The sequence below is a fragment of the Lacrimispora struthionigena genome (assembly GCF_048627165.1).
Classification (GTDB): Bacteria; Bacillota; Clostridia; order Lachnospirales; family Lachnospiraceae; genus Lacrimispora.
Genome location: NZ_JBMBWP010000002.1, coordinates 2,875,172 through 2,990,514 on the forward strand (window position 1 = coordinate 2,875,172; position 115,343 = coordinate 2,990,514).

107 protein-coding genes (2 of these 107 running past the window's edge) are annotated in these 115,343 nt (G+C 41.7%); 78 read left to right on the forward strand and 29 right to left on the reverse strand.

What is annotated here, in order from left to right:
* Nucleotides 1-436: the 3' portion of a PTS sugar transporter subunit IIA gene (locus ACOAOT_RS22445; protein WP_420218976.1), read on the forward strand. 14 nt of this gene lie to the left of the window's left edge; 436 of the gene's 450 nt are visible here — the last part of the coding sequence; its start codon lies beyond the left edge, outside the window; it ends in the stop codon at nt 434-436.
* A 36-nt stretch (nt 437-472) separates the two neighbouring features.
* Nucleotides 473-877, forward strand: a complete 405-nt coding sequence (locus ACOAOT_RS22450; protein WP_420218977.1) for a cupin domain-containing protein — start codon at nt 473-475, stop codon at nt 875-877.
* Nucleotides 878-949: 72 nt separating this feature from the next.
* On the opposite strand, the gene ACOAOT_RS22455 is transcribed toward ACOAOT_RS22450, so the two are convergent.
* Nucleotides 950-2,023 (reverse strand): lactonase family protein, encoded by a 1,074-nt coding sequence (locus tag ACOAOT_RS22455; protein ID WP_420218978.1) that lies wholly within the window; start codon nt 2,021-2,023, stop codon nt 950-952.
* 75 nt (nt 2,024-2,098) lie between these two features.
* A complete protein-coding gene (locus ACOAOT_RS22460; RefSeq protein ID WP_420218979.1) occupies nt 2,099-4,123 on the reverse strand; it encodes a KUP/HAK/KT family potassium transporter in 2,025 nt (674 codons plus the stop codon).
* 291 nt (nt 4,124-4,414) lie between these two features.
* Between ACOAOT_RS22460 and ACOAOT_RS22465 the strand changes: the two genes are divergently transcribed.
* The gene (locus tag ACOAOT_RS22465; protein ID WP_420218980.1) at nt 4,415-5,383 is read left to right on the forward strand and encodes a phosphotransferase; all 969 of its coding nucleotides are present in this window, start codon (nt 4,415-4,417) and stop codon (nt 5,381-5,383) included.
* A 17-nt stretch (nt 5,384-5,400) separates the two neighbouring features.
* A complete protein-coding gene (locus ACOAOT_RS22470; protein ID WP_420218981.1) occupies nt 5,401-6,207 on the forward strand; it encodes a DUF4037 domain-containing protein in 807 nt (268 codons plus the stop codon).
* Nucleotides 6,208-6,311: 104 nt separating this feature from the next.
* On the opposite strand, the gene ACOAOT_RS22475 is transcribed toward ACOAOT_RS22470, so the two are convergent.
* The 9 genes from ACOAOT_RS22475 to ACOAOT_RS22515 all read right to left on the reverse strand — a co-directional run bounded on the left by ACOAOT_RS22475 (nt 6,312) and on the right by ACOAOT_RS22515 (nt 16,341).
* The gene (locus tag ACOAOT_RS22475) at nt 6,312-8,111 is read right to left on the reverse strand and encodes a glycoside hydrolase family 2 protein (protein WP_420218982.1); all 1,800 of its coding nucleotides are present in this window, start codon (nt 8,109-8,111) and stop codon (nt 6,312-6,314) included.
* A 35-nt stretch (nt 8,112-8,146) separates the two neighbouring features.
* Entirely contained in the window at nt 8,147-8,977 is an 831-nt protein-coding gene (locus ACOAOT_RS22480) for a carbohydrate ABC transporter permease (protein ID WP_420218983.1), read from the reverse strand.
* On the reverse strand, nt 8,967-9,866 hold the full coding sequence (locus ACOAOT_RS22485) for a carbohydrate ABC transporter permease (protein WP_324293205.1): 900 nt from the start codon (nt 9,864-9,866) through the stop codon (nt 8,967-8,969). Before ACOAOT_RS22485 ends, ACOAOT_RS22480 begins: the two co-directional genes overlap by 11 nt.
* A 72-nt stretch (nt 9,867-9,938) precedes the next feature.
* Nucleotides 9,939-11,351: an extracellular solute-binding protein gene (locus tag ACOAOT_RS22490; RefSeq protein ID WP_420218984.1), complete on the reverse strand. Its 1,413-nt coding sequence runs from the start codon at nt 11,349-11,351 to the stop codon at nt 9,939-9,941.
* A 333-nt stretch (nt 11,352-11,684) separates the two neighbouring features.
* Nucleotides 11,685-12,605: an ArsR/SmtB family transcription factor gene (locus ACOAOT_RS22495; protein WP_420218985.1), complete on the reverse strand. Its 921-nt coding sequence runs from the start codon at nt 12,603-12,605 to the stop codon at nt 11,685-11,687.
* A gap of 118 nt (nt 12,606-12,723) precedes the next feature.
* Complete coding sequence (locus ACOAOT_RS22500) at nt 12,724-13,503, reverse strand: class I SAM-dependent methyltransferase (RefSeq protein ID WP_420218986.1); 780 nt, start codon at nt 13,501-13,503, stop codon at nt 12,724-12,726.
* 85 nt (nt 13,504-13,588) lie between these two features.
* Nucleotides 13,589-14,209 carry a TetR/AcrR family transcriptional regulator gene (locus ACOAOT_RS22505; protein WP_420218987.1) on the reverse strand — a complete coding sequence of 207 codons (621 nt, stop codon included), beginning with the start codon at nt 14,207-14,209 and terminating at the stop codon, nt 13,589-13,591.
* Nucleotides 14,210-14,358: 149 nt separating this feature from the next.
* Nucleotides 14,359-15,714 carry an APC family permease gene (locus ACOAOT_RS22510; protein ID WP_420218988.1) on the reverse strand — a complete coding sequence of 452 codons (1,356 nt, stop codon included), beginning with the start codon at nt 15,712-15,714 and terminating at the stop codon, nt 14,359-14,361.
* A gap of 150 nt (nt 15,715-15,864) precedes the next feature.
* Nucleotides 15,865-16,341, reverse strand: coding sequence for a helix-turn-helix domain-containing protein (locus tag ACOAOT_RS22515; protein WP_420218989.1), 477 nt, complete (start codon nt 16,339-16,341; stop codon nt 15,865-15,867).
* Nucleotides 16,342-16,493: 152 nt separating this feature from the next.
* Here ACOAOT_RS22515 and ACOAOT_RS22520 point away from each other — a divergent pair, with 152 nt between their 5' ends.
* The 15 genes from ACOAOT_RS22520 (at nt 16,494) to ACOAOT_RS22590 (ending at nt 30,635) form a co-directional block, all read left to right on the forward strand.
* Nucleotides 16,494-16,703 carry an antitoxin Xre-like helix-turn-helix domain-containing protein gene (locus tag ACOAOT_RS22520; RefSeq protein WP_420218990.1) on the forward strand — a complete coding sequence of 70 codons (210 nt, stop codon included), beginning with the start codon at nt 16,494-16,496 and terminating at the stop codon, nt 16,701-16,703.
* A gap of 308 nt (nt 16,704-17,011) precedes the next feature.
* Nucleotides 17,012-17,680: a GntR family transcriptional regulator gene (locus ACOAOT_RS22525; protein ID WP_420218991.1), complete on the forward strand. Its 669-nt coding sequence runs from the start codon at nt 17,012-17,014 to the stop codon at nt 17,678-17,680.
* A gap of 404 nt (nt 17,681-18,084) precedes the next feature.
* The gene (locus tag ACOAOT_RS22530) at nt 18,085-19,332 is read left to right on the forward strand and encodes an ABC transporter substrate-binding protein (protein ID WP_420218993.1); all 1,248 of its coding nucleotides are present in this window, start codon (nt 18,085-18,087) and stop codon (nt 19,330-19,332) included.
* A 69-nt stretch (nt 19,333-19,401) separates the two neighbouring features.
* The gene (locus tag ACOAOT_RS22535) at nt 19,402-20,274 is read left to right on the forward strand and encodes a branched-chain amino acid ABC transporter permease (protein WP_104437890.1); all 873 of its coding nucleotides are present in this window, start codon (nt 19,402-19,404) and stop codon (nt 20,272-20,274) included.
* 13 nt (nt 20,275-20,287) lie between these two features.
* On the forward strand, nt 20,288-21,271 hold the full coding sequence (locus ACOAOT_RS22540) for a branched-chain amino acid ABC transporter permease (RefSeq protein ID WP_420218994.1): 984 nt from the start codon (nt 20,288-20,290) through the stop codon (nt 21,269-21,271).
* The gene (locus ACOAOT_RS22545) at nt 21,265-22,017 is read left to right on the forward strand and encodes an ABC transporter ATP-binding protein (RefSeq protein WP_420218995.1); all 753 of its coding nucleotides are present in this window, start codon (nt 21,265-21,267) and stop codon (nt 22,015-22,017) included. Before ACOAOT_RS22540 ends, ACOAOT_RS22545 begins: the two co-directional genes overlap by 7 nt.
* On the forward strand, nt 22,017-22,739 hold the full coding sequence (locus ACOAOT_RS22550; protein WP_420218996.1) for an ABC transporter ATP-binding protein: 723 nt from the start codon (nt 22,017-22,019) through the stop codon (nt 22,737-22,739). Before ACOAOT_RS22545 ends, ACOAOT_RS22550 begins: the two co-directional genes overlap by 1 nt.
* Nucleotides 22,740-22,754: 15 nt before the next feature.
* Nucleotides 22,755-24,038 (forward strand): nickel pincer cofactor-dependent isomerase, group 22, encoded by a 1,284-nt coding sequence (locus ACOAOT_RS22555; protein ID WP_420218997.1) that lies wholly within the window; start codon nt 22,755-22,757, stop codon nt 24,036-24,038.
* 27 nt (nt 24,039-24,065) lie between these two features.
* Nucleotides 24,066-25,121: a zinc-binding alcohol dehydrogenase family protein gene (locus ACOAOT_RS22560; protein WP_420218998.1), complete on the forward strand. Its 1,056-nt coding sequence runs from the start codon at nt 24,066-24,068 to the stop codon at nt 25,119-25,121.
* A gap of 199 nt (nt 25,122-25,320) precedes the next feature.
* Nucleotides 25,321-25,527 (forward strand): XRE family transcriptional regulator, encoded by a 207-nt coding sequence (locus ACOAOT_RS22565; protein ID WP_420218999.1) that lies wholly within the window; start codon nt 25,321-25,323, stop codon nt 25,525-25,527.
* A gap of 48 nt (nt 25,528-25,575) precedes the next feature.
* Nucleotides 25,576-26,316, forward strand: a complete 741-nt coding sequence (locus ACOAOT_RS22570) for a MurR/RpiR family transcriptional regulator (protein ID WP_420219000.1) — start codon at nt 25,576-25,578, stop codon at nt 26,314-26,316.
* Nucleotides 26,317-26,410: 94 nt separating this feature from the next.
* The gene (locus ACOAOT_RS22575; RefSeq protein WP_420219001.1) at nt 26,411-27,337 is read left to right on the forward strand and encodes a 1-phosphofructokinase family hexose kinase; all 927 of its coding nucleotides are present in this window, start codon (nt 26,411-26,413) and stop codon (nt 27,335-27,337) included.
* Nucleotides 27,334-29,154 carry a fructose-specific PTS transporter subunit EIIC gene (locus ACOAOT_RS22580; protein ID WP_420219002.1) on the forward strand — a complete coding sequence of 607 codons (1,821 nt, stop codon included), beginning with the start codon at nt 27,334-27,336 and terminating at the stop codon, nt 29,152-29,154. Before ACOAOT_RS22575 ends, ACOAOT_RS22580 begins: the two co-directional genes overlap by 4 nt.
* A 10-nt stretch (nt 29,155-29,164) precedes the next feature.
* Complete coding sequence (locus tag ACOAOT_RS22585) at nt 29,165-30,016, forward strand: class II fructose-bisphosphate aldolase (RefSeq protein ID WP_420219003.1); 852 nt, start codon at nt 29,165-29,167, stop codon at nt 30,014-30,016.
* 76 nt (nt 30,017-30,092) lie between these two features.
* Nucleotides 30,093-30,635 (forward strand): hypothetical protein, encoded by a 543-nt coding sequence (locus ACOAOT_RS22590; RefSeq protein ID WP_420219004.1) that lies wholly within the window; start codon nt 30,093-30,095, stop codon nt 30,633-30,635.
* A 2-nt stretch (nt 30,636-30,637) separates the two neighbouring features.
* On the opposite strand, the gene ACOAOT_RS22595 is transcribed toward ACOAOT_RS22590, so the two are convergent.
* From ACOAOT_RS22595 to dpsA, 7 genes are all read right to left on the reverse strand, one after another.
* Complete coding sequence (locus ACOAOT_RS22595) at nt 30,638-31,393, reverse strand: ABC transporter permease (RefSeq protein ID WP_420219005.1); 756 nt, start codon at nt 31,391-31,393, stop codon at nt 30,638-30,640.
* Nucleotides 31,394-31,409: 16 nt separating this feature from the next.
* Nucleotides 31,410-32,183, reverse strand: coding sequence for an ABC transporter permease (locus ACOAOT_RS22600; RefSeq protein WP_420219006.1), 774 nt, complete (start codon nt 32,181-32,183; stop codon nt 31,410-31,412).
* Nucleotides 32,176-33,099 (reverse strand): ABC transporter ATP-binding protein, encoded by a 924-nt coding sequence (locus tag ACOAOT_RS22605; RefSeq protein WP_420219007.1) that lies wholly within the window; start codon nt 33,097-33,099, stop codon nt 32,176-32,178. The genes ACOAOT_RS22600 and ACOAOT_RS22605 overlap by 8 nt, the downstream gene beginning before the upstream one ends.
* A gap of 86 nt (nt 33,100-33,185) precedes the next feature.
* Entirely contained in the window at nt 33,186-34,112 is a 927-nt protein-coding gene (locus ACOAOT_RS22610) for a sensor histidine kinase (protein ID WP_420219008.1), read from the reverse strand.
* A 3-nt stretch (nt 34,113-34,115) separates the two neighbouring features.
* Complete coding sequence (locus ACOAOT_RS22615) at nt 34,116-34,811, reverse strand: response regulator transcription factor (protein WP_420219009.1); 696 nt, start codon at nt 34,809-34,811, stop codon at nt 34,116-34,118.
* 136 nt (nt 34,812-34,947) lie between these two features.
* Nucleotides 34,948-35,526, reverse strand: a complete 579-nt coding sequence (locus ACOAOT_RS22620; RefSeq protein WP_420219010.1) for a dipicolinate synthase subunit B — start codon at nt 35,524-35,526, stop codon at nt 34,948-34,950.
* A 15-nt stretch (nt 35,527-35,541) separates the two neighbouring features.
* Nucleotides 35,542-36,384, reverse strand: coding sequence for a dipicolinate synthase subunit DpsA (gene dpsA / locus ACOAOT_RS22625; RefSeq protein ID WP_420219011.1), 843 nt, complete (start codon nt 36,382-36,384; stop codon nt 35,542-35,544).
* Between the two features lie 119 nt (nt 36,385-36,503).
* Here dpsA and dapA point away from each other — a divergent pair, with 119 nt between their 5' ends.
* Together dapA and ACOAOT_RS22635 are read left to right on the forward strand one after the other, a co-directional pair.
* On the forward strand, nt 36,504-37,397 hold the full coding sequence (gene dapA, locus ACOAOT_RS22630) for a 4-hydroxy-tetrahydrodipicolinate synthase (RefSeq protein ID WP_420219012.1): 894 nt from the start codon (nt 36,504-36,506) through the stop codon (nt 37,395-37,397).
* A gap of 160 nt (nt 37,398-37,557) precedes the next feature.
* Entirely contained in the window at nt 37,558-39,579 is a 2,022-nt protein-coding gene (locus ACOAOT_RS22635; RefSeq protein ID WP_420219013.1) for a methyl-accepting chemotaxis protein, read from the forward strand.
* A 76-nt stretch (nt 39,580-39,655) separates the two neighbouring features.
* Here ACOAOT_RS22635 and ACOAOT_RS22640 read toward each other — a convergent pair whose 3' ends face one another.
* On the reverse strand, nt 39,656-39,898 hold the full coding sequence (locus tag ACOAOT_RS22640; protein ID WP_420219014.1) for an HPr family phosphocarrier protein: 243 nt from the start codon (nt 39,896-39,898) through the stop codon (nt 39,656-39,658).
* A gap of 187 nt (nt 39,899-40,085) precedes the next feature.
* On the opposite strand from ACOAOT_RS22640, the gene ACOAOT_RS22645 reads away from it, so the two are divergent.
* The 17 genes from ACOAOT_RS22645 (at nt 40,086) to ACOAOT_RS22725 (ending at nt 52,992) form a co-directional block, all read left to right on the forward strand.
* The gene (locus ACOAOT_RS22645) at nt 40,086-41,054 is read left to right on the forward strand and encodes an AraC family transcriptional regulator (RefSeq protein WP_420219015.1); all 969 of its coding nucleotides are present in this window, start codon (nt 40,086-40,088) and stop codon (nt 41,052-41,054) included.
* Nucleotides 41,055-41,147: 93 nt separating this feature from the next.
* Nucleotides 41,148-41,552, forward strand: a complete 405-nt coding sequence (locus ACOAOT_RS22650; protein ID WP_420219016.1) for a hypothetical protein — start codon at nt 41,148-41,150, stop codon at nt 41,550-41,552.
* Between the two features lie 24 nt (nt 41,553-41,576).
* On the forward strand, nt 41,577-42,497 hold the full coding sequence (locus ACOAOT_RS22655; RefSeq protein WP_420219017.1) for a DUF2156 domain-containing protein: 921 nt from the start codon (nt 41,577-41,579) through the stop codon (nt 42,495-42,497).
* A gap of 3 nt (nt 42,498-42,500) precedes the next feature.
* Entirely contained in the window at nt 42,501-43,550 is a 1,050-nt protein-coding gene (locus ACOAOT_RS22660; RefSeq protein ID WP_420219018.1) for a GNAT family N-acetyltransferase, read from the forward strand.
* Nucleotides 43,551-43,622: 72 nt separating this feature from the next.
* Nucleotides 43,623-44,354: an NAD-dependent protein deacylase gene (locus ACOAOT_RS22665; protein WP_420219019.1), complete on the forward strand. Its 732-nt coding sequence runs from the start codon at nt 43,623-43,625 to the stop codon at nt 44,352-44,354.
* 31 nt (nt 44,355-44,385) lie between these two features.
* Entirely contained in the window at nt 44,386-45,375 is a 990-nt protein-coding gene (locus ACOAOT_RS22670) for an aldo/keto reductase (RefSeq protein WP_420219469.1), read from the forward strand.
* A 47-nt stretch (nt 45,376-45,422) separates the two neighbouring features.
* Entirely contained in the window at nt 45,423-45,620 is a 198-nt protein-coding gene (locus tag ACOAOT_RS22675) for a DUF951 domain-containing protein (RefSeq protein ID WP_104437858.1), read from the forward strand.
* A gap of 151 nt (nt 45,621-45,771) precedes the next feature.
* On the forward strand, nt 45,772-46,059 hold the full coding sequence (gene rpsF, locus ACOAOT_RS22680; protein WP_104437857.1) for a 30S ribosomal protein S6: 288 nt from the start codon (nt 45,772-45,774) through the stop codon (nt 46,057-46,059).
* A 22-nt stretch (nt 46,060-46,081) separates the two neighbouring features.
* Nucleotides 46,082-46,534, forward strand: a complete 453-nt coding sequence (locus ACOAOT_RS22685; protein WP_104437856.1) for a single-stranded DNA-binding protein — start codon at nt 46,082-46,084, stop codon at nt 46,532-46,534.
* Nucleotides 46,535-46,554: 20 nt separating this feature from the next.
* The gene (rpsR, locus tag ACOAOT_RS22690; RefSeq protein WP_097004577.1) at nt 46,555-46,821 is read left to right on the forward strand and encodes a 30S ribosomal protein S18; all 267 of its coding nucleotides are present in this window, start codon (nt 46,555-46,557) and stop codon (nt 46,819-46,821) included.
* Nucleotides 46,822-47,214: 393 nt separating this feature from the next.
* Nucleotides 47,215-48,582, forward strand: a complete 1,368-nt coding sequence (locus ACOAOT_RS22695; RefSeq protein ID WP_420219020.1) for an AAA family ATPase — start codon at nt 47,215-47,217, stop codon at nt 48,580-48,582.
* Nucleotides 48,572-49,453 (forward strand): RloB family protein, encoded by an 882-nt coding sequence (locus ACOAOT_RS22700; protein ID WP_420219021.1) that lies wholly within the window; start codon nt 48,572-48,574, stop codon nt 49,451-49,453. Before ACOAOT_RS22695 ends, ACOAOT_RS22700 begins: the two co-directional genes overlap by 11 nt.
* Before the next feature lie 554 nt (nt 49,454-50,007).
* Complete coding sequence (locus ACOAOT_RS22705; RefSeq protein ID WP_420219022.1) at nt 50,008-50,589, forward strand: class I SAM-dependent methyltransferase; 582 nt, start codon at nt 50,008-50,010, stop codon at nt 50,587-50,589.
* 234 nt (nt 50,590-50,823) lie between these two features.
* On the forward strand, nt 50,824-51,306 hold the full coding sequence (locus ACOAOT_RS22710) for a hypothetical protein (RefSeq protein WP_420219023.1): 483 nt from the start codon (nt 50,824-50,826) through the stop codon (nt 51,304-51,306).
* Nucleotides 51,307-51,358: 52 nt separating this feature from the next.
* Entirely contained in the window at nt 51,359-52,120 is a 762-nt protein-coding gene (locus ACOAOT_RS22715) for a class I SAM-dependent methyltransferase (RefSeq protein ID WP_420219024.1), read from the forward strand.
* A gap of 23 nt (nt 52,121-52,143) precedes the next feature.
* Nucleotides 52,144-52,542 carry a hypothetical protein gene (locus tag ACOAOT_RS22720; protein WP_420219025.1) on the forward strand — a complete coding sequence of 133 codons (399 nt, stop codon included), beginning with the start codon at nt 52,144-52,146 and terminating at the stop codon, nt 52,540-52,542.
* An 18-nt stretch (nt 52,543-52,560) separates the two neighbouring features.
* On the forward strand, nt 52,561-52,992 hold the full coding sequence (locus ACOAOT_RS22725; RefSeq protein ID WP_420219026.1) for a GNAT family N-acetyltransferase: 432 nt from the start codon (nt 52,561-52,563) through the stop codon (nt 52,990-52,992).
* Nucleotides 52,993-53,021: 29 nt separating this feature from the next.
* Here ACOAOT_RS22725 and ACOAOT_RS22730 read toward each other — a convergent pair whose 3' ends face one another.
* Nucleotides 53,022-53,420: an HXXEE domain-containing protein gene (locus ACOAOT_RS22730; RefSeq protein WP_420219470.1), complete on the reverse strand. Its 399-nt coding sequence runs from the start codon at nt 53,418-53,420 to the stop codon at nt 53,022-53,024.
* Between the two features lie 265 nt (nt 53,421-53,685).
* Between ACOAOT_RS22730 and ACOAOT_RS22735 the strand changes: the two genes are divergently transcribed.
* Nucleotides 53,686-54,255, forward strand: a complete 570-nt coding sequence (locus ACOAOT_RS22735; protein WP_420219027.1) for a TetR/AcrR family transcriptional regulator — start codon at nt 53,686-53,688, stop codon at nt 54,253-54,255.
* A gap of 62 nt (nt 54,256-54,317) precedes the next feature.
* Here ACOAOT_RS22735 and ACOAOT_RS22740 read toward each other — a convergent pair whose 3' ends face one another.
* Together ACOAOT_RS22740 and ACOAOT_RS22745 are read right to left on the reverse strand one after the other, a co-directional pair.
* Nucleotides 54,318-56,957: a cation-translocating P-type ATPase gene (locus tag ACOAOT_RS22740; RefSeq protein ID WP_420219028.1), complete on the reverse strand. Its 2,640-nt coding sequence runs from the start codon at nt 56,955-56,957 to the stop codon at nt 54,318-54,320.
* A gap of 64 nt (nt 56,958-57,021) precedes the next feature.
* Nucleotides 57,022-58,806: a sigma-54-dependent transcriptional regulator gene (locus ACOAOT_RS22745; RefSeq protein WP_420219029.1), complete on the reverse strand. Its 1,785-nt coding sequence runs from the start codon at nt 58,804-58,806 to the stop codon at nt 57,022-57,024.
* Nucleotides 58,807-59,070: 264 nt separating this feature from the next.
* On the opposite strand from ACOAOT_RS22745, the gene ACOAOT_RS22750 reads away from it, so the two are divergent.
* On the forward strand, nt 59,071-60,354 hold the full coding sequence (locus tag ACOAOT_RS22750) for a four-carbon acid sugar kinase family protein (protein WP_420219030.1): 1,284 nt from the start codon (nt 59,071-59,073) through the stop codon (nt 60,352-60,354).
* Nucleotides 60,355-60,443: 89 nt separating this feature from the next.
* On the opposite strand, the gene ACOAOT_RS22755 is transcribed toward ACOAOT_RS22750, so the two are convergent.
* Nucleotides 60,444-61,313, reverse strand: a complete 870-nt coding sequence (locus ACOAOT_RS22755; protein WP_420219031.1) for a MurR/RpiR family transcriptional regulator — start codon at nt 61,311-61,313, stop codon at nt 60,444-60,446.
* Between the two features lie 275 nt (nt 61,314-61,588).
* Between ACOAOT_RS22755 and ACOAOT_RS22760 the strand changes: the two genes are divergently transcribed.
* From ACOAOT_RS22760 to dagF, 6 genes are read left to right on the forward strand one after another with little or no spacing between them, the layout of a single operon-like run.
* The gene (locus ACOAOT_RS22760) at nt 61,589-62,005 is read left to right on the forward strand and encodes a PTS sugar transporter subunit IIA (RefSeq protein WP_420219032.1); all 417 of its coding nucleotides are present in this window, start codon (nt 61,589-61,591) and stop codon (nt 62,003-62,005) included.
* 1 nt (nt 62,006) lies between these two features.
* Complete coding sequence (locus ACOAOT_RS22765) at nt 62,007-62,498, forward strand: PTS sugar transporter subunit IIB (RefSeq protein WP_349668323.1); 492 nt, start codon at nt 62,007-62,009, stop codon at nt 62,496-62,498.
* A gap of 12 nt (nt 62,499-62,510) precedes the next feature.
* On the forward strand, nt 62,511-63,260 hold the full coding sequence (locus tag ACOAOT_RS22770) for a PTS mannose/fructose/sorbose/N-acetylgalactosamine transporter subunit IIC (protein ID WP_420219033.1): 750 nt from the start codon (nt 62,511-62,513) through the stop codon (nt 63,258-63,260).
* Between the two features lies 1 nt (nt 63,261).
* A complete protein-coding gene (locus ACOAOT_RS22775) occupies nt 63,262-64,089 on the forward strand; it encodes a PTS system mannose/fructose/sorbose family transporter subunit IID (RefSeq protein ID WP_104437840.1) in 828 nt (275 codons plus the stop codon).
* An 18-nt stretch (nt 64,090-64,107) separates the two neighbouring features.
* Complete coding sequence (locus tag ACOAOT_RS22780; RefSeq protein ID WP_420219034.1) at nt 64,108-65,238, forward strand: DgaE family pyridoxal phosphate-dependent ammonia lyase; 1,131 nt, start codon at nt 64,108-64,110, stop codon at nt 65,236-65,238.
* Nucleotides 65,239-65,241: 3 nt separating this feature from the next.
* Entirely contained in the window at nt 65,242-65,976 is a 735-nt protein-coding gene (gene dagF, locus ACOAOT_RS22785; RefSeq protein ID WP_420219035.1) for a 2-dehydro-3-deoxy-phosphogluconate aldolase, read from the forward strand.
* Between the two features lie 111 nt (nt 65,977-66,087).
* On the opposite strand, the gene ACOAOT_RS22790 is transcribed toward dagF, so the two are convergent.
* The 3 genes from ACOAOT_RS22790 to ACOAOT_RS22800 form a co-directional block, all read right to left on the reverse strand.
* Complete coding sequence (locus tag ACOAOT_RS22790) at nt 66,088-66,546, reverse strand: ATP-binding protein (protein WP_420219036.1); 459 nt, start codon at nt 66,544-66,546, stop codon at nt 66,088-66,090.
* Nucleotides 66,547-66,662: 116 nt separating this feature from the next.
* Nucleotides 66,663-67,403: a response regulator transcription factor gene (locus ACOAOT_RS22795; protein ID WP_420219037.1), complete on the reverse strand. Its 741-nt coding sequence runs from the start codon at nt 67,401-67,403 to the stop codon at nt 66,663-66,665.
* Nucleotides 67,400-69,244 (reverse strand): sensor histidine kinase, encoded by a 1,845-nt coding sequence (locus ACOAOT_RS22800; protein WP_420219038.1) that lies wholly within the window; start codon nt 69,242-69,244, stop codon nt 67,400-67,402. The genes ACOAOT_RS22795 and ACOAOT_RS22800 overlap by 4 nt, the downstream gene beginning before the upstream one ends.
* Before the next feature lie 149 nt (nt 69,245-69,393).
* Between ACOAOT_RS22800 and ACOAOT_RS22805 the strand changes: the two genes are divergently transcribed.
* Genes ACOAOT_RS22805 through ACOAOT_RS22820 form a run of 4 tightly spaced genes read left to right on the forward strand, consistent with a single transcriptional unit; the run spans nt 69,394 to nt 74,951 of the window.
* Nucleotides 69,394-70,752: an ABC transporter substrate-binding protein gene (locus ACOAOT_RS22805; protein ID WP_420219039.1), complete on the forward strand. Its 1,359-nt coding sequence runs from the start codon at nt 69,394-69,396 to the stop codon at nt 70,750-70,752.
* A 35-nt stretch (nt 70,753-70,787) separates the two neighbouring features.
* Nucleotides 70,788-71,666 (forward strand): carbohydrate ABC transporter permease, encoded by an 879-nt coding sequence (locus tag ACOAOT_RS22810; protein WP_349674081.1) that lies wholly within the window; start codon nt 70,788-70,790, stop codon nt 71,664-71,666.
* Nucleotides 71,666-72,493 carry a carbohydrate ABC transporter permease gene (locus ACOAOT_RS22815; protein ID WP_420219040.1) on the forward strand — a complete coding sequence of 276 codons (828 nt, stop codon included), beginning with the start codon at nt 71,666-71,668 and terminating at the stop codon, nt 72,491-72,493. Before ACOAOT_RS22810 ends, ACOAOT_RS22815 begins: the two co-directional genes overlap by 1 nt.
* 4 nt (nt 72,494-72,497) lie before the next feature.
* A complete protein-coding gene (locus ACOAOT_RS22820) occupies nt 72,498-74,951 on the forward strand; it encodes a glycoside hydrolase family 31 protein (protein ID WP_420219041.1) in 2,454 nt (817 codons plus the stop codon).
* 72 nt (nt 74,952-75,023) lie between these two features.
* Here ACOAOT_RS22820 and ACOAOT_RS22825 read toward each other — a convergent pair whose 3' ends face one another.
* The gene (locus ACOAOT_RS22825; RefSeq protein ID WP_420219042.1) at nt 75,024-75,782 is read right to left on the reverse strand and encodes a class I SAM-dependent methyltransferase; all 759 of its coding nucleotides are present in this window, start codon (nt 75,780-75,782) and stop codon (nt 75,024-75,026) included.
* A 335-nt stretch (nt 75,783-76,117) separates the two neighbouring features.
* On the opposite strand from ACOAOT_RS22825, the gene licT reads away from it, so the two are divergent.
* The 12 genes from licT (at nt 76,118) to ACOAOT_RS22885 (ending at nt 93,159) form a co-directional block, all read left to right on the forward strand.
* Nucleotides 76,118-76,957, forward strand: a complete 840-nt coding sequence (gene licT / locus ACOAOT_RS22830; protein WP_420219043.1) for a BglG family transcription antiterminator LicT — start codon at nt 76,118-76,120, stop codon at nt 76,955-76,957.
* Nucleotides 76,958-77,164: 207 nt separating this feature from the next.
* On the forward strand, nt 77,165-79,036 hold the full coding sequence (locus ACOAOT_RS22835) for a beta-glucoside-specific PTS transporter subunit IIABC (RefSeq protein WP_420219044.1): 1,872 nt from the start codon (nt 77,165-77,167) through the stop codon (nt 79,034-79,036).
* Between the two features lie 19 nt (nt 79,037-79,055).
* The gene (locus ACOAOT_RS22840; protein ID WP_420219045.1) at nt 79,056-80,495 is read left to right on the forward strand and encodes a glycoside hydrolase family 1 protein; all 1,440 of its coding nucleotides are present in this window, start codon (nt 79,056-79,058) and stop codon (nt 80,493-80,495) included.
* A 21-nt stretch (nt 80,496-80,516) separates the two neighbouring features.
* Entirely contained in the window at nt 80,517-82,268 is a 1,752-nt protein-coding gene (locus tag ACOAOT_RS22845; protein ID WP_420219046.1) for a carboxylesterase family protein, read from the forward strand.
* Nucleotides 82,269-82,457: 189 nt separating this feature from the next.
* On the forward strand, nt 82,458-84,083 hold the full coding sequence (locus ACOAOT_RS22850) for a response regulator transcription factor (protein WP_420219047.1): 1,626 nt from the start codon (nt 82,458-82,460) through the stop codon (nt 84,081-84,083).
* Nucleotides 84,067-85,509, forward strand: coding sequence for a sensor histidine kinase (locus tag ACOAOT_RS22855; protein WP_420219048.1), 1,443 nt, complete (start codon nt 84,067-84,069; stop codon nt 85,507-85,509). The genes ACOAOT_RS22850 and ACOAOT_RS22855 overlap by 17 nt, the downstream gene beginning before the upstream one ends.
* Before the next feature lie 168 nt (nt 85,510-85,677).
* Entirely contained in the window at nt 85,678-86,760 is a 1,083-nt protein-coding gene (locus ACOAOT_RS22860) for an ABC transporter substrate-binding protein (RefSeq protein ID WP_420219049.1), read from the forward strand.
* Nucleotides 86,761-86,910: 150 nt separating this feature from the next.
* Nucleotides 86,911-88,431 carry a sugar ABC transporter ATP-binding protein gene (locus tag ACOAOT_RS22865; protein ID WP_420219050.1) on the forward strand — a complete coding sequence of 507 codons (1,521 nt, stop codon included), beginning with the start codon at nt 86,911-86,913 and terminating at the stop codon, nt 88,429-88,431.
* Entirely contained in the window at nt 88,424-89,479 is a 1,056-nt protein-coding gene (locus tag ACOAOT_RS22870) for an ABC transporter permease (protein WP_420219051.1), read from the forward strand. Before ACOAOT_RS22865 ends, ACOAOT_RS22870 begins: the two co-directional genes overlap by 8 nt.
* Entirely contained in the window at nt 89,480-90,496 is a 1,017-nt protein-coding gene (locus ACOAOT_RS22875) for an ABC transporter permease subunit (RefSeq protein ID WP_420219052.1), read from the forward strand.
* Nucleotides 90,497-90,755: 259 nt separating this feature from the next.
* The gene (locus ACOAOT_RS22880; RefSeq protein WP_420219471.1) at nt 90,756-92,144 is read left to right on the forward strand and encodes an MATE family efflux transporter; all 1,389 of its coding nucleotides are present in this window, start codon (nt 90,756-90,758) and stop codon (nt 92,142-92,144) included.
* Between the two features lie 13 nt (nt 92,145-92,157).
* Entirely contained in the window at nt 92,158-93,159 is a 1,002-nt protein-coding gene (locus tag ACOAOT_RS22885; RefSeq protein ID WP_420219053.1) for an alpha/beta hydrolase, read from the forward strand.
* On the opposite strand, the gene ACOAOT_RS22890 is transcribed toward ACOAOT_RS22885, so the two are convergent.
* Nucleotides 93,128-93,943: a helix-turn-helix transcriptional regulator gene (locus ACOAOT_RS22890; protein ID WP_420219054.1), complete on the reverse strand. Its 816-nt coding sequence runs from the start codon at nt 93,941-93,943 to the stop codon at nt 93,128-93,130. The two genes, ACOAOT_RS22885 and ACOAOT_RS22890, sit on opposite strands and share 32 nt — an antisense overlap.
* A gap of 275 nt (nt 93,944-94,218) precedes the next feature.
* Nucleotides 94,219-96,720: a glycoside hydrolase family 31 protein gene (locus ACOAOT_RS22895; RefSeq protein WP_420219055.1), complete on the reverse strand. Its 2,502-nt coding sequence runs from the start codon at nt 96,718-96,720 to the stop codon at nt 94,219-94,221.
* 267 nt (nt 96,721-96,987) lie between these two features.
* On the opposite strand from ACOAOT_RS22895, the gene ACOAOT_RS22900 reads away from it, so the two are divergent.
* From ACOAOT_RS22900 to ACOAOT_RS22975, 16 genes are all read left to right on the forward strand, one after another.
* Nucleotides 96,988-97,788: an alpha/beta hydrolase gene (locus tag ACOAOT_RS22900; protein ID WP_420219056.1), complete on the forward strand. Its 801-nt coding sequence runs from the start codon at nt 96,988-96,990 to the stop codon at nt 97,786-97,788.
* A 240-nt stretch (nt 97,789-98,028) separates the two neighbouring features.
* Nucleotides 98,029-98,955 carry a LysR family transcriptional regulator gene (locus ACOAOT_RS22905; RefSeq protein ID WP_420219057.1) on the forward strand — a complete coding sequence of 309 codons (927 nt, stop codon included), beginning with the start codon at nt 98,029-98,031 and terminating at the stop codon, nt 98,953-98,955.
* Nucleotides 98,956-99,035: 80 nt separating this feature from the next.
* Nucleotides 99,036-100,670 carry a nickel ABC transporter substrate-binding protein gene (nikA, locus tag ACOAOT_RS22910; protein WP_420219058.1) on the forward strand — a complete coding sequence of 545 codons (1,635 nt, stop codon included), beginning with the start codon at nt 99,036-99,038 and terminating at the stop codon, nt 100,668-100,670.
* A gap of 105 nt (nt 100,671-100,775) precedes the next feature.
* Nucleotides 100,776-101,717, forward strand: coding sequence for a nickel/cobalt ABC transporter permease (gene opp1B, locus ACOAOT_RS22915; protein WP_420219059.1), 942 nt, complete (start codon nt 100,776-100,778; stop codon nt 101,715-101,717).
* Between the two features lies 1 nt (nt 101,718).
* Nucleotides 101,719-102,543: a nickel/cobalt ABC transporter permease gene (gene opp1C / locus ACOAOT_RS22920; RefSeq protein WP_420219060.1), complete on the forward strand. Its 825-nt coding sequence runs from the start codon at nt 101,719-101,721 to the stop codon at nt 102,541-102,543.
* Nucleotides 102,543-103,361 (forward strand): ABC transporter ATP-binding protein, encoded by an 819-nt coding sequence (locus ACOAOT_RS22925; protein WP_420219061.1) that lies wholly within the window; start codon nt 102,543-102,545, stop codon nt 103,359-103,361. Before opp1C ends, ACOAOT_RS22925 begins: the two co-directional genes overlap by 1 nt.
* Before the next feature lie 7 nt (nt 103,362-103,368).
* Nucleotides 103,369-104,154, forward strand: a complete 786-nt coding sequence (locus tag ACOAOT_RS22930) for an ABC transporter ATP-binding protein (RefSeq protein WP_420219062.1) — start codon at nt 103,369-103,371, stop codon at nt 104,152-104,154.
* 18 nt (nt 104,155-104,172) lie between these two features.
* On the forward strand, nt 104,173-105,132 hold the full coding sequence (locus tag ACOAOT_RS22935; protein ID WP_420219063.1) for a M14 family metallopeptidase: 960 nt from the start codon (nt 104,173-104,175) through the stop codon (nt 105,130-105,132).
* A 49-nt stretch (nt 105,133-105,181) separates the two neighbouring features.
* A complete protein-coding gene (locus tag ACOAOT_RS22940) occupies nt 105,182-107,389 on the forward strand; it encodes a DNA topoisomerase III (protein ID WP_420219064.1) in 2,208 nt (735 codons plus the stop codon).
* A 164-nt stretch (nt 107,390-107,553) separates the two neighbouring features.
* Nucleotides 107,554-108,528 carry a LacI family DNA-binding transcriptional regulator gene (locus ACOAOT_RS22945; protein ID WP_420219065.1) on the forward strand — a complete coding sequence of 325 codons (975 nt, stop codon included), beginning with the start codon at nt 107,554-107,556 and terminating at the stop codon, nt 108,526-108,528.
* A gap of 52 nt (nt 108,529-108,580) precedes the next feature.
* Entirely contained in the window at nt 108,581-109,696 is a 1,116-nt protein-coding gene (locus tag ACOAOT_RS22950) for a phosphate/phosphite/phosphonate ABC transporter substrate-binding protein (RefSeq protein WP_420219066.1), read from the forward strand.
* Nucleotides 109,697-109,778: 82 nt separating this feature from the next.
* Nucleotides 109,779-110,537: a phosphonate ABC transporter ATP-binding protein gene (gene phnC, locus ACOAOT_RS22955; protein ID WP_420219067.1), complete on the forward strand. Its 759-nt coding sequence runs from the start codon at nt 109,779-109,781 to the stop codon at nt 110,535-110,537.
* Nucleotides 110,534-111,355 carry a phosphonate ABC transporter, permease protein PhnE gene (phnE, locus tag ACOAOT_RS22960; RefSeq protein WP_420219068.1) on the forward strand — a complete coding sequence of 274 codons (822 nt, stop codon included), beginning with the start codon at nt 110,534-110,536 and terminating at the stop codon, nt 111,353-111,355. The genes phnC and phnE (ACOAOT_RS22960) overlap by 4 nt, the downstream gene beginning before the upstream one ends.
* Before the next feature lie 13 nt (nt 111,356-111,368).
* Nucleotides 111,369-112,178 (forward strand): phosphonate ABC transporter, permease protein PhnE, encoded by an 810-nt coding sequence (gene phnE / locus ACOAOT_RS22965; protein WP_420219069.1) that lies wholly within the window; start codon nt 111,369-111,371, stop codon nt 112,176-112,178.
* A gap of 4 nt (nt 112,179-112,182) precedes the next feature.
* Complete coding sequence (locus tag ACOAOT_RS22970; RefSeq protein WP_420219070.1) at nt 112,183-113,712, forward strand: bifunctional metallophosphatase/5'-nucleotidase; 1,530 nt, start codon at nt 112,183-112,185, stop codon at nt 113,710-113,712.
* Between the two features lie 429 nt (nt 113,713-114,141).
* Nucleotides 114,142-115,343, forward strand: the 5' portion of a protein-coding gene (locus ACOAOT_RS22975) for a carbon starvation CstA family protein (protein ID WP_420219071.1). It continues 505 nt past the right edge of the window; only the first 1,202 of its 1,707 coding nucleotides appear in the window; its start codon is at nt 114,142-114,144; its stop codon lies off the right edge, out of view.

The window sequence follows — 115,343 nt, forward strand, 5'->3', positions numbered from 1 at the left end:
TATTTTAGATAAAGAAGTTATTGATTTGGATATGGTGGCTGAAGATAAGGAATCAGCTATCCGGTTCCTCTCGGGTCTGCTTTATAAAGCAGGATATATCAGTGATATTGATGGTTTTGTAAAGGACGTATTTGTAAGAGAAAGCGAAGGAATTACAGGCATTGGAAATCATGTGGCAATTCCACATGGAAAGTCTGATTTCGTAAAAAAAGTCGGAATTGCTATTGGTAAAACAAAAAACATGATTACATGGGAGTCTTATGATGAACAGCCGGTTCATTATATATTTCTGTTTGCAGTACCGTCTGATAATGAAAATGCAACGGTTCATTTAAAGCTGTTATCTGAACTGGCCGGAAAACTTGGTAATGAGCAGACGATGGAAAAACTGGAAACCTGTAAAAACTTTTCTGATCTTACAGAGGCGTTTGAGTGATAGAAAATACAAGAAACAATGAGAAATGAGGAACAAATGCAGATGAAAATATCAGAAATACAGTATGATGGAGAGGCTCTGAAAAGAGTTTATGAAAATCCTCAGTGGACAGTAGGAATCAAGAATTGGAAACCGGCCAATGATATTGAACAGATTGGAAATCTGGAAAGACATAATTGCACAGATGAGCTGTTTGTTTTGCTGAATGGAAGCTGTTCACTTGTCTATGCCACAGAAGAGGGGGCTGGCCTGGATATTAAAATTGTTGAGATGAGGCCATACGCAGTTTATCAGATTCCGCCTACACTTTGGCATAATACCATTATGACGAAAGAGGCAAAATTGATTCTGATAGAAAATAGTGATACATCTATGGAAAATTCAGATTTAAGGGATTTGACAAAAGAAGAGGTATCCTTTCTGAAAAATCAGATAAAGTAATTATTATACTGGGGAGTATATATTAAGGCGTTGCTTTGTCAAATTGACAGGCAGCGCCTTTTTGGCTGTAATCTAATTATCTGCGAAGCATAAAGTGGCTAAACTTTGTGATCCGATATCTGGCAGATAAGTATTTCTCAATACTGCTGTTCTGGCTAATTTACCACCTGGGTCTATATGGAAAATGCTGATTGAACCCTGGTTTCCGTTAAGAACATACAGATTATTGGCGCAGACACTGCTGTCAATCGGAGAACCCATTCCATTGTTAGTACTGTATCTGATATTAGAAACGCTCATATGGCCCTCGCAATCAACCTCATACGCGGTTATGGTATTACTTCCGGCATTGGAGGTATAGGCAAATCCATTTTCTGAGAGGGCGATCCAGCAAGTAGCTTTTTGATAATTTAAAACCGATGAGCTGATTACAGACAGTGTTCCATTAGGGTTGACTCTGTAAGAGGATATCGCATTTGTCCCAGCTTCTGCAACCAGTATTATTTCATTGGTTAAAAAGACTGCGCCAAAAGGCCCCGTTCCGCTGGAATTGCTGATAATTGGGTTGTTTAGAGATCCATCTGTCTGTATGGTGAAAATATTGAGAAGATTGGTGTTCCGCTCGGTGACAGCAATTATTTTACAATTATAATTAGTGACAATGCATGCAGGCTTGGCATGGGGTGAACTTAATTGTTTTGATGAACCAGCAATTTCTGTAAGTATGCCGTTGGCATCCACATAAAAGCCCATGATATTAGAGGCTATGGTGCTTCCGTTGCCTGCATTTGCCACATAAAGAAGGCCGTAACAGGCAGTCAGACTGATTGGCTGAAACCCCCCGGAGGGTTTCACGTCTGCCAGAACCAATGCCCCCGAACTGGTAATCCTGAAGCTGGAGATGCTGTTGTTTCCTGCATTTACTGCAAATAGAAAATGTTTATCAGGAGAAAGTATGACAGCCCCTTGTGAACTTAGCGGGTCTTCATTTGGAGATCCTGTGCCTTTGCCGCCTGTCTGGTAAGATATCACATGGACAGTATCACAATAGGAGTCCAGTTTAAGGGCTATTACTTCATTGTTATCAGCAGCATTTGTCATAGAGTAAATTAAAATTTTATATGGGCAGTTAACTGTATCATACAAATATCACCACTCCTTATATAATCTATAATGCATTAAAGGATATTCAATATGGGGGGATACTAGTATTAATACTTTTTACTTTCTATTATTTACCTTTTTCTGTTCCACTCTTTTTAAAATCACCCGGTTTGAATGTCCAAGAAACATAGGCACTCTTTCAATATAAACATCACTGGTGTCAAGCCCGAACCAGTTTGAGGGGGAGGCTGTGAATTTCTGTATAAACAGTTTTGTGTTTAATACGAACGAGTCCCAGGCGGATAATGTGGCATCACGAGATAAAATCTCCTGGATAAATACAAATCTGAAATCTCCCAGCTTTCGGTTGGGAAGAATGGAGTAGCTGTTTGACTGAGGTTCAATTTCCCCGTTTTCCACCAACTCCGTTGATATCTGCCGCAAAAACACATTCAGGTTTTGATCAATACGAAAGCCCAGTTTTAATTGAATTTTTATGATATTGTTTGTGTTGAATTTTTCAACCGTATATTCTGCCTGATAGGGTTCATCAGTTACGTTAACATCTACAAACCAGTAAACATCTGCTTTTTTTGGTCGTTTATCTAAAAGAAAATATAATATTTTGCGTTCAATTTCCTTTGAATTTGGACATTTGCTTAAACACACCAGATTACTGGCATATTTGGGAACGTCAGGATCCTGGCTTAACTGAGTCAGTAATTTTAAATAATTATCAAGGGGCACAAATTCCTCATAACGCACCCGGATCACATGAGCTCTGTCCCAGAGATACATAATAAACAAAATGGATACTGCTATGATTATGGCTACAAATCCGCCATGGAAAAACTTTACGATGTTCGCAATAAAGAAAGAAATCTCAAAGCTCATAAAGAAAACAAGCATGATGACTGCAAGCAGAATGGGTGTTTTCTTCTTAAGCATATAGTTATAGAGCAGAATAGTTGTCATGAGCATGGTAACTGTTATTGCAAGACCATAGGCTGACTCCATTTTCTCAGAGCTTTGAAAGTAGAATACAATTCCAATACAGACTATCCATAAAATCCGGTTGATTGCAGGTATATAAAGCTGTCCCTTGGAAGGGGAGGGGTATATGGTATGGAGTCTGGGAAACAGATTCAGTTTAATTGCTTCTGATACAAGTGTAAAGGAACCTGATATCAGAGCCTGAGATGCTATGATTGCAGCAAGGGTAGAAATTAAGATGCCGTAAACAAGCATACCATGAGGAATCATCTGGTAAAATGGATTAATGTCTTCTGTCAGAGCAAACACGGGATTGCTTTTTGAAGATAAAATCCATGCACCCTGACCAAAATAGTTGAGTAATAAACATATTTTAACAAATGGCCAGGTAAAGTAGATATTCTTTCTGCCTACATGCCCCAGATCAGAGTAAAGTGCTTCTGCGCCAGTAGAACACAAGAATATGCTGCCCAGGATAAAAAAACCAAGTTTATTGTCAGGGCTGAAAAGGGTATTAATCGCGTAATGGGGTGACAATGCACGCAGCAGAGAAGGATTTTGCGCGAGATTAATCACTCCGAAAAAGGCCAGGCTGCAGAACCACAAAAACATGATAGGACCGAATAATTTACCAATGGAATCTGTACCAATGTGTTGAATAAAAAACAGAATACAGATTATGAAGATAACCAGAGCGATGATACTTCCCTGATTGTCACCAAAAAGCTCGTGAAAGACTGGCAGCAGTTTCAGACCCTCAACAGCGGAAGTCACGGTTACTGCCGGAGTAAGCATACCGTCTGCCAACAGTGCGGAACCTCCGATCATTGCCGGGATGATCAGCCATCTGGAGCGGCTTCTGACCAGTGTAAAAAGGGAAAAGATACCGCCTTCACCATTATTGTCGGCTCTTAAGGTTATAAATACGTATTTTATACTTGTTAATATGGTGAGTGTCCAAAATACCAGGGACAGGGTTCCAAGAATAAAATCTTCGGAGACAGTCTGAATACCGCCATTTCCATATAATACAGATTTCATTACGTAAAGCGGTGATGTGCCGATATCTCCATATACAACACCTAATGTTACCAGGATTCCTCCAAGTGTTAATTTAGAAATACTTGATTTTTTTGATATTAATTCCATGTCATCCTCTTTTTATATATTTTATTTCAAATCAAAAAAACCTTTGCTGTAAAGTAAATATTACAACAAAAGTCTTGTCACTCTCTCACGGCGCTGATTATAGTATGCTTTAATAGCCGGAATAATAATCGTCATGATGCAGCAGCAGATCACATTTCTGTGAACTATGGGGTATTTTACAAAAAACAAAATGGGATGTCAATAAAGGATCCGTTAAGAAAGCTTGAATTCTATTACGTTTAGTGATAAGTTTGTTACAGAAAAGGAAATATGTGGAGAAAGGGAAACTATATGGAAGCAGATAAGGTTGAACCGTTCATGAAGTTAAAAACAAAGGTGGTTTTTGGAGATTCTTTTATTCTGAATCGAATGACAAGAATTCTGGGAGGTGCACAAAAGCATACATATCTGGCAGAGACTAAAAGTGGGTTTTGCTTTATTATTTACATATGGGATAAAAGCACTACGTATTTTACTTATGATGAGGAAAAAGATATTTTTTCATCCAGCAGTTCTTTATTGTTTGAATTAAACAATAAATTGATGTTACAACATAACGTGCTCACACCAAAGTTATACTTTATGGATAGAAGCAAAGGAGAGCAGGACTATGAATATGCTTTTGCAGAATACATAGATGGAACTGATATGGATGATATAATTGCGCAGCAGGAAGACCGATTGCCCAGAGTATTATGTTCTTTAAAAACCAGTATTAATAACCTGCATAAAATAAAGAGTGATTTTGTGGGGCAGTTAAACCGATTGCAAACGGAAGAATTTAATGTCCTGGAACATTCACTTAGAACCGCACAAAAGAATATCGGATATTTAAAGGCAGCAGATGGTAGTAATATAAAATTGTATATGGGAGTATGGGATAAATTGCTGGAGCTGTCAAAGATTATGGAGAAAAGGCAGGAGTATACCTTTATTCATGGAGAGCTGGGACCAAATCATGTACTGGTTGATAAATATGACAATGCTTACTTAATTGACATTGAAGGAGGCAAATATTGTGATTTGGAGGAAGAAATAAGTTTTCTAAATATCCGGTTCGGCAGTCTGCTGGAAAATCTGGAAATGGATTTGGATTTAGATCGGATGGAGTTCTATCATATTGGACATTGCCTGAACAATTTGTCGGGAGCGATACAGCTAAAGTTGAAAGATTATTACGATATGGACGATGTAAATGGAATGATTCAGCATTTTAATGGCTTACTGAAAGAGGTAGTGAGGCAGCAGGCGGTTGATTAAGTCGAGAGGAAATTGATATGAATGTTCAGCAGATAAAAGATAGGCTTGTGTGTGAGATATTAAAATGTAAATATGTTAAAGGGATCGCACAGACTGGTGACATAAATGCAGTATTGGTCCCCGGAAAAAGTGATATTGATCTGTTTGTTCTTTGTACGGTTATTCCGGAGAAAAAAGAACGGGAACGGATCTATGCTTCCTTTGCTGGAGAATACTCAGAATGTACCATGAATGTATGCAATGGCGGTATGTGGGGGTATGGGGATATATTGGTTATTGAAGAAATTGAAGTTATGCCTATGTATTTTACCGTAAAAGAGATGACGGAGTATTTGGAAGAGACTTTACAGGGAAAACATCTTGGTATGACAGGGGGCTTTTATCCTACAGGAAGATTGTCCAGCGTGGAGTCCATTCATATCCTATATGAAGAGGATTCTGTCTGGTCAGAGATGAAAGCAATGGTGAAGAAATATCCGCCAGAACTGTTTCATAAGCTGTTTCAGTATCATATCTCACGTGTGCTGAATGAGGAGGATCTGGGCAGAGCGATTTTGAGAAAAGAAGTTCTATTTTATCATCAGGTGCTGGAAAATTCACTGGATCATTTGCTGCAGGCTCTTTATGCACTGAACCATACATATTTTCCCAGCCGAAAAAGAATTGAGGGGTATATCCAGAGATTTGAAAATAAACCTGGGCATTGTTATGACAAGCTTTTAAGGATTCTTGAATTGGCAGCTTTTAGTGATACCATAGAGGAATCAGTAAAGGAACTTGAATTACTGGCAGGTGAAATTGAAAAGGCAGGAAACTATAATTAGGTGGGCGTTATTGCGGTTTCTAACTGTGCAATTATAAAAAGCAGGCCTCCGCTCTGTTTAGACATATAGAGAGGAGGCCTTATAAAACTTTATTAGATTTCATCCTACCGGAGTTCATCTCTCCAGTATGCCACTTTTCTTTCATTGATTTCTTTAATTACTTCAGGATCTACTTTATAGTTTCTGGAGATATCCATCAGACCATTGATCTCCTGTTGTACATCTGTAACCTGGGTATAGCAGTAGCCGCAGACATAGGGAATTTCTTTTATAGCGGTTGTAATACTGTCAAACCTCTTTAAAAAGTCTTCTTTTGTATTGACTTTATTTCCATATCCCCAGCCTTCTTTATCACTGTCAAATGCAATGCCTCCAAATTCACTGATGATCACTGGCTGACCTTTGTAGGAAAAGCCGTTTGCAAGGGCGGATTTGGAAGTGGAGTGGTAAATCTCCGTTGTCATAATTTCTTCTTTATACTGCGTATATCGCTTTTTGAGAATCTCGCCTGCCTCTTCATAATCATGCAGAGTAAGAATATCGGAAACGGTATGTTCCCACCCGTCATTTACGATAACCGGGCGGTATGGGTCAATGCTCTTTGTCAGGTGATAGATCGCTTCTGTAAAGTGCTGCTGTGTTCTGTTTGTCTCAACCTGTGGGACACCCCAGGATTCGTTTAAAGGAGTCCAGGTGATAATGGAGGGGTGATTATAATTCTGTTTTACAATATCTAGCCATTCCCTTGTAAAAAGTTTCACTGCCCTGTCGGAATAAATGTAGGCAGCAGGCGCTTCGCTCCAGATCAGCATTCCCTTTACATCACACCAGTAAAGGAATCTTTCATCCTCTGTTTTCTGGTGCTTTCTTAAACCGTTATAGCCAAGTTCATGAATTTTATCAATATCCTGGATTAATGCTTCCTCATCTGGGGGAGTCAAATGAGATTCCTCCCAATATCCCTGGTCAAGAATCAGCCTTTGATACAGTGGTGCTCCGTTTAGAAGAATGTTAGGACCTTTGATCCGGATCTCGCGCATTCCAAAGTAAGAACCAATTTCATCCCACACCTCTCCATTAAACCGGGTACTAAAGCAGATGTCGTAAAGATTTGGTTCGGCAGGAGTCCACGTACGAATTCCCCAGGGGTAGCCTGCCTCTGCAGCCACCAGATCAACGGAAATTTTTGTGGGATTTTTCGCTATGGCTGTCAGAACTTTTGTCACAAATCTGCCACCAAAACTTACCAATGCCTCCACTTCCAGTTTTTTTCCGTCCAAAGCTTCAGGACAGTCCACTGTATATTCCAGTTCCAGCCTGCCTTCCGGCAGAATAGGAGTCATTTTCACTGAGTGTAAGCTGATGTTGGGGACATACTCCATCCATACGGTCTTCCAGATTCCTGTTGTCTGAACATACCAGCAACCGAAATTCTCGGATATCCATCGCTGTTTCCCTCTGGGCTGCTGTGCATCGGGATGATCCTCGGCTTTAACGACTACAAGGTTTTCGCCATCGGTTATAAGATTTGTAATATCGAAGGAAAAGCGGGAATATCCGCCTTCGTGCATTCCGGCCAGTTGACCATTAATCCACACCTTTGTAAGAAAATCACTTCCCTCAAAATGCAGAATCAGCTTATTGCGTGTTGTTTTTGCCTTATCAGCTTGAAATGTACGGGCATACCACACATAATGATGAATTTCTTCGTCTCGAATATTACTTTTCTTCGTCTCATAGGTGAAGGGGACACATATCTCTGTTTCCCTGTGAAAACTCTTATACCAGCCTTCTTCCTCTCCTTTGTTGCTGTCGTCAAAGCTAAAGTTCCAGATTCCGTTTAAACTGGCCCAGTCATTTCGGACAAATTGTGGTCTTGGATAATCTTTTTGATAGCATAACATGAAGTTAATTCTCCTTTATCTGTTTTATACTTATGTCAACCCTTGACGCCGGACATGGTAATTCCCTGTACAATCTGTTTTTCAAAAATCAGGTATATGATAATAGCAGGAATTGATGCAATCATATTGGCCGTCATCGGTTTCACATAATCCACGGTGTAAGTTCCGGCAAAAATGGGGATTCCCACAGGCAATGTAAATTTACTACTGTCCATAGAACAGAGTAAGGGCCAGAGATAGTTATTCCAGCTCCCTATAAATGCAAAGATACTGATGGTTGAAAGGACTGCCTTTGACAGCGGCATGACGATTCTGGAAAAAATTGTAATCTCCCCGGCGCCGTCTATTCTTGCGGCTTCAATCAGGGAATCAGGAATACCTTTAAAAAAAGTAACCATGATAATTAAATTCATGGAAACTGCCACAGATGGCAGAAGGAGACCTGCATAAGTATCAATCAGATGAATATTGTTGGCTGTAATAAACAGCGGAACAATGGTGGCCTCTCCTGGAACCATGAGCCCCAGTAAAAAGTAAAAGAACAGTTTATTTCTCCCCATAAATTTAATTTTTGACAGAGCATAAGCAGCCATGGCAGAGAAGAGAAGGGTTAAAACTGTAACAAGAACCGCAACCACCACGGAATTAAGAAGCCATTTGGCAACATCTGAGCCAATAATCAGATCCAGATAATTCCCAAAGGTGTATGGGGGAGAAAACCAGCTGACTACGCTTTTAATCTGCTTTCCCTCATATTGCAGCGATACAAAGAAAGCCCAGATCACAGGAGCCAGAAAAATGATAGCCAGCCCGGCTGACAAAACGGTCAAAATAAGACTTCCGGCTTTTGCTTTTTTACGCTTCATCTTTTTGTTCCCCCTTTTTCTGAATTGCTTTCTGAATCAGGGTACACACCACCAGAATAGCAAACAGTACATATGACATGGCAGCCGCATATCCCATATTATTTTTGGTAAAGCCCGTTTCATAAATATACTGGATCAATGGTTTGGTGCTTCCCGCTGGTCCTCCGGCCGTGATCAGCTGGATCTGACCGAATACTTTAAAGCTTGCAATAATCTGCAGCATCACGATTAAATACGTGGTGGGTTTTAGCAACGGGAGGACGATGGAGAATAATTGCTGCCATTTTGCAGCCCCGTCGATTTCCGCAGCTTCGTATATTTCAGGAGAGATATCCTGCAAAGCTGATAAATATAACAGCATGGAAAAACCGACAGTCCACCATACGGTCATTATGGTGACTACCGCCCATGCATGATTTGTATCGATCAGCCACTGGATTTCCGACCCTGATTTTAAGAGGCCGGTCAAATGAAGAATACCGTTTACAAAACCCATGTAGGGCGCAAACATATATTTAGCAATAAAGGACGCAACTGAAACTGAGATAATGCTTGGAAGATAAAATGCGATCCTTAATCCACGTCTGATCTTTACCGGCCGATTGGCAAACAGAGCAAGTATCAGAGCCATGATTACCAGAAATGGAACGGAAAGTGCAACAAATATAATCGTATGTTTTAGTGCATCAATAAATTTTTGATCCGATAAAAACTTAATATAGTTATCCAGCCCTACAAATTTTACCTTCCCCATTAAGGACCATTTATGTAAACTTACATACAGCCCCTGAATGACCGGCCAAATAGTAAAAACTGTATATAAGGCCAAAAAAGGAAAGCACAATCCAAGACCTGTCGCCATATCTCTTATTTTTCTGCTTCTGCTCAAGGTTTAAGTCCTCCCAACCATACAAACCGCCTTGTTCAGAGGGGGAAATAATCCCCCTCTGCTTACCTGTTATTACGGAAGATTTGATTCAAGCTCATCGTAAAGAGTGTCAATGCCGGATTTGGCATCACCCTTTCCTGTCCAGATCGTATCAAGGCTGTCAATCATGCCTTTCTTCATACCGTTAAAAGTTGATACCTTCGCAGGAAGAATTGCTTTCTCAACTTCGGACATGTAACTGCTTCTGTATGGAAGAGCCTTATATTCATTACTTGCAAGAACTTCTTTGCATGCCGGAATCTGACCGGAACCAGCCCAGGTAACGCCGCCTTTCATGGACGCTGATACCATGAATTCCACGGCAGCCTTGCAGTCTGCTTCATTCCTTGCTTTTTTTGTTGGAAGAATGAATGTATGGGAATCTGCCCAGCAATTGTCTGTATCAAAGAGCTTAGGAAATGGTACTGGTATAAAGTTTAAGTTATCTGTCTGTTCAAAGGCTCCAACGGCCCAGGTTCCGCCAATGCAGATTCCTGCTTTGCCGCTCTGGAAGAATTTCTGGTGGTCATCAATACCTTCCTTAACATAACCTTTGTCATAAAGTCCTTTTACAAACTCGGCCGCCTTAACGGCTTTATCCTTATCAAGAGTCACTTTTTTGCCGTCATCGCTGACTATAGGAGTACCTCCCATCTGGAAATAGGATGCCCACCATAAGCGGTAAGGGTCATCTCCGTTGCTGGTAAGGGCGATAACGGAACCATCTGCTGGAATCACGGATTTTATTTTATCGCAGACAGCATAAAAATCATCAGCGCTTTTGATATCGACTCCTCCGCTTCCGTTTAAGGCTACTCCTGCCTGTTCTAATATATTCTTATTAAAATACATTATCTCTGCATGAGTATCCAGCGGCACCGCGTAAACCTCTCCGTCAAATGTAACAGCATCTATGGAAGCCTGGGAATAATGCTGGCTAAGATCAATTCCCAATTCCTTAAGATAGGGAGTGATCGGCTGTACTACACCATCTTCCACTAACTGAGGCAGAGAAGAAGCATGGGATATGCCGATATCAGGTCCTTTATCAGCAGCAACAGCCGTCTGAAGCTTGGTATAATAGTCTGCCCATACCAACATGATGGACTGTACCTGCTTCGTAGGACTGGTACCATTGTAATCTTCAATCATCTTTGACATAAAGCCGCCGTCGCCTCCGCTGAATAAGGACCACATTACCAGCTTGTTGGCATCCACTGCAACTTTTTCCGGATTGTTAACCGTTCCGTCGTCGTTGACATTCTTTGTTTCTTCCGTAGCGGCTGACGTTTGCCCTGATGCAGTCTCTTTGCTTTCCTGTGTACTGTTTGCTGTCTGAGTACTCCCGGCAGTCTGGGTTGCGGTGGTGCCTGAGCAGCCAGACAGAGCTGTCATTACCAGTGCTGCTGCACCTAAGGCAGCCATCCATTTTTTGCTTCTTCTCATAATTACCTCCTTATTTTGTTTGAATGCATACACTATAAACCAGTTCACTGCCATTTAGATATAATTGTTTTAATAACAGTAATGCTGATTTAATAAAGCAACAATACACCTTTTTATTGTGTAAGTCAATATATTAAAATAGAATATATGAATATATTTGTATATATTTTATATTTACAACAGTAATAATGTTATTAACTCATTTAAATTTCCTTAAAAAAATAGAAATTCTGTTATAACCATTTATTTCTGTTTTCCGGACATAAGACAATAAAAAACAACCATCTGGAAACAAACATATTTTCCAGACAGTTGTCTTGTTATAAAATGTAATTAATATTCTATCTCCATTAAAATATCCCTGGGATAATCACCGAAGGTCTTGCCAAAAAGATTAAAGCCGCCTTCATACCTGGCGTTTTTCTTATTTCCTATGGTCATTGCAACAAAGGGTTTATCCGAAATTGCAATATCGCTGAGCCTGACTTTTGAGACCTGTTCCCCATTGATATAAGTTCCGTCTCCCCTGATTTCCCACTTTACCCAGATGCCGTATTGCGTAGAGCCGTTGGGCCAGAGCGGAGGTGTAAGTCTGCCTCTTCTGGATCCAAAATCTCCCGGACAGCACCAGGTGGCACATTCGATACCGTTTACCCACAAGGTAATGTCGGATCTCCAGTTTTCGGCATAACCAGGAGCCTCTGAACATATCTCCATGGCAAACGACAGGTTTACAGGAAGTCTGCCGGCCGGCAGCTGATTGGGGAACTTATATTGCACATATCCCTTTGATGTCCATAAAAGTCCGGCATTCATCCGTTCTGGCAGATAAAAGCTGTACTCTTTATCCTCCATTCCAATAACTCCAGTCGGTGTATATAAACCGCAGGTGGGGAAAATGCTGCAATCTACAAATGAGCCGACCGGCATCTCGATGCTGACTACCTGGTTGATCTGACTGCTTCTCGGTAGAAAACAAAGATTGGCATAATCCTGTTTCCGGCTGCAGACCTTCATAGTTCCGTGGCTCCCGGGCTGCTCCTCCATTCGAATTAAGTCTGCAGCCTCAAGAAGCTTTAAATGAAATGCAGTACTGGACTGTGGCAGCTCAAGAGCTTCCGCTATCTGGCTTATGGAATAATTGTCCTGATACAACAGTTTAATGATCTCCAGCCTTACGGGGGAGGAGATTGCCTTGCCGAATTCACAGATTTCCTTGATGTTCTCCAGGGTAAAATCTTTGATTTTTGCCATGATATCACCTTCCTTCCTTTTTTAACCTTATATGTACTTTGCGGATCTTTGTATTTGATATTTATAATACTCTATCCTTTGGGAGGCTGTCAATCCGGTCAGATTCCTTTTAAAAAACTTATTTCACCCCATAAAGTATTCCAAGTCCTGACAGCAGCCATGGTGCTTTTACGTAGAAAGGAATGCATTTCATATTTTCTGAATGAGGAATATAATAAATTTCTGTAATTCCTTCTTTTTTCAGTTCTTCCACCAACGCTTTCATATCACCATATATTGTTTTTTGTTCAAATAAATCGTGAAAGGCGAAAACCCCGCCTTTTTTAACCACCCTGAGAGCCTCCCGGACTACCTTACGTTTGTCGTGCTGTGTCATAACCTCGTGGAAAACGAAATTACTGATTACAGCATCAAAGCTTTCGTTCTGAAACGGAATTGCAGCAGCGTCACCTTTTATGAATGTAATGGGCTGAACCTGTTCAATCCGCCTGTTTTCTTCACACTGCTCCTTGGCATAGTTCCATTGTGCTCCCCAATAGTCGATTCCGGTTATTTCTGCTTTTGGAAATGCTTTGGCGCAGCGAATGGTGAGTGCACCGGAGCCGCAGCCGATATCCAGAAGGGTGCCATTTCCGTTCCAGGAAAGATGATTCAGTAATTCGCTGTGAATGCCCCTCATTACCCCTCTTCCTGTGAAGGAAAACGCATGGCGGCAGACCTGGTGATAAACGGACAGAATGGCTGACAATATGGTCAGCACCAGAGCCGCTGCGGCCAGAATGTTCACCTGAAACAGATAGGTGAACATCAAACTGAGTGCCAGAAAGATGACGGTTGCGGTCCAGAGAAACTGCATCATTGTTTTGGAAATCCAGTTTCCGTAGTTTGGTTGTTTCATATTTAAAATACCTCCTTTTAATGTGGCAGCATAACAGCTGCCTGTTTTTGTTATATAAAAAATCCAGGGCACCATGCCCTGGATTCTATAACTGCTCTTTATGATTTTGTATTAGATGTGTAAACCCGCCTTCTGCATAACAAGCCAGCATATCATTGAAAAATAATGTCTGTGACCTGTCGTAATTACCTTTTAATAGCTGTATGTTTCCGTAGATACGCATCTCTGCCAGAAGCTGTATGAATTCTGGATCGGGTACGTGACCGATGGCTTTTGTAAAATGAGTCATAAAATGTTTTTTAAGTTCCTGCTTTAGATTATCCATAAAATGCTCTTTTCCGCTGCCAGTGGATTTTTCCAGCAGTATGAGTATCTCTCTGCGGTGTCTGAGTTCAAGATCCATCATAGCCCGGTCGTTATCCAGGGCGGTGGACTGATCTTTGAGCTCCCGGTCCGCAAGAGTGTTTCCAAGACTGGTCCATTGTTCTATAACTGGTTCCACAATAGTGGAAAACAGCTGCTGTTTTCCGGAGAAATGAAAATAGAAGGCACCGGTAGTAACGCCGCAGGCAGCACAAATTCTGCGAAGACTGGCCTGTCTGTAACCTTTTTCATAAAATTCTTCTATACCAGCCTCTATAAGCCGTTCGCGGGTTGTTCCGGCATCGGACTCCGGTGAAAACGGGATCTCCAAATTTTGCTTCATAATTGCTGTCTCCAATCTTGTTGTATCTGCATAACAACTGTTATGTTATCACAAAAAAACAGGTCAGTCAAGAATGACTGGTTCTGTATTGAAATGATTGGAAGTGGAAAAGGGCTGGAATCCTCTTATGGGAAACCAGCCCTGAATTTTTATTTATTTATTGTCTCTGACCGATGTGAAATCAAAGCACTAAATACCATAACAACAAAAAATACAATAAGAAAAGCAACCACAGCCATTCCGTGGGCAAACCATGCGGCAATAATCATAAATGCACAGCCTGCAAGGGATAAACAGGGCATTAAGATACGATTAAAGAAGTTAAGTCCTTTGCTCTTTACCATAAACATAATAAAGATTGGAACGTATAAAGCATAAACAGTGACAATCGGAAGTTCAGAAGAATCAAAAGTGAAAAATCCAAACCAGCTGGCAGTCAGATTTGCTCCGTAGAAATAGAACAGCCAGATGCCGCAAAGAAATAACCCTAAAATAGCTGAATTAACAGGCATGTTGGTCATGGAATCTACCTGACTGAAAACCTTTGGTTTTGGTCCTAAGCCCCTGGCAGCAAGAGAATAAATTCCCCGGGTGCAGCCAAGCATCAGCCCGTTTAACGTGCCCAGACAGGAGATAATTACAAATACAAATAACAGATTTCCGCCTATTGAGGTGAAAACAGTCTGGAATGCCAGCTTGGCTCCTGCTTCACCACCTGCCATGATTATTTCATTTTTAACGGTTCCTGCAAGTCCGATGTAATACAGAATATACGCTGCCATAGTGATTAAGGTACCAGAAATTAAGGCAAGGGGCAGATTTCTTTTTGCATTTCTAAGTTCTGCATTGATACAGGTTGCAATAATCCAGCCTTCGTAGGCGAAGCTGGCGGCAACAACAGCTGTAAATAACCCGTTGGCGGTGCTGGCAGATACGGTATGGGTAAAATTATAAGCAGTCATTCCGTTGCGAAGTCCTGTAAAGGTCCCAACAATTGCCATAAGGAATAAGGGAATGAGCTTAATGACAGTGGTGCTTACCTGAAATTTTCCTGCTAAAACAGGGGATAATGCGTTGATTGTAAAGCTGGAAACCAGATAGAGACAGGCTATGGTCATACATTCTCCACCGGTAATGGAAAAACCGAAGATGACACAGGTATACCGGGCAGATACCCATGCAAGGACTGAAGTAATGGTAGGGTAGTAAATAATAGCCATAAAACTTCCTACATAATAGGCATATTTTTTTCCTACGGTTGCTTCCGCGTAATCCACAATACCGTTAATGTACTGATACTTCGTAGCCATAACAGAAAATGTGTAAGCGCAGGAAATCATAATAATACCGCCGATGATCCAGGCCAGAATTCCCTGCTTTAAATTTCCCCCTGTTGCAGTCAGAATCTTTTCGGCTTTAAAAAATACACCGCTTCCAATCACGATGCCTACAACCATCGCAATGGCTGTAAATAGTCCATACTTTTTTTCTAATTTTGATTCCATAGTTCAACTGTTCCTGCTTTTCTATAGTATTGTTTATATAAAAAAATCCTTTTTATTTTATCATAAAATGAAATACAAATCAGCAAGATTTTATTACCAGAAGCAAGATTTTTTACTGGTAAAAAATCCTTAAGAAACAGCAGGTTTAAGTCATAGCTTTCGGTACTTTGGCTGTTCGGATAAATCCACCATATAATCGCTGGCTTTTCTCTTACCGGAATCAGTCAGAGTCAGATAAATCTTTACCATGGCAGTGATCTTATCTCTGTCGTCCGGACCGGCGCTGTTAATAATGGCACCTAAGCTATCGTTGGTGTGATATCCTTTTCCTTCATCTTCGCGGAAGAAATCTTCGCTTCCGCTTGCAGGCCGATGAATCCATGGGGAAGCATCTGCTCCGGAATCTGGGTATTCAAAACAGTCATCCTGCCAGCCCATTAAATAAGCAGGGGTAGTTCTAAGAATGACCGCCAGCTTTTCTAAAACATTAGCAGGAACTTTTTCTATTTGTCCGTTCTCATATCTGAAAATTGTAGACCGTGAAACGCCTAACTCAGCGGCGATATCGTCAGCACTCATTTCCAATTGTTTTCTTCTTTCTTTAATTCTCTGACCAGTGATTGACATGTTCATACCTCCTGTTAATATCATACCATTGATGTTGCAAAAATGCAACACTTATGCCCCCTGGGCTGACTTGTATATTGACATTTTATTTTTTATAGGCTATTCTTATGATATAATAGTGGCATAAATGCAACTGAAAAGAGGTGAATTATTTGAATATATACATGTTAAAGGATAAGATAGCGGATTCCGGATTGACCCAGGAATCAATTGCAGATGCTATGGGTATCAGCAGATGTACTTTTTACCGTAAGATGAAAAAAGAGGGTAATACTTTCACTGTACAGGAGATGAACAGAATGATAAAGTTCATATCTTTGACAAAGGAAGAAGCAGCTAAAATTTTTTTGCTTCCAAAGTAGCGTAAATGCGATAATATTATATAGATTGCCCAGTCAATTTGCAGATGGGGTGTTTGGTACAGTCAGGCACAGCATCTGCATTTTATTGTTATCAATTTAGGCACAGGATATTTAATAATTTCTATTTTTAACACCAAATGTCAAAATTGAATCATATTGTTACATAATTATCAAAATAAGTGTTGACAATTCAATAATTAATGAAATAAACTAGAGACGGGCAAACTAAAATTCTGAAGTTTGCTTCGTGATTATGGTGACAGAGGTGATTTGTTTGACTTGAAACATCATAGCAGAAGGGGGTAGACATGGATAAATCGGTAAAAGAAGACAAATTTTCAAATGCCTATGAATATATAAAAAATAAGATTATACTGGGCGAATATCTTCCTTTGCAGGATATTTCTGATATGGAGTTACAGAAAGAATTAGGCATGAGCAGGACTCCCATTCGCGAAGCGATTCAAAGATTGGAAAAGGATTCATTTGTTAAAATATATCCGCGAAAAGGAACTTTAGTTGGAGAAATCGATTATAATCTGGTCAATGCAATTTATGAGGTGCGTTTACTGAATGAGCCTTATATAGCGGTAGAGTGTTATAACAGATTAAGCAAAGACTGGCTTAAAAAAATGTATAATTCCTTTCAGAATCCGCCTGAGTTTAAAGATCATGAAGAATATGTGAAATATTACACTGGGCTGGACGATTGTTTACATAATACGGTCATCTCTCAGTCTCAGAATAGCTTTTTGAAAGAGTTGCTGAATGTGGTAGCAGATCATAGTAACAGAATAAGGGTATATTGTGCAAAGGTTAACTTAAACTATACACTTTCCATTGAGGAGCATCTGGAGATTTTAGATTCAATGCTTTGTAATAATGATGCAGATGTTCTTGAAAATTATAAAATGCATATTAGAAATTCCTGGAATAATGCAATGGATTTGATTTTCCCTAAAAAATCAATGTTATAATATTATAAAATAGATGAATGCGTTAAATAAATATTGAATGCTGAGAATATGCCTGAAAAAGCACATTTTCAGCATTTTTTTTTGCTGGCAGAAAAAGAATCTGTTGCAAAACAAATGGCACAAATCATAAAACTATAAAATGTTTCAAATATGCAAATAAACTGATCAAATATTATACAATTAAGAAAATTTATATAAAATATACAGAAAATAACTTGACGGAGAGTCTTTATTAGTATATTATGTGGCTATATTTCATCTGATATATTAGTTAAATATAAGTAAAATAACAGGTGAATAAAACAGGAATTTAGATTTTCTCAATCTATGAAAGTCAGGAGAAGGGGCTTTCAGTTAACCACGATATCTTTTAAAGATAATAATAAAAAATGGAGGAAGTAAAAATGAAAAAGCAGTTATCTAAAATTCTTGCACTGGGTTTAAGTTTAACAATGTTCTTAACCGCATGCGGGGCTGGAAAAACAAGTACAAAGACGGAAGAAACCACGACAGGTGCGGCTGTTTCGGAGAGCACAACTGGCACTGCTGAGGCAGGAGAAATTTTTGTAATAGGAAATCCCCAGCCTTTGACTGGTGTCAATGCCCAGGTTGGAGAATCTGCCAATATGGCAGCGGAACTGGCTGTTAAGGTGATTAATAAGGAGGGCGGTTTTAATGGGGTACCAATTAAGCTTGTAAATTATGATGATCAGGGTTCTCCTGAGGAAGCAGTTAAAATTGCCAATAAGATGATTCAGGTAGATAAGGTGGATGCCATCCTGGGCTCTTTAACAAGCAGCAACGTTCTTGCGGCAGGTGGAATCTATAATGAAGCTAAGATTCCTACTATCGGAACGGGCAACAGTCCCACATGGATGCAGCAGGGATGGGAATATGTTTTCCGTGCAGGATTAAATACCGCTCTTTCCATGCCTCATGTTACGGAGAAGATGCTGAATTTAGATGTTAAGAAGGTGGCGGTATTCCGCGGTCTTGATGATGCTGCAAAAACCAGCGCTGAAACGTTTATAGAGGAAGCAAAAAAGGCGGGAATTGAAGTTACTACCATTGAAAGTTACACAGAGGGGGATACAGATTTCTCCGGTCAGGTGGCTAAGATGATTAATTCGAAACCAGATGCAGTATTCTGCTCTACCAATGGTCCGACTCAGGCAATTTTTGCAAAGCAGCTGCGGCAGCTTGGATTTAATAAACTCTGCTTTAACCGTGAGGGGATTCCGGTTGATACAATTAATGTGGCTGGGGATGCAGTTAACAACTGGGTATTTGCTTATCCATACGTGGTATACAGCAGTGTTGAAGAAGCAAAAGATCCTGAAATGAAGGAATTTTTGGAGCTTTACTATCAAGCGTATGGTGTAATGCCGTTTCATGACTGCGCATACAGAAGCTGGGATGCGATGATGGTATTCTGGGAGGCCTCGAAGATAGCAGGAAGCAATGATAAGGAAGCAATCAAAGATGCAATCAGCAAGATCAAGGATTTTAAATCTCTTGGAGGAATGCTTGATTTCACTGACGGAACCCGGGAAGGACTTCATACACTAAACGATTACATTATTATTGATGGAAAATACTTAGACTTTAATGAGTGGATTAAGGCAGGAAATATTTCTAAACTGGCACAGTGATAAAACATATAGTATGGACCGCCTATATCCGGTCAGGTGGAATATAGGCGGTTTCCTTGGAGGTAAGAAATGATAATACAAATTCTTGTTTCGGGTCTTGTGCTGGGCTGCGTTTATGGACTGATTGCACTTGGCTACAGCCTGATTTATAAGGCTTCAGGAATGCTTAACTTTACACAGGGCGATATTCTTACATTAGGCGCATTTTTGGGATATACCTTTTATGGGGTTTTTCATATTCCCTTTATTCTTACAGTGATTATTGTTTTTATTATTATGCTGGGGTTTGGAATGGTTTTGGAGAAGGGCATCATCAGTAAGCTTGTTGCAAAGGGAACCTTGCCAATCTATACGGTTCTGGCTACCATTGCGGTTTCCTATATCATTCAGAACGGATCTATGCTGGTATGGGGGACTCAGTCCATTAACTTTCCAAGAATATTTCATGTTACCAATATAAGAATTCTTGGTGTAAACATTCAGACAGAAGCATTTGTCTGCATTTTAGTTTCTATGATATGTATGGTTTCTCTTCATATCTTTATGAAGCATACCAGGTTTGGCACTTCCATGAGAGCTGCTGCCATGGACCCGCTGGCTGCCAGAAGTCTGGGAATCAATGTATCTCTTGCCACGGGGCTTACCTGGGGGATTTCTGCAGCAGTGGCTGCGCTCGCAGGTATGCTCATCGGACCCCTTTACGGGGTATATACAACCTTGGGTGCGACCATTGGAAGAAAAGGTTTTGCCAGTGCAGTAATGGGAGGTTACGGCAATATGTACGGTGCCATGCTTGGGGGCGCGATTCTTGGATTGGTGGAAACGTTTACTTCCGCATATATTTCCTCCTCTTATAAAGATCTGGTGGCTTATATCCTGCTAATTACGTTTTTATTTATTAAGCCTACTGGTATTTTTAATGAGCGGGCAATTCAGGATTAGGGAGGAGAATGGAATGAATCTACGATTAAAAAATGCGATATTAAACAGAAAAAAAGACTTAATAATTCTTTTGGTCCTCTTATTAATGCCTGTGCTTCTCAATGTGATACATTTTGAGTATGCATTTACAATTGTGAGCTTTATCTTTATTTACATCATAGCAGTGTCGGGTCTGGACATTGTGTTTGGTTATAGCGGCCAGATATCGCTGGGACATGCAGCCTTTTTTGCAATTGGGGCTTATGGATCTGCGATTCTACATAAATATACCCATATTCCGGTGATTCTTACCATGATAATTGCTGCTTTTCTGGCAGCTGTTATCGGTGCAGGTCTGGCTTATCCTGCTTCCAAGCTGGTTTTTCATTTTCTTTCCCTGGCAACGATTGCCTTTGGAGAGATCGTGTATCAGTTGGTTGCTCAGTCTCCCTATGAGATCACGGGCAATTTTACAGGATTTTTTACAGATTCGGTAAGCATTTTTGGATATAAACTGAATACCTACAGCAAGTTTTATTATTTTGGACTGATCAGTGTACTTGTTTTTCTTCTTATGAAAAACAATCTGATAAAATCCAAAGTTGGACGGGCTTTTATAGCAATCAGAGAGAATTCTCATGCAGCGGATGGAATGGGAATCAATGTCCGGAATTATAAGATACTGGCATTTGCCATCAGCGCATTTTTTACAGCCTTTGCCGGTGGAATGTATGCTCACTGCGTGAAGTTCATCAGCCCGGACACATTTATGTACAAGCAGTCTGTTATGTTTCTTACCATGCTTTTATTTGGCGGAACGGCTTCCCGCTTTGGTCCCATTTTTGGTGCAGTATCGGTACTTATATTAAACGAGGCGCTCCGTGCTACGGAAAAGTATCAGCTGTTAATTTACGGTGTTTTGCTTTTAATTGTAATTGTTGTGCTGCCAGGGGGTCTTTATGGGGCATATCAGGACGTTGCAGTAAAATTCAAAAAGAAAGGAGTAAATAAATGCTGAAGGTCAAAAACGTAACCTTAAGGTTTGGCGGTCTGGTGGCGAATAATGATGTTTCCATGGAAGTAAGAGATGGGAAAATCACTGGCCTCATTGGTCCAAACGGTGCGGGTAAAACAACTTTTTTCAACTGCATCAGCGGTGTTTATACTCCAAATGAAGGAAAGATAATATTTGAAGGGAAAGAAATTCAGGGTTACCGCCCTTATCAGATCAATAAAGCAGGAATCAGCCGCACCTATCAGATCATCAATTTGTTTAAAAAAATGAAAGTATATGAAAATGTAATCGTAGGTATGCATTCCAGACTGAATTCCAGCGTTACAGATTCTCTTTTTAAGACAAAAAAAGAAAGAGAAGAGGAGAAAAAGGCTTATGAAAAGGCTTTAAAATTGCTGGATTTCGTAGGGCTTCTGGAATTAAAGGATGAACCGGCAGGTTCCCTTTCCTATGGGAAACAGAGGCTTCTTGAAATCTGCCGTGCCCTGGCAAGCGATCCTAAGATATTGCTGCTTGATGAGCCGGCTGCAGGAATGAATGCCACAGAGAAGAATGAGCTTGATGTGTTGTGCAAGAAAATAGTAGAAAGAGGGGTCAGCATTCTGATCATTGAACATGATATGAAGCTGATGATGGGGCTTGCTGATTATATGTATGTTTTAAACTATGGTAAGCTGCTTGCAGAAGGCGCTCCCTTGGAAATCCAGAACAATCCTGCTGTAATTGAAGCTTACCTGGGAGGTGAATAATGGGAAAACATTTATTGGAATTAAAAAACCTTCAGTATTCTTATGGAAATATTAAAGTGGTGCATGGGATTGACCTCTATGTGGATGAGGGTGAGATTGTAACCATAATAGGTGCTAACGGAGCGGGAAAAACCACAACTCTTCAGACTGTTTCCGGACTGACGGCAGCATCTGGTGTGAAAGGGGAAATCCTTTTTGATGGCAGGAACATCGGAAGAACCAGAGGGCATTTAATTGCAGGTCAGGGTCTGGTGCAGGTTTTAGAGGGAAGACATGTATTCTCAAAGCTTACTGTTGCAGAGAATATTCAGATGGGAACCTATATCCGTAAGGATAAGGCAAATATTAACAAGGATATTGATCATGTATATGAAATGTTCCCAAGATTGTATGAACGAAGAACCCAGCTTGCGGGCACTCTCTCTGGAGGTGAGCAGCAGATGCTGGCAATCGGCCGTGCCCTGCTGTGCAATCCCAGAATGATTTTGCTGGATGAACCATCACTGGGACTGGCGCCTATTATTATAAAAGAAATTTTCGAATCCATTGTTCGAATTAACAAGCAGGGAACCTCCGTTCTTTTTGTGGAGCAGAATTCAAAAATAGCTTTGAATGTGGCGGATCGGGGTTATGTGATGCAGAATGGAGAAATCATTCTTCACGACACCAGTGAGAATCTGCTTCGGAATGAAGAGGTTAAAAAAGCTTATTTAGGTGAATAAAAGGGGGGTATTAACATGAGAGAAAGACCTTTTGTGGCTGACTTGGTAAAGGATGTGACGGTGCCCAGAATGTTTCGGGTCCGTCAGATATTTCCCCGTAATAAAATCGAACCAGAAGAGATACCTGGCATAATAAAGAAACTGCTTTCAGAAGAAAAGTTTTCTTCCCAGATTAAACCGGGAATGAAAATTGCTATTACAGCAGGTTCCAGGGGAATAGCAAATAATGCGTTAACCACAAAGTGCATTGCAGATTTTATTAAATCAAAGGGTGCACAGCCCTTTGTTGTTCCTGCCATGGGAAGCCATGGGGGGAGTACTGCTGCGGGACAGAGAGAGATTCTCAGGGGCTATGGAATTACAGAAGAATATCTTCAGTGCCCCATCCTTTCTTCTATGGAGGTAAAGAAAATCGGAGTGAATGAAGAAGGAAAGGATGTTTACATAGATAAATACGCAGCGGAATCCGATGGCATTGTTATTGGCTGCAGAATCAAACCTCATACAGCGTTCCGGGGTCCCTATGAAAGCGGAATTATGAAAATGATGGCAATTGGATTGGGAAAACAGTATGGGGCGCAAGTCTGTCATGAAGCAGGATTTAAACATATGGCAAAAAATGTGCCTTTATTCGGAAAGGCCATAATCAGGCATGCTCCTGTCTTATTTGCAGTTCCAACCATAGAAAATGCCTACGATGAGACCTGTAAGATCGTAGCGGTAAATGCAGATGAGATTGAGGAAATGGAGCCAGTCCTTTTAAAAGAAGCTTCCTCCTATATGGCAAGAATTCTGGTGGATTCCTGTGATGTTCTGATTGTAGATGAGATAGGAAAAAACTATAGCGGTGACGGAATGGATCCCAATATAACCGGTACCTTTTGTTCTCCCTATGCCACTGGCGGTATTACTGCTCAAAGGGTGGCGGTTCTGGATTTAAGCAAAGAAACCCACGGAAACGGCATTGGATTAGGATTTTCAAGCGCTACCACAAAACGTGTTTTTGATAAACTGGATTTAGCTTCCATGTATCCAAATGCAATCACCTGCACCGTGCTTGGAGGAGTCCGGATTCCAATTATAATGGAAAGTGATAAGGAAGCAATTCAGGTTTGTATTAAAAGCTGCAACGAGATCGACAAGACCCGGCCAAGAGTTGTCAGAATTCCCAACAGCCTCCATCTGGAGCATATTATGCTTTCCGAGGTTTACTTAGAGGAAATTAAGGGAATGGAAACCATTGAGATAGAATCGGAGCCAATGGAGCTGCCCTTTGATGAGGATGGAATGCTTTGGTAGGTTCTGAAAATAAGGAGAAATGACAAAATGAAAGCAATTTATATAGTGGAACCTGGAAAGGTGGAAGTAAAAGAGGTTGAAAAACCAGTAAGAAAGCCGGGAGAGGCATTGCTAAAAATTTTATACGGAGGTATTTGCGGAAGTGATTTAGGCTCTTACCGGGGAACATTTGCGTATTTTGATTATCCAAGAATTCCAGGTCATGAGTTTAGCGCAGAGATTATGGAAATTGATGAAGACAATAAATATGGGCTGAAAAAGGGAATGATTGTTACCTGCAACCCTTATTTTAACTGTGATGCCTGCTACAGCTGTGAAAAAGGGCTTGTCAATGCCTGCATGGATAATCACACCATGGGCTGCCAGACGGATGGTGCCTTCTGTCAATACATCACTATGCCTTTGGAACGAATATTTGATGGAAAAGGACTTTCTCCCAAGGTGCTGACAGCTATTGAACCCTTCTGTATCGGTTATCATGGGATACAGCGTGCAGGAATTAAAAAGGGAGATAGAGTTCTGGTTGTAGGGTCTGGAACCATCGGCGTTCTGGCTGCAATTGCGGCAAAAGCTCTGGGAGGCCAGGTTTACATATCAGATGTGGCAAAAGAAAAGCTTGATTATGCAATGGAACATTTTGAGTTTGCAGGAACCATCTTAAATGACAGCCCTCATGCGCTTCTTCAGGCGGCCAGAGAGATTACTGGCAGTATATCAATTAACGGCAATGAAGCAGTTTACGGATTTGATGTATGTATAGAGGCGGTAGGTCAGCCCTCCACCTTTCAGGATTGCATTGAGGCTGCAGCATTTGGAGGAAAAGTGGTTATTATAGGTGTTGGTAAAAAGAATCTGGACTTTAATTTTACTATGATTCAGAAGAAGGAACTGAATGTCTATGGCAGCCGGAATGCAATGAATAAGGATTTTATAGAATTAATAGATCTGGTAAAAGATGGCGGAGTCAATTTAGATCAGGTAATTACCCATGAATATCCTTATGAGGAAGGGGCAAAGGCCTTTGAAGATTTCAGCAGCAATGGTGCACATATGCTAAAGGTACTTTTGGATTTTACAAAGTAGCTCTTTGTCAGGAATACGTTCGGATTGATGAGAAACGATTCAATCCGAACGTTTCTTTTGATATTAATTTTATTCCGCTGTTCTGAAACTGCAACAGGAAGTGACGCAAAACAGGGATTTGGATATTGACTTTTCAATTTCAATGAGCTATTCTTATATTGTGTAGTAGCATAAATGCAACTGGGGAGGGGTGAGTTATTTGAATATACAAAAGTTAAAAGGGAAGATGGCTGAGTCTGGAATTACCCAGGAGGTAATTGCTGATGCCATCGGAATGAGCAGATGTACATTTTACCGAAAGATGAAACGAAGGGGAGATACGTTTACTGTAGAAGAGATGAACAAAATTGTAAAGATAATACCTCTGAGCAGAGAGGAGGCTATCACTATTTTTTTTACCCTGTGAGTTGCATGAATGCGACTGCGCAGACGGAACAGGGGATGGAGGTTTATCATGATTATTCCGCTTGATACGAATATTATAGGGAATTTAACAAAGACAGAACGTGAAATTATAAATTACATAAACGGCCATGAAGGAACACTTGCCGGAATGTCGATTGTTGATATTGCATTTGAGACATTTTCATCACCATCCACCGTTTCAAGGGCGATTCGTAAATGCGGGCTGAATGGTTTTAATGAACTGAGATATCGCTCAGGACATAAAGCAAAGAGTGAAGAGATTCAGAACATCAATGAACTTTTTAATAAGACACTAATAGAGGCGCAGGCTGTGCATGAGCGTATTTCACTCACTGATATACTGAAAGTTATTGAATGCATGAAAGATGCACATCAGATTTCTGTATTTGCGAGAGGGCTGACTACTTATGTTGGCCAGGAGTTTTCCTTAAAGTTACAGCTTCTTGGTTATGATGTTTTCTTTTCCGATGATCCCAACATCATGAGAGTGAAAGCGTCCAAGATGAAAGAAAAGGATATTTTATTTATCCTGTCTTTAAACGGCCAGACACCGGAACTGATTCTGGCAGCTGCCACAGCCAGTCAGAAAGGAAACTGTGTGATATCCTGCTGCTGCAATCCGCAGTCCCAGTTAATTTCATACAGCAACATTGCTCTTGTGGGATATAAGCATGCTCACCAGGCAATTAAGGAATTCGAGGTGTCTTCGAGAATTGCTCTTTATATGATTTGCAGAATTATCATTGACTATATTTCGGAGTCTGTCTAAGACTCCTTTTTCATAACCTGAAAAGATTTTCATAGCAATCTTCTCTATAATGACAGGTGAGCAGAGATTTTCATAAAAGGAGAGGTGGAATAAAGTGATCTATACATTGACGGCAAATCCGGCGATTGATATGAATATCTCGTCTAATGGAATTATGGGAAAGGTGGTTAATCGGACGTTTGATGCTGTTTATACTCCCAACGGCAAGGGGTTAAACGTCAGCTATTGCTTAAACAGGTTTGAAACACAGTCCGCTGTTCTTGGTTTTTTCGGCGGTTTCTCCGGGCGGTATATTGTTGAGGAGACACAGAAGATGGAAATTCTGGTATATCCGGTATGGGTGGAGGATACAACCAGAATCAATATCTTTTTAAATGACAGGACCGAGGAATACAAATTTGTTAATGAAGGGTCTTATGTTTCTCAAAACAAGCAGAGAGAGCTGTGCAGGCTTATGGAAGCTCTTGAGGATATGGATACGCTAATTGTCAGCGGAAGCCTGCCAAAAGGGCTGACAGATTCTTTTTATGATGAGATTCTGGATATCTGCAGGAAGAAGCAGACGGCTGTTATTTTGGACATCAGTTCTCCTTATCTTAAAAATCTGATGAGGACCAGGCCCTATCTTATCAAACCCAACGATGAGGAGATTAAGGATATCTTCGGAATCGTAATGAGAGATGAGGCTGATATCAAAGATGTGCTTCAGGACCTCCATGAAGGGGGAGCAAAAAATATTCTTTTAACTTTGGGAGAGCGGGGATCGTATTTTTACAACGGAAGTGATTTATACCATGCAGGGGCTAAGAAGATAGAACTGGTCAGTTCGGCCTGTGCCGGTGATGCGGCACTTGCAGGTTTCTTAAGTATATGGCTGGAACGACCAGATGAGATTGAGAGGGCATTAAAGCGTTCCGCAGCGGTAGGTGCCAATGTGGCAGAGAGCAGCGGGCTTGGTTTAATGGATAAAGTTGAGAACTATGAAAAAGAAATTATAGTGAGAAAGGTGGAGGGAGTATGAAATTACTTGGAGTAACAGGCTGTCCTACGGGGATTGCCCATACGTTTATGGCAGAAAAGGCTTTAAAAGCGGCAGCAGGAAAACTGGGGTGTCAGATCAAAGTGGAAACCAACGGAGCCATCGGGGTTGAGAATGCGTTAACGGAAGCTGATATCAAAGGAGCAGATGCCATAATTGTCGCCAGCGATAAAAGTGTGGATCTGGATCGTTTTAACGGAAAGCCGGTTTTGGAGGTGTCGGTTGGAGACGGGGTCAGCAAGGCAGAGGAACTGGTTCAGGCTTGTCTCTCTGGGAAAGTGCCGGTAAGGAGAGGGGCAGTCATTCAAAATCATAATCCCGGTGAAAACCAGAATGCTGCACGTCAGATTTATAAGCATCTGATGAACGGTGTTTCTCATATGCTTCCCCTTGTGGTAGCAGGTGGTGTACTGATCGCCATTTCATTTCTGTGGGGTATTTATTCCTTTGATCCGGCATCGGATCAGTATAACCCGGTAGCTGCCATGATAAAGTCGGTGGGCGGTTATTCCATGGGACTGATGGTAACAGTTCTCAGCGGATTTATCGCCCAGTCCATCGGCGGACGCCCAGGGCTTTTGGCAGGTCTGGTGGGAGGAGCCATTGCAGCTGGTACTGATGCGGGATTTCTCGGAGGAATTGTGGCTGGCTTTTTATCCGGGTATCTTTCCCAGGGGGTTGTCCGTTCATTAAGAAGACTTCCCAGGCAATTGGAAGGGCTAAAGTCCATTTTCATTGTGCCAATTGTAACCATTGGCGGAGTGGGAATCCTGATGATGCTGTTTGCCCAGCCATGTGCGGCTCTTAATCAATGGATGATGGCAGCATTGTCTAAGATACAGAATACCAGCCCGGTTCTGTTGGGAATTGTAATTGGCTGTATGTGTGCATTTGATATGGGAGGTCCGGTTAATAAAGCTGCTTATGTGACGGGGACCGTTCTTCTTGGACAGGGGAATTACTATTTTATGGCAGGTGTTTCCGCCGCATGCATTACGCCCCCTCTGGTTCTGGCTATTGCAGCGACCATTAAGAGAAACCGCTTTTCGGAGGATGACCGGACGGCAGCATTGGTTAATTATGTTCTAGGTTTTACTCATATTACAGAAGGGGCGATTCCTTTTGCAGCGAAGAATCCGTTAAAAGTCATTCCCATTCTTATGTTAAGTTCCTCCATTTCGGCTATCGCTACTTATTTGATGAGGGTTGAAGTTCCGGCACCTCATGGCGGCTTTCTGATACTAGGTCTGGTGAATAAACCGGTTGTATGGGTTTTATGTATTTTGCTGGGTTCTTTTGTAGGGGCAGTGCTTTATATTTTAGTGACTCCTGTTTCGAAAAAGAAGACTGCTTTATCTGAAGATTTATTAAAAGAAGAAACTGTTTGCCTTTCGCTTGAAAATACCGGAAAAGAGCAAGTCATTGATGAAATGGTGGCAATGCTTTATGAAGATGGAGTTTTACAGGATGCAGAAGCGTTTAAGAAAGAGATCATAAAGAGGGAGAAGATTTCTTCTACAGCATTTGGAAACGGAATTGCAATCCCCCATGGAAAATCCCCGGCCGTTCGTATGCCCAGAGTAGCAGTTGGATTATCAAAGAAGGGAATTTCATTTGATTCTTCCGATGGAGAACCGGTATATGCGGTATTCATGATTGCTGTGGGAGAGGGTGAAGATGAAGCTCATTTAAAACTCCTTTCTGCTCTTTCGAAAAAGCTTATGGAACCCCGGTTTTTGTCCAGGCTGAAAGAATGTACGGGGAAGGATCAGATGATACGGCTCATTACAGAAGAATAGGAGAAAAAAGATGCCATTAGTTACTTCAAAAGGAATGCTGCTGGATGCACAGAAAGGAAATTATGCCGTCGGGGCTTTTAATGTAGAAAATATGGAGATGGTCATGGCAGTAGTGGAAGCTGCGCAGGAGATGCAGTCGCCTGTCATTTTACAGACAACACCGTCTACCGTCAGATATGCAGGTTTCAATCTTTACTATGCCAATGTAAAGGCGGTAGCGGAGAGAGCCACGGTCCCGGTTGCTCTTCACCTGGATCATGGCAGCAGCTTTGAACTGGCAGTTCAGGCATTACGGGAAGGGTATACCTCTATTATGATAGATGGTTCACAACTACCACTGGAGGAGAATACAGGATTGACCAGACGGGTTGTAGAGACATGCCGCCCCTGCCGGGTTCCGGTAGAGGCGGAGCTGGGGTGTGTAGGAGGTAAAGAGGATGGCAGGAGCAGCAAGAATTCCGGTCTTACTTTGCCGGCTCAGGCAGCAGAATTTGTAGAGAAAACTGGAATTGATTTTCTGGCAGTGGCAATTGGAACTTCACATGGAATATATAAGGGGGCACCCCGCATTCGTCTGGATCTGCTGGGAGAAATTAAAAAGTGTGTACCTGTTCCCCTGGTACTTCATGGGACATCTGGCGTAGAGGATGAGGTTGTTAGAAGCTGCATTCAGGAAGGCATCTGTAAGGTAAATTACGCCACGGATTTAAGGATTGCATTCAGTGATGGGATAAAAAGGATTCTAAGTGAAGACAGTTCCGTGATAGATCCGAAAATTTACGGGAAAATGGGGAAAGAACTGGTAAAACGCTACGTACAGGATAAGATCTGGGTTTGCAAAAGCAGTGGAAGAGGGTTCTAGAAAGAATAATTACCCGGACTGTCTATATAATGGTAGAAATAGAGGGAATCCAGACCGTAGCTGGTAAGGAGGAAACATGAAATTATCTGAAGATCTGGTTGGCAAAGGGTATACAATAGAACCAGTTGCCGAAGAGGACCTGGAACAGTATATTAAGATAAGAAAAGAATTTTTAAAACCATTTGTAGATCAGTATTATGGTGGCTGGGTTGAAGAGATACAAATAATTATTGCTGGTGACCTGTTTCACAGATCCAGAAAAGATGCCTGTTTTTGGAGCGTCAGGTTAAATGGGATAATCACAGGATTCTTAGCATATAAGGAACGGCCGGACCAGATAACAGATGTCTCTGTAACATTGTCTGAGTCCGGTCGTGTAAAGGAACTATTAGATGATTTTCTTGATTTTATTACTCAGTTATCCGATGAGACTAAAAAACCTGTTTTATTGATGGTTTACCAGTCAGCTCCTTTTGCAGAACTCTATGGGGAGCACGGATTTGTCATTTATGGAACATCAAGAACCCACTACCTCATGAGTTATAACATTGAGGACACCAGTGGTATGGGGGATTATAAAAATCGTATTTTTGCAGAAGGATTTCGGAAATGTGTGTAGGATTATGTGTGAGTGTTTCCAGAATAACACATTATAATAAGCAGGTTTGTTAACAAAAGTAAGATAGCCATAGTAATGAGTGAAATAGCAAAACTACCTGATCCAGATGTATTCATGTACTGGTTTGTATCAAATCGGATTATGGTGAGCCCGGATAATATGGGATATATACTGCGTAGTGTGGCATTTTTTATAAACATAGAGAAGTAGCCAAAAAGAAAAGATACAACAACCCCACCCATAAAAGCATCTTGTTTCCTGCTGGTAAAAACAATAATGGGTAAAACTGAAATAAAGGTACAGAGAGAAATAACAGTCATTTGCTCAAAGCCTATTAATAAGGCGGTGAGATCAGGTACTGTTAAACCAGTTATGAAACCTGCAATTAGTGTTATAAAATAACTGTAAAAGCCTAACAAAATACTTATTATACCCATTGCAATCAGCTTTCCATATATCAACTGTGGAAAGCTGATTGAGGTTGTAAAAAGATTTTTTAATGTATCATCTTTGTATTCCCGGTTAATAAGATAACCTCCGATCAGAGTGAAGATTACAGGCATAAATATTGTAGTGCTATTCCATATAGTATGATTGAAAAGGGTTGCAAAATCAAAATTTTCAATCTGTTTTTCTGGAATGGTGACTTTCTGTGTGAATATAGAAAGAATGGATGGAAAGGTCATGCCAATCATACCAACAAGTATGATATGTAAACGTTTTAATTTAATAAATTCCGCTTTTATTATGCTAATCATTGATAATTCTCCTCTCTTAATATTCTCTTTTGTCATAGATTTGTATGATACAAATTATGCAAATCATGGCTTCAAGAAGAACAACAGAAAAGCATATAGGTGTAGAAACAAAGTAATTACTGAGACGTTGATAAAATGTGGTCTGTATCACTCCGGTTGGCGTGTAGAACTGATATAGCCATCGGAAAATAATAGGCACAGGCATTAGCGTTCCGGCATTTAAACCAAGAGGACGCATCATGATCAGGTCACTGAAATGCAAGGTGTAATTTATCAGAGTGTAGAAGAAGACCATGATTACAGACAGAATATAATTCTTGTTAAACCAGACAACCAGGACAATGCATGGCAGAGAAGCAGACCACATTAATAAGCCGGTTGATGCAGTTAGACAGAATTGGAAAAGCGGTTTTGTAACTGGTATGTTTTGTGAAACAACAAATAAGGTACTGACGAAAAAACCTGTAATTTGAAATGCAATTGAAAATATCAGTAATACCAGGAGCTTTACGAGTACCAGCTTCTTTTTTGATATGGGAATACAAAGCAGATTTTTAAGTGTATGATTATCCTGTTCTGTAAAAAACAAGTTTGTTGCTAAAAGAATAAGTAAAGGCATTAAAATTAAAAAGGCATTGTCTTCCCTGACTCCGGATTGGATATCTGCAAAATCTGAATCAGATAAAAGTATTGCGTTAAAAATGGGGAATATAAATGCAGACAGCATACCAAATGTAAAAAGCCGTTTTCTTTTAAATTTTAACAACTCTGCATACAAAAGGTTAGCCAATTCCTTCACCTCCTGTTATTCTCCTAAAGTAGTCTTCCAGGCTGTCTTCGCAGGTGCGTGCTTCTGAAACCTCTAATCCATTTTCTACGAATGTACGATTTAATAAAGCAGCAGGCAGATGATCCTCATATATCCGAAGGCTGTTACCTTGCTCTACAGTAAAATTTTTTGTGTTAAAATTTTTTTCCAGAATTCTGGCAGCCTGAGAGGGATCTGAAATGATAAAATGCAGGTATTTTTCGTTTTTTTCTTCCAGATTAACCAGACTTTCCTGTTCCAGCAGAACACCATGATGGATAATTCCAATGTCATCTGCAAGTAAAGATATCTCTGATAAAATATGGCTGGAAATAAGGATTGTTTTCTTTTTAATGCTGCTTAGCTCTCGGATAAAAGAACGCATTTCGGCAATTCCAATAGGGTCAAGCCCATTCACCGGCTCGTCTAAAATAAAGAGCTCCGGATCATGCATAATTGCCAGAGCAATGGCAAGACGCTGTTTCATGCCTAGTGAGTATTGTGAGAACAGCTTTTTATCACCATAAGGCAATCCAACTGTCTCCAAAGAATCTTGTATTGCATTGCGGGTGGGAGTGCCCCTCAGCAATGCGAAAATTTTCAGGTTTTCGGTTCCAGTCAGATTGGGATAAAAGCCAGGTGATTCTATCAGACTTCCGATTCGGGGCAATATTTTTTTTGCATCCTTTTTTATATTCTTTCCAAATATACGTATTTCTCCGGAAGTCGGATCTGTCAGATTTAAAAGCAGTTTCATCGTTGTAGTCTTACCAGCTCCATTCCGCCCTAACAAACCATAAATACGCCCTTGCCTTACTTGGAGATTTATGTTATTAACGCTTTTCTGCTCACCATACTGTTTTGTAAGATTGATTGTCTCAATGATCATATCACTCAAATCAGATTACCTCCTTTTCTCATTGAAACCATTCTAAATCTGAAACCTTGCATGAACCTTGCCGGAACCTTGCATTAATCTTGCAATTATGGTTCAACAGCCGGAAAATGAATTATAAACTCACTATAAATGTCTGGTTCACTCTGCACATCTATGAATCCATTCATCTTTTCAGTCAGTTGCCTGACAATGAACAATCCAAGACCACTGCCTTTGCCAGAACGTCCCTGATCACATTTGTATAAACGATCAAAAATATGATGTAAGTCAGCCGGAGCAATTCCAATTCCGTTGTCCAGAATACGAATAATAACAGCTGCCTCTTTTATGTACAGTTGAAATGTTATTTTGTCTGCATGGCTGTGGCTGATTACATTTTGGATTAGATTATTGATAATCCGTTGATAACCGTCAGGATCAGCGTTTATAAAAACAGGTTGTTCTGGTATCTCTATTTCATATTGAAGCTGATTCTCTTCAAAGACAGGTATCCAGTTCTTTAAAATATTACGTGTCAGTTCTGCCAGCTCAATTTTTTCAGCAGTCAACGTAAAATCGTCTGAGTTTAACTTAAAACAGTCAAACAGCTGGTCAATATAGTCCTTTAGACTATGTGCTTTCAATCGGGCTGTTTCCAAATAGTCCGCCTGTTCATCAGGACCGGCAATTCCTTTTTTTATGGCATCTAAATATCCGATCAGAGTAGTTAAAGGAGTTCTTAGATCATGGGACAAGCTGGTCATAAGCTGTCGGTTTGCGTTATCTGCTGTCTTGAGTTGATAGATCTGTTCTTCATAACGATATACAATTTCATTTAGTTGATAAGAAAGTTCAGCGGTTAGATCATTATGGACAGCCAGAATTTTGCGGTTACCATTTCCGCCCTGAATATCTGATAACGCCGCTGTTATTTCTACTAATTTCTTCCTGACTGCAAGTAACTTTGAATAACAGAAAATTGCAAAAGAAAGTGATATAAACAGTAGGATGCTTAAAAGAAGTATTACAACCATTTTTTATACCTCCTTATTAAAACGATAACCAATTCCTTTAATAGTCTGAATGTAAAAGGGAGTACCTGGATCAGGTTCTATCTTTTTACGGAGGCGGCTGATAATCGCCATGATATTGCTGTCATCATAAACGTACGCTTCCTTCCATACCGCTTCATATATCTGCTGTTTTGTTAAGATCCTGCCCTGGTTTCTGGCACAGTAAAGCAGAAGATCAAATTCCTTAGGGGGCAGTTCAAAGGTCCCATTTTGAGTTGTAACACTTCTGTTGTCAAAATCAATACTCATTCCCATATATATGAGCGGCTGGGACCTGTCCTGTATTTCATTGAAACGGGTGTATCTGCGAACCAGTGAAATAATCCGGGCAATTAATTCTTCCATATTGAAGGGTTTCGGCAGATAATCGTCAGCACCGGAACGAAGACCATATATCTTTGAAGTGGAGTCATCTTTCGCGGTCAGCATAAGGATAGGAATATTGCTTTTATTGCGTATTTTATCCAATGTCTGAAATCCATTCATTCCAGGCATCATCACATCCAGTAGAATAAGTTGGTATTTCTTTTTATCAAGCATTTCCATGCCGTTTAAGCCTGAGTGACAATAATCTGCACTTATTCCTTCTTTCGCAGCGCATTGTTTGATTAAAACACATAAATCCTTATCATCGTCTATTATTAATATTTGGCAATCCAAGTTTCTCCCCCTTAAACCAATGTTTTATCAGATAGATCCATTTTGCTTTCAGTGTAAACGGATGCGGGGATAAATTCAAGTGAGTTGACTGAATATATACAAAAACCTCCCCTGATGGAAATGGGGAGGTCGTTTTTTAAATAATCACTGGCTGAATCTGCTTTCCATCCAGTGCATATTCCAGCGTTTTACTGATTAGTTCAGTTCGGGCAATCATGGAATTAGGCTTTTTCACGGGATTATCCTGGCCAAAAGGCACAAAATAAATATTTTTTACATTGTAGAGTGTGCCGATATTTTTAAAATTCATTCCAAGAGCATCATTGGTAGAAAGAGAGATAACCAGAGGTTTCTCATTTCTTAAATGTGCTTTTGCAGCCATAAGAACTGGTGAGTCGGTAATTCCGTTTGCCAGCTTTGCCAGTGTATTGCCGGTGCAGGGAGCAATCAGAAGGATGTCTAAATATCCTTTTGGACCAATGGGCTCTGCTTCTTCCAGCCGGAGTATTGGCTTATTTCCTGCTATTTCAGTAATTCGTTCCATGTATTCTTTCGTGCTGCCAAACCGGGAATCTGTGGTCTGGACGTTGGAAGAGAAAATGGGATAGATATCTGCCCCTTCATCTGCAAGAACTTTTATTTCTTCCTCTATTTTGTCAAAAGTACAAAAGGACCCGGTAATTGCCAGGCCTACTTTCTTTCCTTCCAGCTTCATAGTGCACTCCTTTGCCTAAACAGTTTGAGATAAACAGGTGAGAATTGCTTCATATAAAATTTTCGCCGAGGTTTCGGGAGCATAGATTCCAGGGAGGCCAAGGCAAAGCTTTGCACGGATTCCCTGCTGCCTGCAGGCTTCAAAGTCCACACCACCTGGGGCAGAGGCAATATCAATAATGGTTGCCTGCCGGGAGGCCAGAGAGACAAGTTTCTCATCAATGACCAGTGCTGGTATGGTGTTGAAGATATAATCATATCTGCCTATTTCTTTTTCCAAATCACTTAATAAAATCGTTTCAAACCCCATGGCTGATGCAAGTGCCAGCTGGTTTGCTTTTCTTCCTGCTATGGTGATTGAAAGGTCGAGGCCTTTTAGCTTAAGTGCCAGGGTTTTGGCACATCTTCCGAAACCGGTGATCAGGCAACTGCTCTGATGGAGACAGCCGGGGCTTACCCGTATGGCCTCCGCAATGGCGCCTTCTGCAGTTGCAATGGTGTTCTTTATGGTGACATCTTCCATATCCATATAGTCGAAGCAGCCAATTTCATTTTTTCTGGCATATTCTTTCACATATGCCGGAATATTGCCTCCAAACAGGATATGGTCGGAGGTAAGATGGCTTAAAAGATTGCCAATTCCAAGGTCGTTCATTTCATGGGCAGAAAACAGGCTGATTTTATCCTTGGTGAACGGGATAGGACAGAGAATAATATTACTGGTTTCCATGGCTTCCTTCAGTGAGAAGTCTGGGTCGTCTCCGTCAGAATGAAGAACAGTAAAAAAGCCGTTTTCAGTTAAAATGCGGCTTAAATAAAGCTGTCTTGAGTCGCCGCCTAATAGAAGAAATTTATGCATACGGTCATCACTCCTTATACTGGTTTATATGATAAAAAAAATGATTTGTGTATGGTACCATCTGGGAATGTTTGTCATATTTCTGTTAGTATGAACCTATTTTTTAGGAATGAATGTCTATGAATGATGGGATTTTTAAAGGCTCTGCTGCAGCCATTGTTACGCCTATGGATAAACATGGGAATTTGGACCTTGTGGCTATGGAACGGCTGTTGAAATTTCAGCTGGAAAATGGTACAGATGCAATTGTTGTAAACGGAACGACGGGGGAATCCTCAACACTGGAAGAGAAGGAAAAGACAGAACTGCTGGAATTTGTGGTGCATTATGTAAATCACAGGGTTCCTGTAATTATGGGGACGGGGAGCAATTCCACCTCAAACTCAGTAAGGCTTTCCAGAAAGGCACAATCACTTGGAGCATCAGCTCTTTTGCTGGTCACTCCTTACTACAACAAGACATCCCAGCATGGTCTGGTGGAGCATTTTAATACCATAGCAGACCGGGTGGATATTCCGATTGTTTTATACAATGTTCCCACGCGTACAGGGGTTAATATTGAGCCTGAAACTTATTTAAAGCTTTCGGAGCATCCTAATATAAGAGCTGTGAAGGAGGCTGGCGGGAATATTTCCCATATTGCAAAAGTTGCTGCGCTGTGCGGAGACCGGCTGGATCTCTATTCGGGAAATGATGATCAGACTGTACCGATTATGTCTCTTGGGGGGAAGGGTGTGATTTCTGTTCTGGCCAACATCATGCCCCAGGAAATGCATACCATGTGTCAGCTGTTTTTTGAGGGACAGGTGAAAAAGAGCAAAGATATGCAGTTAGAGTTATTACGCATTATGAATGCTATGTTTATGGATGTAAATCCTGTACCGGTGAAAGCGGCTTTATCTGTATTGGGACTGTGTGAAGAGAAATACAGGCTTCCTCTGGTTCCGTTAAAAGAGACGGACAAAGAAAAGCTTAGGGAAATCATGGAATCTTATTTTCTTATTCAGTCATAATAAAAGAAAGCGGGACGGTTGAGTTCTCATCAGCCGTCCTTTCCGTTAATGTTAAGAATATTAATGAAACTCTTTCGAAAATTAATTGATTTTCTAAGCAGTTGCGATCCATAAATCTCCATGCTATATTAAAGTATACTTACGAGGAGAAAGGATGTCTATGATGAACAAGAGAAAAAAACGCATATTTACAAAGCTGCTTTTCGGTATTTCTGCTCCAGTCATAGTAATATTAATTTTATCAGGGTTCCTGATTACTATGCAGGTAGGAAAAAGCATGGAACATCAGTCTATGGAAAATCTTAATTCGGCATCCTTAGCGGCGGCAAATCAGGTGGACTCTTTCCTGACTTTTTACCTGGCTGAGATGAAGAGTGCTGCGGCAAGCCAGCAGGTGGAAGAGTATTTAAAGAATGCCACTGGAAACGTCAGAATGCCTGACAGCCAGGGATATCCGGAGATAAAGAAAACCCTGGACAAGATACAGGCAACGGATAAGGATAACATTCTTGCTGCATGGGTTGCAGATCTGGATTTAAGTCAGGTAACCCAGTCGGACAACTTTACATCCGAGGAAGGATGGGATATCTCAAGCAGGCCCTGGTACCGGGCGATGGAACTGGATCACCCAATATTGACGGAGCCATATGTGGACGCCAGTACCGGACAGGTCATTGTCAGTGCCGTTTGCGGCGTATTTGACAGCAGCACTGGAAAACCCCTTGGTGTGATGGGACTGGATATTAAGCTGTCCCAGCTTGTGACTATTATGAGTAATTACAAAATCGGGACAGGAGGATTCGTGGTTCTGGCCACTGAGGGAGGACAAATTGTTTATCACCCCAACAATGATATGATTCAGAAGAATGTTTCGGAAGTGGAGATATCTGATAATATTAAACAGGCCATAACCGGACAGGCAGCAGGAAGCTATACATACTCCATGAATAAGGAAAATTATTTCGGTGCAGTAAATAAGGTGGGAAATTCCGGCTGGCTAGTACTCTCCAGTATACCCAGATCAGAAGTACTTGCTTCCCGCACGGCTGTTACTGTCACAATTGTCTCTGTCTTTTTACTGGGATCGGCACTACTGGTTCTCTTAATTATTCTTATTTCCAGACGGTTGACAAAGCCCCTTAAAAATCTGTCCAATGTTGCAGAACAGATTGCAGAAGGTAAACTGGATCTGGCTATGGAGAACTTTGATAATGACGAGATTGGTATGGTCGCTGCTTCATTGGGCAATACCGTGTTACAGCTGAAAGATTATGTAAATTATATTGATGAAATTACTTCTGTTCTCAACCAGATTGCAGACAAGAATCTGGCGTTCCAGCTGAAATATGATTACAAAGGGAATTTTGAGAAGGTTAAGAATGCCCTGCTTAAAATCAGCAGTACCTTAACGTTAACCATGGAGAGGATTGTAAATGCGTCGGAACAGGTAGCTTATGGATCACAGAACATAAGCGGAAGTTCACAGGCACTTGCACAGGGGGCAACAGAGCAGGCCAGTGCAGTAGAAGAGCTGGCTGCCACCATCAATGACATCTCTCATAACATTGATAAGAATGCCCAGGATTCCACCAGCGCCAATGAACAGGCGGTTGTAGCCACTGGTGAGCTGGAAACCAGCAGCAGACACATGGAGGCTCTGGTTACTGCCATGGAGGAAATCAGTGAGAATTCCAGGGAGATCAGCAAGATTATCAAGACCATTGAAGATATTGCATTTCAGACCAATATCCTTGCACTCAACGCGGCTGTGGAAGCAGCCAGGGCAGGAGAAGCGGGAAAAGGATTTGCCGTAGTGGCAGATGAAGTCCGCAATCTGGCCTCGAAAAGCTCAGAAGCGGCTCAGAATACCACACACCTGATTGAGAACTCCATTCAGTCAGTTATGAATGGCTCTGGCCTGGTAAAAGACGCAGCAGAGTCTCTTTCAACGGCAGTTGTAAGCACCCGTTCCGTATCGGAGATGATAGAACGGATCTCACAAGCCTCCGTCAGACAGTCGGAAGCAATCCGTCAGGTTACTGTGGGCATCGATCAGATCTCAGCAGTCGTACAGACCAACTCCGCAACTGCAGAGGAAAGTGCAGCTGCCAGCAAAGAGCTGTCTGATATGGCTGCAGTATTAAAAGAACTGGTAGATGAATTTCAATTAAATCGTAATTAATTTAAATAAGAGGCTGACGAAAACTAACAGATCATAGTTAGTTTTGTGAGGCCTCTTTTTGCTTTTTATGTAGTAGTTATGCAGTTTTTTGATTTACCAGAAATGGTGATAACGATTCCAAAACATCGTCATGATTGTTATTGTAAATGACCAGTTCAAGATCGCAATCAGACCAGATGGTCATGATGCCTAAAATAGATTTGGCGTCTATAACTATACTTCCTTTGCAAATGTCCATATCGCACTCAAAATGATTTGTCGCTTTAACAAAAGCCGTCGCTTCTTCCATGTTAGCCAAACGTATTGGATACTTTTTCATGATGTCTACCTCATTAGAAATTATATTGATTGTACAAAAATTAATACATAGCTAGATTATAGGACCAGTCTCATAAATAAGCTATGTCTAAATTTGTATAAAAACCGTCTTTTCTTGCAAATAATGTCATAGTGGTGATATAATTAATCGGGGGAAGTGCGAGTAGGTTTGCCGTTTGGAGGACAATATGAATGAAGAACTTCTGAAATTTTTGAGAAAGACATCGGAAGAAAAAAACGGTATTATCAAGGATGCATCTTCAATTTTGACATACTATGTAAGAGACTTAGATAGCAGTGTAGTGGATAAGGATATGATTATAGAAGAGGGCAGCATGATGGGGCTTTACTGTCAGCCTCACCACATAGCAATCCCGGATCATAGTCATAATTATGTAGAGCTTATTTATATGTACAGTGGCTGTGCTGTCCAGATTATTAATAAGACCGAAAGGATTAAACTGGAAACCAGCGACCTTCTTCTGCTAAGAGAAGGTACCAGTCATGCCATAGAGCCCTTAGGGGAAGATGATATAGCAATTCATTTTTTCCTAAAGCCGGAGTTTTTCTCTCATCCATCTCTTATTACAGAGGATGGGGGCATCTTAAGGCATTTTATTGCAGGTGCAGTATCTGAGAATCATTCGGTGGCGGATTATCTCCATTTCCGCCTGCAGGAAATTTTGCCTGCCAGGAACCTGTTGGAGAATATGATCTGGTCTCTGATGGTGGAAAAGAAGTGCAGGCAGGAGATTAATCAGGCAACCATGTCCATGTTAATTATGGAACTGCTTCATGATGCCGATAAGGTGGAATCCCATGATACGACACAGTATGAAGAGCAGATTGCTTTAACAGCGTATCAGTATCTGGAAAATCACTATACCACGGCTACACTGGAGGAATTTTCTTTAAAAGTCATGCAGCCAACTTATTATATCAGCCGGCTGTTTAAGAGGTACTATCAGATGACTTTTACAGAATGCTTACAGCTGATCCGTCTTTGCAGGGCAGCGAACTGCCTTACCTCATCCAACAAATCAGTAGAGGAAATTATACAGGAAATCGGTTATGAGAACAGCAGTTATTTTCACCGGATCTTTAAAGAACGCTATGGTCTGACGCCGAAGCAGTACCGGGATAAATCCAGGGATTAATTCTGAAAAGATTATGAAATATATGCTCATAACATTGACTTTGGCTGGATAGGTTATTATAGTTAAGGCAAAGAAAAGGGGCGATTATACAGCATGAATCAAATGAGAGATCAATTAATTCGATTTATGACGGGAAGATATGGCGCTGATAAATTAGGGAAATTTTTAACAGCGACGGCATTTATTTTATTTGTTGCAGGTCTGTTTATAAAGAGTCCCTGGGTGGATCTCATAGCTGTGGCAGTCCTGCTAATAAGCTACTATCGTATGTTTTCAAGAAATATCAGGAGACGCTTTGATGAAAATCAGAAATTTGAGCGGTTTTGTTTTGCTATCGTAGAAACATTTCGCAAATGGCGTTTCCGTCTGCAGCAGAGCATGAAGTTTCACATTTACAAGTGCCCGGGCTGCGGACAAAAAATCAGGGTACCAAGGGGAAAAGGTAAAATAAAAATTCACTGTCCCAAGTGTAATACTGATTTTATTAAGAAAAGCTAGTGATAAAAATAGAAGGGAACAATTATGAATTTACAATTTAAGCCAATTGAGGCGAGTGATGTTGAAAAGATAACTCCGTTTTATGCCCTGCGGCCCAATAAGACCTGTGATAGTGTATATCTGGATTGCTTTATCTGGAGAGAATACTACCATGTGAAGTACGCAATCAGCGACAATAAAGCATTACAGTTTCTGATGGAAAAGGATGGCCAGCCCTTTACAGCCATGCCTATGTGCCGGGAAGAAGATCTTTCTTACTATTTCAATGAAATGAAAGAATACTTTAATGAGGTTTTAAAAAAGCCTCTTCGAATCTCTCTGGCAGACGAGGCGGCGATTGAGTATTTAAAGCTGGATCCCGATCAGTTTGAAGTAAAAGAGGTAGAAGATTTAAAGGATTATCTCTATGACGCTCAATCATTAAGGACACTTTCCGGAAAGAAGCTTCACAAAAAGAAGAATCATTTGAACTCTTTTTTGAAAGAATATGAGGGAAGATATGAGTACCGGACTTTATGCTGTTCAGACAGGGACAGCGTGGTTGAATTCTTAAATGAGTGGTGGGAGAACAAGGTAGAGGCTGCAGAGTTTACCCGTCAGCTGGATTATGAAGTGATGGGAATTCACAGCATCTTAAAAAACTGCTCTTTTTTAAATGTAAGAATGGCAGGAGTTTTTATAGACGGAGTTTTAAAGGCATTTACCATAGGCAGCTACAACCCCTTTGAAAAAATGGCTGTTATTCATATTGAGAAGGCCGATCCCAATATTAAGGGCCTTTATCAGTTTATTAACCAGCAGTTTATCACCCATGCATATCCGGAAGAACTTATTTTGGTGAACCGGGAAGATGATGTGGGAATGGAAGGCTTAAGAAAAGCGAAGATGTCTTATTATCCCGTTGATTTTGCAAGAAAATACTCAGTGGTACAGAAGGGTTTCTAAACTATGGTACGGTATTTGAAGCAGGAAGAAAAAAGTGAAAGCCGGGCATTATGGGAAAAAGTTTTCTCCGAGGATTCCAAGAGCTTTCTGGATTATTATTATTCGGACAGAGTCCGCAAGAATAAGATTTTAACTGCATGGAGCGGAGATCAGCCTGCTGCGATGCTCCATCGCAATCCCTATGAAGTGGTGGTAAAAGACCGCATATGGAAGGTGGATTATATTGCCGGAGTGGCTACTGATCCGGATTTCCGTCATCAGGGTTATATGAAAAGACTGCTTGCCCGGTGTTTTTCAGATATGTATATGGAGCGGATGGAGTTTTGCTTTTTGGTTCCGGTTGATCCTGCTATTTACCATCCCTTTGACTTTACCTATATCTGCGATCTGCCTAAACGGGTGCTTAACGAAAAGGGAAGAACCCGGTTAAGCCGCCGTGCGTTTATGGAACGGTCTGATGACTGTAAGGAGGCCGCCAGATTTGTTGGCCGCCAGCTGGAAAAAAAATATGAGGTGTACGCTCACAGAGATGAGGAGTATTACCGGAATTTATGCAGAGAAGTAAGAAGTGACAGGGGAGACATGATTCTTCTTTTTACCAGAGATGAAAGAGAACGGCTTGCGGGTGTATGGGCTTATTACGGAGAACTTGCAGAGAACCAGCGGGAGCTGATTGTTCTTCCTGATTATGCAAAGGAAGTCGGTAATCTAAGACCTGCTGTAATGGGGCGCATCATTCATCTGGAGCAGTTTGTCTCCGTGATCAGGCTGAAAGAGGATTGTCCGGTCAGTGAGATGGAATTGTTTATTGAAGTAAAGGATGATTTTATACGTCAGAACAACGGTGTTTTTCGCTGGAAGCTTACAAAAGATGGATCTTCAATGACTCCGCTGTCAGATAATAATAAGATAAAACCTCATCTGGTTATGGGGATCAGCGAACTGACTTCCTGGCTTTTTGGCTATGGAAAGCCGGAGATTCCGGAAAACCGACAAACCATGGCAGACCGGATAAGACCTTTAAATGGAGTGTTTTTCGATGAAATAACCTGATTTTATAATTATGAAAATCAGTTACGGGCGGGTTCAGCTGAATCCGCCCCTGCAAGTTGGAGGGAAAAGTCGATGAATGAACAAAGTCTGTTAAAGGACTGGATCATGGAAAGCCAGAATATTGTATTTTTCGGCGGAGCGGGGGTATCAACAGAAAGCAATATTCCCGATTTCAGAGGTGTTGACGGGCTGTATCATCAGGAGTATGAGTATCCTCCGGAGACTATCATCAGCCACAGTTTTTACCGGTCCAAACCAAAGGAATTTTATCGTTTTTATAAAAATAAGATGTTATTTCCGGACGCAAAACCCAATCCGGCTCATCTGGCTCTTGCAAAGCTGGAAGAGATGGGGAAATTAAAAGCGGTTATTACTCAGAATATCGACGGACTTCATCAGGCAGCAGGGAGTAAGACTGTGCTGGAGCTTCATGGATCTGTCAGGAGAAATCATTGCACCCGCTGTATGAAGTTTTTTTCATTGGAAGAGATGCTCTCTTCCATGGGGGAGGACGGGATTCCAAGGTGTACATGCAGTGGGGTGATTAAACCGGATGTGGTCTTATATGAGGAAAGCCTGGATGAAGGTGTGCTAAGTAAGTCAGTCGCTTATATCTCCCAGGCTGATTTGCTCATTATAGGAGGGACTTCGCTGACTGTCTATCCGGCGGCTGGACTGATTGATTATTACAGAGGCAGCAAAATGGTGCTTATTAACAAAACCGTTACACCAATGGATGAGAAAGCCAATCTGGTGATCAGCGGCAGCATCGGGGAAGTGCTCCATGATGCAGTGGGAGTCTGAAGCGGTTCAGGATATAAAGGAGAGCAAAACGATGTATCAGGCGGCAGAAAACAGATATGACACAATGAAATACAAGCGTTGCGGGAGAAGCGGTATCATGCTTCCCATGGTATCTCTGGGATTATGGCAGAATTTTGGACTGGAAAAACCGGTATCGGAACAGAAAGAAGTTCTTTTAAGTGCATTTGACATGGGAATTACCCATTTTGACCTGGCTAATAATTACGGGTTTCCTGCACCTGGAAAAGCGGAAGAGAATTTTGGAACTGTTTTAAAGAGTGATCTGCTTCCTTATCGTGATGAGCTGATTATCTCTACAAAAGCTGGATACGATATGTGGCCTGGCCCCTATGGAAACTGGGGTTCCAGAAAGTATTTAATGTCCAGTCTGGATCAGAGCTTAAAGCGCATGGGTCTTGAATATGTGGATATATTCTATCATCACAGACCAGACCCGGAAACTCCGGTGGAGGAGACCATGGGGGCTTTGGCAGACATTGTAAAGCAGGGGAAAGCTCTTTATGCTGGAATTTCTAATTATGGTGAGCAGGAAGCGGTAAAAGCGATCTCCATGTTAAGAGACATGGGAGTTCCGTGTCTCATAGACCAGCCAAGATACAACATGCTGGAACGGGGAGCGGAAGATGGTTTGTTTGGAGCACTGCTGGAACATGGAACCGGGTGCATCTGCTACAGCCCTCTTGCCCAGGGAGCTTTGACAAACCGGTATTTAAATGGTGTTCCGGCGGATTCCAGGGCTGCCAGAAAGGGAACTACCATTGGAGGACGTTATCTGACTGAGGAACGGCTTGAGCAGATCAGACGCCTTGATGAGCTGGCTGGAAAAAGAGGGCAGACACTGGCGCAGATGGCGCTATCCTGGGTTCTGCGGGAACCGGCTGTGACCTCAGTGTTAATAGGAGCCAGCAGTGTAAAGCAGCTGGAAGATAATGCAGCGTGCCTTAAGAAGCTGTCTTTTACCCAAGAGGAACTGAAGGAAATCGATATTATTTTAAAATAGCGTCTTATTTAAAAGAGAAAATAAAACGTACGGGACAGGTGTATGATATGATCTATGAAGTTGGAGATGTTGTAAAATTAAAAAAGCAGCATCCATGCGGGAGCCAGGAATGGGAAATTCTGCGTGTTGGAGCTGATTTTCGTTTAAAATGCACTGGATGTGGCCATCAGATTATGGTACCCAGGAAGCTGGTGGAGAAGAATACCAGAGGATTAAAGGGAAAAGATGGGCAGCCAAAATCATAAAATCCCTATTATATAAGAAAAAAGTGATGAAAGTGGGAAAAGGACTTGCTTTTATCATAAATTTCCGGTATAATACTGTACCGTGACATATATTAATCCTTGCTCCTGAAACTGAAGTCAGGGGCCAGAGACCACAAGGAGGTAAACAAGCATGAACAAATATGAATTAACGATTGTTCTGAACGCAAAGCTCGAAGATGAAGAGAGAGCAGCTGCCATGGAAAAGATTAATGGTTACATTACTCGTTTCGGCGGAACTGTAACTGGCGTTGATGAATGGGGTAAGAAGAGATTAGCTTACGAAATTCAGAAAATGAAAGAAGGATTCTACTACTTCATCAAATTTGATGGCGCGTCCAATACACCGAACGAATTAGAAGAAAACGTTCGTATTATGGAGCCGGTTATCAGATACTTATGCGTGAAACAAGAAGCATAATAGATAAAGAAAGCGTGATCGTATGAACAGAGTAATCCTTATGGGCAGATTGACCCGTGATCCAGAAGTAAGATATTCCCAGGGCGAGCGTGCTATGGCCATCGCAAGGTATACCCTTGCTGTTGATCGCAGAAGCCGCAGAAGTCAGGACGGCAATGAGCAGACCGCTGATTTTATCAACTGCGTTGCATTTGACAAAGCAGGTGAGTTTGCAGAGAAGTATTTCCGTCAGGGTATGAGAGTACTGATTTCCGGAAGGATCCAGACTGGAAGTTATACGAATAAAGACGGCGTAAAAGTATATACAACAGATATCGTTGTAGAAGATCAGGAATTCGCAGACAGCAAGGGCGGCGCTCCAGGCGAAGGCGGCGGCTATCAGCCAACCTCCAGACCAGCTCCCTCCAGTGCAATCGGCGATGGATTTATGAATATCCCGGATGGAGTCGAAGACGAAGGACTTCCATTCAACTAAATCTAACAGGAGGTATACCAATGGCATTTAACAGGAATGATAAAGCTGATGGCGCTAAGATGAGAAGAGGCGGCATGCGCAGAAGAAAAAAAGTATGCGTATTCTGCGGCGAGAAGAATGGCGTTATCGATTATAAAGATGTAAATAAATTAAAAAGATACGTGTCTGAAAGAGGAAAAATCCTTCCCAGACGTATCACTGGCAACTGTGCTAAGCATCAGAGAGCACTGACTGTTGCTATTAAGAGAGCTAGACATATCGCTCTTATGCCTTACACTATGGAGTAAATCCTTATTTTATAAGGGTTTGCGGATAGGGTAAAGGAGATTTACTCAAAATTTACTCAAATCGGGATGATTTTTTCAGTGGAATAATGGCTGGGAAGAGAGTTTCGTGATATAGAAAGACTTCACATGAGAGTGTGGGGTCTTTTTTTCTTAATAGGAAATTCCTTATTTTTCAGTATTGTAGAAAAAAATGCCCCTGATTAAAAAATAACTTTAGGAAGAGCATAACATTGCCAGGAATGGAACATTTTTTAAAAAATAAAATTAATAATAAGTGAAAAAATAACATATTTATATTATCATACGGAGTATATTAGCGGTCTTATTGAAATAAATATTGATATATGTGAAAAAATCACATATAATAGTATTATTAGAAAGGGGATAATATCTATGTTAATTCGATTTGCTGTAGAAAATCATTTATCCTTCAAAGATATGACCGAATTTAATATGTCTGCAGGTAAGATTACTCGCCATAGTGATCATGTCGCTGAAAAAAATGGGAAAAGGATATTAAAGGGAGGCTTCATCTTTGGAGCCAATGCTAGTGGAAAAACGAATTTTATTCGTGCAATATCATTTGCAAAAAAAATTGTAACAAAGGGATTATCTAATGTTAGCTGTGATAAAAAGTATTTTCGTATTGAAAGTTCTTGTAAAAACAGACCCGGTATATTTCAATTTGACATATTTTCAGGAAATCATTTTTATTCCTATGGCTTTGCTATGTCATATACCAATATAAATATTGAAGAAGAATGGCTTTATCAAGTGGACGAAGGGGACAAATGTATCTTCCTTCGTAGCAAGTCAGAAAATGGGGAGATAGAATTTTCAAGTGATATTACTTTTAGCACTGCTTCACAGCAAGAACGCTTTAATGTATATTCTGATGATATAAAAAACCCTAAGATGGAAAAAACATTGTTTTTATCTGATGTACTTCTTCGGAGTCCTGATGATAAAGAATATCAACCATTCAGAGATGTAATGGAATGGTTCCAAAAATTAATTATTGTTTTCCCTGATTCCAAGTATGGTGGAATTACGCAATTGATGGAAGATGATTCCATACGTAAAGAATTATCTTTGTTATTAGAGTATTTTGATACCGGTATTAAATCCGTAAATAGTATTGAAAAAAATATTGATAAAATTTTCGCTAATATTCCAAAAAGTATGATGGAGTCACTAAAATTAGATATATTTAAAGAATTATCTGAACAAACTAAGGGTGCACTCATACAACGAGGGGACTCATTAATTGAAGTGAATTTGCGAGATGAAGATTTGTATGCAAGTGAAATTGTTACAAATCATGGAAATGATAACGATTTATTTGAGTTTGAGGATGAATCAGATGGAACAAAGCGTTTGTTTGACCTTATTCCGCTTTATCAACATGTAAGACGAGGGCATGTTATAATTATTGATGAATTAGATCGCAGCCTCCACACGAAAGCTACATTAGAATTTATTAAATATTTTTACAAGGTTACACTTAATTGTCCCGCACAGCTTATAGCAACTACCCATGACTCTAATATCATGGACCTAGATTTCCTTAGACAGGATGAAGTATGGTTTGTAGAAAGGCAAGAGGATCATAGTTCCCATATTTTTTCTCTTAATAAGTTTAAAACACGCTTTGATAAAAAAATAGAAAAAGATTATCTTTTAGGCAGGTATGGTGCCATTCCTATTTTCAATCAGTTGTTGTTGGATGAAGTGGAAGAAGGTGATAGCTGTGCTGACTAAAGCAAGCCGTTTTCGCTTGCGTTCATCTGCGTTTATTCGTGCCGAGGAAGAGAATCAAATTGAACCTAAAAAAGCACTTTTCCTATCTGTTGAGGGAGATGAAACAGAGCGCAATTATTTTGAACACCTTCAAAGATATATTGATATTTCAGGATACAATTCTCTTATTCATATTGAGATTTTAAGGCATAAGCGAGGGGATGGATATTCTTCACCTGAGCAAGTTGTTGAGCTGCTCAACGAATATGTGAATATACGCCATGGAGAGTTAATTCCAGAAGGATTACCTGAAACTTTTACAAACGAATACACAAAAGACATGATAAAAAGTTATCTAGAAGATCCCCATAGCTTTTCTAAAGCAGAGCGAAATAAAATCAATGATGACTTAATGAAAATAGGAATAGATTTAGAATATAGAAAATATCTAAAAATGTTCGACCAAGATAGCGACTGTTTTGCTGTTATTCTTGATAGAGACTGTGGTAACCATAGTCGACAATTAATGATTGAATGTATTGAAATTTGTAAAGAAAGGGGGTATGGTTGTTACATATCGAATCCATGCTTTGAGTTTTGGCTACTTTTGCATTTGTGTGATGTCAAACTAGAATATGCAGATAGGTTAACGGAGCTCTTGATCAATAAAAAAATATCAAAGCGTCATACTTATGTGAGCAATGAGGTTTCACAACGTGCGCATCATAACAAACAAATAAATGCAAATGTTTTTTTAGAAAAGTATTTGCCTCAAATACCTCAAGCCATTAATAATTCAAAAGGCTTTGCGTTAGATTTAGAAGAAATATTAGATGAGTTAGGTAGTAATTTATCTGAACTATTTCAGATTATTGGATATGATGGAGCTTAAGTGACAGTTACCTTTTACTCAAAATTTTACTCAAATCGGGATGATTTTCCTAGGCGGTTTACCGGTTGGGGATAGATTCGTAATATTGAAAGACTTCGCATGAGAGAGTGAGGTCTTTTTTAATTGTGAATCTGTTAATTGTTATGTAAATTTGCTTGTTATTAATGTTGTCCTTTTAAACGAATAATGTAGTGGCGCCTTAATTATAGTATATATGTAACTTTGGTTGAATAATATATAATTTACGTTATACTATAAATAATCGTTATTATACGCACTGTTATTAATAAAAAATCGAGTTATATAACTAAGGTAATCACTTATATGTCACAAGAACAAAATTTACTAGTTTATTGTGGCTAAACTATAAATATTAGAATCGAGGTTTGATAATGAACAAAAAAACCTTTATTCAATCTCCGATAGGAATTATTTTACCATGCATCTTCGAAATATTTATATTTCAATGCTTTTGTTTTTCCGATTGGAGACGGGAGTTAAACTCTTCATATGTATTTATTATACTTTAGATCAGTTATATGGGGGAAAATATTATGGCAGTGATTCAAGGATTAGAATGGACCTTTAATACAGTGGCAGAAAAATATGAAAGATTGCGTCCAGGATATGTACCAGAGTTATATATAGATATTTTGAGTTATATTCCAATTAATCAATCCAGTAATGTTGTGGAAGTTGGAATAGGAGGAGGTCAGGCGACATTACCAATATTGAAAACGGGCTGTAACCTGACAGCTGTGGAATATGGTGCGGAACTGGCTGAGCTATGTCGTAATAAATTTAAGGAATACCCCAATTTTTCTGCCGTAACAGCAAAGTTTGAGGACTTTAAATGTAAAGACAATACATGTGATTTAATATATTCTGCATCAGCATTTCACTGGATACCAGAGGAAGTTGGATATAAGAAAGTTTTTGCACTATTAAAAAGTGGTGGTGTATTTGCACGCTTTGCCAACCATCCTTATAAGGATAAGGGGAGAGAGGAAATAAATAATGCTATTCAAAAGGTTTATTCTGTATACATGCCCGGGACACTTAGTGATAATGAATATAGCGAAAATGCAGCAAAAAAACGTGCTTATATAGAAGTCATTACGGCTTTGTTGACATAAGTTATAAATTATATCATAGAACAAGAACTTTTACTTCGAAAGAATATACATCTCTCCTCGGTACTTACTCTGATCATATAGCAATTGAAGAAGGCATAAGAGCAAAGTTCTTTTCAGAGATTGAAACGGCAATAGACAATCTGGGTGGTATAATTACAATCTACGATACCATAGATTTGCAGCTTGCAAGAAAGCCGTAGGGTTATTGGCGTATAAAAACAAAGAGGGGAACAAATGAATATGGGAATAAATACATCTGCAAAAGAAACGGTAGATTCTTTGAAGAAAATATTTGATAAACACAAAAATGACCGTATTTGTATTATGGCTACTACTTGTTGCGGAAAGTCTACATTACACGAGCTGATTCCAGAGACAGTGGATATGGATGATGAATTGTGGCCCCAATTAACCAAAGAAGAGGAAGCACATTTATGCCAGAAACCATGGACGAAAGAAATTGGTGACTTTGCTGGCAGGCTGGTCAGAGAGAGGGTAACGGTGAAACCCGGACACCCATTATTCACTTTGATACTGTTGGATTGCGAAGTGCTGGTATATCTTGATATAAGTGATGAACTGCTTGCGGAACATTGTAAAAAAAGACAAGCAGATTTTCAGGATGCGAAGAATGTTAAGGATGCGATTGAATGTACGTGGAATAAACAGCAGGAAAAGAATGATAAAGTATGCTACTATTTAAAAATAACAGAGTGATATAAAATTAAGCGTTTTGGTTAAGTCGAAAAGTGTATTGGGTGGAGGGGTTATGGAACGCGAAATTATAAATTATTATAAAGCATACGATGAAGATGGTAGGCTGTTTCGAAATAATAGCCATAAGATAGAATGGCTGACTAGTATGCATTATTTAAAGAAGTTTATTAAAGAAGGGGCTTTTTTATTAGATGGTTGTGCAGGGACTGGAAACTATGCGTTTCCTTTGGCTGAATCGGGATATGATGTTATTGCAGGAGATATCGTTCCTGGTAATATTGATATTATTCGTGAGAAGCAAAAGAATAATCCTGTATTAAAAGATATTTATGTTGGAAATATGCTGGATCTTTCAAGGTTTTGTGATGATAGTTTCGATGCAGTACTATGTATGGGAGCGTTTTATCATGTTGATGATGAGATAAGATTGGGTATCATGAAAGAATGTCTGCGTGTGTTAAAACCAGGTGGATTGTTGATTATTTCCTACATCAATACGATGGCTGGAGTTATTGTTGGGTTGGATGATGAATTAAAAAATATGGATCAGGCGGACAAATGGTTTGAAAACAGGACTACAGATGGGGTGTTCCTGTATATGACGCCTAATGAAATAGAGGAAATGGCATTGGGTTTTCATACGGAAATTGTTTGCCATCTTGCCGTTGATGGAATAAATTTTTTACTTTCTGATAAAATCAATGTTGCTGATGAGGAAAATTTTAATAAGTGGTATCAATTTCATTTGAAAACCTGTGAAGATAAAAGTTTGTTAGGATATAGCTTACATAGCATGATAATATTGAGAAAGTAAGTTATTTGAAAAGGAGCGGGATTATGACAAGTATTTATTATCAGGCAAATAGAAACTACCCTCTTACTCAGTCAGAGCAGGAGCAAATTGTTCAGATTTTAAAAGAATGCGAAGAAAATTATCCTTTCCCGGGGAGAGGCGAGACGCTGTGCCAGTACTCCTATGATCTGGCTGAACCCACATGCATCTTTTCTGGTGCTGCCAAGCTTCCATTTCCGTGCGATGATGATAATGATATGAATGATGAAATAGTGGAAATGCAGACAGAAGCATTATTCTTTCTCATAGATTGGCTGACTTCCCTTCGAAGAGTGATACCGGATGCGATATGGGAGGCTTCATTAGAAGATGTAGAGTTTATATGGGAAGAAGAGAGTGGATACCGGTTAATGACAAATGAAGAATATGAGGATTATTGTTAAGAGATATCAGGAGGGAGCGTGAAGAGTCCGATGGTGAGTATAAGACATGTACAGGAAGAAGATAGAAATTTCTGGCTAAAGCTCGATAAGCATTTGCCGAAGACTGAATTTGAAAAAAAGATCAGGGATAAAATGGGGTATGTTCTATTAGAAAATAATATTCCGTATGGCTTGTTGAGATACAACCTTTTTTGGGATAATACTCCATTTTGTACAATGCTCTATGTTGATTCTGGTAATAGGGGTAGGGGCTATGGAAAGAAACTGATGGAGTTTTGGGAAAACGATATGAAGTCAATGGGATATGGGATGCTGATGACGTCTACCCAGGTGGATGAAGATGCCCAGCACTTCTACAGAATATTAGGGTATCAGGATAGCGGCGGATTAATTATTAATATCCCGGGATATGAGCAGCCCATGGAAATGTTTTTGATTAAAAAAATATAGTTTGGGCTGCATCATGTTTTTATATCCGACTATCCAATAAGTTTTGCCAGCTGATGCATGTTCTTGTGAAGAATTTTCATATTACCAAATGCAAAAACCAGGCCGATAGTAACCCAAAGTGCTATCTCAATTGCGGAGTAATTTAAGATCCTCTGCGCAAGAATCAGGATGTAGCAGCAGGGGAACAGGGTCAGCCATGCGGTAACTTCGCCTGGCACGTAATGCCGATAAGATAAGGGTAGCAGGATAATATGGAATAGAACCAGATGAATAATGTTTGCCGTCAGCAGGCCATACCATAATCCATAAAAACCGGTGATGTTTCCCAGTAAAGTGGCAGACATCCACAAAATAAGTTCTTCAAATACCCCAACGGAAAAGGCTGCTGTGTTGTTAGTGTTACCAAAGGGTGTGATGGGAAGGGGAATAAATTGTCTTAATCCTTTTTTACACTATTGTTTTGCTCTCATAATCTCTTCCATATCGTGTACAATAAATAATAACGGAAATAGCCAGGTAAACCATCTTAACTCATTCATAATTGTATCTCTCCTTTTTGATTTTATTTTAATCATATGGCGAAAAGTTTCAATCAACAGAATTTTATTTGTTATATAAATAAGCTATAATAAGATACAGAATGTTGCTTATCTATATTGAATGTATTAAAATGTTGTATGGAAAGGAGTACTGATGAACCAGAATGATTTGCGCGTAAGAAAAACCAGAAAAAATATTGAGAGTGCGTTTATCTCGTTGTTGAAAGAAAAGGATTTTCATAAAATAACGGTTCAGGATATTCTTGACCGTGCATTAATTAACCGTTCTACATTCTACAAGCATTATATGGATAAATATCAGCTGGCTGAAACTCTTTGCAACGGCATATTTGATGTATTAAAAGTGGGAGTCATGGATAGACTTGAATGCGATAAAATTGAAGATGCCATTATGGTGATTAAACCAATGTATCAGATTCTATCTGACAGGAGAGAAGAAATTCTGGCACTTTTTGAAATACATACAGAAACCATTCACTTATATGAGGATATGTACAATTTCCTGCAAGAGAGCTTTTTTGAAAGACAGTTAGACACAAATAAAAAGTCCATAGAACTATTAGATTATATGTCAAATCAATATGCGTCGCTTGTGCTGACTGCAATGAAATGGTGCCTGAAAAATGATGGATACGAGGAGCTGACCAGACATACTCAGCTTTTTATGTATCTGGCAAAAGCATTTAACTATACCAGAGAGTAAATAGTCAGGCCGCCAGATCCATCTGTTCCATGGCAGAAACAGATGAATCCGACAGCCTGTTATTATCTGCGTTTCATTAATTTTACGATTTCCATAATCGGTATGATTGAAACTGCAATCAGTACAGCCACTGCATATTCCAGAAGTGAGATATGCTCAAAAGAAAATGCTCTTCTTAAAAAAGGAATGTAAATAACCGCGGTTGTTAAAATAAATGACATCAGCAGGGAACCATTTAAAAAGCTGTTCTTTGTTTTTAAATGAAAGATGGAACGAGTTCTGGAGCGCATATTAAACGAATGAAACATCTCTAGGAGAGACAATGTAAGGAAAGCCATTGTCATGCCGTCTGCGCTTTGGGCAATTTCCCAAACACCACTTTCCACATAATGACCTACAAAGTATGCAATCAAGGTCAGGAGTGCAATGACAAAACCCTGTATAGCGATTTCAACACCAACACCATCAGAAAAAATGCTGTCTTTTGGATCTCTGGGGGCTCGTTTCATAATATCTGCTTCTTCTGCTTCCATACCCAGACCAATGGCCGGGAAACAGTCAGTGATCAGGTTGATCCAAAGCAAATGAACTGGTTTTAAGATGGTAAAGCCAATGAGACTGGCTACAAATACTGCAATTACCTCTGCTAAGTTGGAGGAAAGCAGGAACTGGATTGCTTTTCGTATATTGTCATAGATCCTTCGACCTTCGGCGACTGCCGCAACAATGGTGGCAAAATTATCGTCTGCCAGAACCATATCTGCGACATCTTTTGTTACGTCAGTTCCTGTGATACCCATTCCAACACCGATATCGGCTTCTTTAATGGCTGGAGCATCGTTGACGCCGTCTCCCGTCATGGCAGTTACTTTAGAGAGTTTCTTCCATGTCTTCACAATACGGACTTTGTGCTCTGGCTGTACCCTGGCATAGACGGAAAAGTTGGTAATCTTTCTTTCCAATTCCTCATCAGATAATTTCTCCAGCTCCGCACCAGTGATAGCCATGCTCTCATTTTCAAGAATACCCAGCTCCTTTGCTATGGCTACGGCAGTATCTTTGTGATCGCCTGTAATCATGATAGGACGAATGCTGGCATTCTGGCATTCCTTAATAGCCGCCTTTACTTCAGGGCGGACTGGATCAATCATACCGGAGAGCCCAAGGTAGATCAGTTCTTTTTCCAGTGTTTCGGGTGTGAAGTCACGGGGAGACTGATCCCAGTTGTGCATGGAAGCGCATAAAACACGGAGAGCCCGGTCTGCCATGGCTTTGTTGGCTTTAATGATATCATGGCGGATATCATCTGTCATGGCTACGATGTTTCCATTTATTAACGCATGGCTGCAGCGTTTTAATACCTCGTCGGGTGCGCCTTTGGTAAACTGAATTATTGAGCCGTCCTTCTTTTTGTGCACGGTTGACATCATTTTTCTTACGGAATCAAAGGGTGCCTCTCCGATTCTTTCATAATCTTTGGCGAGTACCGGCTTTGATAAGTTGTTTTTATATGCGTCATTTACCAAAGCGCATTCCGTAGGTTCTCCTACTGCCTGAAGGCTGTCCGGATCAAGGACTGCATCGGAACACAGTGCCATTGCCGTCATAAGAAGGGGTTCGTCTGAAGTGGCGTGCTCCACCACCGTCATTTTGTTTTGAGTTAAGGTTCCGGTCTTGTCAGAGCAGATGATCTGGGTGCAGCCTAAGGTTTCAACTGCTGTCAGCTTTCTGACAATCGCGTGTTTACGGGACATTTTAGTCACGCCAATGGATAAGAGAATGGTTACTACAGCTGCCAGACCCTCGGGTATTGCGGCAACAGCAAGTGAAACAGCAATCATAAAGGTATCAATCAGTTCTTCCAGATGAATGCCGTTGCCGGAAAAGCCAATTCGAATGATGTTTACAGCAAACATTAAGGCGCAGATCCCCAGAACCATAATGGACAACACCTTGGAGAGCTGATTCAGCTTGATCTGAAGGGGAGTTTCTTCATCTTTTGCAGTATTTAAGGCATCGGCGATATGGCCAATCTCCGTCTCCATTCCTGTGTAGCAGACGATTGCCTTACCACGGCCATAAACGATTGTAGAACCGGTATAAATCATATTTTTTCTGTCTGCAAGGGCTACTTCGCCTTTTCCGGCCTCTAACACGTCGCTATGCTTGGAAACTGAGACCGATTCGCCTGTCAGTGCAGCTTCTTCTGCCTTTAGACTTGCGCTTTCCAATAATCTGGAATCGGCAGGAACGGAATCTCCGGCCTCCAAAGCGATGATGTCGCCAGGCACAAGCTGCTCGGAGCGGATGACTTCAAGCTTGCCGTTTCGAAAGACTTTTGATGTGGCAGCCGTCATTTCCTGAAGAGATGCAATGGCAGATTCAGCTTTGGATTCCTGATAGACACCAAGAATTGCATTAATCACCACCACGATCAGGATAATGACAGTATCGATCATGCTTTCTCCTGCATAGATAGATGTGGCCCCCGAAACTACTGCAGCAGCAATCAGTACAATCGTCATAAAGTTGGCCAGTTCTTTTAAAAATTTCTTAAAGAGACTTGTTTTTTTACCCTCTTTTAATTTGTTTAAGCCGTACTTCACCTGACGTTCCCGAACCTGGGCTTCTGAAAGTCCATGAGGAGATGAATCAAGCTGTTTTATAACTTCATTGGATTCCAATAAGTATTCTTTTTGCATTGTTATTCTCCTATATTGTTTATGTCTTGCTAATCAATAATAGTTAGTGTATCCCTTTTTTTCTTTAATTATCAGAGTTAATCAGCCTCCACAGGGTTGTTCTGCTGATTCCCAGACTTTTGGCGGCTTTTGTGTGGTTCCCATTCTGTGTATCCAGTACAATGAGCGCTACTTCCCGGTTGATTTTATTCAGAGGCTGGGATAAATTCAGCATATTCATATAACCGTTTGCAGAGGCAGAGGTGAGCGTGACTTCTTTGTGTAACACTTCTTTTACTTCTTCGATTCCAATATATGGTCCCTGGGACAGGACAAAAAGGTTATTCATTACCCGGCTGAACTGCATGTAGTTATAGGGCCAGTGATATTGCTGTAATTCTTTCATGGCATCTGGTAAAAAACCCAGAACCTGTTTATCATTTTCCATATTCAACTGATTTAAATAGAGATTTGCAATCGGCTCGATTCTGGATACATCTGCTCTGAGCGTGGGAAGCGTAAAAACAAATAATTTCAGCCGGTTAATAAATTCCATGGAGCCGGAATCTGTAATGCCGTAGGAGTTGCAGATAAAGGAGATAAGAAGCCGGTTTCGTTTGCAGGCATCCGTATCGATTATATTGATCCAAAGCTGTCTTTGCCGTTCTTCGTTTAATAAATTCATGTTTTTTATAAAGATGGTGCTCCCGCTGCTGCAGAGAGGGGAATTGTGGTGACTGGTTAAATACTCCCACACCTTTTCATTTAATAAGCTGCAGTCTATTTCAATAAATGGCTGATCCTTAATGGAGCTGCGCAGATAGATGGCCTTGGCAATCTGTTCCTTTCCCGTGCCTTCCTCTCCGGTAATGATGACCGGATATAAATCCTTGTTGACCTGATCAATGGTATTATAAAATTGGGCGAAAAAATTAGTGACGCTGTATATGCTTTCATAAAACTCTTTTTCTATCTCTCGCTGGTTGCTGTATTGAATGCCGCTTTTTGCACCGTTTGAAGGAGCTTTGTTTACGGTAATGTAAAAGGCAATATAACCGGTTCCTGCAGAAAGCAGACGCTGAGCCTGTACAGAATAAATCAGGTTGTTTTTCCTGAAAATCAAATTGCGCTTTTCATCCAGAGGTATATTGTTGATTTCCAAGTGCAGAGAATCGATAATTGTTGTATCAGTTTCTGATATGGTTGAAAAAATCAGCTTCCCGTCATTGTCGAAAACAACGGTACGCATATCTCTTAGCTTGACAAGGCTTCTGAAAAAGTTGTTTTCACTTCTTAGCTGAGTGTAGTACCTGCAATATTCAAGTGCAGTATGAAGGGCATCCCGTATGCTTTCAACTCCGGAGGTAAGAAGAAATGCATCCATACCAAGGTTTCTCGCCGTTGTATAAGTAATCATATCACAGAGTATTGCTTCATAACCAAGATCTGCAATCTGTTTTAGTATTGGTAAAGCCTCTTCTGTAGAGTTGATGGAAAAAACATCGATGGGGTAGGGAAGAACCTCTTTTAGAAACTGACTTTGTTCTGTTATGCTGGAGAAACCGGCAATGGCAACCTTTTTGGTGTCTGCATTGGAGAGCTTTAAGGTACGAAGTATATCGTATGCCGATGTATGGATTTCAATAACAGGCAGAGAGATGGATTGCCGCAATAGCTTTGCTGTACCTCCACGGGAAATTACCACATCATAATTCTCATAAAAATTACTCTGGGCAATTTCCACACCTTTTTTTAGATCACCCACCAGGATGTTCAATTCAATGTTCGGATATTCCTCTGCAAGCTTTGACATAATAGATTTCATACCTTCATAAGGTGCAATTGCCAGAATTCGTATCTTATCAGACATGGGTATCCTCCTTATCCTATAACGTTCTTATTTGAAACACAAATCTGAGAATTATTATACCATAATATGTACCGTTTTTATATATTTATAAAACATGTATACATTTACTAGAAATAATAGTAATTCTTTTTCTGCGTGTTTCATATATAAACCAAAACAGACCCTGAGTTTATTTTCTCAAAATAGAATGTATGGTATGATGTGTTAAATAAAGGTGTCTTGCTAAGAACCTGATCAATTCAAAATACTGGAAAAGGTAGAAATATGATTAAATTATTGATAATATCGGATGACTTTACAGGAGCTCTGGATACGGGCGTTCAGCTTTCAGCTGACGGGGCAGCAACCTATGTGACTCTGGATTCTGATTTTAATATGTCCGATTTTACTCAGGATATTGACGTTCTGGTTATAAATACCGAGACCCGCCATTTGAACCAGGAACAGGCGTATAAAACAGTGTATTCCATAACCCAGCGGGCGAGAAATGTTGGAATTCCTTATATATATAAGAAAACAGACTCTGTGCTTCGGGGTAATATTGGAGCGGAGCTTGCGGCAGTACTTAATGCCAGTGGTTATAAGCAGATTCATTTTATTCCTGCCTATCCTGAGATGGGCCGGATAACAAAAAACGGAATCCATTATGCAGATGGTATCCCGATAGCGGATAGTATCTTTGGGAATGATCCCTTTGATCCGGTTCTTTATTCTGATATTCCCAGTATCATATCTTCACAGACTTTGATTCCTACTCATGTAATTAATCAATTGGAAAATGAAGAATGGGAGGTTAAGGAAGGCATTCTGATACACGATTCCCACACATCTAAGGATATGGAAAGAATCGCCCTTACGCTTATGTCGGGAAAGGCTTCCTGCTTATTGGCAGGCTGCGCAGGGTTTGCGGCTCTCCTTCCTAAAATACTGGGCATACAGGGCAGAAAGCCTGTAACTCCAGTTTTATCGCCTCATATGTTCATCGCCTGTGCCAGTATTCACCCGGTATCACTTGCCCAGTGCGAGAATGCCAGTCAAAAAGGTGTACCCCAGTACGTTTTGTCGCCAAAAGAGAAGCTTGACCGTTCCTGGATCGGAAAAGGGTCTGACAATGCTCTGGTAAATAAGATTTTGCGTTCCTGTGAGGAGAATCCGGTTGTTATCTTAAATGCTAACGGCCCAGGTGAACCGGAAGCTACTTATCAATATGCAAAAGAAAATGGGATTACACCGGAACAGCTTCGGACAGAGATTGTCTCTGTCATGGGATATATGATCGAAGCTTTGTTAGATAAGGGACTGAATGCCAATGCTTTTCTTATGGGAGGAGATCTCCTCTATCAGTTTGCAAAGCAGACAGGTATGAAAGCTATTTCTCCCATCTGTGAATTAGAGAAGGGAGTCGTACTTTCAGAAGCTCTTTATAAAGGGAAAAACATAAAATTAATTTCAAAATCCGGTGGATTTGGACAAGAATCTCTTTTTACCGATTTATCAAAGCAACTTTTTATGCCCCCCATGGAGTCTGAACATGTGGATATTGAATAAATTACTGACCAGAGCTGAAAAGAGCCCGTGGTTTTACAGAATCTTAAATTCCTGTAAAACCACGGGCTCTTTTCAATATGCAATTAATTCTAAAGGAGATCCATGAATTTCTGAAGACCATCCCTGGTATCATCGCTGTTTAACCTGGAATAAGATGCAGCCTTTTGAAAAAACTGGAAAGATTTTACATCCTCAGACAGGAAATTATGGAATAACATATCAAATAGAACCAGTATCAGGATTTCCCTTGTTATGGTGTTGCTGCTAAAAAGCAGGTCTGTCTTTGGAATCACCAGAGTGATATTGGCATAGGGAGAGCAGAGAGACTTCTCATAATTGGTAATGAGCAGGATGCTACTGCCATTTCTATTTAAATCGGCCAGTATGGAAGCCAGCTGTTTGTGATTGCCGGAGAGCGATATGGTGATAAAGAGATCGGTCTCCTGAGAAAGACTTTGATATAGCTTCAGTGTATCATAGTTGGTAAGTGCCTGTACGGTGAGACCCAGTGTCATAAATTTGTGGGCAATCATTTCCGCTATATTCTGATTAAAATTCAGTCCGATAATAAAGATCCGTCGTGATTTTAACATCAATTCCCTGGTATGGTTGATGTCTGTGGGATTGGTTAAATGAAACAGGCTGTCTAAAAGCATCTTGTAGTCATTAAGCAGGGCGGAGTAGTCGGAATGGTTTACGGAGGAAGAACTTTTGTCAATTTCCTTCTGCATCGTATATTTTAATTCATTCAGGCCGGAGTATCCTACTTTTTGAGCAAAACGAATGATGCTGGCATCCGACGTTCCGATCTCCTTTGCCAGTTCCTGAGCACTAAGTTCAATGAATTTCATGGTAGATTTTTTAATGTATTGCACAATTTTCCAGTCTGTTTTGGTGAACTGGTTGGACATGCCATCTATGCGGGCCATTAAGGTAAAAAGTTCATAGTTTTCTGTCATTTGAAATACAGCCTTCCTTTCAATCTTCCCGGAAAAGGGAAGCCGTTTTGTTATTTCTGTAGCAGTTATGTAGTGAATTTCAGATTAAGTATATCATAATTCTGATTTATAATTCAATATTCCTTGATTAAAAAAGTTATAATTACAAAAAAGTAGCAAAATACATAATTAAAACTGTGAAAATAATATAAATACATTATTGACATGAAAAATGTAGTATGCTACAATTCGGATGACGAAAGGATATACAAAACAGATAAATGAGGAGGTACGAGATGGAGAAACCGCAGATTTTGCTCTTGACTCACGGAGGCTGGGGAAAGGCGCTGACGGAAAGTCTGAAAATGATTATGGGAAGCGTTGATTTTGTTCATGAGATCCCGCTTTTGCCGGAGGTTACGTTTGCAGAGTATTACGCCAAGGTGGATGAATATGCAGCCGGGATGCCGGAGAAGTCCCTGATTTTTACGGATGTATTTGGCGGGACAACCACCAATGCAGGTGCTAGAATCGGACGGGAGCGGAATATTAAGGTGGTTTCGGGACTGAATGCGCCGCTCATGATTGAAGCCTGTACCCAGATCCAGTACACCGGAGATTGTAACTTTGATGTAGTTTTGCAGCAGGGGCAGTCATCAATCATTGATGTGATCGGTGAGGTCACTAAGTCAATGGAAAAAAAGGAGAGTTAAAATGGCAGAGATTGTATTATGCAGAATTGACAGCAGACTGATTCATGGACAGGTTATGACCAAATGGGTGAATCAATCACAGGCCAATCGGATTGTTGTAGTAAGCGACAGTCTGGCTGCGGATGAATTTATGCTTGAGATCTACTTAATGTCTGCACCAGCGGGGGTTAAGGTAGAGTGTTTAAGCAGAGCAGACGCAGTAAAGAAATGGAATGAAGACCAGTTTGGCAGCGGCCGGGTACTTTTACTGCTTCCGGATTTAGCAAGCATGAAGGAAGTATATGAAGGTGGAATTAAGGTCACTGATATTCAGGTAGGAGGGCTGGGGGGAGCTCCTAACCGTAAAGTGGTATTTCAGAATATCACTTTAGATGATGCAGATGTGGAAAAGTTGATTTCGTTACAGGAGGCAGGAGTAAATATTATCTTCCAGACAATTCCGGAAGATGTACCGCAGGATTTTCACACCATTTTAAAAAAATACAATAACTAAGGAGAGTATGATATGAGTGTGTTGATGTTAGCTGTATGTATGGGGTTTTATTATTGGTTCTGCCGTCTGAGATTTGGATATACCTTTTCTTCCATGCTTCTTCAGCCAGTTGTCATTGGTGTTTTTGTAGGGCTTCTTACGGGAAACATGCCTCTGGCCATGAAGATTGGTGCAGGACTTCAGCTGGTTTATTTAGGGGTTACATCCACTCCCGGCGGCAATGTGCCAAGTGATCCTGCTCTTGCAGGATGTATTGCAATTCCTCTTGGAGTAATGTCCAATATGTCTCCTGAGGTTGCCATTGCTCTTGCAATTCCATTTGGAGTCATTGGAGTATTTGTGGATCAGTTAAGAAGAAGTACCAATGCAGTCTGGGTTCATATGGCAGACCGCTATGCGGAAAAAGCAGATACAAAAGGGATTTTAAGGGCAGCGTTTCTTTACCCGGCTATCGCAGGACTGGTAATTCGTTTTCCAATCGTTTTTGCAATTGACTTTTTTGGTGTAACAGCTGTAGAAAAGCTGATCGCAATTCTTCCTCAGTGGCTGATGCATTCCTTTGAAATCATGGGAGGAATTCTTCCGGCTCTTGGTTTTGCCATTACCTTATCCGTAATCGGAAAGAAGTCACTGATACCGTTCTTTATAACAGGATTTTTCGCAGTTATGTACTTAAAACTTGATACGATGGCTGTAGCAATTTTTGCAACCTGCGTTGCATTGTTGTTAGGTTTATTCCAGTTAAAGGAGGAGGCGATTTAAGATGGGAGAGCAGACACAGGTAAAAAAACTGAATAAAAAAGATATTACCAAATCCATGTGGATCTATTATGCCGGCGCAGAACTTTCCAATTCCTATGAACGTCTGCAGAGTCTTGTATTCTGTGCGTCCATGACACCGGTTTTAAAGAAGCTTTATGATACCGATGAGGAACTGAGTGCAGCCTTAAAACGTCACCTGGTTTTCTTTAACACGGAAGGAATCTTCGGAGCCATCATTCAGGGAATTGCCATTTCCATGGAAGAACAAAAGGCCAATGGAGAGAATGTAACAGACGAGGCAATTACTGGTATTAAAACCGGACTGATGGGACCGCTTGCAGGAATGGGAGATGCAATTGTATGGGCAGCAATTATGCCGATTATCATTTCTATCTTTTTACCTTTTGCAAGCAGCGGTTCTGCACTGGGAGGTATTATGCCTCTGATCCTGTATCCGGCCATTACCATTGCAATTGCTTACTGGCTGATTCATAATGGCTACACATTAGGCAAAAAGTCTGTGGTATCACTGCTTCATGGCGGTAAGATGAAATCCATTATTTTTACAGCAAATGTCATCGGCCTTACCATGATGGGGGCATTATCCGCAAGCTACGTCACCATATCAACACCTTTGAAGTTTGGTTTTTCCAGCGGAACGCAGATTGTGGTACAGGACATACTGAATACGGTAGCACCAGGTCTTCTTCCTCTGGCAGCCGTGTTTATCATCTATTTTTATCTTAGAAAGAAAGGACCGTATTACAACAGAATCCTGCTTACAGTCGTGGCAGTATCTGTCATTACTTCTCTGCTTGGAATTCTGTAATGGTCTTAAGGAGTAATCATGGAAAACATATACAGTAAAAGCGGTCTTCAGGCCGTGATTAATGCTTCCGGAAGAATGACAAAGCTGGGTGTTTCCACCATATCGAAAGGTGTGGGGGAAACACTGGTGGAGGCAGCCGGCAACTATGTGGTAATTGACGATCTCTATGTCTATGCAGGCAGGAGAATCGGAGAGCTTGTCGGAACTGCTGATGCCTGTGTTACCTCCAGCGCCTCTGCCGGAATCGCACTGGCAGTTGCTTCTTTAATCTGCGGAGGAAATTTACAGAAAGTAAAGCACCTTTATGACCTTCTGCCTTCTGTTACGAAAAGGGAAGTTATTATTTTAAAAGGGCATAACGTGGACTTTGGGGCACCGGTTGCAGAGATGGTACAGATTGCCGGAGGGAAAATCGTCGAAGCAGGATATGCCAACGGAGCTTCTGTAGAAGATATTGAGCAGGCAGTAACAAAGGATACGCTGGCAATTCTTTTTGTCAAATCCCATCACTGCGTTCAAAAGGAAATGCCAGAAGCCAGATCTGTGATTGAGCTGGCAGAACGTCTTGGGATTCCATGTATCGTGGATGCGGCAGCAGAAGAAGATTTAAACATCTATGCAGCCATGGGGGCGGACTTTGTATGCTACAGCGGTGCAAAAGCCATTGAAGGCCCGACCAGCGGTTTTGTTGCGTGTAAGACAAAAGAACTGGCAGACAACATGAGACTCCAGTACAAAGGCATCGGCAGGGCCATGAAGGTGGGGAAAGAGTGCACCATGGGGCTTGTAACGGCAGTGGAAGAATACATTGCCGGGGGAAAGACAAGCCCTGTCTCCAAAGAAGAGCTGGAACGGTTTGCAGCATGTGTAGGGGAGATACCAGGCTGCAAAACATCAATTATTAAGGATGAGGCAGGAAGAGATATATTCCGCTGTAAAATTGATTTTAATCCCCAGCAATACGGGATGAATGCCAAAGACGTGGTAAGAGAGCTGCAACGGGGAGATGTAGCCATCTTTACCAGAGATTATCAGGCAAATATCGGTTCCATCGCAATTGATCCCAGGCCTTTAAACAGTGAGAAAGAACTGGAAATCATTGAACAGAGGCTTAAAGAGATTCACAAATCAGCAAATGGAGGGAAATAAAAGATGGAAGGATTAAATTTTTACAAAGGAAGAGTCTGCTTAAACTGCCTGACCAATTCCGTTGATAATGCTAAGGCAATTTATGAGGCTGCCAAGGGTCATGTTGCAGTCGGGATTTTGTCGGCAAATTATCCGGATGTGGAACAAGCAGTGGAGGATATGAAACGATATCAGGAAGCAGTAGACAATAATATTTCCGTTGGCCTGGGTGCGGGAAATCCCGGACAATGGAAAGCAGTTGCGGATATATCCGGACAGATTAAGCCAAAACATATCAACCAGACCTTTACGGCAGGCGGATATACCAGAGCCAAAACAGGTGAGGGACCATTTTTAAATTCCATGGTTGCACCCTGCGGTAAAGTGGGTTATGTTAAAATCTCAACTGGTCCGCTTTGTAAGGATATGGAGCCGGCAATCGTTCCGGTTAAAACTGCAATTGCAATGGCAAAGGAGCAGGGAGCCGATTCCTTAAAGTATTTTCCCATGGGCGGACTTAAGGTAAAAGAGGAGTTTGAGGCGGTTGCCACAGCCTGTGCAGAGAGCGGATTCGGACTGGAGCCAACCGGAGGAATTGATCTTGATAATTTTTCCCAGATCTTAAAGATTGCGGTTGATGCAGGAGTGGAACACATCATTCCTCATGTATATTCTTCGATTATTGAGAAAGAAACGGGAGCTACGAGGATTTCAGATGTTGTGAAACTTTATGATATGATTCGGGAGATTTTAGATTAGAATAATATCCACCCAAAATGCTTACTAACATATGAACAAGGTGGGACAATACATGCCTGTTTGTGTACGTGAATTAACTTCTGGACAACTCGTCCAGAAGTTAATTTTATATTATCTATTTATTTGCCAATAGCCTTTACGGTCAGAACCAACTCTTGTGATTTTCCCGCTTTCTCTTAGCTCCTTAACTATTCGGCTAATCTTTCGTGTGCTAAAAGAAGACTTATGACTGAGTTCTTTTGCTGTGATAGCCGGCTGCTCTGCGATTAGTTTTAATACTACATCATCGCCAATTTCATCGCCAAATTCATCGCCAAATTCATCGCCAAGAACATTCTTGTTTTTATTAATCACATCAGCAAAAGGAAACACAACCTTAATGAAATGCTCTAAAATTTGAAAAATGCTCTTATCGTATACTTTGAGAATGCGGCTCATACCGGAGCCGAGCTGTTCCACCAATCCTACATCTTTGAATACACGCATTAATTCACGATTTCTTGGCATACTGGAGCAGCTAAAAAAATCTTCTCGGCTTTGACCCTGTATCAGTCCCCCGTAAGAGGTCATTACAACCCTCTATGCGATTACTTTCTTGTAACATAAACTCCTCCTAATCAAATTAATCTTATTATAGATCTTTTATTGAAACAAGCCAAGTTATGCCAAAATAACGGCGGTCCTTATCATTCATTTCTGTACTCACTGGGACTGATCCCATAAACATGTTTAAAGGTTTTACTGAAATGAAACGGGTCAAGGTAACCGGTCAGCTGGCTTATATCGGCAATGGACAGATCTGGATTGCGCAGAAGCTGTCTTGCAATATTCAGTCTGTAGTTTCTTAAATATTTGGAAGGTGTAATCTCTGTGTATTTGAAAAATATTTTGCTTAAATAAGGCACAGAAAAACCAAATTCAGAAGCCAGTGTGGTGAAATCGATCTGAGTCTGATAATTCTTGTGAATGTATTCTTTTATCAATTCCACGATTTCTTTTGCCCTGTTTGAAGAATGAAGGAGTGTGACGGAGTCAAACCGGTCCTGGGCAGCCAGAAGCTTGGTTTCCAGGGCAGCCAGTGTCTTTTCCAGTTCCTCATAATTGACTGGCTTCAGTAAATAATTGCTCACCTCGTACAGGAGTGCTTCCTTTGCGTATTCAAAATCTGTATATCCGCTGATGATCACACATAAGATAAACGGAAATTTTTCGTGTATATTTCGTACTAACTCAAGTCCATCCATCTCCGGCATCCGTATGTCTGTGAAAATTACATTGGGAAGATGTTCTTTCGCCATATCAAGTCCTTCCAGACCATTGGTTGCAATGGCTGTCACCTCAAAAGCGGGATTTAACTGTTCGATTCTTCTGGCTATATTTCTGGCAATTAAGGCTTCATCTTCAACAATTAAAACAGAATATTTCAAGGGATCATTCCTCCTATAACAACAATGGCTCCGTGGGGTACATTGTTGCTCAGTCTAAATATATGATTGCCGTGGTAGAGGATTTTAAAACGGATGTAAATATTCATCAATCCCATCCCGTCTATTTCCAGATTGGGCAGAACCCCGTTTTTCTCAATCAGGTTTATCTGGTTTTGCAGTTTTTCCAGGTCTTCACTGGAAAAGCCAGGACCATTGTCCCGGATCTGCAGCTCCCAATAGGTGTTGGTCATAATACCAAGAATTTTCACGCTCCATGGTGGGCTTGATTTAGTTGAATATTTGATGGCATTTTCCACGATCAGCTGGAGGCAGAGTTTTGGAAGCCGGATCTGATACATTTTTTCCGGTATGTCAAATTCAAATTGAAGAGAGTCACAGTACCTCACCTTCATGCATTCCAGATAATCAATGGTATGATCAAGTTCATCTTTTAAAAGAACCAATTGTTCGCTGTCGGAAGAGATATAACGCAGGATTCTTGAAATGGTCTGACACATGAGAATAATCTCGCTGTTCATGTTTTCGTCCGCCATTGCCTGTATGGTTGCAAGAGAATTGTAAAGAAAATGAGGGTTCATCTGCGCCTGCAGCGCCAGCATTCTGGATTGCATGTCACTGTTTTGAAGCTGAAGTTCCCGTTCCATTGATTTCCTCGCCTGTCTCTGCATTTTTAACAGAGCCTGGTATAAGGTGTTCACTTCAGTGATGCCAATTTCCATGTCCTCAAATTCAGTTGTGTCTTTTTCTTCCCCTGTCAGCTGGAATGCCCGTACCTGATGATAGATCTTATAAAGCGGAGTGGCAATTCTCCGTGAAATCAAATAGGACACCATAACGGTTATGAGCATGACGGTAAACAGAAGAATAAAAGCTGTGTTTAAGTATTGATGGACCGGCTGCATCAGCATACGGTTATCAATAACAAGTGCTGTAGTAAAACCGGTATAGTCAGATGAAGTAAAAATGATGTATTTATTCTGGGATTTTAAATATATGGGATTTACCCCCGGGCTTTTGGCGGGTTTGCTTTGCTGGGTCTGTATCAATTTGTAATAGCTGTCTGGTGTGCCAGAGCTGTCAGTCGTATAGATGGTCTTCCCTTCCGGACTAAAAATGTATACATCTTCCTGATACGGGCTGTTAAACGTATTTACTGTATTTGTTATACTTTTAAAGGATTTTTTGACCTCTACAATCCCCTGTGGAACATTGAGCGGGCTGTAATACAAGCGGCAGAGTGATACAAAATAATTATCACCTGAATACGAATAAAAGCGCCCAAGAGTGTCGTCTTTATCACAGTAAATATATTTCTTCCCCTTTGCCTCAACCACCTTATTGCACCAGTCTTTTTCACTCACCCGTTCCTTCGATGCATGATTATCAAGACCTACTCCAAATTTGCCATAATCAAGGGAATAAAGGTAAGTCTGATCGGCGGGAGAATTGGGACCGATCATGGCGATAATCAGGTCAAACAGGATTTTGGTATTATTAATGTTTTCATAAATCTCATCTGAACTTAAGGTGTTGTCCTGATAATTGATATAGATACCAAATTTTTCTTTAATCAGATTGGAATAAATGATATTCTGAGATACAGTATCAAGGTCGTGAATGACGGAATCAAAGCTGCCCATAATCATAGCGGCATTATTCTGTAGGGAAGAAAATGCATTTACCTTTATCTTGCCGGTTTCACTAAAAACTGTGTGGACCGTAAATGCCAGGATTACTGCAATGAATAAAGCAGTATAGGGAAGAAAAAGTGTTGACATTATGCTGCGTTTCTTAATATTTTTTGTTTTATTCGCTGTCATTTTAAGCCCTTCCTTCCTGCGGTTTTTTCTGTTGGTTAAAAATATACATGAAAACAGATCAAAATGTTCATTCAAAAATGTCTATATTACACTATATAATACAGATAACATGATAAAAGTCAACATTTAATTTTGGGGAGGTATTTTTTATGAAGTTAAAAAAGTTAGCTGTATTCAGTCTGGCTCTGGCCGCTGCCCTTTCATTTTCCGGTTGTTCAAAAGAGGAGAATGCTCCGCAGAAAAGTACGGCTGCAGGAGAAAGCACGTCTGGGGAAGCGAAGACATCTGCTGCGTCGGAAAAAGGTGGAGTGACTCTTTCTTTTATGGCCAGCCAGGACTGGATTCAGGATGCAGAAATTGAACTGTCCAAGAAATTCACACAGGAAACAGGAATCAAGGTTGATTATCAGATTATTCCATCGGATCAGTATGTGAATCTTCTTATGACAAAGTTAAACACCGGGGAGTGCACGGATATTTTTGGGGCACAGAGCGGTAAATTTGATATTAAAGCACAGATTAATGTGGAAAAAAATGCGGTGGATTTAACAAAAACCTCATGGGGAAGCCAGGTTGAACCACTGGTGGCGGATCAGCTGTCTGTGGACGGTAAGCTTTATGGTCAGCCGATACAGGACGTATCTTCTGTATGGGCTATCGGTTATAACAAACAGATTTTCAAAAAGCTGAATCTGGAGATTCCTAAAGATTATGAAAGCTTCCAAAAAGTGTGCGATACCATTAAGGCAGCAGGAATTACTCCAATCTATGAGTGTGTATCAGATGGATGGCATCATACATTATGGCTGCCTGAGGCAGGTGTAGAGGCTGAAACAGCAGAACCTGGCATTGTTGATAAATGGAACAGTAACCAGGCGCCCTTCAAAGGAAACGCTACCCTGATGACAATTTTGGACCAGATAAATGACATGGTTGCCAAGGGCTACTGGGGAGAAGACTACATGTCCAATACATATGCTGATTCAGCAAAAAACATCGCCTCCGGCAAATATGCAATGACAGTGGCCAATCAGGGATTCGGAGTTGAAGTAAATAAGGTTAATTCTGAGATTGCAGTGGATGACATTGGCTATTTCGTAATTCCACTGGCTGACAATCAGACATTAAACGTGAACCCCGCAGGTCCTGCAAGATTTATATTCAGCGGTTCCAAGCACGCAGCTGAAGCACAGCAGTACTTAGAATTTCTTGCAAAGGAAGAAAATCTTAAGTACCTGACTGAAAACGTAGGTAAGTTCAACAAACTGCCATTTAACAACGCCCCCAGCATGTATACGGATACGATTCAGGATTTTTATAACAGATATGATAAAAAGGGTACTGTTATTCAGACAGCTGTAAAATATGTAAATCCGCAGTGGAGTGAGATGGGAGCAAATTTGTCTGCCATGATCGTGGGTGAAATGACTCCGGAGGAAGTTCTGGCATCCATTGATGAAGTGAGAGCCCAGCAGGCAAAGGCAGCAGGGGATCCCGCCTGGAAATGACAGCATGGAAGATCAGTTGAAAGAGAGTGAATACAATGAATAGAAAAAAGATATATCCTACGTGGTTTGCAGCTGGGGCATTGCTCCTGTATTCGGTGCTATTTGTCCTTCCCGGAGTGATTGGAATCGGTTATTCTTTTACAGACTGGTCATCTTATTCGGACCAGCTGAAGTTTGTGGGGCTGGAAAATTTTAAGACTGTATTTTCCGCTGACGGAAATTATCTAAAGATTATGAAAAACACTTTGGTATTCACTCTTGGAACAACTGTTATAAAAAATATACTGGGACTTGCGCTTGCAGTTCTGCTTACAAAGTCCATTCGCTTTTTGAATTTTCACCGGGGTGTTATGTTTATGCCCTCTGTGTTGTCCACCCTGATACTGGGAATGATTTTTACTTCTATTTTAAATCCGTCAACCGGGTTGCTAAACACATTTTTTAAAGGGATCGGTCTTGGTGGTCTTGCAAAACCATGGCTTACAAGTCCCGCGTACGCATTCAAGTCAGTAATGGCAGTGGATATCTGGCGCGGAACGGGATACATCATGACAATTTTAATAGCCGGAATCCTGTCTATCTCCTCGGATTATTATGAGGCGTGCAGTATCGATGGAGCCTCTGGCTGGCAGAAGTTCCGGTTCATCACGCTGCCGCTGCTTTTACCAACTCTGGCGACAACCACTGTTTTAAATGTAATCTACGGTCTTAAGGTCTTTGATATGATCTATGCGTTAACAAATGGTGGACCGGGTAAGGCTACCACAGAGGTTCTTTATACGGCAGTATTTAAAAAATTCGGCACTGGTCAATATGCCATAGGTACGGCTCTTTCATCCGTAATGTTTTTATTTATGGTGTTTATCGGATTTTTTATGATCCGTCTGATGACGAAAGACGAGGTGCAGGAATAATGAAAGCAAAAAAGAAAGCCGCTGCTGCAGCAGTAAATGCAGCGGCGTGGATTATAACAGCAATATGCCTTGTTCCCATGCTTTTAATATTGTTAAATTCGTTTAAAGACAGTCTGGGAGCGTCGGAGATGAATCTGAAGTTTCCAGCAATTCCGCTACAGTGGAATAATTTTCTGGTAGTAATAGAAAAGGGAAAGCTTCTTACCTCATTTATGAACAGCTGCATCTATTCCGTAGTCAGTGTGTTTCTGTGTACCATACTTGCATCAATGGCTTCTTATGTATTTTCAAGAAACCGTTCCAAATTAAACCGTTTTCTCTATCTTTACATGGTGCTTGGAATTACCATGCCGGTTAACTATGTGGCATTGACAAAAGTTATGATGTTTCTTACACTAAATAATACAAGACTTGGAATTGTGCTTTTGTATACGGCAATGCAGCTGCCATTTTCAGTATTTCTGATTCATGGGTTTGTGGCAAAGCTGCCGGCAGAACTTGATGAAGCCGCCGTAATTGACGGATGCTCACCGGTGAGACTGTTTGTATCAGTCATTCTTCCACTATTAAAGCCTGCGATTGCCACGGTGATTGTGCTGACCTTTTTAAATACCTGGAATGAATTTGTATCACCGCTGTATTTTTTAAGCAGTTCTTCTAAATGGCCAATGACATTGTCCGTATATAATTTTTTCGGTATGTATTTTAAAGACTGGAATCTGGTTTGCGCAGATATTCTGCTGACCAGCCTTCCGGTAATCCTGGTATATTTGCTGGGACAGAAATATATTGTATCCGGTATGACGGCCGGAGCGGTGAAAGGATAAGGTTATGTCAGAGAAATATAGTGGGGCGGTTGTGATTGAGGTGGGGGGAATTACCCTGACTTATCGGAATATTGCATCAGACATTATCCATTGCAGTTGCAGCAAAGATGGGCGAAAGCAGATGACTTCCCCTCTTGGAATTGAGCTGCCGGAGCAGGGGAAACTGAATTACGAGAGTACGGATTCTGTTTGTCTGCTGGGTAATGGGCGGATGAATGTGAAGGTTGACATAAGAACTGGGGCAGTATGCTGGACTCTTGCTGATACGGGGAAGCTGCTTTTTGAAGAACCTGGAAGGGAACTGGAGGAGATTCCTGTTTTTCGCTATACAGTAAATGGGGATAATGTTGATGTTTCACGGGTAAAAACTGTGGATGGAGAGAGAAACTTTGTAAATAATCTGGTTTCTCAAAAGGTGAGGACTGCTTACCGGGGAAAATTGTATTTTAAATGGCAGGAAAAGGAACGGATTCACGGTTTGGGGCAGGGAGAGGAAGGTATCTATAATTATAGAGGAACCACTCAGTATCTGTATCAGCATAACATGAGGAGTCCGATCCCATTTCTCGTATCAGACCAGGGCTACGGCATATTATTTGACTGCGGTTCTTTGATGACGTTCAATGATGATTACCGGGGATCTTACGTCTACTTTGATACCATTGATCAGCTTTCCTACTATATTATACAGGGAAATAATCTGGATGAAATCATGTCAGGGGTCAGAAGGCTGACCGGTCAGGCCCCTATGCTGCCTAAGTGGTCTTTTGGATACATTCAGTCAAAAGAGGCCTATCATACCCAGGAAGAACTCCTTGCTGTAGCAAATGAGTATAGAAAAAGGAAAATTCCGATTGATGGAATAGTACAGGATTGGAACACCTGGGAGGATGGAAAATGGGGGAATAAGATTCTGGATAAAACCCGTTATCCGGATTTTCAGGCAGCGGTAGAGGAGCTTCACAGGAAACACGTTCATGTAATGGTTTCTGTATGGCCAAGTATGAGTTCTGATGGAGAAAATTACGAGGAATTTAAACAAGAGAATCTCCTTTTAAATGATTTCTCCACCTATGATGCGTTTAACCCTGAAGGTAGAAGTATGTATTGGAAACAGCTTGAGCAGGAACTTTTTTCGGCAGGTGTGGATGCGTGGTGGTGTGATTCCACAGAGCCGTTTAGCGGGCCTGACTGGAGAGGCGGCTATAAAAAGGAGCCATGGGAGCGTTATCTGATTGTTGGAGAAGAACATAAGAAATATTTAGACCCAGGGGAAGCAAATCTGTACGGTGCAGTTCATGCCAGAGGAATCTATGAGAATCAAAGAAACAGCTGTGAGGATAAACGAGTATTAAATCTCACCCGTTCCGGCTATGCAGGTTCACAGGCTTATGGCACGGTACTCTGGTCAGGGGACATCTGTGCAACATGGGAAACATTTCAAAAGCAGATCCGGGAAGGGCTTAATTTTTGCATGAGCGGACACCCTTACTGGACTTTAGACGCAGGCGGATTCTTTGTGGTAAAGGACAACTGGAAGAAGCGTGGCTGCGGCTGTCATAATGATCCGGAACCAAAATGGTTCTGGCAGGGCGGATATGAACTGGGAGTAGAAGACGGTGCGTACCGGGAGCTTTACGTCAGATGGATGCAGTTTAGCACATTTCTTCCTATGTTTCGTTCTCATGGAACTGATACTCCAAGAGAGATCTGGAATTTCGGAGAGCCTGGAACTATGTTTTATGATGCACTGGAGAAATGTATCCGTCTGAGATATCAGCTTTTACCATACACCTATTCGCTGGCAGGAAAGGTGGCGCTTCATGATTACACCATGTATCGAAGCCTTCTGTTTGACTTTCCGGAAGATGAAACTGCCTGTGAATTGGGTTCCCAGTTTATGTATGGAGACTCTCTGCTGATTTGCCCTGTAACAGAGCCCATGTATTATAAACCGGAAAACCGCAGCTTAGAGACAAAGAAGCAGTGGGAATGCTATCTCCCCTCTGGAGTAAGCTGGTATGATTTTCAGTCCGGTGAGAAATACGAAGGCGGGCAGTGGGTTACAGTGGAGACCATTCTTGACCGGATACCGGTGTTTGTACGGGAGGGTGGGATTATCCCCATGGAGCAGGGACTTGAGTATACGTTAGAATCGGTAAATACCCCATTTGAATTCCATATATATGAAGGAAAAGATGGAGTTTTTGAACTGTATGAAGATGCAGGAGATGGGTATGAATACGAGAGCGGAACGTATAACCTGATCTCAGTTTCATGGAACGATGCTGAGAAAGAGTTGTGTGTGGGTGAAAGCAGCTTTGTATTTGATCAATCCATATCCGGGCGGATCTGTGTGGTTCATACTTCTTCAGGAAAATCGAAAACATTCTCTTATAATGGTAAGGAGATAAAAGTTAAAATGCAGGATACGGATTCTGAGGATGAAACCTGCTGAAATAACATGTAAAGAACCGGAGACATGTACTTTGTTCACTTGTACATGTCTCCGGTTTTTGTGATGATTTTTTTATGATTTAATAGAATATACCATTAGTTGAAGCTCTTTTGAAGTTTCTTGTTTTCCATAATAATTGGAATAGGTTTGTATTATCGTCATATTTCTGGCCTCTAAAATTTCATCCAGCTCGTCATGGGAATAGAGCCGGATTGTATCACCGCGGAGGATTTCCGGTTTAACCAGGGGTTCTCCATAAGAAATAGTTTTACCCCCATAAAGCATAATTTTCTTTTCCGCGTTCCATTCAAAACTGGATAGAGAAAGCGCATTCTCCCCTGCCTCCCAACTGGTGGCTGGAAAATGTAATTTGGCATATTCCCCATTGCACAGATCCATAAAGTGTTTTCCGCCAGGTTTTAAAGCATCTGCTATCACATCAAAAATCTTTAAATTTTCATTATCATTTTCCAGATAACCAATGGCTCCGTCTGCTAAGTTTAATACAACATCAAACTCCTGATTAAATTTAAGATCACGAATATCTGAAAGTATGAACCGGGCGCTTAAACCCTCTTTCTTTGCTGTATCTTCTGCATCTGTGATATAGTCTTTGGTAATATCAGCTCCGACAACCTGAAATCCTCTTCTTGACAGTTCCAGACTATGCCTTCCAAAACCACAGGCCAGATCAAGGATTCGTTGATCTTTTCTTAAGTCTAATGTTTTAATAATAAAATCAATCTGCTGTTTTGTATCCTCTACCCATGAATGATTTTTTATATCCAGGCTCCATATATTTTTATACCAGTCTGATCCTTTTCCAATCATCAAAGTTCCTCCAAATTTTTAATTGCCGGCATAATTATTTTAATTCAAAAAACAGGAAATTAGTAGACTTGAATAAAAAAATATGGTATGATTGATAATAGAGTGCGGCTATATACAGAATACTTGTATTGTGCATTTTCGACAAAAACATACAGGAATTTTATCAGATTTGTATATAGATCTCCATAGGTATCCATGATATACTGTACCTAGAAAATAGATGTGTAGTTTGTGACTGGTAAGGCAGGCAAGATCTACAGGGTTGATATCACATGTTAACAGAATGTGGTAAGTGGTCCTGATAGCTTGTCTATTTTTTTTATCTGAAGGGGCTTATGAAGATAGAGAAGGTTCTGAATAATAATATGGTATTAGCTTATAATACTGAGGGAAAAGAGATCATACTGAAAGGGAAAGCAATCGGCTTTGGCAGGAAAAAAGGCGATGAAGTGGACCACAAACTGGTAGAGCGTGTGTTTATTCAGAATGATAAGCGTGATGCTCGTCATTTTGAAGAATATTTTGCAAAACTTCCTCAGGAATATTGGGAGATCAGCGAACAGACTGCTGATTATGCAAAGAATGAGTTTGGCATGCAGCTGGATTCCAGGATCATACTGACGATCTGTGATCATATTGCAGGTGCAGTTGACCGTTACAAAGAAGGAGTTATCCTTCGAAACGCCATGCTATGGGAAGGAAAGAGGTTTTATCCCAGCGAATTTAAGGTAGGTCAGTATGCGGTTGATTTAATCCAAAGAAGGCTTAATATTTCCATGGAAGAAGATGAAGCCATGTTTCTGGCATTTCATTTTGTTTATGGACAGAACAAAAAGCAGGAGCCGGACAATCTGGAATTAATTACAGGCATTATCCGTGATATAGTGGATATTGTGGAAGCTGCTTATCAGGTTAAACTAAACACGGAAACCTGGGATTACAGGCGTTTCGTAACACACATTCGATTTTTTGCGCAGCGTATGCTGCAAAACAAGCAGTACGAATCTACGGATGATGAGTGGTATCAGCTTTTGAAGAATAAATACCGCAAATCATACAACTGTATAGTTAAAATAGCTGATTATATCCATGACCGGTACTATTATGAGATGGACCGGGAAGAGATGATGTATCTGATGATTCATATAGAAAAAGTGACGAGAGAACTAACTTAGTTTTTTAGAGCACTGTTAAAACAGAAAGATGGGATTGTTACCGGACTATATTGTCTGGGCAGGACCCTGCACATAAGCGGCTGCGGATTATTATCAGGCAGTCAGCTTTTAGCAGGGTCTTTTTTTGTAACTTTTTTGAATGATGAGGCGTCACAGACACCTTTTCAGATAGACAATAAAAATAACCTTATAAAGGGGGATCATTTTATGGCATTAGATTATGCTAAAACCGCAGAGACAATATTAAATAAAGTCGGCGGAGAGAAAAACGTATCAGGACTGACACACTGCATGACACGTCTGCGGTTTGTACTAAAAGATTCAGCAATACCAAAGGATGCTGAAGTTGAAAAAATTCCAGGAGTCATTCGTGTTATTCGCCAGGGCGGACAATATCAGGTGGTAATTGGAAACGAAGTCAGCAATGTTTACAAAGAGATGTTAAAACTGGGCCATTTTGAAGAAAGCACAGGCTCAGCGGAAGGCGGTTCCAAGGAAAATTTATTCTCAAGACTTTCCGGCTTTATTGCAGGCTGTATGACACCACTTCTTCCTGCCATGCTTGGCTGTGGTATGATTAAGGTGGTTCTGACACTTCTTACTACGTTTAGTCTGATTGACAGCACAGGCAGCACTTATGTCATTCTAAATGCAGCAGGAGATGCATTCTTTTACTACATGCCAATATTGCTTGCAATGACAACGGCAAAACGCCTTGGCTCTAATATTTACCTTGCGATGGTAGTAGCTGCATTAATGATTCATCCAAACATTACAGCTCTTTTGGCACAGGGAAATACCACATATTTTGGATTGCCGGTAACAGCAGCTTCTTATCCTTCTTCTGTACTGCCGGTATTGCTGATTGTACCGATTATGGGTTATGTGGAGCGATTTGCAGACAAAGTCTGCCCAAGCCTGGTCAAAGTATTTTTAAAGCCCTTACTTGTCATTTTTATTACCATTCCTATTGCTCTCATTGTAGTTGGACCAATCGGAAGCATCCTTGGAAATTATCTGGCTTCTGGTATTAACTTATTATACAGTAAGGCAGGCTGGCTTGCAATTATGATACTTTCTGCAGGTATGCCGTTTATCGTTATGACAGGTATGCATTATGCATTAATTCCGATTGCATTAACCGGTCTTTCCAGTTTGGGATTTGATGCAATCTTAATTATTACCATGTTCTGTTCTAACTTAGCACAGGGCGGTGCGTCTTTAGCAGTTGCTGTACGCACGAAAGACAAAGATGCAAAATCTACAGCATCTGCGTCAGGTATTTCTGCTATTATAGCCGGTGTAACAGAACCCGCTATGTACGGTGTTACATTAAAATATAAGACTCCAATGATCGCTGCTGTAATTGGTGCCGGAGCCGCAGGTCTTTATGCAGGAATCATGCATCTTGTAGCTTATTCCATGGGAGGATCACCATCCGGATTATCTTTAATTCAGATGATTGGCGGAACAGGATTTGGAAACTTATTAAACGGTGTGGTAACTCTTGTTATATCACTGGTTGTTTCCTTTGTTATGACCTTAGTTCTTTATAAACCGGAAGTAAAAGAAGAATCACCGGAAGAAATCGTCGAAACTCCAGTTCAGGAGAAGAGGACACTGGTGGATACAATTGAGCTGGCAAGCCCATTAAGCGGAGATATAATCCCGTTAAGCCAGGTAGAAGATGCAGTATTTGCCGGCGGAGTTTTAGGGGAAGGTCTTGCAATTATACCTTCTGAAGGAAAAGTATATGCACCTGCAGATGGAATCATCAGTGCTGTTGTTGATTCCAAACATGCAGTGGGAATCACCACAGATACAGGAGTTGAAATTCTGATTCATGTAGGTCTTGATACCGTTCAGCTGGGGGGAGAAGGATTCACTCTTCACTGCAAGGCTGGAGACAAAGTAAAAAAAGGCAGTCTGCTGCTGGAATTTGATATGAATAAAATTAAAGAAGCTGGTTTCCCGGTTACCACTCCGGTTCTGGTGTCAAATATGGTAAACTTTGTCAGCCTGAAGACCACCGATAAAAAACAGGTGAAAACAGGTGAAACTTTATTAACAATTGTCTAATAAATGAAAGAGGTGTGAGATGTCTGTATTTTCTGATAACTTTTTGTGGGGAGGCGCAGTAGCAGCCAACCAGTGTGAGGGTGCCTGGGATGTAGACGGGAAGGGAATTTCCGCTTCCGATGTATGTACAGGAGGTTCCCATACAAGATCCAAGCGGATCACAAGGACCTTAGAGCCTGACACCTTCTACCCAAGCCATGAAGCCATTGATTTTTATCATCACTATAAAGAAGATATTGCTCTGTTTGCAGAGATGGGATTTAAAGTATTTCGTTTCTCCATTGCCTGGACCAGGATTTTTCCTACAGGCATGGAGGAAACTCCCAACGAAGAAGGACTTGCTTTCTATGACCGTGTGATTGATGAATGCAGAAGCCATAACATTGAGCCTCTCATTACCATCTCTCACTATGAGATGCCATTTGCACTGACAGAAAAATACAACGGCTGGTCCTCCAGAGAGTGCATAGATTTATTCGTGAAATATGCCAAGACGCTGTTCAAGCGTTATAAAGGAAAGGTGAAGTACTGGCTGACATTCAATGAAATTAATGCCGGAACAATGCCTATGGGAGGTTTCCTTTCTCTTGGTATTTTAAATGAAGGAACGACTGATTTCACCAATCAGGTTGATAATCCTCAGCTTCGCTTCCAGGGTCTGCATCATCAGTTTGTTGCCAGTGCCCTTGCTGTGAAGGCAGGTCATGAGATTGATCCTGACTGTAAAATCGGCTGTATGATCTGCCACATTACCACCTATCCAATGACCTGTAATCCCGATGATATTTTAGAAGCTCAGAAAAGAAACCAGATCTTAAATCAGTTCTGCGGAGATGTTCAGGTGCGTGGTGAGTATCCTAAGTTCATGGACCGATATTTCAAAGAGAATGGTCTTGAAATTAAGATGGAACCAGGTGATTTGGAGGTTATTAAAGAAGGCTGCGTAGATTATTATACATTCAGCTACTATATGTCCAACTGTGCTTCCGCTGATCCGGATCTAGAAAAAACCTCCGGCAATTTAATGGGCGGAGCCAAGAATCCCTATCTGGAAGCAAGTGACTGGGGCTGGCAGATTGATCCCAAGGGCCTTCGTTATACATTAAACGAGCTTTATGGCCGCTATGAGATACCGCTTATGGTTGTGGAAAACGGTCTGGGTGCCTATGATAAAAAGGAAGAAGACGGAAGCATTGAGGATGATTACAGAATCAGCTATTTAAAGAAACATATCGAGCAGATGCGTGAAGCAGTTGCTGACGGTGTGGATTTAATGGGATATACGCCATGGGGGTGCATTGATCTGGTCAGCGCTTCCACTGGAGAAATGGCAAAACGTTATGGTTTCATCTATGTTGAGAAATACGATGACGGAACCGGGGATTTATCCAGAAAAAAGAAAAAATCTTTTGACTGGTATAAGAATGTGATCGAAACCAATGGAGAAGTATTAGATTAATATAACTGGGGAGTTATTCATATGAAAAAAAGAGGTTTGGCAGCAGGTTTTGTTTTAATGATCATGGTTATGACAGCTGGTTGTGGCAGTGCGGCAAAGACAGAAACATCTGCTTTGCAGACGACAACTGAAACAACGGCCGCAGCTACGGAAGCAGTACCCGTTTCGTCAGACAGTACAAAAGATGGGGCCACAGTGGTTTCTACCACATACGGCCCCGTAAAAGGGGTACAGGAAGGGGAGCTCCTGACCTGGTACGGAATTCCATACGGAAAGGCACCGGTGGGTGAATTAAGGTGGCAGGCACCAGCAGCGCCGGCTGCCTGGACAGAGGAATTAAATTGTACCGAAGCATCACAGCCTGCGCTTCAGCTTTCCGGCACTGAGGTAAAGGGAAGTGAAGACTGTTTAAAACTTGATGTATATGCAAAAGAGGGAAGTAAAAAGCTTCCTGTGCTTGTATTTATTCACGGAGGCAATAATCAGACTGGAAAGGCAGGGGAAATTCCCGGAGCTGATCTGGTAAAGAATGATAACTGCGTTTATGTTTCTGTGGATTACCGCCTCGGCCTTTTGGGCTTTAACTGCCTGCCTGCATTAACCGCCGGAGACAATGGAACCGGAAACTTTGCCATGCTTGACATTGCCTATGCTCTTGACTGGGTGAAGGAAAACATTGAGGCGTTCGGCGGAGATCCGGGTAATATTACTATTTCCGGGTTTTCAGCAGGAGGCCGTGATGTTATGGCAATGCTGATCAGTCCTCAGTTTAAGGGCAAATTTCAGAAAGCCATTGCCTTCAGCGGAGGTATGACCACAGCTTCAGAAGATTTAAGCGCAAAAAAGATTGCAAAAGCCATAGCACCGCTAGCGGTTGAGGATAAGAAAGCAGCAGATGAAAATGCTGCATACCAGTGGCTGATGACAGATTCCGCTGATGTGAAGGAATACCTTTATTCCTTATCAGCAGAACGTCTGGTGCCTCTTATGGGAAATGCAGCAATCCGTATGAGTGTATTCCCCCATCTTTATGAGGATGGAGTGGTAATTCCGAAAAATGGATTTGATACGGAAGATTATAACAGCGTTCCGCTCATGATGCTTACCGGAAGCTCTGAGTTTTCCATGTTCTGTCTGGGAGACGGATATTTTAAGAGTGATGACATGGCAGGATATTCAGAGGATGAGATTAAGGCTGCGAAAGCATTTGCCAGCAAATACGGAAGTGATATGTACCGGATCTTTAATGCCCAGGAAAGTGCGGTGAAGATGTCTGAGCACTATCAGTCTGATATTTATATCTGTCAGGTTAATTACGGCAGCGATCAGTCTTCAGTTAAAGATTTGGGCGACTATGGTGCATTCCATGGCATCTTCGTCCCCATGCTTTCTGCCAAACACAATTATCTTGAGTTTTTCCCGGATGCATTTGGTAAGGCAGGCTATCAGGCGATGGCGAAGCAGTACAACAATTATCTGGCAAACTTCTTAAAATCAGGAGATCCAAATGGTGATGGGCTGGCAGCGTGGAGCAGCTGGAAACCGGATAAAAAAGTGTCCATGGTATTTGACGGGACACAAACCGATGCAGTTGTTGAAGAAAAAGATGTAACAACCACCTACCAGGATATTATGAAAGCCATGGATCAGGATACCAGTGTTTCTGATGAGATTAAGGATAAAATGATTAAAAATGTTCTCAACGGACGGTGGTTCAGCCGCGGGCTAGATGAACATTACGGTAATAAGAGCCTTTGGAGTGACGTAGAATAAGTGTTTTAAAAGAGATTTGTAATTCCTGAAAAACCGGGAGTTACGAATCTCTTTTTTTGTGGTACTATATGGGGAGAGGTATGTTTTTTTACGAATGAAAATGAAGGGGCGGAAATTATTCTCTTATATTTCCATAGAGGATTTTATATAATCGAATCATAGAAATGCGGCTGACAGGGGGAATCAGACATGGTTAAGATATTTCTTGCAGAGGATGAAAAAATTGTCCGTGAAGGAATTAAGAACGGAATTGCCTGGGAAAAATATGGGTTTGAATTTGCCGGGGAAGCACCGGATGGAGAGTTGGCTTATCCAATGATATTAAAATCGAAGCCGGATATACTGCTTACGGACATCCGGATGCCTTTTATGGATGGACTGGAACTGGCGGAGATGGCGAAACGGGCTTTACCGGATATACATATTATGTTTTTCAGCGGATACGATGATTTTGAGTACGCCAAACGGGCGATTAAGATTGGAGCTGCGGATTATCTCTTAAAGCCGGTGAGCAGCAGCCAGCTTTTGGAAGCGTTGGAACGAATGAGTGAGACAATCATGCAGGAAAAAAGCGAGAAGGGATACAAACAGGAATTTTTAAAGCAGCAGGAAGAACGAAAGCAGATGGACCGGGACCGGTTATTTGATATTATCGTATCTGGGAAGCTGGGACTTTCTGAGCTGCTTCGAAAAGGTCAGGAGCACAATCTCTCTTTATCTGCCCCTATGTACAATCTCATTTTGTTTCAGGCAAAAGGAGCGGAGAGCCAGGATCAGTACTCGGATGAGAATGTGCTGTTTGATAAGAGGCTGAAGGAAGAACTGGAGGGAAGAGCCGACATTATCGGATTTAACCGGCTTTCGGAAGGATATGGCTTTCTGATTATGGGAGAAGAATCCGATATGGAGCGGAAGGTATCATATTATTCGGAAATTCTCATACGGCTGGCGGAATCATTTCCTGAGATGGAGTATTTTGGTGGGATCGGAACTCCGGTGTGCAGACTCAGTGAGATCCGAACTTCCTTTAAAGCAGCAAGCAGGGCTTATGCCTGCCGTTATATGTTGGACCGCAACCAGATTTTAACGGCGGAGGCAGCGGTGCGGATTCATAACGATACCGGAAGTATCAGCCTGGAGGGAATTGATATCACCAAGTTAAGCCGTGACATTATTCCCAACTTCTTAAAGAACGGATCAGTCCCTGAGGTGAAGTATTTCGTTGAGGAATATATGGAGGCCTGCGGGAATAATATTAATTCACTGATTTTCAGACAGTACATCCTGATGGATGTGTATCTGGCAGTTATCGGGTTTGTTTCTCAGCTTGGCTTTGAGCCGGAACAGGTTTTAAAGGAGTTTGGAGATGCAAAGACCATGCAGCCCTGTGTGAACTCCATGGAATCCGCGGTTAAGTATACCAGGGAGATTCTTGCAAAGGCCATTGGTTTTCGAACCACCTGTTCCCAGAAAAAGTACCGGCTGGTTCTTGAAAAGGCAGTGGATTATATAGGAGCCCACTATCAGGACGAAGATATTTCATTAAATGCTGTGGCGTCGGCGGTAAATATCAGCCCCAATCATTTCAGTACCATTTTCAGCCAGGAGATGGAGATTACATTTGTGGAATACCTGACAAAAGTACGCATGGATGCTGCCAGGGAATTACTGCTGAAAACGGATTTGAGGACTTCAGAAATCGGATATCAGGTGGGATATAAGGATCCCCATTATTTCAGTTACCTGTTTAAGAAGATTCACGGAATCACACCGAAGTCGTTTCGGTCAGGGGGAGAAAATGAAATACAAAAGTGATTCAATTAAAGCCAAAATAAAAAACATGCAGGCAATCGTCTTTATCCCGGTCATCATTATGATTGGGATATTGCTATATACCATGGAATGGCAGAATCAACAGTATCGTCAGAGTATACGTAACCTTACAATGGCAACAGAGTTTAATTTTGATTTTAAATCCAACATTGATTATAAGATGTACCGGATTGTTATCGGAGCAGACACCTTTGAATCCTTAAACCCGTATGAAGATCTGGAAAATTCCAAAAAGATCTTTTTGGAGCTGAAAGATACCACTCCACAGGAAACCAGCAAAAAGGGGCTGGATGGAATCGTAGTTTTAATCGGAATGCTGGAAAAACGAATTGAGGATATTCAGACCAGCAACATTATCGGGGATTATGACCGGAATATGGCACGTCTTGATCAGGATATCTATGCCATTACTGATTTAATTCAGGAGTCCATGTCTGACTATATCTATAATGAGACAAAGACCCTGGAGTCTGTACGCCAGAAGCTTGACACCCAGACAAGGCAGGTCATTGCTCTTTGCATTGTAATTGCTTCTTATCTCATTGTATTTTTACTTGCTTCCTTTTCATCCTTTGGAAAAAGAATTACAAAACCCATTGAGGAACTGTGTGAATATACCATGAAGCTGGCAGACGGGAACCTGGAAGTCAGCGCACCAAAAAGCAATATCAGGGAGATAAAGGTTTTAGGGGAACAGTATGACCAGATGGTAATCCGGATTGGAGAGCTGATCCGACACATTAAGGAAGAACAGGAGTTAAAGAGGAAAACAGAACTAAAGCTTTTGCAGGCTCAGATCAATCCTCATTTTTTATATAATACGTTAGATACCATTGTCTGGCTGGCCGAGGGAAAGCAGCATCAGGAGGTGGTAGAGATGATTACTGCACTGTCTTCTTTTTTACGGATTGGTTTGAACAACGGGCGGGATTTTATTACGATTAAAGAGGAAGCAGAGCATATAAAAAGTTATCTTTTAATCCAGCATTTCCGCTATGAGGACATTATGGATTATGAGATTGATTTTGAAGAGCGGATCCGGGATTATTCCATATTAAAACTTACCCTGCAGCCCATTGTGGAAAATGCACTTTATCATGGAATAAAGAATTGCAGAAAAAAAGGATTCTTACGGATCAGCGGCTGGCAGGAGAATGAAGATATTCTTTTAAAGGTAGAGGATAACGGAATTGGAATGAAACCGGACGAGGTAAGAAAGATGGAGCATCAGATCGCCGGCGGCAGCAAAGCGGATTTTCATGTAGGGGAAGGCTTTGGAATTGCCAATGTGGCAGAGCGGATCCGGCTGAATTTTGGTGAGGCGTATGGACTTACCGTTGAAAGTGAGTACGGAGTCGGAACGGCGGTTACGGTGAGGATTCCGGCAGTGAGATGGGGAAATATATAAAAAAATCAACTTTTATCCGAAAAAAATCAACTTAATTTCTGGAATATATGGAAATAGCGTAAGAAACTCAACCCTTTGCAAAAGATATTGTATTGAGAAATCAGGGGGATGGGTCTATGATACAGGTAGTTACTTAATAGCGAGTTATTCTTATTGGAGGGAACGGATATGAAGAAAAGAGTTTTAAGCTTTTTGACAGCTGCGGTTATGACAACCGCCATGATTTTATCTGGTTGCAGCGGATCTCAGACAGCCGCAACGACAGCAGCACCTGCTGCTACAGAAAAGAAAGCAGAGACAACGGAAGCAGCAAAAACAGAAGCAGCAACCACCACAGCAGCACCTGCAGAGAAAAAGGAGATCGTAGTAGGATTTTCTCAGGTTGGTGCAGAGTCTGACTGGAGAACGGCCAATACCGAATCCATGAAGTCAACGTTTACAGAAGCAAACGGTTACAAGCTGATTTTTGATGATGCACAGCAGAAACAGGAAAATCAGTTAAAGGCAGTTCGTAACTTTATTCAGCAGGATGTTGATTATATCGTTATCGCACCAGTTACAGAAACTGGCTGGGATACCGTTTTACAGGAAGCTAAGGACGCAGGAATTCCGGTTATCATCGTTGACCGTATGATTAATGTATCTGATGATTCCTTATATACTGCATGGGTTGGTTCCAACTTCCTTCAGGAAGGTTATGATGCAGTAGCATGGCTTGATGAGTATTTAAAGAAGAATAACAAAGCAGACAGTGATATCAATATCGTTACTCTTCAGGGTACCATCGGTTCTTCCGCACAGATCGGACGTACCAACGGCGTGGAAGAGAAGATGAAAGATCACCCGAAGTGGAAGATGTTAGAGCGTCAGACTGGTGAATTTACACAGGCAAAGGGTCAGGAAGTTATGGAATCCTTCTTAAAGACCTATAAAGATATTAATGTTGTAATTGCTGAGAACGACAACATGGCATTTGGTGCGATTGATGCAATCAAGGCAGCAGGAAAGACTTGCGGACCGAAGGGCGATATCATCATCATTTCCTTTGATGCAGTTTCTGCAGCATTTGACTCCATGATCGCAGGAGATATGAACGTTTCCGTAGAGTGTAATCCTCTTCACGGTCCTCGTGTAGCTGAGATCATTCAGAAGCTGGAGAAGGGCGAAAAAGTTGATAAGATTGCATATGTAAAGGAAGGCGTATTCCCGGCAGATACAGCAGCAGCTGAAAAACCAAAGAGACAGTATTAATTGGTTGGGACTAAGGCGCTGAAAGCAGAATGATAGCCAGAGAAACAGGTGCAGGGAATGGAGGACGGGGTCAGTCCTCCTCCAGGCACCTTTTTTAATCTCCTGACATGCAGTGAAAAGCAGAAAAAGTGGAGAAAAAGGAGGGATTTTATGCCCAATGAGATAGTACTTAGCATGAAAAACATATCGAAGACATTTCCCGGGGTACGTGCCTTAGACCATGTGGATTTTACCTTAAGAAGCGGGGAGATCCATGCTCTTATGGGAGAAAACGGAGCAGGTAAATCAACGCTCATAAAGGTTTTGACCGGGGTAGAAGAATTTGAATCAGGTGAGATAAAAATTGAAGGCGAAAGCCAGATGATTATTAACCATTCTCCCCAGGAAGCCCAGGAGCATGGGATCAGTACCGTATATCAGGAAGTAAATCTCTGCCCCAATTTATCGGTGGCTGAGAACCTGTTTATCGGAAGGGAACCAAAGCGGGCAGGTCTCATTGACTGGAAGACCATGAACCGGAAAGCGGCAGAGCTTCTTTCCAAACTTGATATGAACATAGATGTAACAAAGGCACTGGAGAATTACTCCATTGCGCTGCAGCAGATGATAGCCATAGCAAGAGCTGTGGATATGTCAGCAAAAGTTCTGATTCTTGATGAACCCACCTCTTCCCTGGATGACAATGAGGTAGAAAAGCTGTTCCGGTTAATGAAGCGTCTGAAAGCTGACGGAGTGGGAATTATCTTTGTTACTCATTTTCTGGAGCAGGTTTATGAAGTCTGCGATAAGATAACCGTACTTAGAAACGGCGGTCTGGTAGGTGAATATGAAGTAGAAAAGCTTCCCAGAGTACAGCTGGTGGCTAAGATGATGGGTAAGGATTTTGATGATCTGGAAGCCATTAAAAAAGAAGGAAAAACTGCCGGAAAATCCAGTGAGGCAGTCATTGATGCCAAAGGAATCGGCAGGCAGGGAACCATAAAACCCTATGATTTGCAGATTCATAAGGGAGAAGTGATCGGTCTGACCGGACTCCTGGGTTCCGGACGTTCAGAACTTGCAAGAAGTCTTTATGGGGCTGATAAACCGGATAGCGGGGAGTTAAAGGTCAATGGAAAGACTGTAGTTCTCCATACTCCACTTGATGCCATGATGGCTGGTATGGCATATCTTCCGGAGAATCGGAAAGAGGAAGGAATTGTTGCCGATTTATCGGTAAGGGAGAATTTAATTCTGGCTCTTCAGGCTAAGAGAGGCATGTTCCACCCAATTGGAAGCAAAGAGCAGGAGGAACTGGCTAACAAGTATGTGAAGCTGCTTCAGATTAAGACCGCAAGCCTGGATACTCCCATAAGAAGTTTAAGCGGAGGAAACCAGCAGAAGGTGATTCTGGGAAGATGGCTTCTCACAGATCCTGATTTTCTGATTCTTGATGAACCCACCAGAGGAATTGATGTTGGTACCAAGACTGAGATTCAGAAACTGGTGGTCCAGCTGGCAAAAGAGGGTGTTACTGTTATGTTTATCTCCTCTGAAATTGAGGAGATGATCCGTACCTGCAGCCGGATGGCAGTTTTAAGAGACCGGGAGAAGGTTTCTGAACTTATGGAGGATGAACTTGATCAGAACCATATCATGAAGGCAATTGCAGGAGGTGGAACAGATGAATAAGGGAAAGGCATTTATAAAAAGACTGACAGGATATCGCTTGTTTCTGCCCCTCTTCTGTCTGGTGCTTGTTCTGTTTTCCAATTTGATAAAGACTCCCAGCTTCTTTGAGGTAACCATTAAAAACGGCGTTCTCTATGGATATATTATTGACGTAATTAACCGTGCCAGCGATCTGGTTATTCTGTCTGTTGGAATGACATTGGTAGTTGCTGCCTCAGGTGGTACAGATATCTCAGTGGGGGCTGTTATGTCTGTGGCAGGAGCGGTGTGCTGCTTCATTCTTTCAGGGGGACAGCAGTCTGTAAATGAGTTTGTGAATCCTTATATTCTGGGCGTACTGGCTGCCATTCTTGCAGGAATTTTATGCGGCTGCTTTAATGGTTTCCTTGTTGCAAAGCTTAAGATCCAGCCCATGGTGGCGACGTTAATTTTATTTACCGCCGGACGAGGGATTGCTCAGCTGATTACAAAAGGCCAGATCACCTATATCCGTGTGGAATCCTATAAGATGCTGGGATCCAGCATTCCAGGCATCCCCATTCCCACTCCCGTGTTCGTCGCTCTGATCGTGGTGCTGCTCACCTACGTTCTGTTAAAGAAGACCACACTGGGACTTTATATTCAGACTGTGGGAATTAATGCAAAGGCTTCCAAACTGATGGGAATTAAGTCTGCAATGATTATTTTCCTTTCTTATGTTTTCTGCGGTCTATGCGCCGGTATATCCGGACTTGTGGCCTCTTCCAGAATCTATTCTGCCGATGCCAACAACATTGGACTGAATCTGGAATTAGATGCCATTCTTGCAGTGGCACTTGGAGGAAACAGCCTTGCAGGCGGAAAATTTTCACTGTTAGGAAGTGTCATCGGAGCTTACACCATTCAGGCACTGAGCACCACCCTTTATGCCATGGGTGTTTCTCCAGACCAGATTCCGGTATATAAAGCGGTTGTAGTTGTTGTAATTGTAGCGTTACAGTCAACCGAGTTAAAGCGTATGGTGAGTAAACTGCAGATGAACGTTAAGTCAGGAAAGAAGGTGGCATAAATGAAGAAGAGAGAAAAAATTGATGGAAAGGTATTTTTACTGATTATCACCATCCTTCTCTTTTTGGTGATGTATGCAGCCGGTCTGATCATATTCAAAAGCAAAGGGTTTGCAAAGCCTCAGGTATTTTTAAACCTGTTTATTTCCAACGCCGGTCTGATTGTAATTGCAGCGGGTATGACAATGGTTATGATAACTGGTGGAATTGATATTTCGGTTGGTTCCATTGTAGCCCTGACCTGCATGATGCTTGCATGGATGATGGAAATTAAGGGAATGGGAGCTGTTCCTGCTCTTGTAATCGTTCTGATTATGGGAATTGTATTTGGTCTGGTACAGGGATTTTTAATTGCATATCTAAAGATCCAGCCATTTATTGTTACCCTGGCCGGAATGTTCTTTGCAAGAGGTCTTACTGCGATTATCAGTCAGGAAATGATCAGTATTAAAAATGAGCTGTTTTTAAAATGGGCAAAGAGCAAAATTAACTTAACCTTTTTAGGCGGTACTGTAAACAAAAAAGGTATGGTGAATTATTCATTTATTTATCCCAGTGTAATCATTGCACTGATTGTTCTGATCGGTATATTTGTTCTTTTAAAGTTTACCAAGTTTGGAAGAACCATTTATGCGGTAGGCGGAAACGAACAGTCAGCGCTGATGATGGGATTAAATGTCAGGCGGACCAAGCTGCTTGTATATGTGATTAATGGCTTCTTATGTTCGTTGGGAGGTTTCTTATTTGCATTAAACACCTGCGCAGGCTTTGTTGAACAGGCAAAGGGCTTTGAAATGGAAGCCATTGCATCAGCAGTTATCGGAGGAACCCTGCTAACTGGAGGTGTGGGCAATGTGTTTGGCAGTCTGTTTGGAGTTCTGATTAAGGGAACTATTGAGACCTTTATTACGTTCCAGGGAACACTGTCTTCCTGGTGGACCAAGATTACCATTGCAGCACTGCTCGCATTCTTTATCATTCTTCAGAGTTTATTTGCAAAGGCAAAGGAAAAGAAATAAAACGTGAATGAAAGAAAAGCCGGGGGATTTGCCTTCCCCCGGCTTTTCTTTTTTCTAATCACTGGCCGTTTTTTTCTGGTTTTCCGGTAATTCTCAGTTAATGGTAATATCCTGATTTGTAGAAATTATGTAGAAGTTTTGATTGCCTTTGGGGGTTATATTTATTATAATCGAGGAAACCTGCTTTTTTAAAGTGTGGGAATGAAATTTGGAAAAAACGGAGGTAGCACAGAAAAAGTACGCTTTTACTGTTATAAGTATGAAAAAATTTATTGGAAACAAAGCGTTTTATAGTATGGTACTGGCCATTGCAATTCCTATTATGATCCAGAACGGAATTACCAATTTTGTCAGTCTTCTCGATAACATCATGGTGGGAATGGTGGGTACCGGGGAGATGTCCGGAGTTGCGATTGTAAACCAGCTGATATTTGTTTTTAATGTCAGTGTGTTTGGAATCGTCTCTGGTGCGGGAATCTTTGGAGCCCAGTTTTATGGCTGTGGAAAGCATGAAGGAGTAAGGCACACCTTCCGGTTTAAGTTTTTGTGCTGCCTGTTCCTGGCAGCCGTAGCGGCGGTCATATTCTATTTTTACGGAGAGAACTTGATTTACATGTACCTTCATGGAGAAGAAAGCAGCGGAGATCTTACAATTGCTCTTACCAATGGCCGCAAATACATGCTTGTTATGATGGTGGGGCTCTTGCCCTTTGCCATTGAGCAGGCATATACCAGTACTCTTCGTGAGTGCGGGGAAACCGTAATCCCCATGAAGGCAGGAATCGTTGCAGTGCTGGTTAATCTGGTCCTTAACTATATTCTTATCTTTGGTAAATTCGGAGCACCGGTTCTTGGCGTGGTGGGCGCAGGAATTGCAACTGTTGTGGCAAGGTATATTGAGACCATAATTGTTATAGTCTGGACTCATAAGCACAAGAAACGCTTTCCATTTATTGAGAATGCATATAAGAGCATGCATATACCAGCGAGCCTGGTGGGCAGAATCTTTGTGAAGGGTACCCCTTTAATTGTAAACGAAGCTTTGTGGGCAAGCGGAGTGGCAATGTTAATGCAATGTTACTCTATCAGGGGACTGACTGCTGTGGCTGGATTAAATATTTCCAATACCATTGGCAATGTGTTTAATGTGGTTTATCTGGCTCTTGGAGTGTCTGTTTCCATTATTGTAGGACAGCTCCTGGGTGCTGGTAAGATGGAGGAAGCCAGAGATACAGATACCAAAATGATCGTATTTTCCGTTGCATCCTGCGCAGTAATGGGTACAATCCTGGCAATAGTAGCACCTCTGTTCCCTATGATTTACAATACAACCGATGAGGTAAAGCACTTAGCAGTTCAGTTTATCCGGATTCTGGCCTTTATTATGCCGATGAATGCATTTATGAATGTATCTTATTTTACATTGCGTTCCGGAGGAAAGACGGTTGTAACCTTTTTCTTTGACAGCGTGTTTATGTGGGTGGCAAGTATTCCGGCAGCGTATCTGCTAAGCCGATACACCCAGATCCCCATTGTTCCGCTTTATTTTATGTGCCAGATGGTAGATATTATTAAATGTATCATCGGTTTTGTTCTGGTAAAGAAAGGGGTATGGATTCAGAATATCGTTATGGATCACGAGGCATAAGAGAGGAGAAGGTATGATGTTTGAGTCGGTTTCCGTTGATACAACCATTGAAGAACTTTGTACAAAAAAAGAGCTCTCCCAGTTTTCTGATTATTTTTTTACTCATATGACAGAGGATGTATGGAAGCGCAGAATTGGTGATTATGGAAATGAACAGTGTGGGATACTGCCTGCGATCAAGCGGATTTATGAGGTAATGGAAGAAAACAGCCAGGTAATCTACGATGTTTATCCAAAAGAGGCATGGGAAAAAGAACCGGATAAGGAACAGGTGAAACTGATTCATATGCCGGGAGACCCGGATAAGCCCTTTGTACTTGTGTGTCCCGGCGGGGGGTATGCAAGGGAATGGGTACTGGTTGAAGGCTATCCCATCGCCGAGCAGTTAAACCGAATGGGGTATTCTGCATTTATCTTAATTTACCGGACAGGTCAGAAGAACCTTCTTCCCAAACCTATGGAAGATACAGCGGCGGCTCTTAAATTTCTTGATGCCAATCGGGATAAGTTTCAAATCAGAATGGAAGGCTATGCAATGGCGGGATTTTCCGCTGGAGGCCATCTGGCAGCTGTATGGGGAACGAAAGAGAAGGGATATGCGGCCTATGATATTCATAAGCCGGGTGCCCTGTTTCTTGGTTATCCCAGCATCTCGACGGTTCAGTTTTTAAAAGATATGGAGCGGGCTTCTGATTCTGAGCGGGCAGCAGCCGTGAAGTATTTAGAACGGATCGGAGGGGAGAATTTTACAGAAGAAGGGCTGGCGGAGTACAGTGTGGAATACCTTATGGATCAGGATTATCCTCCCTGCTATCTGATTCACAGCAAAGATGATCCTGTCGTTAATATTGAAGCCAGCTACTTAATGGAAGAACAGCTAAAGCGCTTAAATGTTCCTCACAGAGTGCGGTTTATGGAGCATGGGGGACACAGCTTCGGTCTTGGAAACGGGACGGAACTTGATGGCTGGCTAACAGACGCCGTCAGTTTCTGGGAAGCTGTTTGCGGTTTTTAGAAGGTGACATGCCGATTATGGACTTAAATACACGGTTAAAATGGGTTACATTGGAAAAGCCCACCTCTTTGCTGATATCTGTGATTGTCCGGTTTGTCTCCATAAAAAGCCTTTGAGCATGGATAATACGAATGTTATTGATATACTGGATAATGGTGCTGTTTGTGTAGCGCTTAAACTCCCGGCATAAGTAATAAGGACTTAAATAAAAGCGGGAGGCCAGATCTTCCAGTGTGATATTTTCCGAAGAATGGCTGTGAAGGTAGTGAAGAATTTCCGTAATGCGGCTCCGGTTTTCCGGGGCTGCTTTTTCATCCGCTCTTCTGGCAATTTTAATTAAAAGGAGATTGAGCAGCATCTTCATGGCATCAGAATGAAACCCTTCTCCTTCTCCCTGCTCTTTTAAAATATCGTTTAACAGAAGATGAACGGACTGGCTGGCTTTTGTATCAAACCGGTATACTCCGGCTGACTGGCTGAGGGTGTGGAGAACTTCCGGCACAATGACTGTTTCTGGGGAAAAATAGACCAGAACCCGTTTAAAGGGCACGTCATTATCTCCATAGGAATGGTGCATGGAGTAGGGAGGAAAGATAATAAATTCCCCTGAGTTTAAGGAATAAATATTATCGTTCACCATATGATATCGTTTTCCGTATTCCAGATAATATAATTCAAAATATTCGTGATAATGGGATTTGGCCATGTTATCGTTTACACCCTGAATCCGCTCAGTGGCGATCATCTGGCCTCCTGCCATAATGAAACTTGCTGTATCAATCAAGATCGTACCTCCATGGGTATAGCTGGCTTCATTATAACGTTTTAATGACCGGATATCAATATAGGATTAATGAGAAATGATATCAGTAAATGTTCTTGCTTTTTCTTAGATCTTGTGATATCATGAACTCAGTTAGCAATAACTAACTACATGTGAATATTCTATACATCAGACTAACCCTCTGAGATTATCCTTCATTGACCCGTGAGGGATCATGACTCCTACAAAAAACCCGCCCCTGTAACCGCATGACAGGGACGGGCTTTTTGGTTTTATTACATTCCGATCATATCAAACTGCTGAAATGAAATCACAAGTCTGCAGTCTTTTTTAGGATTCAGATATTTAATCTGAACGGATTTTAATGTCTGGCTGTAATACCAGCCGCAGTCTGCTGCTTCGAATTTTTTACGATACAGGAAATGAGGAAGTTCCCTGCCGTCTAATGTAATCCAGAACGGCGCCTTGTCTCTGCGGATTACATCTAAATAAATATTCTCAACCGTGGTCTGATAGCTGCCTTCCTGCTTGAATTCCACGACGGTCTGTTCACCAGAAGTCATTGTGATTTCAGTCTTTAAATAATCTCCGTTCTGATAATTTAATGTAGTGCCATCATCCTCGTAGAGTGTAAATGAATTGTCTTTACCAGCAGCAAGCAGCAGGTGGATTCCCGTAACAGTCTCGGTGGTTAAGTTATTCATCTGGTTGGCTGCCATAGGAATGATTGCACCTTCCCTTACAAAGAGAGGGATACTTGCCATTGTTACTGGGAACTCAAGGGTTTGTCCGCCCTCGAATCTTTCTCTGGTATAGAAATCATAGAACGTCTCACCCTCAGGGAGGTAAACCTTTCTTGTAAGAGCACCTTTTTCCACAACATTAGCTACCAGCAGAGAATCACCGATCATAAAATCAATGCCTTCTTCATAACAGGCAGGATCATTCTGGAATGCGCTGCACATGGGTTCCATAATAGGCAATCCGGTTTCGTGGGCACGTTCCATAAGAGAGTACAGATAAGGGATCAGTCTGTAGCGGAACTTGATGGCATCCCGGATATATCCGGTGTGATTTCCGTACATCCAGGGTTCTGTAACCGTATTATCTGTATTTACGGAGTGCACGGAAAATCTCGGCTGGAAAATACCGTTTTGAATCCAGCGGACCATCAGCTCTGCTTCCGGAGATGTACCGTAAAATCCGCCGATGTCACAGCCCTGATTTGCCACGCCGCTTAAACTCATGCCCAGTATGGTTGCAATGTTGTATTTCAGTGAATCCCAGCAGGTTAAGTTATCTCCAGCCCAGGTCTGAGCGTAGCGCTGAATTCCGCTGTGTCCGGACCGGCATACAATAAAAGGTCTGGTGTTGTCAAAGGTCTCATGAATGGCCTCATCAGTGATCTGGCACATGATATTGGACATTACGGATTTCAGCTGGCCGATTGTACCGCCTTTTCCTTCAAAATCACAGCGGCAGTCTTTATCCACCATGCTGTCATATTCACAGTTATCGTTCCACACCGAGCAGGTTCCCATTTCCAGGACATTTTCCTTTAACATTTCTTTCCACACGCTGCGGGTTACGGGCTTGGTGAAATCGGCGAAAACTCCCTTGCCGCCCCACCAGGTACCAATGCCGGGCTCGTCGCTCTGACTGTCTTTTACAAAGATATCTTTTGCTTTCATCTGTTCCAGATTGGGGTGGGAAAGAAGAATTCCGGGTTTTACGTTTGGAGATACGGTAATTCCTCTTTTCTTCATCTGTGCAAAAAAGTCTCTTGGATTTTTAAAGCGTTTTTCATTCCAGGTAAATACACAGCGTTTTACACCCTGCTCCGTGTCCTGAGAGGTGTAACCGGAGGAAAGCTGGAAACCATCGACCGGGATATCCTCTTCTTTGGTTGTATCAATAAATTCTGTAATTGCGTCATCACAGTCGGCCTCCAGCTCGGGATAATACATGGACGAGCCAAGATATCCAAGTGCATACCGGGGAAGCATGGCGGATTTACCGGTAAGATCGGTATAACCGGAAACAACCTCACGAATAGAAGGACCGGCAATCAGGAATAAATCAATATCACCGCCGTCGGTACGATACCGGCTGTGAGGTTTCCAGTAATTGCTCTTTTCTCTCCCCATATCAAAATCGCATTCATAAGTATTATGATAGAAATATCCCACTGCTTTTTTTGAATCGCGGTTCAATTTAATGTAAAACGGAATGTGCTTATACAGGGAATCTGTTTCCTTTGGGTTATAACCCATGGCATCCTTGGGACTCATGGATAGGAACTTCTGTGCTTTATTCCACTGCCCGCTTTTCTCACCAAATCCGTAGAAGCAGTCCTGGGGTGAGATCTCACTGGTATGAATCCGGCGATGATTGCTGTCCTCTAAATATCCAAGGTCTACAATATCAGAATGAAGACAGGTGCCTTCTTTATCATAAACGCAGATACGGAATGGATCTTTATCAATAATAACCTTTAACTGGGACCCGGTCAGAATGGCCTGTTCTTCGGTCTGGCTGAGATCTGCATTGGCTGGAACTACCCGCTTTCTCTGCCCTTTTAAAAGCCCGTCCATGCGGTCCTCCCATGCAGTCATAACCAGACTGTAGGATTCTTCCGCAAAATCACCGTCAAATCCGGCGCGGATTCTTAAAATGGTTTCTGTTAAAAACTGTACCCGGATCTCGATGGAATTGGTAATTATTTTAAAATAACCATCCATCTCCTTTACTTCATTCACGTTTGTACATAGCTTCATAAGGCATATACTCCTTTACTGTAATTCTTAAACAGGTTTGTGATATAATCATAAAGAAAACGGCAATCAAATACTAGACTAAAATTGCAGACTGTCAGTCAAAACTATACATATCTTGCACTCTTTCAGAAGGAAATATCCCGGATAAAGACGCAAACCTGAGGATAAAAGAGCAAAATAGGTATAGGATATATCAAAAAAGTGCAATTTTTGTCTAGTACTATAAAAGGAAGACGAATATAATGGAGAAAAAAGGAGGTTTCAACCATGGCCAGTATGAATTGTCATTATTATAGTTATTCTTTGGGACATACCGTGGACGTCAATGTATTTGTACCAACACCAGAGGGAAATGAGCAGATCACCAGTGAATCAGCAAAGAAAGCATTTCCTTATGAAAAAGGTCTGCCAGTCCTGTATCTGCTTCATGGAGCGTTTGGTGATTACAGCTCATGGATGCGTTTTTCCAACATCGAGCGTTATGCTCAAAAGCATTGCTGTGTGGTAGTTATGGCTTCAGCGGAAAATAGCTTTTATCAGGATATGTATCATGGAAACCGTTACTTCACCTTCTTTTCAGAAGAACTTCCTGGATTTATTAAAAGTATTTTTCCAGTTTCTAAAAGACGGGAGGATACCTTTGTAGCAGGACTGTCCATGGGAGGCTATGGAGCATGGTTTCTGGGATTGTCAAAACCGGAGCAGTATGCCAAGGCTGCCAGTATGTCTGGTGCGCTTAATATTGTAAAAACCTTTGAGCAAATTAAAAATGGATCCATTGATGGTCCGTTCCCCTGGAAAAATATTTTTGAAAATCCGGAGGAACTTACTGGAAGCAGTTCAGATCTGATGACTCTGTATGACCGCTGCGTAAATGAAGGAATCGTACCGGAGCTTTATCAGGCCTGCGGAACGGAAGATTTCCTTTATGAAATGAATAAAGAAGTAAAGAAAATAATGGAAGAAAAGGGTGCTCATGTTATTTATGAGGAAGGACCGGGCAATCATAACTGGGATTTCTGGGATCAGTATATCAAGAATGTCCTGCAATGGATGCTTCCGGTATAATTGAGAATTCTTTCTTATAAAGAGGGCTTGTTTTTTAAGAAACCTTATGATATTATTATGACAGTTAGTTAATCCTAACTGCGTGTGAATATTCTAACATCAGACTAACCCTCTGATTGCATCCTTCATTTGACCCGTGAGGGATCATGACTCCTACGAAAAAGCCGTACCTGTTACCGCATGACAGTACGGCTTTTTTGGTTAAGAAAAAGAAGAAAAATATGGTGAAAGGAGTAATAAATGGAGATAAAACAACTGGAATACTTTGTGGCGACTGCAGACCATGGAAGTTTAAATAAGGCGGCTGAACAGCTTTATACTTCTCAGCCTAATGTCAGTAAAGTGATAGCTAATTTGGAAAAAGACTTAGGTGTAGCATTGTTTGAGAGGAACAGCAGAGGGATGCGAATGACAGAGCAGGGAAAGATGCTCTACGGTCATGCCCTTTCCATATTGAAAAATTCCAATATGATCCGGTCTCTTGTTCAGAAAAAGACTGGTAATTATTTTTCTGTTTCAGGGTATCAGAGCAGCATTCTTGCAAAGCTGATCGCGGATATTTATGAGACACAAAAGGGGCAGAATATTACCTTTGGATTCAGGGAAGGGACCGTAGAGGAAATCACGGACGATGTGTCTGAGCATATATCGGAGATTGGAATTGTCTATCTGGCACATTCTCAGCTACAGTGCTTTAAGCACATTATCTGGCATAAAAAACTGGAATTTTTCCCTCTGGCTGAGCTTTCCATCTGTGTTTATTTAGGGAGCCATCACCCTTGGTATGACAGGGGATCTGTGGAACTTAGAGAACTTTCCCAACTTAAATTCATAGAGGGTACCAAGGATTTTTTTGCAATGGAGCATCATATTGAACGGATCAGTGTAGGTGCGGTTCAGATGGAAAATTTAAATAACGCAGTCTGCACCAACAGTGACTATCTGATTACCAGTATGTTAAAACATACGGATGTCTGCTGCCTTGGTATCGATTTTGTGTCCGGAGAATATGAAGGACAGGGAATACGGGCACTGAAGGTGAGGGACTGTGAGAAGTTTCTGACTCTGGGATATGTAAAGCAGAAGAAAAAGGATCTGTCTTCAGAGGCCCGGTTTTACATAGAAGGATTAAAAAAAGCGCTGGCTGCCTATAACGGTTTGTTATAACCGGCTCTTCCTGATTTGTATTAGTAAGTCATCACTAACTATGCTATAGTTAACACCATAGCAAATCAGGAGGAGCAATTATGAAAAAAAGATTATTATATACCTGCCTGGCAGGTGTTATTTCTGCAGCACTTTTAGCAGGGTGCCAGAAGCAGGGCAGCAAAGAAGCTGCAGCAACCGGTAAAGAACAGGCGAACACAGAAGCAACGAAAGTATCTGAGGGGGCGCCAAAGGATGAACTGGTATTTGTAAATTTCCGGGATATCAGAGATTTAAATCCCCATCTGTATGCCGGAGAGATGTATGCCCAGGAAATGCTTTACGAGACTCTTGTCACAATAACTGCTGACGGTTATGCCCCCTGCCTGGCAGAGAGCTGGAACATAAGTGAAGACGGAAAGACCTATACATTTAAAATCAGAAAGGGCGTTACCTTCTCTGACGGTGAGGTGTGTGATGCCAATGCCATTAAGGCAAATTTTGATGCTATTATTGAAAACAAGGAACGTCATACATGGCTGGAAATGATGAATCTGCTGGTGGGAGTATCCGCTCCTGATGCAGAAACATTTGTCATTGAGCTATCACAGCCATATTACCCCATGCTGACAGAACTGGGGGTTACAAGACCATTTGCAATGATTTCACCTAAGGCCATGAAAAACGGAAGCACAAAGGACGGTGTGGAAGCTTATATCGGAACTGGTGCTTATGTGCTGAAGGAATCTGTTACAGATGAATATGCTGTATTTGAGGCAAATGAAAACTACTGGGGCGAAAAACCAAAGGTGAAAAAGATCACTGTTAAGGTGATCCCGGACAACCAGACCCGTATTCTTGCGCTGGAAAAAGGTGAGATTGATTTAATCTTCGGTAAGAATATGATCGATGCTGATGCAGTGAACAAATATAAGGAAAGTGATAAGTTTTCCGTAGCATTGTCTGATCCCACGTCAACCAGACAGATCGTAATTAATACGACCAATGATATTTTAAAGGATAAGGCAGTGCGTCAGGCAATCCAGCACGCTACCAACCGCCAGGCGATCTCAGACGGTATTTTCTATGGTCTGGAAGCACCTGCTGATACACTGTTTTCCAAGACAGTTCCTTACTGTAATATTGAATTAACTCCCTATGAGTTCAGCCAGGAAAAGGCTGCTAAGATGTTAGATGAGGACGGCTGGGTTATGGGCAGTCAGAATATAAGAGAAAAAGATGGAACACCTCTGAAACTGACTCTTTTATATAACAGCGACAGCGTTACTGAAAAGACCATTGCAGAATATCTTCAGTCTGAATATGGCAAGCTTGGAATCGGACTGGAGATCAAGGGGGAAGAAGAACAGTCTTACCGAGACAATATGAAAACAGGAAACTTTGACATGGTGTTCAACATCTGCTGGGGAACGCCCTATGATCCACAGTCTTCTCTGGCTGCCATGAGACAGCGGGTATACGGAGATTACGCAGCACAGCTGGGGCTTGAGGATAAGGCAGAGATTGATCAGGCAATTACGGAAATACTGGTATCTACACAGGAAGAAAAGCGCCAGGAGCTGTACCGCTTCGTTCTGACCAGACTTCATGAGGATGCGGTATACATCCCTCTTACCTATGAATGCAATAAGGCAATCTACGGGTCAGATTTAAAAGGGGTAGGATTTACCCAGACTCAGTATGAAGTACCTTTTGCTCAGATGTATTTTGAATAATTTCAGGAAGGGATTTAAAACATGGGAAATACCGGCTGTCTGTATGTCAGGCTGCCGGTTTTCCGTGTTTTTCCATACCTTTTCCCATAAGATGGAGGCGTAATTATGAAGACTTATATAGTGAAACGAATTCTGTCAGCAATTCCTCTGCTGCTCATGATTTCATTTTTGTGCTTTGTGTTTATCAATATGATTCCTTCCGACCCGGCAGAGGTGGCACTTAGAGTCCGCCAGACACCGGTAATTACGGAAGATGCCATTTTACAGGTCAGGGAAGAGCTGGGATTAAATGATCCCTATCTGATCCGTTATCTGCGCTGGGTGGGCAACTGTCTGAGGCTGGATTTTGGTGTCAGCTATACCAATCCTTCAAGAACAGTGTTGGGAGAGATATCCAGATGCTTTCCTGCAACATTTATACTTGCCATGTCTTCTCTGGTGATTGTAATTGTCCTAAGTCTCCCTATTGGTTTCTTTTGTGCTGTTTATAAGGACAGCCTGTTTGACCGGATTGTGAGAGGGATTGTATTTATGACAACGGCCATGCCGGCATACTGGGTGGGTCTTCTTTTGATCTGGCTGGTCAGCATTCGGTGGGATCTGCTTCCTACCAGCGGAAGCGGAAGCATAAAGCATTTAATTCTGCCTTCCATTACAGTGGCACTCACCTATATTTCCACTTATATCCGACTGATCCGCAACAACATGCTGGAAAATATGAAAGAAGATTACGTTTTGTATGCCAATGTACGAGGATTAAAGCAGAGTACCATTCTGGTAAGACATATTTTAAAAAATTCCCTCCATACCTGTATTGTGGCAATTGGTATGAGTGTGCCCCAGCTGATGGCAGGAACCATTGTAGTGGAAAATGTTTTCGCCTGGCCAGGGCTTGGAAAGCTGTGTATTGCCTCCATATTCAACCGGGATTATCCGGTAATTCAGACCTATGTGCTTTTAATCGGAACGCTGTTTGTGGTATTTAACCTTTTGTTTGACATTATTCAGAGCATTGCAGATCCAAGATTGAGAAGGGAGGTATCCTAAGATGTGGAGACGTTTCCTGAAAAATAAGATGGCTGTCATCATGCTGGCATTTCTGGCCACAATTGCATTGGCGGGTGTATTTGCTCCCATACTGGCCCCCAATGATCCTTATGCCAACGATATTTTAAATAAATTTGCAGGCTTTAGCCTTCAGTATCCATTAGGAACGGATCAGCTGGGGCGGTGCATCCTCTCCAGAATGATCTACGGCATCCGGCCTACCTTGTTTTTATCTCTGCTCACCATGACCGGAACCATCGGACTAGGCTGTATCTTAGGGCTGCTTGCCGGATATTTCAGAGGGCCGGTGGAGGAAATTATTATGAGAGCAGTAGATGTGATGATGTCATTTCCCAGTCAGATCATGGTATTTGCCGTAGTGGCTCTTTTGGGAGTGGACGTACGCAACGTGATACTTGCCAATGTGCTGATAAAATGGGCATGGTATGCCAGAATGATCCGTACCAATGTTATGAAGTACAGGGATAAAAATTTTGTTTTATTTTCCAGGTGTGTGGGGAGCGGAGAGGCGTTTATCCTTTTTCGCCATCTTCTTCCCAGCATTGCATCGGAAATGGCTGTTTTGGCGACTCTGGATATCGGCTGGGCCATTTTAAATATCTCTACTCTTTCTTTTCTGGGACTTGGTGTTCAGGCACCAATACCGGAATGGGGTGCTATGCTGAACGAAGCTAAAAATGTTATGACAACAAATCCGGTCCAGATGATCGCACCTGGACTGGCTATAGTGATTGTAGTGGCAGCTTTTAACTTACTGGGAGATGCACTGCGGGATGCTCTGGATCCGAAGGAGGTGGAAGTCTAATGGAGCCTGTTTTAGACGTAAATAACCTGGTGGTGGACCACTGCAGGAAGAAACAGAGGCAGACCATTATCAAAGGAATTGATTTTAAGGTCTTTCCGGGGCAGTGCCTTGGAATTTTAGGAGAGAGTGGAAGCGGGAAAAGTATGAGTTTAAAAGCGGTAATGGGGCTTTTGGGGACTGACTTTTCCGTAACAGGAGAAGCCTTTTTCGGGGGAGAAAATTTAATCGGAAAAACCAGGGAACAGCTACGCCAGATCAGAGGGAAAAGGGTTGCCATGATTCTGCAAAATCCCATGACCTGCTTTGATCCCCTATACCGGATTGAGGATCAGCTGTCAGAAACCTACAGAGAACACACGGAGCTGACAAAGAAGGAAATATATGAAAAGTCAATGGCAGTACTTACCGCCATGCAGATAAAAAATCCGGAAGAGGTTGTTAAGAAATATCCTCATCAGTTAAGCGGAGGAATGCTTCAGCGGATTATGATTGGTCTTGCCATGTCTATGGAGCCGGATCTTTTGATTGCCGATGAGCCGACTACCGCCATTGATGCAATCACCCAGTTTGAAATCATGAAGGAATTTATCCGGATAAAAAAAGAGTCCAATACAGCCATGATCTTCATCAGCCACGACCTTGGTGTGATTTCTGCTATATCCGATGAGGTTCTTGTACTCAATAAAGGGAAAATGGCAGATCAGGGTACCTTCCGGCAGATTTATGAACAGCCAAAGGATCCATACACGCGGCTTCTGGTGGAAAAAAAGAAAGCGGTTATGGATCAATATCAAAGAGCGCTTAAAAGAAAGGAGTGAGGAAGGTATGATAAAAGCAGAACATATAGACGTCAGCTTTAAAAAAGAGAACCAGACAACTCTTTTTGGCAGGGAGCGTCAGCAGGTACTGTTTGATGTATCTTTTGAGGTTAAAAAAGGGCAGTGTCTTGGTATTCTGGGAGAGAGCGGAAGCGGGAAAAGCACGTTGGGAAGAGTTTTGTGCGGATTATTAAAGCCTGATAAAGGAAGTGTCCGCTTTGAAGGGGACAAAAAAGCGGTGATAAGTGTAGTGTTTCAGGATTACTCCACATCCGCCAATCCCAGATTTACGGTAAAAACCCTGATTGGAGAAGGGCTGATGGTAAAGGAAAAAAGGGAGAAAAAGGCGTTAAACCGAATGGAAGAGACCAACCGGCTTTTAAAGCTGGTGGGGCTTGATGAAAGCTACTTACACAGACTTCCCCATGAACTCAGCGGTGGCCAGCTCCAGCGTGTCTGCATAGCCAGGGCACTGGCTGTAAATCCTGAGGTAATCTTGTTTGATGAGGCCATCAGCTCCTTAGATGCACATACCCAGGTACAGATTATGGATCTGCTAAAGGTAATACAGAAGGAGAAAGGACTGACCTATATTTTTATCACCCACGACTTAACTTCTGTTACTTATTTGTGCAGTCATGTATTATTTCTTTATAAAGGAAAAGCCGTGGAAGTGAGAGAAACAGATACCATCAGTGAAGTGAGTCACCCTTATGCTAAAAAACTTCTGAGTGCAATACTCAATGTGGGTGAGTGCAATGAAACAAAGGTTCCCGATCAGGCTGTTTCATAATAAGAGAGGAGAAAGAACATGCTTCAGACAAAAACCATAAAGCTTCAATCAGGAAAGCGGATTCAAGGAATGCTGCAGGTGGAAAATCATGATTTAGAACTGCCATTTTGTGCTGTGTGCGGCAGCAAAGAAGGGCCGGTAGTTCTTATTACAGCCGGAATACATGGTGCAGAATACATTGGAATACAAACGGCCAGAGAATTGTCAACGGAGCTTGATCCGTTAAAGATAAATGGAACTATTGTGTTTCTCCTTGTTGCAAATCCCCAGGCAGCATTTTCTTATACCCGTCTTTTTGTGCCAGAAGATGGGAAGAATCTAAACCGGGCTTTTCCAGGAAAAAAAGATGGCAGTCTTTCCGAAAAAATTGCTTATACCATAGAGCATGAGCTTCACAGTCAGGCAGACTATTATATAGATCTCCATGCAGGAGATATCCACGAACAGGTAATGCCATTTGTGTATTATCCTGGAATTGCCAGAGAAGAGGTTATTGAAAAATCCAGAATAATGGCCGAGGCAACAGGAATGGAGATTCGTGTTAAATCCTCCGCAACCACTGGTTCCTACAATTATGCAGCAATTCAGGGAGTCCCCTCAATCCTGATGGAACGGGGAGGGGGAGGAAGTTTTACTAACCAACAGCTAATTTCTTATAAACAGGATGTACTAAATGTTCTTTCGGTTCTTGGTGTTGTAAGCAAAGACCGGAGGGAGGAAAAAGATAGTATTCAGAATGAAGTGATAAATGCAGTCTACACGGATTCTCTTGCAGAAGGATTCTGGCGTCCGTTGAAGCAGCCTGGTGAGCGGATTTTAAAAGGAGATCTTTTGGGAATAGTGGAGGATGTGTGGGGAAACCCTCTCCAGCGGTGTCATGCTGAATTTGATGGGATCGTATTATATGAAACAACAGCCATGGGAGTGATGGAAGGAGATTCCCTGATTGCTTATGGAGAGTACCGCCAGTTGTCATAATCCGACCAATGAGCTATAATATACACAGAAATGCCATTGGAGGAATAAAATGAAATCTTTAATTATAGCAGAGAAACCATCCGTCGCCCGGGATATTGCCCGGGTGCTTCACTGTACAAAGAATCAGGGAGGTGTTCTGGAAGGAAACGCCTATGTGATTACCTGGGGGTTAGGCCATTTGGTCACCCTGGCAGACCCGGAGGATTACGATCCTAAATATAAGGAATGGAAGATGGAAGATCTTCCTATGATGCCGGATCAGTTCCGGCTTGAGGTAATCAAACAGACTGGAAAGCAGTACAGTGTGGTGAAAAAGCAGATTCACAGAAGTGATGTGGGAGAAATCATCATTGCAACCGATGCGGGACGGGAAGGGGAACTGGTAGCCCGCCTGATACTGGAAAAGGCAGGAAATAAAAAGCCAATAAAACGGCTCTGGATCTCTTCTGTTACAGATAAAGCCATCACAGAAGGTTTTTCCCGACTAAAGAACGGACATGAATACGATAATCTCTACGATGCAGCCATGTGCCGTGCAGAAGCGGACTGGCTGGTGGGAATTAATGCAACCAGAGCGCTGACCTGCAAATACAATGCCCAGTTAAGCTGCGGACGTGTTCAGACTCCTACCTTAGCCATGATTGCAAGGAGAGAAGAAGAGATTAAAAATTTTGTACCAAAGTCCTATTATGGTATAACAGCAAAGGCTTCCCAGCCGGCATTGACATTTATCTGGCGGGATGAAAAGTCCAAAAGTTACCGTTCTTTTGACCGGGAACGTTTAGAAGGTCTGGTTAAGCAGATGGATAACGGGAAAGACGGGATAATTACCGAGGTAAAAAGCACTCCGAAAAAGAGCTTTGCTCCCCAGCTGTATGACTTAACAGAGCTTCAAAGAGAGGCGAACCGGAAATTTAATTATTCTGCAAAAGAAACCCTGAATATTATGCAGAGGCTGTACGAGAATCATAAAGTTCTCACCTACCCAAGAACCGATTCCCGGTATTTAAGCTCCGATATCGTCCCCTCAATCAAAGAAAGGCTGGAAGCCTGTGGCGTGGGGCCTTACAGAAAGCTTGCAGGGAAATTGCACAATGTGAAGATTGAAGCAAAGCCCTATTTTGTAGATGATAAAAAGGTATCCGATCATCATGCTATCATTCCAACAGAACAGTTTGTGCAGCTGGATCATATGACCATTGATGAGAGAAGGGTCTATGACCTGGTAGTCAGAAGATTTCTGGCAGTTTTATATCCTCCATTTGAGTATGAACAGACGGAACTTGAGGTTCTGATCGGGGGAGAAAACCTGGTTGCAAGAGGAAAAACGGTAAAGGCATCCGGCTGGAAAGAAGTCTATGAATTCCCGGACGAAGACGAGGATGAGGAATCGGAAGTAAAAGAGCAGAATCTTCCATCTGTGAAAAAGGGCGATCCCATAAAAGGCTTTACTCTGCTGCTGACGGAAGGAAAGACAAAGCCACCGGCTCCATTTAATGAGGCAACCCTCCTCTCAGCCATGGAAAATCCGGTATCCTATCTGGAGACAAAGGACCGGGATATGGCAAAGACTCTGGGAGAAACCGGAGGTCTGGGAACTGTAGCAACCAGAGCGGATATTATAGAAAAACTATTTTCCAGCTTTCTTCTTGAGAAAAAAGGAAAAGACATTTACCTGACATCAAAGGCAAAACAGCTTCTGACTCTGGTTCCGGAGGATTTAAAAAAGCCGGAGCTGACTGCAGACTGGGAGATGAAACTGTCTTCTATTGCAGCCGGAAAACTGAAGCGTGGCTCTTTTATGAAGGATATCAGACTGTATTCAGAAGAATTAATTCAGATGATCAAAACCGGGGAAGGAAATTTCCGTCATGATAATCTGACCAATACCAAATGTCCCGTTTGCGGAAAACGGATGCTTTCTGTCAAAGGAAAAAACAGTGAGATGTTAGTCTGTCAGGACCGGGAATGCGGACACCGGGAAGTGGTTTCAAGAACCAGCAATGCCAGATGCCCGGTCTGCCATAAAAAGCTGGAACTGAAAGGAAAAGGAGACGGACAGATCTTTGTCTGCAGATGCGGTTATAAAGAAAAGCTGACTGCCTTTAAAGAACGCCGGACGAAAGAAGGGGCCGGAGTCTCAAAAAAAGATGTGGCGAAATATTTAAATAAGCAGAAAAATGAGGCCGCTGAGCCCATCAATTCTCCTTTTGCAGATGTGTTTGCAAAGCTGAATTTAGGAGGAGAAAAAGACTGACAGTGTACCTGGATGCCGGAAGGAAACTTTAATTTCTTTCCGGTATTTCTAATTATGCAAAGTTTTCGATATACTTTGGTAAAAGTTTAGTAAAAATTTACTATTCGTATTGACGGTGGCATGGACTGTTATTATAATGAATTTGAAAGGTGAGGATATAGATTATGGCTACGATTAAAGAGATTTCAAAGCTTGCGGGTGTTTCAGCCGCTGCAGTGTCCCGGGTGTTGAACCAGGATGATACCATTGCGGTGAGCCCGGAGGTAAAAAAGAGGATATTTAAAATTGCCCACGAATTAAAATATGTCCCACCCAGAATGCGTCACGCGCAGAAAAAAAAGGAAATTGTCATAGGAGTGGCTGACTGGCATATTATTCGTACGGACAGAACCAATATCAGGCTATCCTCCCTGGACTTAATTGTAAAGTCCATGTCTGGAAAGCAGGAAGTGAAATTCTGCCGTCTCGATAAGAATCAGCCGGGTCAATATGACGGGATTATGGCTTTCGGTGTTTTTTCCCAGGAAGAGATGGAGTTTTTAAGAATGCAGAGCTATAGCATTGTATTTATTAACTCAGATCCCAAGAATTATGAGTATGACAGCATTGTTATGGATTTTACAAAGGGAATCTGTGAGATGCTTGATTATCTTATGGTGCGGAAAAAGTACCGTTCTGTCGGCTTTATAGGCGGTCTTTATGAAGAAGGACAGGTAAAGATCGGTTACCGGAGACTGGAAGGAATCCGGGATTCCTTTATGGAAAGCGGATATTATGCGGAAGAGAATTTCTACATAGGCGAAATCAGCCGGGAAAGCGGCTATGAGCTGGCAAAGAAAGCCATTTTATCGGGTCATCTTCCCGAAGCGGTTCTTTTAGGAAGTGAAGAAGTTGCAGAAGGAGCTTTGGAAGCATTTCAGGATGCAGGACTCCGTGTGCCAAAGGATATTGCGGTAGTGATCTACAAGGATATTGAGACCATTGAGTCCAAATGGCCCACCTACACCAAAGTCCGTATGTTTCCTGATATTGTATGGCAGACTGCCATCAAGCTTTTACTGGAACAGATTACAGAAGGCCGGAAAGACAATATGACAATTTATCTTCCCACCAAGCTGGAGGTGGGAGACAGCGCGTAATGCCTCATGATCCCAAGAAAAAACCGATGAATCACACGAAAAGGAGAGCAGTATGAAAAAATCAGTTTCTGTATTAATGGCAGCAGCACTCTGTGCATCAATGATTGGCGGATGTTCTGGCGCGGGTAAGACCGGAGCACCGGCAGAGACAACCGCAGCAGGGACAGAAAGCACTTCTTCTGCAGCAGGAGCAACAACCGCAGCGGAGACAAAGGCAGAGAATAAGAAGATTGATAAGCTGAATGTTTATTTTGTACCTTCCAGAGAGCCACAGGAAATTGTCACCGCTACAGAGCCTTTAAAAGGTCTGTTAAAGACAGAACTGGGCAAAGAGGGCTATGATATTGGTGAAGTGGTAATTACGGTTGGAACCAGCTATGAAGCAGTGGGTGAAGCTCTTTCTGCAGGTACTGCAGACATCGGTTTTATTCCAGGAGGAACTTACGTCCTTTATGATGATGGAGCAGAAGTACTTCTCACTGCAACCAGAGATGGTCTGAGCAAGAATTCCGATAGTGCAAAAGATTGGAATGACGGCAAGGCGACTGAGGCAGCCACAAATCAGGCAACTTCTTACCGGTCACTGATTATTGCAGGTCCTTCTGAAAAGGGAAAAGCGCTGGCAGCTAAGATTAATGGCGGTGAAAAACTTACCTTTGAAGATTTAGACGGTGTAAACTGGAGTGTAATGTCCTCTTCTTCATCAGCAGGATACATTTACCCATCTTTATGGCTCCAGAAGAACTTTGAGAAAAATATTTTAAATCTTTCCCATGCAGTTCAGTCTGATTCTTATGGCAGCGCATTTGCCAGACTGGCTTCCGGTCAGGTAGATGTTTTATGTACATATGCAGATGCACGCAGGGATTATGAGGAAAAATGGAAATCTGAATACGGCAGAACTGGTTCCATCTGGGAAGAGACCAATGTTATTGGTGTAACCCCTCCAATCTTCAATGATACAGTCAGTGTAAGCAAGACCTCCAAGATCATGGATGACAGTTTCAAGAAAGCGGTTCAGACTGCTATGATCAACATCGGAAATACGGATGAAGGTAAGAAAGTCATTGCTATTTACAGCCACAAGGGTTATCAGGCTGCTAAGAGCTCCGATTACGATGATGAACGTGCAGCACAGAAGATGATCAAGGAATTAAATGCTAAATAAATAATATAAAACAGGCTGCGGAGGCGACGTGATCGAAAAGAAAAAGCGCGCCTCCGCTTTTTTCTGGGAAATGAGGGTATGTATGATTGAATTTAATCAGGTGGGCAAAACCTATTCCAACGGCTTTCAGGCTTTAAAAGACGTTAATTTAAAGATTGAGCAGGGAGAATTTGTGGCCATAATCGGTTTATCCGGCGCAGGAAAATCCACTCTTTTAAGAACCATTAACCGAATGCATGACATAACAGAAGGGACTCTTACTGTAGATGGAGTCAATGTTATGGAATTAAGGGGAAAGGCGCTGCGTCGTTTTCGCCGCAGAATCGGTATGATCTTCCAGTCCTTTAATCTGGTGACCAGAACCCGGGTCATTAACAACGTTCTCATGTCAAAGGTACCGGATCTTCCGTTTTTTAAGGCTCTCTTTGGAATCTTTCCCAAGAAGGATAAGCTGGAAGCGTTAGAGGCACTTGATAAAGTGGGAATCTTAGACAAGGCTTTTGTCCGGGCGGACCAGCTCTCCGGAGGGCAGCAGCAGCGGGTTGCCCTTGCAAGAACTCTGGCTCAGAACCCTCAGATTATTCTGGCCGATGAGCCGGTCGCTTCTCTGGACCCGGTTACGGCAAAGCAGGTCATGGGAGACTTTCTAAGAATAAACAAGGAGATGAACATTACCATTCTCTTAAACATTCATCATGTGGATCTGGCACTGCAATATGCGGGACGTGTGGTAGGAATCCGGGCAGGCAGGATTGTATATGATGGTCCGGCTACAGAAGTTACTCAGGAGATTCTTGATGAAATCTATGAAGGTAAAACGGAAGAGGAGGCAGTGGGATGAGCATTTATGACAAGATATTTCCGCCGAAAAAAATGGTTCTTTCAAACGGAAAAACAGTCTTAAAGCCAGCTTCCAGACTCCCTCTTATTGCACTGATTCTGGTACTTTTCACTGCATTATCCGTTAAGATTACAGGGTTTGATTTAGATGTTTTACGGGAAAGGGGAAGCCAGTTTTTTGTTATACTTGGAATGATGGCCCCTCCGGAATGGGGCTACAGTGCCCAGGTCTGGAAACCATTATTTGATACCTTAAAGATGTCACTTCTTGGAACGGTGATTGGTGCTGTCACTGTGATCCCATTTGCCATGGTAGCTTCCACAAATATTGTTAAAAACAACGCAGCAGTTGGTATTATGAGGCTGTTTTTAAGTATTGTGAGAACGCTCCCCACTCTGGTAACTGCGCTGATAGCCACCTACGTTTTTGGACTGGGTACTCTGGCAGGAACCACCGCTATTGCCGTGTTCACATTTGCTTATATGGGAAAGATTCTTTACGAAGAAATTGAGACAGCTGATATGGGTGCATTTGAAGCAATGGAAGCCATTGGAGCGACCAAGGTCCGGGCATTTGTCCGTGCTATTATTCCCCAGGTACTCCCATCCTATATATCAAACGGGCTATTCTGCTTTGAGGGAAATGTACGTTATGCTGCAATTCTCGGTTATGTGGGGGCAGGCGGTCTGGGATTGATTTTAAATGAGAAGCTGGGCTGGAGAGAGTATCCCAGTGTAGGTATGATACTCATCATGCTGTTTGTTACTGTATTTTTCATAGAAACGGTGAGCCGCTACTGCCGCCGGAAACTGGTATAGGAGGTGGCAAACTATGAATAAACAGATTGAAAAGGCTTATGAAGAACGTCCCAGGAACACCGTGTATCAGGTTACGGTCTCTGTCATTGTCCTTGCTTTGCTTATCTGGTCAGGATCCGCAGTGGACGTATCCAAAACCGGTCTTTCCGGAGTACAGATTGCCGGAAATATTTTAAGTGGTATCTTTCATCCGGACGGGAAGCTTTTGTTTAATTTGACCCTTCAGGGGGTGCCTTATCTGCTTTTGGAGACTGTCTGCATTGCATTTTTAGGTACGATTGTGGGAGCGTTTCTGGCAATTCCCCTGTCTTTTTTATCCGCATCTAATTTAATGCCGGCTCCCGTTGCTTATGTGACGCGTCTGGTGATTATGGCAGTGCGAACCATTCCTGCTTTTGTATATGGACTGATGTTTATCCGCGTCAGCGGGCCGGGAGCATTTACAGGTCTTCTTACCATGTCGGTCTGTTCCATCGGAATGGTTTCCAAGATGTACATAGAGGCCATAGAGGATCTGGATACCAGAATTCTGGAATCTTTAGATGCATGTGGATGCAACACGTTTCAGAAGATCCGGTATGGAATTTTGCCTCAGCTGATTCCAAATTTTGCATCAACGGTGATATACCGGTTTGATATTAACTTAAGAGATGCCACAGTTCTTGGTCTGGTTGGAGCAGGAGGTATTGGAGCTCCATTAATCTTTGCCATGAATGCCTACCGGTGGAATGAGGCAGGTGCTATTCTGGTAGGGCTCATCCTTCTGGTTCTGATCGTGGAATATATTTCTACCAGAATCCGGGTGAAGCTGGCAAGGGGGTAAATGATTGAAAAGAAATGCAAAAATTTATTATACTTCGGATGTTCATGGCTATCTGTTTCCCACCAGTTATGGGGATAAGACGGAACGTCCCATGGGACTTTTAAACTGTATTTCCAATTTTGAAAAAGATGGGAATACGCTGATTTTCGATGGGGGAGACACCATATCCGGCTCCCCTATGGCGGCTTTTATTACAGAACAGGCTGGAGAACTGTTAGAAAGTGAGCCGTTGGCGCAGGTGTACAATGCGGCTTTCTATGACGCAGTTGTTCCTGGAAATCACGATTTTAACTTTGGTTATGACCGGCTTGCTGGTTATATGAAAAAACTGAATGCAGTATGCCTTTGTGCCAATGCAGATGATTTAAAAGGGGATACAGGAATTACTTCCAGTTATATCTTTACCTTGGAAAACGGGCTTCGTCTGGGAGTTGCCGGTATTGTTACAGACTACGTAAATGTATGGGAAAACCCCAAACACCTGGAACAAATAAAGATTACCGATGCATTTGTGGCAGCGAAGAAAGAACTGGAACATCTGAAAATGGAATCAGACATTACGGTTTGCATCTATCATGGCGGTTATGAATGTGACTTAGAGACCGGAGCCGTGCTGACATCCGGCAATGAAAATATCGGATACCGGATTTTAAAAGAGCTTGATTACGATATTTTGTTAACGGCTCACCAGCATATGACGGTTAAGGGGAGAGACTGTTTTGGAACCCATACACTGCAGGTGACTGCCAATGCTGTTCAATATGCCTGCATTGAAATGGAGTATGAAGATGGCACCTGTACGGTTTCTTCCTCCATATTGCCAGCAGGTACCCGCCACAACAGGGAACCATATGAATCATTGCTTCCATTGGAGGGGCAGGTACAAAATTGGCTGGATCTTGAAATCGGGAGCTTAAAGGAACCCATACCTGAAAAAGAGAAGCTTGATATGGCTCTTAGCGGAAGTCAGGTGGCAGACTTTTTTAATCAGATACAGATGGAATATACCAAAGCTGATATTTCCTGCATCGGACTTGGCAATAATCCCATTGCACTTCCGGCACATGTCACCATGCGGGATCTTGTAAGAGTCTATCCTTTCTCCAATACTCTGGTGGTACTGGAGGTTACCCAGGAAGTTTTAAAGCAGGCGCTGGAACGTTGTGGAGAATATTTCACTTTGAATCATGGAATGGTTGAAATATCAGAAGTATTCCTAAAGCCTAAGGTGGAGCATTATAATTATGATTATTTTGCCGGGATTACATATGAGATTGATCTGGAGAGACCGGTAGGAGACAGAGTGGTAAGAATTCTTTTTGATGGCAAACCAATTGAGGACCGGAAGCTGAAGCTGTGTATGAGCGATTACCGTGCAAGCGGAACAGGAGGCTATGAAGTTTACAAACAGTGTCCTGTGTTAGAGCGATTTGGCACAGATGTTCCCCAACTTGCGCTGGAGTATTTAAAGAATCATCCCCATACGGAGATAAGGCAATGTGGCGGTATGAACTTATATAACCACAGGTTATAAATGATATAGATATTACGTATGTTCTTGTTGAGAAAAGGTATTGAATTTCTCACTGTAAAGTGGTAAACTCCATTTCAGCAAATGTGATATCGAAAAAGCAATGACTGGGATACAGTCTGATTCCCCACATTCCTTTACAGAGAGCAGCTCGTCAGATGGAAAGGGCGCAAAGGAAGGAACAGGCCATCACCCAGGAGTTCCGAACTGAAAGACCTCCCGACAGGAGGATTGATTAAGTAAGGACGGGTCTTTCCGTTAGCAAAGAGCCGCTGCCCGACAGGCGGCGGATTTAAGCGGCTGCAATTTGCAGCAAACAGAGTGGTAACGCGGATTGGTTCATTCGTCTCTGCATCTTTTGATGCAGGGACTTTTTTCGTTATCTGGGACAAATGTATGTGGCTTTTGTCTGAGTATGAAAGGAGAGATTCTATGAATGGTTTAACTATGATGGTTCTTGCAATTGTATTTCTTGGGGGAGCGTATTTCATTTACGGAAGATATCTTGCAAAGACCTGGGGGATTGACCCGGAGGCAAAAACTCCGGCTTTTGAGCTGGAGGATGGGGTAGATTATGTTCCTGCAGATACCAATGTTGTATTCGGTCATCAGTTTGCTTCCATAGCCGGAGCCGGGCCTATTAACGGGCCGATTCAGGCAGCCATGTTTGGCTGGCTTCCGGTTTTACTCTGGATCCTGCTTGGTGGAGTATTTTTTGGTGCTGTACAGGATTTTTCCGCCATGTATGCCTCTGTAAAAAACAAGGGTCGTTCCATTGGATATATCATTGAGCTTTACATAGGGAAAATGGGAAAGCGGCTGTTTCTTTTATTTACCTGGCTGTTTTCCATTCTGGTAGTGGCGGCGTTTGCAGATATTGTGGCGGGTACATTTAACGGTTTTTCAGCTGAGGGAGCTCCGGTGACTGCCAATGGAGCAGTGGCAACCACGTCAATGCTGTTTATTGTGTTTGCAGTAGTTCTTGGATTTTTCTTAAAGTACAGCAAATTTGGCAAAATGGTTAATACGCTGACAGCAATTGGTCTTCTTGTATTATCTGTAGGGCTTGGGCTGCTTTTTCCAATTTACATCCCTCAGAATATCTGGCTTATTTTTGTGTTTATTTATGTAATAGTTGCTTGTGTAACTCCGGTATGGGCACTGCTTCAGCCCAGAGATTATTTAAACAGCTATCTTTTAATAGCCATGATCGTGGGATCGGTAATTGGAATCATTGTGTATAATCCTACCATGAATCTTCCATCCTTTACCGGATTTAAACTGGTAAGTGCAGGCGGAAGCATTTCTTATCTGTTTCCTACCCTTTTTGTTACCATTGCCTGCGGCGCAGTTTCCGGTTTTCATTCCCTGGTGGCGTCTGGTACAGCATCAAAACAGATTAAGAACGAAAGGAATATGCTGCCGGTTTCCTTTGGCGCAATGCTGCTTGAGAGTCTCCTTGCAATTGCAGCCCTGATCGCGGCGGGATTTGTTGCCACAAAGGAAGGACTTCCTGCTGGAACACCGCCCCAGCTTTTTGCAAAGGCAATCGCTGTTTTTTTAACAACAATCGGACTTCCGGAAACGTTGTGTTACACACTTATTACCCTGTCTATTTCTGCATTTGCCATGAC

Excerpts from the sequence above, each read along its gene's own strand:
- ACOAOT_RS22515 (WP_420218989.1), bottom strand. The coding sequence starts at position 16,341 with ATGTCAATCACTGGTCAGAGAATTAAAGAAAGAAGAAAACAATTGGAA.
- ACOAOT_RS22500 (WP_420218986.1), bottom strand. The coding sequence starts at position 13,503 with ATGAAACAACCAAACTACGGAAACTGGATTTCCAAAACAATGATGCAG.
- ACOAOT_RS22555 (WP_420218997.1), top strand. The coding sequence starts at position 22,755 with ATGAGAGAAAGACCTTTTGTGGCTGACTTGGTAAAGGATGTGACGGTG.
- ACOAOT_RS22650 (WP_420219016.1), top strand. The coding sequence starts at position 41,148 with ATGAATCAAATGAGAGATCAATTAATTCGATTTATGACGGGAAGATAT.
- ACOAOT_RS22645 (WP_420219015.1), top strand. The coding sequence starts at position 40,086 with ATGAATGAAGAACTTCTGAAATTTTTGAGAAAGACATCGGAAGAAAAA.
- ACOAOT_RS22945 (WP_420219065.1), top strand. The coding sequence starts at position 107,554 with ATGGCTACGATTAAAGAGATTTCAAAGCTTGCGGGTGTTTCAGCCGCT.
- opp1C (WP_420219060.1), top strand. The coding sequence starts at position 101,719 with ATGTGGAGACGTTTCCTGAAAAATAAGATGGCTGTCATCATGCTGGCA.
- ACOAOT_RS22705 (WP_420219022.1), top strand. The coding sequence starts at position 50,008 with ATGGCAGTGATTCAAGGATTAGAATGGACCTTTAATACAGTGGCAGAA.
- ACOAOT_RS22660 (WP_420219018.1), top strand. The coding sequence starts at position 42,501 with ATGGTACGGTATTTGAAGCAGGAAGAAAAAAGTGAAAGCCGGGCATTA.
- ACOAOT_RS22610 (WP_420219008.1), bottom strand. The coding sequence starts at position 34,112 with ATGGTTGTAATACTTCTTTTAAGCATCCTACTGTTTATATCACTTTCT.
- ACOAOT_RS22505 (WP_420218987.1), bottom strand. The coding sequence starts at position 14,209 with ATGAAGCAAAATTTGGAGATCCCGTTTTCACCGGAGTCCGATGCCGGA.
- phnE (WP_420219069.1), top strand. The coding sequence starts at position 111,369 with ATGAATAAACAGATTGAAAAGGCTTATGAAGAACGTCCCAGGAACACC.
- ACOAOT_RS22540 (WP_420218994.1), top strand. The coding sequence starts at position 20,288 with ATGAATCTACGATTAAAAAATGCGATATTAAACAGAAAAAAAGACTTA.
- ACOAOT_RS22450 (WP_420218977.1), top strand. The coding sequence starts at position 473 with ATGCAGATGAAAATATCAGAAATACAGTATGATGGAGAGGCTCTGAAA.
- ACOAOT_RS22670 (WP_420219469.1), top strand. The coding sequence starts at position 44,386 with ATGTATCAGGCGGCAGAAAACAGATATGACACAATGAAATACAAGCGT.
- ACOAOT_RS22695 (WP_420219020.1), top strand. The coding sequence starts at position 47,215 with ATGTTAATTCGATTTGCTGTAGAAAATCATTTATCCTTCAAAGATATG.
- ACOAOT_RS22870 (WP_420219051.1), top strand. The coding sequence starts at position 88,424 with ATGAATAAGGGAAAGGCATTTATAAAAAGACTGACAGGATATCGCTTG.
- ACOAOT_RS22775 (WP_104437840.1), top strand. The coding sequence starts at position 63,262 with ATGGGAGAGCAGACACAGGTAAAAAAACTGAATAAAAAAGATATTACC.
- licT (WP_420219043.1), top strand. The coding sequence starts at position 76,118 with ATGAAGATAGAGAAGGTTCTGAATAATAATATGGTATTAGCTTATAAT.
- ACOAOT_RS22620 (WP_420219010.1), bottom strand. The coding sequence starts at position 35,526 with ATGAAGCTGGAAGGAAAGAAAGTAGGCCTGGCAATTACCGGGTCCTTT.
- ACOAOT_RS22710 (WP_420219023.1), top strand. The coding sequence starts at position 50,824 with ATGAATATGGGAATAAATACATCTGCAAAAGAAACGGTAGATTCTTTG.
- ACOAOT_RS22560 (WP_420218998.1), top strand. The coding sequence starts at position 24,066 with ATGAAAGCAATTTATATAGTGGAACCTGGAAAGGTGGAAGTAAAAGAG.
- ACOAOT_RS22885 (WP_420219053.1), top strand. The coding sequence starts at position 92,158 with ATGATGTTTGAGTCGGTTTCCGTTGATACAACCATTGAAGAACTTTGT.
- phnC (WP_420219067.1), top strand. The coding sequence starts at position 109,779 with ATGATTGAATTTAATCAGGTGGGCAAAACCTATTCCAACGGCTTTCAG.
- ACOAOT_RS22490 (WP_420218984.1), bottom strand. The coding sequence starts at position 11,351 with ATGAGAAGAAGCAAAAAATGGATGGCTGCCTTAGGTGCAGCAGCACTG.
- ACOAOT_RS22550 (WP_420218996.1), top strand. The coding sequence starts at position 22,017 with ATGGGAAAACATTTATTGGAATTAAAAAACCTTCAGTATTCTTATGGA.
- ACOAOT_RS22480 (WP_420218983.1), bottom strand. The coding sequence starts at position 8,977 with ATGAAGCGTAAAAAAGCAAAAGCCGGAAGTCTTATTTTGACCGTTTTG.
- opp1B (WP_420219059.1), top strand. The coding sequence starts at position 100,776 with ATGAAGACTTATATAGTGAAACGAATTCTGTCAGCAATTCCTCTGCTG.
- ACOAOT_RS22935 (WP_420219063.1), top strand. The coding sequence starts at position 104,173 with ATGCTTCAGACAAAAACCATAAAGCTTCAATCAGGAAAGCGGATTCAA.
- ACOAOT_RS22760 (WP_420219032.1), top strand. The coding sequence starts at position 61,589 with ATGGAGAAACCGCAGATTTTGCTCTTGACTCACGGAGGCTGGGGAAAG.
- ACOAOT_RS22640 (WP_420219014.1), bottom strand. The coding sequence starts at position 39,898 with ATGAAAAAGTATCCAATACGTTTGGCTAACATGGAAGAAGCGACGGCT.
- ACOAOT_RS22925 (WP_420219061.1), top strand. The coding sequence starts at position 102,543 with ATGGAGCCTGTTTTAGACGTAAATAACCTGGTGGTGGACCACTGCAGG.
- ACOAOT_RS22460 (WP_420218979.1), bottom strand. The coding sequence starts at position 4,123 with ATGGAATTAATATCAAAAAAATCAAGTATTTCTAAATTAACACTTGGA.
- ACOAOT_RS22765 (WP_349668323.1), top strand. The coding sequence starts at position 62,007 with ATGGCAGAGATTGTATTATGCAGAATTGACAGCAGACTGATTCATGGA.
- dpsA (WP_420219011.1), bottom strand. The coding sequence starts at position 36,384 with ATGCATAAATTTCTTCTATTAGGCGGCGACTCAAGACAGCTTTATTTA.
- ACOAOT_RS22790 (WP_420219036.1), bottom strand. The coding sequence starts at position 66,546 with ATGACCTCTTACGGGGGACTGATACAGGGTCAAAGCCGAGAAGATTTT.
- ACOAOT_RS22950 (WP_420219066.1), top strand. The coding sequence starts at position 108,581 with ATGAAAAAATCAGTTTCTGTATTAATGGCAGCAGCACTCTGTGCATCA.
- ACOAOT_RS22835 (WP_420219044.1), top strand. The coding sequence starts at position 77,165 with ATGGCATTAGATTATGCTAAAACCGCAGAGACAATATTAAATAAAGTC.
- ACOAOT_RS22805 (WP_420219039.1), top strand. The coding sequence starts at position 69,394 with ATGAAGTTAAAAAAGTTAGCTGTATTCAGTCTGGCTCTGGCCGCTGCC.
- ACOAOT_RS22510 (WP_420218988.1), bottom strand. The coding sequence starts at position 15,714 with ATGGAATCAAAATTAGAAAAAAAGTATGGACTATTTACAGCCATTGCG.
- ACOAOT_RS22530 (WP_420218993.1), top strand. The coding sequence starts at position 18,085 with ATGAAAAAGCAGTTATCTAAAATTCTTGCACTGGGTTTAAGTTTAACA.
- ACOAOT_RS22860 (WP_420219049.1), top strand. The coding sequence starts at position 85,678 with ATGAAGAAAAGAGTTTTAAGCTTTTTGACAGCTGCGGTTATGACAACC.
- ACOAOT_RS22655 (WP_420219017.1), top strand. The coding sequence starts at position 41,577 with ATGAATTTACAATTTAAGCCAATTGAGGCGAGTGATGTTGAAAAGATA.
- ACOAOT_RS22535 (WP_104437890.1), top strand. The coding sequence starts at position 19,402 with ATGATAATACAAATTCTTGTTTCGGGTCTTGTGCTGGGCTGCGTTTAT.
- dagF (WP_420219035.1), top strand. The coding sequence starts at position 65,242 with ATGGAAGGATTAAATTTTTACAAAGGAAGAGTCTGCTTAAACTGCCTG.
- ACOAOT_RS22875 (WP_420219052.1), top strand. The coding sequence starts at position 89,480 with ATGAAGAAGAGAGAAAAAATTGATGGAAAGGTATTTTTACTGATTATC.
- ACOAOT_RS22545 (WP_420218995.1), top strand. The coding sequence starts at position 21,265 with ATGCTGAAGGTCAAAAACGTAACCTTAAGGTTTGGCGGTCTGGTGGCG.
- dapA (WP_420219012.1), top strand. The coding sequence starts at position 36,504 with ATGAATGATGGGATTTTTAAAGGCTCTGCTGCAGCCATTGTTACGCCT.
- phnE (WP_420219068.1), top strand. The coding sequence starts at position 110,534 with ATGAGCATTTATGACAAGATATTTCCGCCGAAAAAAATGGTTCTTTCA.
- ACOAOT_RS22865 (WP_420219050.1), top strand. The coding sequence starts at position 86,911 with ATGCCCAATGAGATAGTACTTAGCATGAAAAACATATCGAAGACATTT.
- ACOAOT_RS22780 (WP_420219034.1), top strand. The coding sequence starts at position 64,108 with ATGGAAAACATATACAGTAAAAGCGGTCTTCAGGCCGTGATTAATGCT.
- ACOAOT_RS22800 (WP_420219038.1), bottom strand. The coding sequence starts at position 69,244 with ATGACAGCGAATAAAACAAAAAATATTAAGAAACGCAGCATAATGTCA.
- ACOAOT_RS22810 (WP_349674081.1), top strand. The coding sequence starts at position 70,788 with ATGAATAGAAAAAAGATATATCCTACGTGGTTTGCAGCTGGGGCATTG.
- ACOAOT_RS22580 (WP_420219002.1), top strand. The coding sequence starts at position 27,334 with ATGAAATTACTTGGAGTAACAGGCTGTCCTACGGGGATTGCCCATACG.
- ACOAOT_RS22495 (WP_420218985.1), bottom strand. The coding sequence starts at position 12,605 with ATGGCAAAAATCAAAGATTTTACCCTGGAGAACATCAAGGAAATCTGT.
- ACOAOT_RS22585 (WP_420219003.1), top strand. The coding sequence starts at position 29,165 with ATGCCATTAGTTACTTCAAAAGGAATGCTGCTGGATGCACAGAAAGGA.
- ACOAOT_RS22475 (WP_420218982.1), bottom strand. The coding sequence starts at position 8,111 with ATGTTATGCTATCAAAAAGATTATCCAAGACCACAATTTGTCCGAAAT.
- ACOAOT_RS22900 (WP_420219056.1), top strand. The coding sequence starts at position 96,988 with ATGGCCAGTATGAATTGTCATTATTATAGTTATTCTTTGGGACATACC.
- ACOAOT_RS22855 (WP_420219048.1), top strand. The coding sequence starts at position 84,067 with ATGAAATACAAAAGTGATTCAATTAAAGCCAAAATAAAAAACATGCAG.
- ACOAOT_RS22770 (WP_420219033.1), top strand. The coding sequence starts at position 62,511 with ATGAGTGTGTTGATGTTAGCTGTATGTATGGGGTTTTATTATTGGTTC.
- ACOAOT_RS22715 (WP_420219024.1), top strand. The coding sequence starts at position 51,359 with ATGGAACGCGAAATTATAAATTATTATAAAGCATACGATGAAGATGGT.
- rpsF (WP_104437857.1), top strand. The coding sequence starts at position 45,772 with ATGAACAAATATGAATTAACGATTGTTCTGAACGCAAAGCTCGAAGAT.
- ACOAOT_RS22735 (WP_420219027.1), top strand. The coding sequence starts at position 53,686 with ATGAACCAGAATGATTTGCGCGTAAGAAAAACCAGAAAAAATATTGAG.
- ACOAOT_RS22665 (WP_420219019.1), top strand. The coding sequence starts at position 43,623 with ATGAATGAACAAAGTCTGTTAAAGGACTGGATCATGGAAAGCCAGAAT.
- nikA (WP_420219058.1), top strand. The coding sequence starts at position 99,036 with ATGAAAAAAAGATTATTATATACCTGCCTGGCAGGTGTTATTTCTGCA.
- ACOAOT_RS22590 (WP_420219004.1), top strand. The coding sequence starts at position 30,093 with ATGAAATTATCTGAAGATCTGGTTGGCAAAGGGTATACAATAGAACCA.
- ACOAOT_RS22820 (WP_420219041.1), top strand. The coding sequence starts at position 72,498 with ATGTCAGAGAAATATAGTGGGGCGGTTGTGATTGAGGTGGGGGGAATT.
- ACOAOT_RS22930 (WP_420219062.1), top strand. The coding sequence starts at position 103,369 with ATGATAAAAGCAGAACATATAGACGTCAGCTTTAAAAAAGAGAACCAG.
- ACOAOT_RS22685 (WP_104437856.1), top strand. The coding sequence starts at position 46,082 with ATGAACAGAGTAATCCTTATGGGCAGATTGACCCGTGATCCAGAAGTA.
- ACOAOT_RS22845 (WP_420219046.1), top strand. The coding sequence starts at position 80,517 with ATGAAAAAAAGAGGTTTGGCAGCAGGTTTTGTTTTAATGATCATGGTT.
- ACOAOT_RS22750 (WP_420219030.1), top strand. The coding sequence starts at position 59,071 with ATGATTAAATTATTGATAATATCGGATGACTTTACAGGAGCTCTGGAT.
- ACOAOT_RS22850 (WP_420219047.1), top strand. The coding sequence starts at position 82,458 with ATGGTTAAGATATTTCTTGCAGAGGATGAAAAAATTGTCCGTGAAGGA.
- ACOAOT_RS22675 (WP_104437858.1), top strand. The coding sequence starts at position 45,423 with ATGATCTATGAAGTTGGAGATGTTGTAAAATTAAAAAAGCAGCATCCA.
- ACOAOT_RS22745 (WP_420219029.1), bottom strand. The coding sequence starts at position 58,806 with ATGTCTGATAAGATACGAATTCTGGCAATTGCACCTTATGAAGGTATG.
- rpsR (WP_097004577.1), top strand. The coding sequence starts at position 46,555 with ATGGCATTTAACAGGAATGATAAAGCTGATGGCGCTAAGATGAGAAGA.
- ACOAOT_RS22465 (WP_420218980.1), top strand. The coding sequence starts at position 4,415 with ATGGAAGCAGATAAGGTTGAACCGTTCATGAAGTTAAAAACAAAGGTG.
- ACOAOT_RS22755 (WP_420219031.1), bottom strand. The coding sequence starts at position 61,313 with ATGACAGAAAACTATGAACTTTTTACCTTAATGGCCCGCATAGATGGC.
- ACOAOT_RS22525 (WP_420218991.1), top strand. The coding sequence starts at position 17,012 with ATGGATAAATCGGTAAAAGAAGACAAATTTTCAAATGCCTATGAATAT.
- ACOAOT_RS22815 (WP_420219040.1), top strand. The coding sequence starts at position 71,666 with ATGAAAGCAAAAAAGAAAGCCGCTGCTGCAGCAGTAAATGCAGCGGCG.
- ACOAOT_RS22905 (WP_420219057.1), top strand. The coding sequence starts at position 98,029 with ATGGAGATAAAACAACTGGAATACTTTGTGGCGACTGCAGACCATGGA.
- ACOAOT_RS22595 (WP_420219005.1), bottom strand. The coding sequence starts at position 31,393 with ATGATTAGCATAATAAAAGCGGAATTTATTAAATTAAAACGTTTACAT.
- ACOAOT_RS22470 (WP_420218981.1), top strand. The coding sequence starts at position 5,401 with ATGAATGTTCAGCAGATAAAAGATAGGCTTGTGTGTGAGATATTAAAA.
- ACOAOT_RS22940 (WP_420219064.1), top strand. The coding sequence starts at position 105,182 with ATGAAATCTTTAATTATAGCAGAGAAACCATCCGTCGCCCGGGATATT.
- ACOAOT_RS22825 (WP_420219042.1), bottom strand. The coding sequence starts at position 75,782 with ATGATTGGAAAAGGATCAGACTGGTATAAAAATATATGGAGCCTGGAT.
- ACOAOT_RS22840 (WP_420219045.1), top strand. The coding sequence starts at position 79,056 with ATGTCTGTATTTTCTGATAACTTTTTGTGGGGAGGCGCAGTAGCAGCC.
- ACOAOT_RS22740 (WP_420219028.1), bottom strand. The coding sequence starts at position 56,957 with ATGCAAAAAGAATACTTATTGGAATCCAATGAAGTTATAAAACAGCTT.
- ACOAOT_RS22720 (WP_420219025.1), top strand. The coding sequence starts at position 52,144 with ATGACAAGTATTTATTATCAGGCAAATAGAAACTACCCTCTTACTCAG.
- ACOAOT_RS22895 (WP_420219055.1), bottom strand. The coding sequence starts at position 96,720 with ATGAAGCTATGTACAAACGTGAATGAAGTAAAGGAGATGGATGGTTAT.
- ACOAOT_RS22880 (WP_420219471.1), top strand. The coding sequence starts at position 90,756 with ATGAAAAAATTTATTGGAAACAAAGCGTTTTATAGTATGGTACTGGCC.
- ACOAOT_RS22635 (WP_420219013.1), top strand. The coding sequence starts at position 37,558 with ATGATGAACAAGAGAAAAAAACGCATATTTACAAAGCTGCTTTTCGGT.
- ACOAOT_RS22570 (WP_420219000.1), top strand. The coding sequence starts at position 25,576 with ATGATTATTCCGCTTGATACGAATATTATAGGGAATTTAACAAAGACA.